The sequence below is a fragment of the Paenibacillus hemerocallicola genome (assembly GCF_006265175.1).
Taxonomy (GTDB): domain Bacteria; phylum Bacillota; class Bacilli; order Paenibacillales; family NBRC-103111; genus Paenibacillus_AB; species Paenibacillus_AB hemerocallicola.
Genome location: NZ_VDCQ01000041.1, coordinates 1 through 85848, shown reverse-complemented (window position 1 = coordinate 85848; position 85848 = coordinate 1). Strand labels below are relative to the sequence as shown.

The window sequence follows — 85848 nt, the reverse complement described above, 5'->3', positions numbered from 1 at the left end:
GGCCGATTCGAGGTTGTGCATAACGGAATAGGGGATTTCCGCTGGTTCGGCATATTCGGTTCCGCGCAAAATGCGGATGCGGCTCTGGATGCGCTGGCGGGCGATCCGTCGATTCACCGGATCGAGGCGCATACGGACTTGAACTTCGTCGTCCGTCACGCGTACCACCGGAGCAACATCGAGGTGGACTTCCACAATCATACGGTGACGACGGTCGGGATGGAACTCAATACGCTGGACAATCCGTTCGGTGCGGTGCTGTTTTTCCAGGGTACGCAAACCGGGATCGCACAGACGGTTACGCTGGCGGCGAATGTCGAGGAGTACTCGGACATATTCGAGGTGACGGATTCGTCCGTCTTCGAAGTAGGCAGCTGGTGGCACGCGCAAATCAAAAACAACGCGGGCGGCGGCGCGCAGCGCGAGCTCGATTATTTGGTCCAAGTCACCGAGGTGTTCGATGCGACCCGGGTGCGGTTCAACTACAAGTCGGGCTGGCAGCTGGCGGCAGGACGCCAAATTACGTACAAGAAGATCGAACCGGCCGTGCGCTGCCACGTCAGGAACATGAACTTCATCGGCATACCGGTGCCGGTCAACGGAACGAGCCAACGTCCGACGCCGGACTGGGACATGATCGGATCGAACCCGGTAGCGTACGAATACGCGGTCGAGTGCGACGCGACGGGGATCAACGCGACGAAGGTGTTCTGGCCGGTCGTCATGCGGCGGTACAATACGCATTACTTGACGGAGCGGTGCCGGCTGATGAACCCGGAGGAGCGCGACTGGGGCGGGACGGGTTATTTGACGCAGCAGATCAACGTGCTGTACGGGCATGTGAAGGACTGCAACACGAGCAACGCCCGCCACTTGAACGACTTTACGTGCGCGGCGTACTGCATGGTGGAGAACTGCCACGGCGACGGGGACGAATACGGTCCGTTCGTGACGCACGGCCAATACGAGCACGATTTGACGTACATCGGCAACTCGGGCCTGCTGTCGTTCGCGAACAGCGGCACGTTCTGGGGAGACAGCGCGAAGCGGATTACGGTGAAGAAGCATATCGCATCGCGGATCGTGGCGATGAAGCGGCTGACCGACCTGACGCTGGAAGATTGCCACGCGGTCGTGACGTACACGAAGCCGGGCGTGAAGATGGCGAACTCGGGCTCAATCTGGGTCAATATGGACGGCTTGCAAATGCGGGGCTGTACGGCGCAGGAAATGATAACGATCAACAAAGGGTCGTCGCGAGGCAAGCGCAGAAACATCATCGACAGCTGCTCGTTCGGGATGCTGAGCGGCTACGAGATCGCCCGTCCGATCCGATCGGGAACGACGGCGGTAGGCTACACGCCGAGCAACGGGGAATTGACGATTTTGAACAGCGAGTTTACGAACGTGGAGGACGTCAATCTGGGCAGCATCAACAAGCTGACGCTGATCAACACGTGGTTCAAAGGAGCCTCGCCGACGACGGGCAAGATCAAGGTCGGCACGCGGGAGATCATCATGCAGGGCGGGGGCTTGATCAACTGCGGTTTTTTGTTCACGGGAGCGTGGGACCGGGTAGGCGACGTGAACAACGCGCCGAATACGCCGGACCAGTCGATCACGATCGACGGAGGAGCGGTATTCAGCGGGACGAACGGCGAGAAGGCGTTTCTGAAGAGCGTCGTCGCGACGAACGTCATTGCGTGGAGCTTCGGCGATGTGACGAGCACGGCCGCGGATGCGAATACGGCGCACTTCCATATCGAGGGCGGCTCTCACAAGCTGAAGGCGTACGGATCGAGATTCATCGGAGGAAAGTACGCGGCGACGAACGGCGGTTTCGGCGGAAGCAATTATTTGTTCATGAGCGCCATTATCGAAGAGGGCGTCAACCGGGCGGCGCTGCCTGCAGAGACGGGCGCGATCCGGCATAGCGCGGACAACTTGACGGTTATATAGAGGAGGGATACGATGCACGTGGTTCGCAGAATGAAGCGTCATGCGATCGCCCTGCTTATCGCAAGCATGATGACATCCGGCTTGGGATCCGCCTACGCGATGGACACGCCGGCCGACGGCAAAGGGCATTGGGCCGAGGCGCAGCTGTCCGCTTGGCTGAATCAAGGATACATTCAGGGCTATGAGGACGGAGCTTTGCGGCCGGACGATGCCATCAAGCGCGGCGAGCTGGTAGCGCTCATCAACCGCGTCTATCAATTGAAAGATACGGCGGCTATCCGATACGGCGACTTGTCCGACGGGCATTGGGCTTATGCCGATGCGGCCATAGCGGTAAAAGCCGGCTATATAGAAGGCTATGACGACAACAGCATTCGAGTCGAGGCTCCAGTGAGCCGTCAGGAGCTGGCGATCATGGTCGCACGGTTGTTGAAGCTGGGCGCCTCCGATTCCGACAAAGGCGTGTCCCGGTTCAAGGACGCCGCCTCGATACCGGAATGGAGCAGGAAGGCAATCGGAGCGCTTGCCGAGATAGGCATCGTTAACGGATACGAGGACGGCTCGTTTAAAGCGACGGGATTAGTAACCCGGGCCGAAGCGGTCGTTTTGCTGGAACGCGCGAACGGCGCCAACGTTTACAGTCGGGCAGGCGTATACGGTCCGCAGACCGGCAAAGCGTCGGTCGCCGGCGATGTTATCGTTACGACCTCCGGCGTCACGCTGCAAAACATGGTCATCGAGGGCGATTTGACGCTGGGTAAAGGTATCGGCGAAGGCGACGTTACTTTTAACAATGTCACTGTCAAAGGGAAAGCCCGGGTCAACGGGGGCGGAGCCCACAGCATCCATTTCAATAATACGATACTCGTCCAAGTGGAGATCGACAAGCAATCCGGTTTTGTCCGAATCGTGGCTAGCGGGGAGACTTCAATCCGAGAGGTGCTTGCACGGTCGGGAGCGGTCATCGAAGCCGGCGACGTTGCAGGCAAAGGCATCGGCACGGTAACCTTGTCCGACGCGCTGCCGAAGGACTCTCAGATTACATTGGCAGGTAGCTTCGAGCACGTCCATGTTTCGGCTCCAAACATACTCGTCGAAATTCCGAAAGGCTCGGTTTCCAAGCTGACGGTCGACGGGAAGGCCAACGGAACGAAGCTTGTTGTCGGCAAAGACGCTTCGATCGCGGAGCTTATTTTGAATGCGGCAGCAGCCGTCTTCGGGCAAGGAGAAATCAAGCTCGCCATCATTAACGCAAGCGGAATACAGTTCGAGAAGCAGCCCGGCAAGCTTCAATCGGGAGCCGATGTCGACAAAAATACGCAGATTAAAATCGGCGGAGTCGACAAGACGATCGGGGAGGCGGCCAAGCCGTCCGCTCCGTCCGTAGGCGGAGGCTTCGTGGATAGCGGACCCGGAGGCGGCGGCTCGGGCGGCGGAGGAGGAGGAACGGAAGAACCCGAGCCGGAAGTAGTATACCCGCAAGTTTCGCTTCCGCTCGGGGGCTCCGTGACCGAGAGCGTGTATGTAAGCAATCAGCGCATTGCAACGGTCGGCGATGTCGTTTATGGCGTTTCCGATCAAGAAGGTTCGTTGTACCTGGTGCCGGGAGCGACATCCCGGTACATCTCGATGCTGGATATCGTCGTATCGGAGAACAAAGGGATCCGCAAGTCGGTGAAGGCCAACGAACAAGTGTCGTTCTCGACTGGAGGGCTGCCCGCCGGCGACTACGTTCTGATCGGGTTGGGGCTGAACTATGCGATGAACGATTACAGAGGCGATCAGGAGCTGCGACTGAATGCGGGTACGAATACCCCGTTGAGTCAAAACTCGCTTTATGTTTACAGCAACGGCAAGTATTTGGATATCGGCTTCAATAAGCCGATACAGAATGCATACGCCAGTATGGCGGCATTTAAAGGCACGGTTTCCTATTCGACCTACGCCGGCAGCGTTACGAGCTCTACGTATGCGACGAATGACGCTATCGAAATTCGCGATAACGTACTCCGCCTTATATTTGCCGATCCGGCTGTTTCGAAGGGAACACTGAAAATCGCGGCGAACTCTTTGAAAGACGAAAATAACAGTGTTTTGGCCGATCTGACGGTCGTAGACTTTGATTTCGGTCCGTCTCTGCTGTTGAAGCAAACCAGGGTCAATGCCGGAGAGAGCGTCACTGTTGTTACGGACCGGGCTGCCGAGGTGTACTTGATCCGGAGAGGGATTAGCCTTACAAAGGCCGATTTGGATAAAGCCGTTCTGGAAGGTCGGGCTACCAAGGTACAAACTTCCGCTAGTGCGGAAACACTCCTGGCTACTAAAGGTTTCGTTCCAGGCTCCTATTTGATCGTTGCATGGGGCGGCGGTTCCGCCACTATTACGATTCGATGAATCGGCCATACGACAAGTCCCGAGGGTATCCGCTCTCGGGACTTTTTCTCGATTAGGCAATGTCTATGGACTCATGCAATACTGAACCAATTGACAACAGATAGGGGTACCCCTATAATCAAAACAAACCAGAAACAAGTCAGTATAAATCAGTCTGTTATTTTCACACCACAAATAAACTAGAACATCCGATTTTTCTACTCCGGAAAAAGCGCGGACCTCGACAATTCCGTTACTTGGAATTACGGAAACGTTACCAGTACGGCCGAGCAAAACGTCGACCGCGAATCGATGCCGACCGAGTCGGATACGATCCGGCATCGGGCCGGGAATAGGATCGTTCCTGACAGCGCCGCGCCTTCCAACGGTTGACAGGGCAACATGGAAGCTTGCTATAATAAATTTGTGCGTATCGATGACAAAAAGAGGGTATCCCATGGATCATAAGGCAGGACGGAAAAGCTCGCGCGAACGGTTAAACGATATGATCAATCGGCTTCGCGATGAAATCGTGGCCGGCAAACGGCACAACGGGGAATTTTTGCCGTCGGAGAAAGCGTTGGCCGAGCAGTTTGAATTAAGCAATCAATCGGTTCGCAAAGGGCTCGATATATTGGTCGGAGAACGATTCATCGAGAAAATCCCGCGGGTCGGCAATAAGGTGATCGGATCGAGGGAGGATTCCGTTACGACCGTCAGATTCGGCTTCCACTCGTCGGTTATCGAGGAAGCGAGCCTGCTGCGCCTGATCGCCATGTTCCAGGGGGCGAATCCCGATATTAGAGTGCAGACGGTTCCGATGACAAGCGCAAGCTTTCATTATATAGGCAACTATTTCGAGGGCGGCATTCTCGACGCCGTCATGATGAATTATACCGACTTTCACGATTGTCTGGAAAACGGCGGGAGAGATTTGCTGGAGCCGCAGCCGCTCAATCCGGACATTTATCCTTTCCTTACGGAGGCATTCTCCTCCGAAGGGCAGCTTCTTGTTCAGCCCTTTATTTTCTCGCCGCTGCTGCTCGCCTACAACCGGGCCCATTTTGCCGAGAGAGGGATATCGGAGCCGGACAGCAGCTGGACGTGGCGGGATTTGATCAGCGCGGCGGAGCGTCTGGCGGTACCTGACGAAAGGGTAGGGTTTCATTTCGATTTTTATTCCGCCAATCGTTGGCCGCTGCTCGTGCTTCAGACCGGAGCGGCGTTCGAACGCGGAGATGATGGCGCAATCCGGTTGTGCGGAACACGCATGATGGAAGCGCTGAGCGCTTGCCGGGAGATCAAGAGAGAGCTGGCGAATTTGTCCGATGTGGCGGCGACGGGCGAGTCCGAGCGGATGCTGGCGAAAGGCAAAGCGTCGATGATCGTGACAAGCTTTTTTTATCTCAATTATTTGCAAAACAAGCCGGTTCCGTTCGATGTCGCGCCCGTTCCTCATTTCGGCACGCCCAAATCGCTGCTTCTCTCGATGGGGCTGGCGGTTAACCGGCGTTCGAAGGACAAGGCGTCTGCGCAGCGGCTGCTCGAATTTTTAACGTCGAGCCTTGCGCAAACGTTCATTCGGAAGCAAACGTACAGCTTGCCTGCCCTGAAGCCGGCCGCCGAATGGGTAGGGGAAGAGAAGATGTACCGTCCTTCCCGATTCTCGTTGTTTCGGGAAACGATACCCGGATTTCGTTTCTTTACCGAGCTCGGCATCAATTCGGGAGAATTGGGCCGACTGAACCGCGACCTGAAGCTTTATTGGGCCGGATTGGATTCGGAGAACGCCATTTGCGCCCAGATCGAAGCTTGGAGCCGGGAAAGCAAAGGATGACGATTCCGCCTCCACGCGAATCCCTCCTCTTATTCCGAGTAAACGATCCGTCCGCAGGTCGAAGCGGTCGTTTCTTTTTTTCTGGAAAGCCGCTTTCAAATGCGCTACAATACTACTTATTACGCAAAAAGCAATCCACCATCCATTCCCAGAGGTGAAATTCGTGCAGCCGAAACAAAATATTATGCATCTGCCGGTATACCAGCCGGGCAAACCGATCGAAGAAGTAAAGCGCGAATTGGGGCTGAGCGAAGTGATCAAGCTGGCCTCCAACGAAAATCCGTTCGGGTGTTCTCCCAAAGCGAAAGAAGCGATCGCGGCTGAAGCGGAGACGATCAGCCTGTATCCGGACGGCGGAGCCGTCGAACTGACCGCGGCGCTGGCCGAGCATTTGGGCGTTCGGCCGAATCAAATCATTTTCGGCGCCGGCTCCGACGACGTCATCCTGATGATCGCCCGCGCCTACTTGGTCCAAGGCGACGAAACGGTGATGGCCACGCATACGTTTCCGCAATATAAGCATAACTGCGAGATCGAGGGAGCCGTATCCATCGAAGTTCCGCTCAAGAACGGCAAGCACGATTTGCCGGCGATGCTGGCAAAAATCAACGACAAGACGAAAATCGTCTGGGTGTGCAATCCGAACAACCCGACCGGAACGGTCGTCACTCGCGAGGAGTTAAACGATTTCCTCAAGCAAGTGCCGCAGCACGTGCTCGTCGTACTGGACGAGGCGTATATCGAATATACCGAATCCGCCGATCTTCCCGACGGCATCGAGGTGATTGCGGAGTACAAGAACGTCATTACGCTTCGCACCTTTTCCAAAATTTACGGCTTGGCCTCGCTGCGGATCGGATATGGCGTAGGCCATCCGGAAGTGATCCATTCGATCAACCAGGTTCGCGAGCCGTTCAATACGAATCGGTTCGCCCAAGCGGCTGCCAAGGCGGCGGTCAAGGACCAGCAGTTTATCGCTTATTGCCGCGAGCAGAACGCGGCCGGGATCGCGTATTTGACCGGGGAGTTCAAACGTCTCGGATTGACTTATTACCCGGCATACGGCAATTTCATCATGGTCGACGTGAAGCGCCCGGCGAAGGAAGTATTCGAATCGTTAATGCGCAAAGGACTGATCGTACGCGGCGGGCATGCGCTCGATTTCCCTACGAAAATTCGCGTCACGGTCGGCAGCACGGAGCAGAACGCCAAGTTTATCGCGGCCCTTACGCAGGTGCTGGACGAAATCGCGGTCCAAGCCTAATGGTTCGCAACCCTAATTCTACCTATAAAGAGTGAATCGAATGAGCAAAGTCGCCATTATCGGCGTCGGATTGATGGGCGGATCGCTGGCGCTGTGCTTCAAGGGCAAACCGGGCATACGGGTAGCGGGGTACGACATCAGTCCGGCGGAGCTTGAAAAAAGTTTGAAGCGCGGCGTAATCGATACGGCCTGCAGTACTTTGGAAGAGGCCGCGGCGGATGCCGATTTCATATTCCTGTGCGTGCCGGTGGGCATTCTGGAATATTATATGGACAAGCTGCTTCAGACGACGCTTAAAGAGGGCTGCATCATCTCGGATGTCGGCAGCACGAAGGCATCGATTTCGAAATACGCCCGAAACCGGATAACGCCGGCCGTTCACTTTATCGGGGGCCACCCGATGGCCGGATCGGAAAGATCCGGGGTGGAGGCGGCAGCTTCGCATTTGTACGAAAACGCCTTTTACGTGCTGACTCCGGACGAATCCACACCCCGGGAAGCGTATGATCGTCTCGTTCAGCTGCTGCAATATACGAAAGCCCAGATCGTACGGGTCGATGCGAAGCATCATGACGAAATCGTCGGGGCGGTCAGCCATTTGCCCCATGTCATCGCGGTTGCCCTGGTCAATCAGATTGCCCGTTACAATGAGCGGGACGGGCTATACCGGAGCCTGGCGGCAGGCGGATTCCGCGACATCACGAGGATCGCTTCCGGCCATCCGGACATGTGGCGGGACATTTTGCTCAACAACCGGCACGTCCTGCTGCGTTTGCTGCGCGATTGGAACGGCGAAGTCGCCAAGTTTGCCGATCTGCTGGAATCGGGCGACGGCGACGGGATCTTCAAGGAGTTCGAAAGGGCGGGCGCATTCCGCAGTCAATTGCCCGAGAGGCGCAAAGGTGTAATTACGGCGTTGTTCGATGTGTATATCGACGTACCGGATCATCCAGGCATTATCGGGCAAATCGCCACGCTGCTAGGCAACCATCGAATCAATTTGAGCAATATTCATATCATCGAGAGCAGAGCCGACGTTCCGGGAGTGCTGAGACTGTCGTTCCGCAACGAAACCGACATGGATGCGGCGATCGAGCTGCTGAAGCTGCACGACTACTCGGTACAACTGTAAGAAGAACCAAAAAATATTTTTATAAAGCGGCGAAACGGTGCAACCGTATCGCCGCTTTATTCGTCTATAAGAGAAGTATTGTATTCCGTGAAAACCGAATATCGACGAGAAACCGTTTTCAAAAAAACCGTTGACAAAATGTAAACGGATACATATAATAAAAGTACAGTATGGTTTCTCTCCACTCCTATCCGAAAATATCGCACTTTGTGCAACCACCGGTTTCGGTGGTCTTTTTTTTGTGTTCATACGGATGCGGACGGCATATTGTTAACAAAAGTTAACACAATCGTGTCGAAAAAAGAAGGATTTTTCCTAGTATTTGCAGAACTGTTATAGCTTAAGGCTTATTGATCGCATAGTCTGCAACATTTTCATTTGCCAACGCAACTTTTTGCTCCCGTCATAGTACAAATTAGTAGAACTATCGACTGGGAGCGTCACTCGGAAAGGCAAGGAGGGGCGCTTGTAATGACCGATTCCCAGTTGATACGGGAAATCAAGGACGGAAATGTACAATTTTACGAGGAATTGATGCGGCGTTACGAGCGCAAAATTTTATCGTACATCTATCACATGCTGAAGAGCGCCCGCATGGAGACGATGGCCGAGGATTTGTGCTCCGAAACTTTTTACAAAGCTTACCGCAGCCTGCACTCATTCCGCGAGATCGAGGCGTCTTTCTCGACCTGGTTATATACGATTGCCCGCAATACGGTATTGAGCGAGCTTCGCAAAAACAAAAGCGTGCATGTATCGCTGGAGCAAAACGATGCCTGGTCGCTGGCTATGACTTTAGCTTCCTCCGAATATACGCCGGAACAAAAAATGCTGCGCAACGAGAAAGTGTCGATGGTGCGCGACGCCATCAACAATTTGCCCGAGAAGCAGCGTTCCGCCCTCATATTGCGGGAGTACGATCAGATGGATTACCAGGAAATCGCCAATATATTGGGTCAAACGGTCAGCTCGGTCAAATCGCTGCTGTTCCGGGCGAGAGCGAGTATTAAAATGCAGTTGGAGCCTTACATGGAGCCGGTCTTCAAAGAGTAACGAAGGGATGAGTCCACGATGAAATGCCAGGATGTTCAAGAATGGTTGGGGGCCTATTGGGATTTGCCTGAGAATGACGATCGGCGCCGAGCCGTCGACGAACATATCAGGCATTGCGATTCGTGTCGGGAAGAGTTCGAGATTTGGGAGGAAAGCACCCAACTGATCCGCAGCACCGTCGGCAGCGTCGATCGCCGGATCGAATACGTGCCCGTTTCCGGCCAAGTCATGAGAAGGATTTACGCCGACGAATCGTGGCGCATTCCGGTTCCGCAGCGGCTGTACGCTTTTTCGTATAAGATGAGGAGAAACTTGACCGCCGTTGTCGCGTTGTGCATGACGCTATTCGTATTCGGATTCGTCCTCTCCATTATGGGAGTCGGCGTCGAAGACAAATCGCCGAGGTACGGCATGAAGCCGGTAGCAAGCGTTTCGACGGACGTTCACAATGTCTCCGTCAAGTCCAAGACGCTTCCGGTTGCGACCGCCAGTCTTAAAGATCCGTATATGGTGACGATGGGCCCGTTTCGCAGCGTTCCCGATTATATGGTAGTCGTATCGCTGCTCGGGTTGACCGGAACGATTCTGATCATGAATTGGCTGTCGCGCACAAAAACATAAGAGACGGGCAATGACCTCTTCACGGAGGTCTTTTTTGTGAGAGAAATGGGGGAGCGTTATGACTACTTTGGGATTTATAAGACACGGCACGACGGACTGGAACGTATCGGGAAGGCTGCAGGGGCAAAATGATATCCCGCTGAACGAAGCGGGACGCTGGCAGGCGCGGGAGCTCGGCAAGCGGCTGAAGCGGGAACAATGGGACGCGATCGTGAGCAGCGACCTGATGCGGGCCAAGGAAACGGCGGACATTATCGCGGAAATTGCGGGGATAGGTCCGGTTCGCGCGGAGCGGCGGCTGCGGGAGCGAACCCATGGGCGATTGGACGGGACGACGGTGGAAGAGAGAATCGCAACTTGGGGCGCAGAGTGGAAGACGCTGGAGCATGGCGTCGAAAGCGACGAGCTGCTGTACGAACGGGGGATCGCCTGTTTGGAGGAGCTGTCCGCCGAATACGAGGGCAAGCGGGTGCTTGTCGTGACCCATGGCGCCTTTATTGGCGTGCTGCTGAATGGGATGCTCACCCGGATGCCGGACGGCTCCATACAAAATACTTCTCTCTCCGTCTTGAAAAAGAATGCCGACGGCTGGGAGTGTGCATTATTCAATTGCACGGCACATCTATAGGCCGGCCTGCTCAACTTCATAGCAACTTCCAAAAAAGCCTTCGACCTGCCGAAAAAGCCGGGTTGGAGGTTTAATTTTTGGAAAAACAGCGATAATGGGTAGTAAAGCAGAGGGGGATCGTTATGAACTTGGCCGACATGCTTTGCTACGCCGATATTCAACAATTGAGCAGCATCGCCAACACATATGACTGCGAGTGCAACGGACATTCCAAAAACGAGCTGATCCAGTCGATCTTGTCGAAGGTCAACCGTCGTGACGTGTTCGAACGGGAGGTTGGCGCCTTATCGACGGAGAATATCCGGTTTCTCAATTCGATCGTGTTCGATCCGCGCGACCTCTTCAGCCTGGAAGAGCTCGTCGCCCGGGCGCAGCAGTCGAACTTCGGGCAAACCGGCGAACCCCGCAACCCTCGGGAAATGATATCCGGCTTCAAGCACAGGGGATGGCTGTTTAACGGCTATTCGCAGACGACGAAATATTTGTTCCAATTTCCGCAGGACCTGAAGAAAAGGTTCAAGGAAACGATGGCCCGCTCTTTCGGCCAGCAAATAACTTATGCCGATGTTCCTTCCGTATACAGGGACGAGCAGAAGCTGATCGTCGACGACCTGTTCAACATGCTTCATTATATATATCACAACGAGGTAGTGCTGACGTCGGACGGATCGGTGTACAAACGTCATCTGCTGCAGCTGCTCGATCGTCTAGCCGTCAAGGAAGAGCCGGTACCGAAAGGGGGATGGCGCTTCGGCTACGGGCGGAAGTATCGGGACTTGCCCGGCCGTCTGTCGCTGATGTACGACTACTGTTACTACCATGATCTTATCGCGGAGCAGCCCGGGTTATTGGTGCTGACGGACAAAGGCACGCAGGCGGTACTCGAGGGACGGCGCGAGGACTTGTCGCAGGTGTACCGGTTTTGGCTGAAGCTGTACAAAGGTCCGATTCCGAATTTGCAATCGATCGTATTCTGGATCGGGAAGCTCGCCACCGACTGGGTAGGGGCGCAATCGCTCGCTTCCGCGTTATGTCCGCTCATTCGCCCGTATTACTACGATTCGGCGGAATCGATATTCGATCAACGTATTTTGCAAATGACGATGCATCTGGGTCTGATTCGTATCGGCGAAGACGAAGAGATCGGCAAAACGATCGCCTTTACGAAATTGGGGGAAAGAATCGTATCCGGCACGTATTTGGCAGACGAGGACGCGATTCCGCTGCCGGTACCGGATCGATTTGACAACCCCGCTTTCCCTTGATACAATTTTCTCCATTTCAAAGTTACGAGAAACGGAGAGAGCGAAATGCTGCATGCATACAAGGAAACATTCCCGACGGTACATCCTACCGTATTTTTGGCGGCCGGGGCACAGATTGTCGGCGACGTATCCATCGGGGAAGAAGGATCGATCTGGTACAATGTAGTCCTGCGGGGTGATTTGGCTCCGGTCCGGATAGGGCGTCGAACCAATATCCAAGACGGCTGCATCGGACATGTCAATGCGAACCAACCGCTCATCGTAGGAGATGAAGTGTCTGTCGGACACGGTGCCATCATCCACGGCTGCACGATAGGCACCGGCACATTAATCGGCATGGGGGCTATCGTCCTAAACGGGGCGGACATCGGTGAATATGCTTTAATAGGGGCGGGTTCACTCGTCACGGAAAACAAGAAAATACCCGGCTATACGCTCTCGCTAGGATCTCCCGCCAAAGTGGTGAGGGAACTGACGGAGCATGATCTGCAACGAATGAAACGAACGATGGAAGGCTATTTGCTTAAAGGGAAGGAATTCAGAGGCGAGGCGTAACCGAGTCAGCCGCTGCTTCGTTTCCCGGCAATCCGGCTTTCCTTATTGGGAGGGGTGCGCTTTGGAAAAAATGGACGTTTCCGGCTATGCGGCAATGTTGGGACTATTCGCGGAAATGGTGCTGGACGATGCGATTCGCAAACAGAAGGAACAGACGCTCTACCGGGAAATCGACAGCGCATTGGCGAGAGGGGACGAGAAATCGTTTATCGTGCTGACCGAGCAATGGAAAGAGCTGCATTCCTGAGACAGCGGAATGGCGGCCTAGAGAAGAAGACGGCGAACCCGGTTCAGCCGTCTTCTTTTTTTCTGGACATTCCCGGGCTTTTTTGACAGTATAGAATTTATAAGTTTCGGGGTCCCCGCAAAGTGCCTGAATAAGCTTCGGAGCAGGAGCGCCACTTTGTGGGGTTATTTTGAGCTAAATTATAGAAGGCGCCTACCGGCGCCTCTAGCATTTGCGACGAGGGAGTGGACTGGCTTGAAATTCAGCGATATCGAACGTTCGGATTGGGAGGGACTTAAACCTTATTTGGACACATGCCTGCTTCCGGTAACCGGATTATCCGGATTCGAGCAGCCGTGGGAGGCTACTCAGGAGCTGGAATATTTGCGCGACGTAATGGATTGCGTGGAAGGACCGTACAAAGGCAGGATTGTCACATACCCGGCGTTTCATTATGCCGAGGGGCCTTCGGCGGCGGCGGCGATCAATTCCGTTTGCCAGAAAATCAAGGGGGCGGGCTTCCGCTATGTGATTGTAATATCCGGTCATCCGTCGGTCGGCGCCCTTCATTTCCCCGATGCCGATTTGCTGCTGTGTCCGGAATCGGCGGACGGGCAAGTGATGGACGGGGAGCAGTTCAAGCTGCGGACTTCGCGCGTTATTCGCGCGATGTGGCAGCCCGAGACGGCCGAGCAAGCATGAGCGGCGACGGGCATCATTTCAGGCGTATGATAGACGGAAAAATTGTGAAGGATAAGTTCGAGATGAACTTGTGACAATTTCGTTAAATGTTGGCTCGCACAAATCGAAACGTCTCGGAAATACGAAGTCAACATTCTTGACGCCCTACATGTCCTAAGCTATTATTATTATGTCCTAGTGTGCGGTGCAATGAATTGTCGTAATACGACGTGCGATAAATGGCATAAAAGGGGGTAGAAGACGAATGCATGACGCTAAACACAAGCACTCTTCCGAAAAACCAACGCGGCGCGAAATGTCCCGCCGTCAATTTTTATCGTATACCCTCGGCGGAGCTACAGCTTTCATGGCCGCCGGCGTAACGATCCCTATGATCCGTTTTGCCGTCGACCCAATCTTACAACCGTCCGGTGAAGGCACTTTCGTAAAGGTTGTGGAAGAGAGCAAAATCACGAACGAGCCCAAATCGTTCAAATTCCAGGTCCACCAAGTGGACGGCTGGTACGAGAGCGATACCGAGCTGGAAGCGTGGATCATGAAGGATGACAAAGGCGAAATTTACGCCCTGTCTCCGGTGTGCAAACATCTGGGATGTACGGTAAACTGGAATGCGGATGCGAGGTTCCAGAATCAATTTTTCTGTCCTTGCCACGAAGCGCATTACACGAAGGAAGGCAAAAACCTGGCGGTCGCCCCGGCGCCGCTTGACGAGTACAACATCAAGCTCGAGAACGGTTTTGTATATCTCGGTAAAGTGCAGCCGAATCAGCATGTCACGAAATAAGGAGGCGTTACGATCAAATGTTCAAAAGCATGTATAACTGGATTGACGAGCGTCTTGATATAACCCCTTTATGGAGAGACGTTGCGGATCACGAAGTTCCGGAGCACGTCAACCCGGCGCATCACTTTTCCGCGTTCGTGTACTGCTTCGGCGGACTGACCTTTTTCCTGGTAGTCATCCAAATTTTGTCGGGTATGTTTTTGACGATGTACTATGTTCCCGACATTATCAATGCTTATACGAGTGTCGATTACTTGCAGAATAAAGTCGCCTTCGGCGTAATCGTTCGCGGTATGCACCACTGGGGCGCGAGCTTGGTAATCGTTATGATGTTCCTACATACCCTTCGGGTGTTCTTCACAGGTTCTTATAAAGCGCCGCGCGAAATGAACTGGGTAGTAGGGATGCTGATTTTCTTCGTTATGCTTGGTCTCGGGTTTACCGGCTACTTGCTGCCATGGGATAACAAAGCATATTTCGCGACGAAGGTCGGTATCGGTATCGCAACATCCGTTCCGGTGATCGGAGAATACATTGGATTGTTCCTGCAAGGCGGCGAGATCGTCGGCGCCCAAACGTTGACCCGTTTCTTCGCGCTGCACGTATTCTTCTTGCCGGGAGTTCTCCTTGCGCTGCTCGCCGGTCACTTCTTCATGATCCGCAAGCAGGGCATTTCCGGACCGCTATAAACGAAGGGAGGACAAATGCGTGGCACACGGTCATAAATCAAACGAAAAAGTGGTCTACGTCGGAGATTCCCGCGTACGTAAAAGCGGTCCGATGGTTCCCCCCGATTATTCGGCTTACCCCGGCAAATCGGAAGTGTTCATACCGAACTTCCTGCTGAAGGAATGGATGGTAGGTTGCGTAGCGCTTGTAGGCGTGCTGGTGCTCGTTATGCAGGAGGCTGCTCCGCTCGGTTATCCGGCAGATCCGACCAACACCACTTTCATTCCGATGCCGGACTGGTACTTCTTGTTCTTGTATCAATTTCTGAAATATCCGTACGTTTCGGGCGACACGTTGAAAATCTTTATCGGATCGATCATCATTCCCGGCATTATGTTCGGCGGATTGTTGCTCGCCCCTTTTCTCGACACGGGAAAAGAAAGACGGTTCTATAAGCGTCCGCTCGCGTCCGCCTTTATGTTCGTTACGCTGATCGCTTGCATTCACTTGACAGTCGTATCTTGGATGCACTATCAAAAGGAACTTACGGACAAAAACATCATTCCGGAGCATATCAAGCGCGAGCACGAGATGGAAGAAGCGAAAAAGGCCGGCGGTGGCGGCGGATCTTCGTCCAAACCGGCGGCAGCCGCTCAAATCGTGGCACAGGACGACAAGGGCTATGAAATTTACCAAAAGGCCACTTGCATCAACTGCCATGCGAAAGATTTGAAAGGCGTCAGCGGAATGCCGGCTCTTCGCGGAATCGGCGACAAGCATTCCAAGGATGAGATTATGACGATCATCAAAGAAGGAAAAGCTCCAGGCATGAGCAAGCAATACGACGACAATATCAAAAAAGGCTTGACAGCCGCCGATATCGACGTACTCGCCGACTGGCTCGCCAAACAAAAGAAACAATAGTGCAATGACGATAAGGCCTGACCGTATACGACGGTCAGGCCTTTCATTTAAAGGAGGAACGGGATTGCCGCTCTTGTACTGGTTGAATCGCGTTTTTTTGCAAAACCGGGCATTTCTGCTCGCCTTGTTTGCCGTAAATGTGCTTGGTACCGTATACGGTTACGTCTGGTATTGGCAGCAAATCGTCTATACGGTAGACCGTATGCCCGCTTGGCTTGTGCTGTTCGTGCCGGATAGTCCGACAGCGAGCCTATGGTTCACCGTATCGCTCGGGCTCATCTTATTCGCACCGAAGACGTTGCATTCGTTCGGAGCCGGTTTCATCGCCGCGCTGGGTGCGGTATCTTCGGTCAAATACGGGGTGTGGGCCGTTGCGATGAATGCGGCTGTCGCCTACCAAGGCGAACCGCTCGTATGGGAAGAATGGATGCTAATCGGCTCCCATCTCGGAATGGCGGTCGAGGCCCTCCTGTTTATCGGGTATTTCCGGGTGAGGGCCGCACATTTGCTATTTGCGCTGCTCCTGCTTTTCCTGAACGATTGGCTGGATTACCATGCGTACATATACCCGTGGCTGAGAGACATTTTACTCGACGATCTTGGCGCCATCGAGCTGTTTACGTGGACAATGACAGTAGTAAGCACGGCGATCGTTGCGCTTGTGATCCGCTGGTCTAAAATCGGACATCCCCCCATAAGATGAAGTCGAGGGGGGATGTCCGATGTTTGTTTTTGGGAAAAAACGGTGGAGGTCGGCATGCTGCGTGTTGCTCCTCGTCATGGCTATACTTGCGGGGTGCGGGCAAGGAGAACCGGCTGGAGCGAACGACAATACGGCTTCATCGGAGCAGTTGAAGCAGGTGGAGCAGCTGAATGCTGCGGCAGACGAGATGTACCGTTATGTGATGGATGGAAATATGGATAAAGCGCGGGACAAGCTTAATGAAGTCGGCGCCAAATTGACGGGAATCCGGTTCGAGGGCATTACCTCGGTAGAAGGGGTGAGCGCTTTGTCGGAATCGATCGTTCAGGCGAAGCGGGTATTCCAATCGGTTCAATATTCGCAGGAGGCCGGACAAGCCGCCGCGGCCAAAATCCGCTTGGCCACCGATGCGCTAACGCACGCCAATCAGCCGATGTGGCTGCAATATTATAAAGGGATGAAGGAATCGGCTTATCAGCTGGAGCAAGCGGTCCAGAGGAGGAACCAGCGGGATGCGGTTGCCGGGCTCGAGCAGCTGCAATTGCGCTATAGCACGATCCGGCCATCGATTTTGATCAGCCGTCCTTCCGCTCAAGCGGAGAAGCTCGATTCGTTATTCGCGTTTTTACGCAATCAGTTGTCGCAGCCTGAAGCCGATCTCAAGCAAATCGGCGGCGGACTGGCGCATTTGCAGCAATCGTTGGACGAGCTGTTCGACCGGCGGGACAAAGCGGCTTATGTGCCGATGGTCGAACGACCGGTTCCGATTAGGTGGATTTTTACGTTCGGCTCGATCATTGTAGCGGTGCTGGCGTTTGCGGCTTGGCGTATATTTGATTTCGAGCGCAATTCGTTCGGGGGCGGCAATCGGCGCGGCGGGTGGTGATCCTTCTTGCACGCCGGTGAAAATAGGAATAAGTCCATTAAGGGAGGAAGCCGGATGGGGCAAGGAGCAGGAAGCATGCGCTGCGCTTCCGTTAAAGTTGCGTTGCTTGATTGTGATATAGTGGTTACAACGCAACTTTAAAGTCAGACGCTCCGCTCTTCGCCGCATGCCTCCAGCTCCTTTTGGCGATTCAAGCCTCCCTTCTGACTTATTCATATTTCTTTTTGACAGGCATGAAGGGTTAATCACCCTCCGTGCCTGTTTTTTTGGGTAATAGGTATGTAATCGTTCAACGGCCTTTGAAGCCCTCGCCCAGAACGTCATGCACGTCGGAAATGATGATGAAAGCGTGGGGATCGATTTCCTTCACGATCGATTTCAGCTTCCGCGTTTCTTGGCGGGCGACGACGCTGTATACGACAATTTTGTCGGTATTGGAATAAGCGCCCTTGGCGGCAAAGAGAGTAACGCCACGGTCCATTTCGCGAGTAATCGTCTGGGCCAGCTGTTCGCCCTTGTCGGACATGATCGTAAACGCTTTGGCGGAATAGGCGCCTTCCGTTATGAAATCGATCATCCGGGAAGCGACGAAGACGGCAACGAGCGTATACAGTACTTTTTCTTTCGGAATGTAGAGCAGGGATGTTCCGATCACGAGCACGTCGACGGCCAATATGACTTGACCGATGCTCCAGCCGTTCGTCTTGGACAACAAGCTCGCGATGATGTCGGTACCGCCGGTCGTGCCTCCGAAACGGAATACGATGCCGAGTCCGATGCCGATCGTAACGCCCGCATACAGAGTAGCAAGAAAAAAATCCGTTTGCGAATGAAACGGAACGATCCAAGAGCGTGCGATCGCGATTTCCATCAGCCGCAAAAAAAGAGAGAGCGCTACTGCACCGAGAACCGTATTGATCATTGCGGATTTGCCGATTTTCTTCCAGCCCAGAATGAACAGCGGGATGTTGAGCACCAGCGTCGTCAACGACACCGGGAACCCCAACGCATATTTCAGAAGCAATGAAATACCGGTTACTCCACCCTCCATAAGTTCATTCGGGATGACGAAATAATGGAGGCCGAAAGCGTATATGGCTGTTCCGAAAGCGATAGGCAGCCAAGATCGGAGCGTCCCGAGCATCCGTTTTTCCATGATGGTTCCTCCCGGCTATACCGATTGTAAGATCGCATCCGATAGTATGCCCCGAATAGGACCCCGGGATTGCCGGCGCGGAACGAAAAAAGATTTGTTTTCATCCTCCCTTTTGCGTTAACATGTAGAATAGAACCGACAACCGAAAGTGATGGGAGGGGAGCGAGAATGCCGGATAAAACGCTAACGGACATACAACGCGAAGTCGATGCATACATTTCACAATTCAAAGAAGGCTATTTCAGCCCGCTTGCCATGCTGGCCCGGATGTCCGAGGAAGTCGGGGAACTGGCCCGCGAAGTGAATCACCAGTACGGACCGAAGCCGAAAAAACCGGATGAAGCCGACAATTCGATCGAGCTGGAGCTCGGCGATATTTTATTTATAACCGTCTGCTTTGCCAATTCGCTGGGCATCGATTTGACGAAGGCGCATGACGCCGTCATGCATAAATTTCAAACCCGCGACGCCGAACGCTGGACGAAAAAGGACACCATCGAACAATAGCCGTCATATGCTGTACCAATCGGAACGCGAGGCGAATGCCCCCGCGTTGCTCGTATGCAAGGGAGCGAAGTCCGGATGGACTTGATTTCCCGGCAGAGGAGGTACGAGATGGACGGCGAATTCGAAATTAAAAAAGCTTACGCTTCTATATTGGAATCCGACTTCGAACGCGCGATCGACTGGTTCGAACGGGCGGTTCGGCTGGACCCGGACAACGCGGCCTACCACTACAAGCTGTCTGTAACGTATGCCCGAAGCAATAAACTCGCCAGAGCGATCGAGCATGCCCGATCGGCCATGAAGCTGGAACCGGGAAACGACGCCTACAAATTTCATGCCGACGCGTTGGAAGCGAAGCAGCTGCTGCAGGACGCCGAGAAGCAAATTAACGGAAAAACGGAACCGCATCTCGCGGTGGAAATGCTGAAGAAGGCGATCTTGCTCGATCCGCTGCTTATCGAGGCGTTTTTGCTGCTAGCGGTAGCATATGGGGAGCTAGACGAATTCGGATTTGCCCTGCAGTCGGCCAAAAATGCCGTCAAGCTGGACCCTCAGCATGCCGAGGCGAACCGGCTGGTCGAGGAATTCAAGTATAAATTGAAGCGTTATTTACGCTCCTAGCAGCCTCATTTCCATTCTTTTACTATCGATTAAAGGAGATCTGACATGGACGCAAAAATTCATGTAGCCGTAGCCGGAGCAAGCGGAAGAATGGGGCAGGAAGTAGTTAAAATGGTATTGGCGGATTCGGAGCTGCGCCTTGTGGCTGCCACCAGCCGTTCGCAAGACGGAATAGACGCGGGAACGCTCGTGGGGAAAGAACCTTGCGGCGTGCTGGTACGCAACGACTTGGATGCGGCTCTAGCATCGGCCGACGCTCACGTACTGGTCGATTTTACGACGCCGCACACCGTGATGGCCAACAGCCGGATCGCGATTCGCCACCGGGTACGTCCCGTAATCGGGACAACCGGTTTTACCCCCGACGATATCGGGGAATTGGACAAGCTATGCAAAGAGAACGGCATAGGGGGCATTATCGCTCCGAACTTTTCTATCGGCGCCATTCTTATGATGAAATTCGCCGCTCAAGCGGCCAAATATATGCCTCACGTCGAGATCGTGGAATATCACGGCGACCAGAAGCTGGACGCACCATCCGGAACCTCGATCAAGACCGCCGAGCTGATCGCGCAAAACCGCCAGGAGCTCCGACAAGGCAATCCGAACGAGCAGGAAACGATCGAAGGAGCCAGAGGCGGCTATTACAACGGGTTTCGCATACATAGCGTTCGTCTGCCGGGTATTTTCGCCCAGCAGGAAGTGCTCTTCGGAGGCTTCGGACAAACGCTTAAAATACGTCACGATTCGTACGAACGGGCCGGGTACATGCCGGGGGTGAAAATTGCCGTCCAGAAAGTGCTTGAAATAAGCGGCATCGTATACGGCTTCGAGCATTTTATCGACTGAGCATACAAAGACAAAGACATCAGCGCATAGTGGAGGGGTACCGGATGAATATCGCTTTGATCGCGCACGACCGGAAAAAAGAAGAGATGGTCAATTTCGTAATCGCTTATGAGGAAGTATTCAGCCATTATAAGCTTTATGCAACGGGAACGACCGGCACGAAAATCATGGAAGCGACCAAGCTGCAGGTACACCGGTTCATGTCGGGACCGCTCGGCGGAGACCAGCAGATCGGCGCGATGGTCGCGCAAAATGAAATGGATCTGGTCATTTTCCTGCGGGATCCATTGATGGCGCAGCCCCATGAACCCGACATTATCGCGCTATTGCGCTTATGCGACGTTCAAGGGATACCGGTCGCCACCAATATAGCGTCGGCCGAGCTGCTGGTCCGTTCATTGGACCGGGGGGAATTCGGCTGGCGCGAGCTGAAAGACAAATATAAGCCGGGTGTGATGTGAGCATGTCCGAACAATTGGACTTATTAATATTCGGGGCGCATCCCGACGATGCGGAGATCGGAATGGGCGGAACGATCGCCAAGCATACTCGCGCTGGATATCGGGTCGGCATATGCGATTTGACCCGTGCGGAAATGTCGTCAAACGGAAATGTCGATACAAGACGCGAAGAGGCGGAGGAGGCGGCCCGCGTGCTGGGACTCACCGCAAGGTCCAACCTGGGGCTGCCGGACCGGGGGCTGTATATGTCCAAGGAGCATGTGGATGCGATTACGCTAGAGATCCGCAGGTTCAAGCCGAGAATCGTATTCGCTCCTTATTGGCAGGACAGGCATCCGGATCATGTGGCATGCAGCCAGCTCGTGCAGGAAGCGGTATTCAACGCCAAGCTTCGCCGCTACATGCCGGAATCGGAGCCGGTACAGGTCGAGCAATTGTATTTTTATTTTATTAACGATTTATATGAATCCGACGTCCTAGTGAACGTGACGGACTCGTATGCGTCCAAAACCGCCGCGTTGCGGGCTTACGCTACCCAATTCGATCCTGCCGCCAGCGGAACCGGCTATGTCGCCACTCCGCTCAATCAAGGTTATTTGGAGCGCGTGGAAGCGCGCGACCGTCTGCTCGGACAAAAGCGGATGGTGCCCTATGCGGAGGGCTTCGTTTCCAAGCTGCCGATGATTGTCGACCTATTTTGACACCGGCGCGAATATACTATACGGATAAAGCCAACGTACGGGGGAGGAGAACGTCGAATGAACAGCGACCGTCTGAAAATCGGAATCACGTGTTACCCTTCGCTGGGCGGCTCCGGCGTTGTGGCCACGGAACTGGGGAAATTGCTGGCCGAAAAAGGGCATGAAGTACATTTCATTACGCATAGCGTTCCGTTCCGTTTAGGGAAATTCCACAAAAACATTTTTTATCACGAAGTCGAAGTGAACGACTACTACGTGTTCAAATATCCGCCTTACGACTTGTCGCTTGCAAGCAAAATGGCTCAGGTCGCGAAGATGGAGAAGCTTGACTTGCTGCACGTCCATTACGCGGTGCCCCATGCGGTATGCGCTTTTTTGGCGAAGGAGATGACCGGCTGCGATCTGAAGGTCATTACGACGCTGCACGGCACCGATATTACGGTGCTCGGACACGATGAGTCGCTCAGCGATCTCATTCGTCTCGCTATTGAACGAAGCGATGCGGTTACGGCGGTTTCGCAAGATTTGATCCGAGAAACGCGCGAGCTGCTCGATATTAATAAACAAATCGACTTGACCTACAACTTCGTGGATAAACGGGTGTATTATCCGCGGGACGTAGGGATGCTGCGCAGAGACTATGCAAGACCCGACGAAAAGCTGATTCTGCATATTTCCAACTTCCGCCCGGTCAAGCGGATCGGCGATGTCGTGGACATTTTCGCCAAAGTAAACGAGGAAGTACCGTCCAAACTGCTGTTTGTCGGCGAAGGACCCGAGCTGTCCAAGACGATTTGCAAGGTCAAGGAAATGGGATTGACGGACCGGGTCATCTTTGCCGGCAAGCAGGACGACGTCGCTCAGGTCATCTCGCTTGCCGACGTGATGCTGCTGCCTTCGGAGAAGGAGAGCTTCGGGCTGGTCGCGCTGGAGGCGATGGCTTGCGGGGTACCTACCGTCGGTTCGACCGCGGGAGGAATTCCCGAGCTGATTACCCATGGGACGACAGGCTACTTGGCGCAGATTGGCGATACGCGGCAGATGGCGGACTATGTAATTCGTCTGCTGTGCAATCCGGAATTGTATGAAGCGATGTCCGCGGCCTGTCTGGAGCGGGCGAGAAAGACGTTTTGCAACGATTTGATTACCGCGCAATACGAGCAAATTTATTATCGAGTACTGGGCCGGTCGGTTCCGGAAATCGATGTGAGCGAAATGTGCAAGGCTTGATGCCAATATGACGATACGGGGTAGTGCGGATATGTCGGAAGCGATGGAACGGGAAGGAAAGGAAGTGCTGCGACGTCTCGGTCTCGCCGGCTACGAGGCGTACTTCGTCGGCGGCTGCGTACGCGATTCGCTTCTGGGCCGACTGTTGAAAGATATCGATATCGCGACTTCGGCGCTGCCGGACGAGGTCATGCGTCTGTTCGAGCGGACGGCTCCGACCGGGCTTGCTCACGGGACGGTCACCGTCATTATGGAACGGTATACGTTCGAAGTGACGACGTTTCGGAAAGAGTCCGAATACGAGCAGTTTCGCAGACCGAAGGAAGTCGAGTTCATATCCGATTTGAACGAAGATTTAAGGCGCCGCGATTTTACGATTAACGCCATGGCGCTCGATGCCGACGGAGGTTATATCGATCCGTTCGGCGGCGCGTCCGACTTGGCTGCTGGACGGATACGCTGCGTAGGCGATCCGCTGGAACGGTTTCACGAGGATGCGCTGCGCATGCTGCGCGGCATCCGATTTGCTTGCGAATACGGGTTCGGGCTGGAAGCGGACACCTGGAGCGCGCTCGTGCGGCACGCTCCGCTTCTCGTTCATGTGGCCATGGAGCGCGTCAGCGCCGAATTGGACAAAATGATCGAAGGGCGCGCGCCGGACCGTGCCATCCGCTTGTTGATAGACAGCCGGCTGCCGCGGCACTTCAAGCAGCCGATCGAATGGCCGCTTTCGCGTTGGGAGGATTGTCCGGAATCGTTCCGGCAGGACAAGCTGAAGGCCATCGGCGGATCGGAGCTCCGCTGGGCGGCCTTGTTCGTCCTGATGGAATCGGACCCGGCCAGTGCCAAGGTTGCGATGAAGGGGCTTAAATTTTCGGGCAAAAAAACGGATACGATCGGCCGGCTGCTGCAAACGAACGACTGGATCAAGGAGCGGACACTGCGAGTCGCAAGCCGTGAAAAGTCGGCAGCCGTCAACGCGGATGAGGCGTTCGCAATGATCGCCGATTGCTGCGTGATGGTCGGCAAACCGGTCGTGCGCGATTGGTTTGCGTTAGCCGCCTGGCAGTCAGGGGCTCTCGGCGACAATCGTTTCCGTCCGTTTGTCGAGCGGGGGAGCGAGTGGCTGGAACGCGTACCGGTCGACCGGGTGAACGATCTCGCCATAAGCGGCTCCGAGGTTGCGGCGGAACTCGACGAAAAGCCCGGACCTTGGTTAGGCCGGCTGCTGAACGAGCTTCTCGCTCTGGCAGCGCGGCGCAAGGTGCCGAATGAGCGCGAAGCGCTGCTTCGGCAGGCGAAAATACTAGTAAAGCAGGAATGCAATTGATGGAACAACAAATACTGGCCTTTTTTGAAAGCAATCCGGACAAGTACGTCTCGGGCGAGCAGTTGAGCGATAGGCTCGGCTGCAGCCGTACCGCCGTATGGAAACATATTAGCAGCCTGAGGGATCAAGGCTATTCGTTCGATGCGATTCCGCGCAAAGGATACCGACTTACAGGAATACCGGACCGGTTGAGCGCCGCCGATTTGCTTGCCGGCTTGTCGACGAAATCGATGGGAAAGACGTTAAAGCTGTTCGATTCCCTGGATTCGACCCAATCGGTAGCGCACAAGCTGGCGGAGCAAGGAGTCGGGGAAGGTACGCTCGTGCTTGCCGAGCAGCAGACGGCCGGTCGGGGACGGATGGGCAGAAGCTGGCATTCGCCCAAAGGAAAGGGCGTCTGGATGAGCTTGGTGCTGAGGCCGCAAATTCCGGTTCATTTCACTCCCCAGCTTACGCTGCTCGTCGCCGTGGCTTTATGCCGGACGATCCGCAAAATCGAGCCGCTCCCGGTAGCGATCAAATGGCCGAACGATTTGCTGATCGAAGGCAAGAAAATAAGCGGCATCTTGCTGGAATCGAGCGCAGAGGACGAGAGGCTGAAATATGTCATAGCGGGCGTCGGGATCAGCGTCAATTTGCGCGAAGAGGATTACCCGGACGAGCTCCGGGAAATCGGGACATCTCTGCGTATCGCATCGGGCAAAGAATGGAGCCGGACGGAGCTGATCCAGTCGTTTCTCGAGCAATTCGAGACGCTGTACGAGCTGTATCACGCCGAAGGGTTCGAACCGATCCGGGTCGCTTGGGAAGCTCTCGCCGTCTCGCTTGGCAAACCGATCCGCGCGCGCACCCCGAAAGGGAACGTGGAAGGGGTGGCGGAGTCGATCGACGAGATGGGCGCCCTTCTTGTCCGTCTGTCCGACGGGAACGTGACCAAGCTTTATTCTGCGGAAATTTGACAAAAATAGATGTAGATTTTGTGAACAGTCTGGTATAATGAACGTTAAGAGGCGGTATCCTAGCTGGAACTGCACTCGGATCTATCCGGTTTCGCAATGACGCGTTTCATGCAAGTCCAGTAATTCTGCTCTGAGCCTAAAGGGACCGAGACGGAAAACTGATCTGACGATTCGTTTCCTGTTGCAACCTACGCCTTTTAGCGACTCGGCTAAAAGGCTTTTGTGCGTTTCCAGACCGGTTCGGAGCCATTCTCCAGAAAGCGGGTGTTACCAAGATGGAACCGAAAAGCATGAGCACGATCCGAATGAAAAAAATGAAAGCCGATGGCGTTCCGATTTCGGTAATTACGGCTTACGATTACCCTTCCGCCAAGCTGGCTGAAGAAGCGGGCGTCGACGTGATATTGGTCGGAGATTCGCTCGGCAATGTCGTGCAAGGACAGCAGTCGACTTTGCCGGTTACGCTCGACGAAATGATTTATCATACGAAGATGGTAACGCGTGCCGTCACGGCACCGTTTGTGGTCGGAGACATGCCGTTCATGACGTATCACGGCTCCTTGGACCAGACGCTTCGCAACATAGGACGCCTCATGCGCGAAGGATTGTGCAAGGCGGTCAAGATGGAGGGCGGAGCGGAAATCGCCCATACCGTTGAAGCAAGCGTTCAGGCGGGGGTTCCGGTTATGGGACATATCGGACTGACTCCCCAATCGGTATATCAGATCGGCGGGTATCGGGTGCAGGGGAAAACGAACGAGCAGGCGCGAAAATTGCTGGATGATGCGAAAGCGCTGGAGCAAGCCGGGGCGTTCGCAATCGTGCTGGAACTTACGACCGACGAGCTGTCCGAGCAAATTACGAAACAGCTGTCGATTCCGACGATCGGAATCGGCGCCGGGCCGCATTGCGACGGCCAAGTGCTCGTATTCCACGATTTGCTGCAATACGCTTCGCCCGTTTTTCCCAAAAAGTTCGTTAAAGCTTATGCCAACATTGGGGACGCTATCCGTACCGGTATCGCCGCTTACGTGAAAGATGTGAAAACACGGAGCTTTCCGACGCAGGAGCATGCCTTCCATGCCGACTTGGACATGTCGGGACCTTTATACGGAGGCAAATCCGAAGGCCAATAATCGGCGTAGACGAAGAGGAGAAACAGACAAATGGAGTCCATAGCGACCATTAACGAATTGCGCGCGAAGCTGAGGGCCGCTCGCCGCGAGATCGAAAAAACGAAGCTGGAGTCTACAGTCGGCTTCATGCCCACCCTCGGTTATATGCATGAAGGTCATATGAGCTTGATCCGGCAGGCGCGGCGGGAGTGCGACATCGTCGTCGTCAGCATTTTCGTCAATCCGCTCCAATTCGGACAAAACGAAGATTTCGACAAATATCCGCGGAACACGGAGCGCGATTTGCAATTGGCCGCCGAGGCGGGTGCGGATTTCGTGTTCGTCCCGAGCGTAAAGGAAATGTATCCGACCCCCATCAAGACGTCGGTCGTGGTCAAGCAGATTACGGACGTATTGTGCGGAGCTTCCCGTCCCGGTCATTTCGAGGGCGTCGCCACCGTCGTATCGAAGCTGTTCCAAATCGTACAGCCCGATAGAGCATACTTCGGCATGAAGGACGCCCAGCAAGTCGCCGTCATCGAGCAATTTACGACCGATTTGAATATGCCGGTCCATATCGTACGCTGTGAGACGCTCCGCGAGCCGGACGGGCTCGCCATGAGCTCGCGCAACGTATATTTGAATGAGGAAGAGCGGAAGCAGGCGCTCGTGCTATCCGAGTCGCTCGGAAAAGTCGCAGGCTGGGTCGCGGAGCAGGGAATGACGATGGAGCGGCTCGAGCGGAATATTCGCGTCACGATCGAAGCCGCGTCGCTTGCCCGGATCGATTACGTCGAGATTCGCACATACCCGGGTCTTGATGCCGTAACCTCGATGGACCAATGGAACGGATCGGAACCGATCTTGGTCGCGCTGGCCGTCAAGTTCGGCTCCACCCGTCTGATCGACAACCGCATCTTTTTTTCTTGAAGGAGGGAACCGACATGTTTTTGACGATGATGAAATCGAAAATACATCGCGCCACCGTGACGGAGGCGAACCTGAATTATGTAGGCAGCATTACGATCGACGAAGATTTAATGGATTTGGTTGAACTTTTACCTAATGAAAAAGTCCAGGTTGTAGATAATAACAATGGAGCCCGCCTCGAAACGTACGTCATACCCGGTCCACGAGGCTCGGGAGTCATCTGTTTGAACGGTGCGGCGGCCCGCCTCGTTCATCCCGGAGATACCGTCATTATTATTTCGTACGCGATGATGACGCGCGAGGAAGCACAATCGCACAGGCCGCGAATCGCCATTATGGGGGCCGACAATAAAGTGATCGATACGCTGAACGTCGAGACCCACTCCACGGTCATGTAAGGCACCGCGATTTCTCAGCTAAGGTGGGATCAGGTCATGTTGAAACAGTTGTTCGCCACGATGAACGACACGTTGGATGAAGTGATACAGCAATATCCGACAGCCGACGACAAGGGCAAGCAGGATCTGCACAACAAGCTGGAAGTTTTAAAATCGATGAGCGACACGTTTATCGAGCAGTGGCTTCATTTTGAAGAAAAATTGTCGGGCGTTCTGCAAACCGTCTCGGGCAACGGCTCGAACGATATCCCGGCCCCTATGCCCGAGCAGCCGCCGGAGATGAATGCCGCATCGGAATCGTTCAGAAAAGGTCAAGGCTATTTTCAACTGCTCATGTTCGACAATGCAAATCGCGAATTCGAGAAAGTGGTCGAGCTGCAGCCCGATTATTTGCTCGCCCGGCTATATTTGGCAATGGGGCATATGCGCTTGGGCAACGATGTCGAAGCGTACCGCCACTTCCGATTTATCATTTCCTTGTCGGAGCATGCGCAGATGAAAGCCATCTCGTACAACGCCATGGGCTGCATCCAGGCGAAAAACGCGAACATGGAACAGGCCCAGAAGCTGTTCAAGCTAGCCTATTCGGCCGATCCTTCCTGTGTCGAACCGATGATCAATATGGGCATCTGCATATCCCAAAATGTGGGGACGAAGCTATCCGGACCCGGATTTATTCATTGATCCTTGCATGATTCAATCGCACGGGGCTGTCCCGCGAGCATGTCCGATGCTTGCAGGACAGCCTTTCTTTGCTTGTACGGAATCAGGTATAATTAGGATGCAAACAAACATTCGGAAATCTTTCCTTCCCTTTTGGCTTCCGAATTTGTTATGCTAAAGAGTGAATCTCGAAGAAGGGATTGAACAAAAGCCGGATGAGATATGCGGTAATCGATTTGGAAACGACGGGAGACCAACCTTCGGATGATATCATACAGGTTGGTCTTGTTATTATAGAGGATGGTGCGATAAGCCGGCGATACGCTTCGATGGTGAAGCCGAACAAGCCGATCCCGGAATTTATCGTACAATTGACGGGGATAACGGACGAGATGGTGGCGGATGCGCCGGAAATCGAGGACGTGCTGTCCGAGATGCTGCCTCTGTTGGCCGATAGCGCATTGGTCGCGCACAATGCCGGGTTCGACCATATGTTTTTGCGATATGCTTGCGAGAAAAGCGGATACTTGCCGTTCGACGGTCGCGTACTCGACACGATACCGGTGCTCCGGATGTTATTTCCCGCCTTGACGAGCTTGCAGCTGTCCATGGTCAGCGCCGCTTTCGATCTGGATCACGATCGCCCGCATCAAGCGGACAGCGATGCCGAGGTGACTGCGCTCATATGGCTGAAATGCTTGGAAAAATTCGATACGCTCCCGCTGCTGACCGTCCAAAAAATAGCCCAGCTGTTCGAAAATGATCCGGGCGACATGGGCTGGTTTTTGCAGGAAATGCGGCTGCGCAAAGAAATGAGCGTCAGCATCGACCCGGACGGGCACCGGTACTTCCGTCAATATGTATTGAATGTTGGCGATTGGGAGCACGAGAAGCCGGCGCGGGAAGAAGAAGAGGCGGCGGAAATCGGCAAAGCCGAGACGTTCGAACCGTTCTACGAGCGCATCAAGGACAACTTGAGAACCAAATTCGAACGGTTCGAGGAACGCGAAGCGCAGGAACAAATGATTATCGAGGTGGAGAAGTCGTTCGACGCGAACCGGCACCTGATGGTGGAAGCCGGTACCGGAACGGGCAAATCGCTCGGTTACTTGATTCCTTCGCTGTATTACGGCATCAAGGAAAACAAGAAGGTCGTCGTCAGCACGCACACGATCAACTTGCAGGAGCAGCTGCGCGGACGGGACATTCCGCTTCTGCACGATATTTTTCCGGTACCGTTCCGGGCGGCGGTGCTGAAGGGCAGAAGCCACTATTTGTGCTTGCGCAAATTCGAGCAGAAGCTGTATAATCGCGACTTTGCAAGCGAGAAGGACGACCGGGTAAGCGCGGCCCAAATGGTCGTATGGCTTAGCGAGACGAAGCACGGCGACGATGAGGAGCTGTTCTTCGCCAACCGTGGCGCCGAGTTTTGGCAGACGGTCGCCAGCGACACGGATTCCTGCCTCAACCGGATGTGTCCTTGGTTCAAAAAATGCTTCTATCACAGAGCCCGCCACGAAGCGAGCATCGCGGATGTCGTCATCACGAACCATTCCTTGCTATTTACCGACATTCAGGCGGAAAACCGGCTGCTGCCCGCGTACAAGCAGCTTGTTATCGATGAGGCCCATCATTTCGAGGAGGTCGCGGGCAAGCATCTGGGAATGGATCTGCACTACGGTTCGTTGCTCAATACGCTGCTCTGGCTGTACAAGGACGCGAGAAACGGACAGCTGCCGTCGCTCCAGTTCAGGCTGGAGCGCGGTTCGGAGGAACGGGCGACGGAATGGAATGCGGTAATCGAGTCCGTATACCCGCGGCTTGTCCGGATCAAGGAGGAATGGGATAAGCTGACCGAGTTGCTGTTCCTGCTCGTATCCGAACGCAACGACGCGGCCGGTAGCGAAACGGGCCAGTACGTAATGCGGCTGAAGCCCGAGCTGCTGCCGAAATCGTGGAGCTCGCTGCAGGTAATCGAGGAAAATATATATCTCGAGGCGACCGAAATCGCCAAGAAGCTCGAGAAGCTGGTCTCCGAGCTGAAGGAAGAAACCGATGAGTTCACGACAAGCAGCGTGCTGACGGATTTGTCCGGCTCCATCAAGCAATTGGTGCGCAACCGGGACGTGCTTCGTTTTTTTATGCGCATGCCGGATAACGATTACGTGTATTGGTTGGAAGCTTCGCCTTATTATAAGAGTAAATCGGTACAGGTGTTCGCCGTTCCGCTCGATGTGAGCCAATTGCTGAAGCAGCACTTCTTCGATACGAAGGACAGCGTCGTGCTCACCTCCGCCACGTTGACGGTCAACAAATCGTTCCAGTACAGCGCATCCTTGCTGGGCCTGCAGCCGCTTTCCGACGAGGAGAAGGTGAAGACGGTACAGCTGCCTTCGCCGTTCCAATACCGTCAGCAGGCGCTCGTATTGATTCCGCGGGATTTCCCGAGCGTAAAAGGGGCAACGGCGGACGCCGCTTTTCTGGAGGCGCTTGTCGGTTCATTGGCCGATGTAGCTATCGAGACGAAGGGGAGAATGCTCGTCCTGTTCACGTCTCACCGGATGCTAAAGCAAATCCATCCGGAGCTGAAGGATCGGCTGAAGCCGCATGCCATCCAAGTGCTCGGACAAGGCGTAGACAGCGGCAACCGGAGCAAGCTGATCCGCATGTTCCGCTCGCAAGCGGCAAGCGTGCTGCTCGGCACGAGCAGCTTCTGGGAAGGGGTTGACATCCCGGGCGAGGCATTGACCTGTCTAGCGATCGTCAGGCTGCCTTTCCAGCCGCCGAATCATCCGCTTGTGGAAGCGAAGAGCGAGCAGGTCAAGAAAAACAATCAAAACCCGTTCACTGCCTTGTCGGTCCCGCAAGCGGTGATCCGATTCAAGCAAGGCTTCGGGCGTCTTGTCCGGACCGCCCAGGACCGCGGCGTCGTGATCATTTACGATACGCGCGTGCTGGAGACGTCTTACGGACGCAATTTCTTATACTCTTTGCCCGGACCGAAAATCGAGCATATGAGTACGCAGCATCTGGTATCGAGAATATCCGGTTGGATGGGAGGGGAGAACGAATGAAGACGCCCAAAATATCGGAGGCGGTCGTTCGTCGGCTGCCGGTGTACCTCCGATTTTTGAACGAGCTCAGCAGGCGAAGCGTGCAAATGGTCTCCTCACAGGATTTGGGGCAAAAGCTGGACTTGAATCCGGCGCAAATCCGCAAAGATTTGGCTTATTTCGGCGAGTTCGGCAAAAAAGGGATCGGCTATGACGTAGCCTATTTGATCGAGAAAATAAGGCAAATTTTAAAGCTGGACCAGACGATACCCGTCGCTCTGGTAGGGGCGGGCAATCTGGGCCGGGCGCTGTGCAATTACAACGCCTACTTGAAGGACAACATGAAGATCGTAGCCGTGTTCGACAGCTCTCCGGACAAAATCGGGATTCAGATGAACAATTTGACCGTGCTGCCTATGACCGCGCTCGGCGAATCGATCAAGGAGCATAAAGTACGCATCGGCATCATTACCGTGCCGGCCTTCGAAGCGCAGCTCGTCGCGAATCAATTCGTCGAAGCGGGCGTCGAGGCGATCCTCAACTTCGCCCCGGTTATTATCAAAGTTCCGACCGAAATTCGCGTGCATCACGCCGACTTTACTACGGAACTGATGAGCTTGGCTTATTATTTGGATCATTGATGAAAAAAATAAAGGCGGTCTGCTCTGCGGCAGACCGCTTTGTTTTCGTTTAGTCCAATAGAGAGGGTTAGGATGCAAAAGGGGGTGGGAAGAGGTGCGGAAGAGCGAAGCGGCTGAGTGTAAAATCGAGCTGTAACCTCCATATTCCAATAAAAGACAACTTGATTATTACGGAAGTGGAGTGCATTCCCCCACCCCTTGCCTTCACCGCTTCCTCGCTGGCGAGGGGCATCCCCGCAGCCTGTGTACGATCAGAACAAATCGAAAAACAGCTTGTACAGCACGAAAGCGAGCACCATACTGATCGGAATCGTAATGAGCCAGGTCATTATCATCCGTCCGACGGTGGCCCACTTCACGTCCTTAAAGCGGATTACGCTGCCCGTGCCGATAATGGCGGAGGTGATGACGTGAGTTGTCGATAACGGTTGACCCATCGCCGTCGAGGTCTGAATGACAATGGAGGAGGTCAGGTCGGATGCGAATCCGTTTACCGGCTCGATTTTCATAATTTTTTTGCTGACCGTTTTAATGATTTTCCATCCGCCGATCGAAGTGCCGAGACCCATCGCCGTGGCGGCGGATATTTTAACCCAAAGCGGCACGTCCAAGTTGGTGTGATAGCCGCCGGCTACCAATCCGAATACGATAATTCCCATCGCCTTTTGCGCATCGTTGCCCCCATGGCTGAACGACAGCAAACCCGCGGATATAATTTGGAACGTTCGGAACATACGGTTCAGCTTCGATCGGGATTTGTTCCCGCTGAACAAAATGATATATTTCAGCAAATACATAATGAGAAATCCCATAGCGAAAGCGATAATCGGCGACAAGATCAAAATATAGACGATTTTCAAAAAGCCCGACATATGAAGGGATTCGAATCCGGCTCCGGCGATAACCGCCCCCGCGAGCGCTCCGATCAGCGTATGGGAGGACGACGAAGGGATACCGTAATACCAGGTAAGAAGATTCCAGATGATCGCAGCGACGAGTGCGGCAATTACGACTTGGACGCCATTATCGATTTCCGCCGGGTTGGCGATGCTTCCGCCGACGGTTTTGGCGACCTCGGACGACAGCAAGGCGCCCACGAAGTTCAATGTCGCCGCGTACAATACCGCGAATCGGGGAGACATGGCCCTTGTGGAGATGGAGGTGGCGATGGCGTTTGCGGTGTCGTGGAAGCCGTTGATGAAGTCGAACAGCAACGCCAATACGACGATGAATATGATCAAAGTTAACATGATTTTCTCCTAACGCTTGGATTCAAATACGTTACGCGTCCATGGCTCGTATGTATACAACCGTTCTTATGCGTAACGCAGCACGACGCTTTCCAAAATATCCGCAACGTCCTCGCAGCAATCCGTCGTCTGCTCCAGCCGCTCGTACAGCTCTTTCAGCTTGAAGTCATGGTAAGGGTCCGTCGGATGGGTGAATATTTCCCGGATTCCTTCGCGCATGAGCCGGTCGCCTTCGTTTTCCAGACTGTTGATCTGAACGGTATGCTCCTGGATTTGCATATATTTCTTTTTGGAGAGCAGCTTGAATGCGGCAAGCAAATGCTCGCAGGAGGACACGAGCACCTCGGAGAATTCCTTCATATATTGGTTCGTAAACGTGATGTTCAAGTAGTCGAATCGGGCGATGGATGCCTCGATGCCGTCCAGAACGTCGTCCAGCCGCACGGCGAGCTCCATAATGTCCTCGCGGTCGAGCGGCGTAATGAACACTTTGTTCAGTCCTTTGAAAATTTCGTGCGTAAACGAATCGCCGATATTCTCGATTTCCTTCAGCGCCTCGAAATAGGTGGCGGGCGGCTTGTCGCCCATCATCGCCTCGCGAAACATATGCGCGCCTTTCAAAGTGTTCTCCGCGCCTTGAATGAGGAGATTGAGAAAATCGATCTCGCCCTTTTTATTGAAAATCATCAAGCGTAAAACCCCCAGTGTTCGATGGATGAAATCAGTTATTTACACAAAATTAAAATTATCATATCGGGGCATGGAAAAGCAAACGACTTTTGTCGAATGTTCGCGGGTTTTGCGCGGCATGTCTTTGTTTTGCTTGATTTTGCCCAAGCGAAAAGGTACATTGGAAGACGGGCGCATTGATTCGATATTATCCGAAAGGTTTGATGCAGATGGCGAGAACGCTAATCAAAAACGGCACATTCGTGACCGTTGCGGATGAATTCCCGATCGTACGGGGGAGTATGACGATAGAGAACGATAAAATCACATATATCGGAGAACATGCCCCGGACGATGCCGAGAAGTTCGATGCGATTATCGACGGCAGCGGGAAGCTATATATGCCGGGATTGGTCAATACGCATTGCCACGCCGCCATGTCGCTGCTGCGCGGGTACGGGGACGATATGGCGCTGCAAGTTTGGCTGGAGACAAAGATGTGGCCGAACGAGGCGAAATTTACCGGGGAAGACGTGAAGTGGGGAACGCTTCTGTCGATATTGGAAATGATCAAAGGCGGAACGACAAGCTTCGTCGATATGTACGATCATATGGATGAGGTGGCGAAGGCGGTCGAGCAATCCGGCATGCGGGGATGTTTGACCCGCGGCGTCATTGGACTATGTCCGCCTGACGTACAGGATCACAAGCTGCGCGAAGCGGTCCAGTTCGCCAAGGACTGGCACGGGAAAGCGGACGGCCGCATTACGGCGATGATGTCGCCTCACGCTCCGTACACTTGTCCGCCGGATTATATTGAGAAAATCGTGCAGGCGGCCCACGATTTGAATTTGCCGCTGCATACGCATATGTCCGAGACGCTGCGCGAGGTGCTGGAGAACGAGAAGCAATACGGCTTGCGGCCCGTCGATCATTTGGCCAAGCTGGGCCTGTTCTCCCGCCCGAGCCTGGTCGCTCACGCCGTTCATCTGAACGATGCGGAAATCGAAACGCTTCGCGAGCACGATGTGCGCGTCTCGCATAATCCGGGAAGCAACCTGAAGCTGGCGAGCGGCGTAGCGCGCGTCCCGGATCTGCTCAAGGCGGGCGTTCTGGTGTCCCTCGGAACGGACAGCTCCGCCAGCAACAACAATCTCGACATGTTCGAGGAAATGCGGCTCGCCGCCCTCATCCATAAGGGCGTATCGGGCGATCCGGTCGCCGTTCCGGCCAAGGAAGCGCTCAAGCTGGGCACGATAAACGGAGCGAAATCGATCTGGCTCGACGAGGTCGGTACGCTTGCCGCAGGGATGAAAGCGGACTTCATCGCTCTCGATATCGATCAAGCGCATTTTTTGCCCAAGAGCGACTACATTTCGCACGTCATCTATTCGGCATCGGCCAAAGACGTTACAGACGTATTCGTGGACGGGAAACAAATCGTACGCGGCGGCGAATGCTTGACGCTTGACGAAGAGAAAATCAAGTTCGAGGCGCAGCGGCGGTTCGAGCTTCTGACCAACTGAAACGAAACAAAAGCATGGGGAGGGAGAAAACGACCGTGGCAAGAAAAATTACATACAGCGCAATTATCGTACTCGTGCTGATGACGGTCGCGCTCGTTTTTTTCTACCGGACGATACATGACGAAGAATGGGCCATGCGCGTCGCTGCCGAGAAGACGGTAACCGAATCGACTTATATGGAAACGATCGACCGGGTGGAGACGTTCATCGGCGAGAAGGAGTACAGGATCGTATTCGGCAAAGACTCTGACGGCCGAGAAGCGATTGTATGGGTAGACGGCGATGCGGCGCACATGGAATACGCCAGCTCGGGCGTTTCGAATGAGGACGTCAGGCAAAAAGTTTTGGAACAAAATCCGGCCAACGAAATCGTCCGGGTAATGCCCGGCGTCCTGAACGGCACTTATTTGTGGGAAGTGCTGTACAACCGCAAGGAGGACGAAGGCAGCCGGTACTATTACGGATATTACCGGTTCGATAACGGCGCGGAAATCGATACGTGGCGAATGAGCAAGCGCTGATAAAATGCAAACGGAAGAGGCTGTGCCCGGATATTAGTCCGGAGACAGCCTCTTTGCTTTTTAACGCTGCCGCACCTTGCCGAACACGTTAACGACGAACACGACAACGGAGGCGATTACGAGCAAGCCCCCTACTGCGGCAATAGGAATGCCTGCGCCATTGATCCCGTTTGCGAAAAGCAGCATGCTGACGACAAGCAGCGGAAGACCGATATTGTGCAGCCAGAACTGTACGCCCGCCAGCTTCGTTTTACCCGCATCCGGATATACGGTGTAGATGACTCCGATAATCGCCAGCGACGCCCATCCGAGCAGGTTGATGTGGGCATGCGCGGACGTATATTTGAATGCTTCCGCGATTCCCATGACGAGACCGACAATGACTCCGATCAAGAAGTAAATGACCGATACTTTAATAAACCGGGCTCCCATAGACTTTCTCCTCCCATATTCTCATTTCGACAAAGATTACAACTTTATTCCTATTCGATGAAACCGATTCGATTCCTTTTCCTCCCAAAAATATTTATAAACCGACAAAAGGCGCGTCATTGGTGCGGTTTCCACACATTGCATCGGAAAAAGTATATACGATGTGATATACTCTTTGTATAGCAGTTCGATAGTGAAACTAAATATGCGAAAGAAAGGGGGACGTCGCGTGAAGTTGCGTCTCTTGCCTGTTATTACGAGCGTTATTGTTTCTTCGGCCGTATTGTTCGGAGGTTGGTTTCTATATGACAGCTTGGCCATGGAGAATCCGCTCTCGCGGATCGTTCAGGAGCAGCCGGGCATCGAGCAGTCCAAAATCAATATCGGCAGCGGTACGGTGTCGATCGAAGTAACCCCGACGTCCGACGCGAATCTTCGTGAAATATATAATTCGATTGTGGAAAAAGGCGGTTCGATTATCGGCGATCGCCAAGTGGAGCTCGTGGTGAAGGATACGAGCACGCCCGAGCTCGACCGGTGGTGGTCGGACGCGTTGTTCGACGTAGCGGAAGCGATGGAAGGCAAGCGATATGCCGCGATTCCCGCCGCATTGGAGGCGAAGAAAGCGACGTTTCCGGGACTTCGGGTCGATACGGAGATGGACGACCAGTATGTGTACGTTCATATGACCGACGGAACCCACGACAAATACAAGCTGCTTCCCCGCAAAGCTCAGCGGATAGGAGTGTGGCCGAATGAGTAAAATAAGCAAAGAAGTGTTGATCGGATTCGTGCCGGTATTGCTGGCATTTCTTATTTTTATGGGCGTGAACGTCATCCCATTCGTGCTGGTCGGCGTTATTTTGTTCTCCTTATTGTACGTGACGCGCATGCGGGACAATTTGGGAGTCTCTTCTTCCGATCGGAAAGGAAAAAGCCGGACGCCTTCTTATTTGACTTTCGATGATATCGGGGGGCAGGATCGGGCCAAGAACGAGCTGAAGGAAGCTCTCGATTTCTTGATTCGCCATGAGGAAATACGCAAATTCGGCATACGGCCCTTGAAGGGGATTCTGCTTACGGGACCTCCGGGAACCGGGAAAACGCTGATGGCGAAAGCCGCGGCGCACTACACGAACTCGATTTTCGTATCGGCTTCGGGCAGCGAGTTTGTCGAAATGTATGTCGGCGTCGGGGCTAGCCGCGTCCGCGATCTATTCAAGGAAGCGCGCAGCCGGGCCGCCAAGGAAGGCAAGGATAGCGCGATTATTTTTATCGACGAGATCGATGTGATCGGCGGCAAGCGGGAAGGAGGTCAGCACCGCGAGTACGATCAGACCTTGAACCAGCTGCTGACCGAGATGGACGGTATCCACACGTCCGAGACGCCGCGCATTTTGATCGTGGCCGCCACGAACCGGAAAGAAATGCTGGACAGCGCGCTGCTGCGTCCGGGACGGTTCGACCGGCACATTCAAGTCGATTTGCCGGACAAGAAGGGCCGGATGCATATTTTGCAAATCCATGCCAAAAACAAACCGGTGTCGACCGAAGCGAGCATGGAACGGGTAGCCGGGGAAACGTTCGGATTCTCCGGCGCCCAGCTCGAGAGCGTCATGAACGAGGCGGCGATTTATGCGATGCGGGACGACAATCCGGAAATCGCGCAGAAGCACTTCTCCCTCGCGATCGATAAAGTGATGATGGGCGAGAAGACGGACCGGGAATCGACGATGGAAGAGCGCAAGCGCGTCGCGCTGCATGAGCTCGGGCATGCCATCGCCGCGGAAACGGTCAAGCCGGGCTCCGTATCCATGGTGTCGCTTAGCCCGCGCGGCCAGGCGCTGGGCTACGTAAGGCATAACCCTCAGCAGGATCAATATTTGTATACGCGCACCGAGCTGGAGCAGCAAATTATGATCGCCCTCGGCGGAGCCGTCGCCGAAGAAATGTTTTACGGCGGACGCAGCACCGGCTCGAGAAACGATTTCGAGCAGGCTCTTCACCTGGTTCGCACGATGATGGATTCCGGACTGACCGGTCTGGGCATTATCGATCGCCAGATGGTGACGCAGGAAGAGCTGATGAAGGAAAACGCGGCCATTCTGGATGCGCTGCATCGGGCGACCCGCGATATGCTGGAGACATTCCGTTACGTCTTCGAGCAATCGCTCGACATCCTGATTCGGGAAGAGGTACTGACCGGCGATACGTTCCGAGCGCTGCTCGTCGAAGCAAAGTCGGGCAAAACCCCGGCTTAGCCGGGGCATGCATCATTCGCAAACTTCAGCAGACGCTGAAGTTTGTTTTTTTTCTCCCATTTTGCGGACTTTTTGTGTCCGTGGATGAAAATTTTCTCCTTTAGGTGTATCATCGGAGTATGGGGTTCGTGGCATCGAGGATAAGTCCGGAAGGAGAAGCAAGCGTGCAAATTACCAAAATCGGCGTAGTCGGCGCCGGGACAATGGGTCAAGGAATCGCGGAAATGCTGGCTGCGAAAGGAATCGATGTGCTGCTGCTGGAGAAAAGCCCGGAGCGGCTCGAGCACGCCTGGAGGAGCATCGAGCTTAGTTTAGCGAAGCAATTGGAAAAATGGGCGATTACCGAAGCGGAAAAAAAGCTTGTATGGAGCAAAATTCATAAAACGATTGCGATCGAGCAGCTCGCTTCCTGCGAGATGATCATCGAGACGGTGACCGAAGATTTGGACACCAAGAAAGAAATATTCGAGAAGCTGAACGCCGTATGTCCGGATGCCATTATCGCGAGTAATACGTCCACGCTCAGCCTGACCGAGCTGGCAGGGGAAACCGCGCACCCGGAGCGCGTGATCGGTCTGCACTTTACTTATCCCGCCGGGAAAAGTCCGCTCGTCGAAATTGTTCGGGGCTTGAAGACGTCCGAGGAAACATATGCGACCGTTCGCAATTTCGTCGAGCAAACGATTCGCAGAAAAGGCATCATGGTGTATGAATCGCCCGGGTTCGTTACGACGCGTCTTATCTGTACGCTGATCAACGAGGCGATGCATACTCTTTCGGAAGGGGTCGCTTCCGCCGAGGATATCGATACCGCCATGAGAGTCGGCTACGATTTCCGTTACGGGCCTCTCGAGATGGCCGACAGATTCGGGCTCGATTCGGTATTGGCCGCGATGGAGCGGATGTTCCGGGAATACGGGGATTTGAAATACCGCCCATCGTTCATGCTGAAGCAAATGGTCCGGGCCGGACATCTCGGAGTCAAATCGGGAACGGGATTTTTCCATTACGACGAGGATGGTGACCGGTTATGAACGTATTAGTCATCAATGCGGGCAGCTCGTCGGTCAAATATCAGCTGTTCGACATGACGAACGAGACGGTTATGGCCAAAGGAAAGGTCGAGCGGATCGGCATGGAGACCGCGATGCTGACGCATGAGCCTGCCGGCAAGTTGGAGATTCGCGAGGTAAGCGAAATATTGGACCATACGACGGCGATCCGCAAAGTACTGCGAATTCTGACCGACCCGAAGGAAGGCGTCCTGCGATCGCTTCACGATGTTCATGCCGTCGGCCATCGCGTCGTGCACGGAGGGGAAACGTTCTCGGGGTCCGTCCGTATCGACGAAGGAGTAAAGCAGGAAATCAAGAGGCTGTTCGACTTGGCTCCACTGCATAACCCCGGGGCGCTGACGGGCATTCTAGCCGTTGAAGCCAATTTGCCGCACATTACGCAGGTTGCGGCGTTCGATACGGCGTTTCACCAGACGATGCCCCCCGTGTCGTTCCGGTACCCGATTCCAAGCGTCTTTTACAAAAAGCACCGGGTCCGGCGTTACGGCTTTCACGGCACTTCCCATCAATACGTGAGCGGTCGGGTATCGGAGTTGAGCGGCCGGCCCTTGGACCAAATGAAAATGATTACGTGCCATATCGGCAACGGAGCAAGCGTGACCGCCATCATGAACGGGAAATCGTTCGACACGAGCATGGGATTGACCCCGCTCGAAGGGCTCATGATGGGCACCCGGAGCGGCGATATCGATCCCGCTATCGTTCCGTTCGCGATGGACAAGGAAGATTTGTCGCTGAACGAAGTGAACTCGATGCTGAACAGGCATAGCGGCTTGTTCGCCGTATCGGGAGGCTTGGGCGACATGCGCGAAATTATAGAAGCCGCACAAGAAGGAGACCGCAATGCCCAGCTCGCCTTCGATATGTACGAATACAGGCTGCGCAAATATATCGGCGCTTACGCCGCCGCGATGAACGGCTTCGACGCTCTGGTGTTTACGGCCGGCGTAGGGGAGAACAGCGCCTTGCTACGCAAGACGGTATGCGATCGGCTCAGCTTCCTCGGCGTCAAGCTGGATGATGAGGCGAACGAAAGGAGAACGGGGGACGATCGGATCGTTTCTGCCGCGGATTCGCGAATCGAGGTATGGGTAATTCCGACAAACGAAGAGCTGATGATCGCAAGGGATACGTTCCGCGAAGCGGTCAACGAGACGATGCAGCCGTCGACGTAACGACAACAATCATTGGAGGGATGAATATGGAGCTTAATACGATTCGGGAAGTGAGCTCTCATGCCGGAGAAGCCGTACGGATCGGCTGCTGGGTGCATGGCAAGCGGTCTAGCGGAAAAATCCAGTTTCTGCAGCTGCGTGACGGAACCGGCTTCATCCAGGGCGTCGTTGTAAAAAGCGAGGTTTCCGAGCAAGTATGGGAAGCGGCTGCCAAGCTGACGCAAGAAAGCTCGCTCTACGTGTCCGGGACGGTCAGGGAGGATGCCCGCAGCCAAAGCGGTTTCGAGCTCAACGTTACGGATGTGGAAGTCATACAGCTGGCCGTCGATTATCCGATTACGCCGAAGGAGCACGGCGTGGACTTTCTGATGGACCATCGTCACCTGTGGCTGCGGTCGCCGCGTCAGCGGGCTATCATGGTCGTAAGGGCGCAGATTATCCGCGCCATCCAGCAATTTTTCGACGACAACGGGTTTTATCTCGTCGATCCTCCGATTTTGACGCCGTCGTCCTGCGAAGGAACGACGAATTTGTTCCATACGAAATATTTCGACGAAGACGCCTATTTGACGCAGAGCGGACAATTGTACATGGAAGCGGCCGCCATGGCTCTCGGCAAAGTGTACTCGTTCGGGCCGACGTTCCGGGCGGAGAAATCGAAGACGCGCCGGCATTTGATCGAATTTTGGATGATCGAGCCGGAGATGGCGTTTGTCGATCACGAGCAAAACCTGATCGTCCAGGAAAGGTTCGTATCGCATATCGTACAATCGGTATTGGCCCATTGCCCCAAGGAGCTGGAGACGCTCGGCCGGGACATTTCCAAGCTGGAGCCGATCCAAGCGCCTTTTCCGAGAATTACGTATGACGAAGCGATTCGCCGGCTGAAGGAGAACGGGCACGAGATCGAGTGGGGAGAAGATTTCGGTGCGCCGCACGAAACGGAGATCGCCAAGCAATTCGACAAGCCGGTGTTCATTACGCATTACCCGGCTTCGTTCAAAGCTTTCTATATGAAGCCGGACCCGACCCGTCCGGAAGTCGTACTTTGCGCCGATATGATCGCCCCGGAAGGCTACGGTGAAATTATCGGGGGAAGTCAACGAATCGACGATCCGGAGCTGATGCGGGAACGATTCAAGGAGCACGAGCTTGCAGAGGACGCGTACCGGTGGTATTTGGATTTGCGCAAATACGGCACCGTGCCTCATTCCGGATTCGGTCTCGGCTTGGAGCGGACGGTCGCCTGGATTTGCGGGCTGGAGCACGTAAGGGAAACGATACCGTTCCCCCGTCTGCTGTATCGGTTGTATCCGTAACCGCTTTGTATATTGAAATAGTGGGGAGGAGATCGTTTGGCCAAAGGGGAAGAGCATAAGCAAATCGAACGGGGCATGACGGCGGCGATGCAAGCGGGCGGCGTCTCCATCCCGGTTACGCTCCTCAGGCTGTACAAAAGAATGAAGCTGTCCGAAGTGGAAGTGATGCTGCTGATCCAGATCATGGCCTTCAAGGACAAGGACGGCAAAGAGTTTCCGACTCTCGAGGAGCTACAGGAGCGGATGTCCGCGCAGCCGGAGGCCGTCATCAAGGCACTGCAGCGTCTGATGAAAAATGAAGTGCTGCAGATCGACGAAGAGATCGACCAAGTGACCGGTGTTTTAAGCGAGAATTACAATCTGGCCCCGATGTACCGCAAGCTTGCGGCCGCATGGACGGAGGAGGCACGGGAAGCAAGGGCATCCGCGGCTCCGGGTACCAAAGCCGCACCGGCCAAGACGGACGTCGAGGACATTTTCACCGTGTTCGAGAAAGAATTTGCCCGCCCGCTCACTCCGATGGAATGCGAGACGGTATCCCAATGGCTGGATCGCGACCGTTACCCCGAGGAGCTGATTATGTTCGCGCTGAAGGAAGCGGTGTTCGCCGGTGTCATTCATTTCCGGTATATCGACCGGATTTTGCTGGAATGGAGCCGCAACCGCGTGCAGACTCCCGAGCAGGCAAGAGAATATACGCAAAAATTCAGAGGAGGCCGATAAGCGGTCTTCGAGGAAAGCTGTCCCTTTCGCTCTTCGCGTGCGCATTCGGGGACAGTTTTTTTAATTGAAAAATATTACATTATAACCTATATCGGATAAAAAAGGGTTCTTGTGAGAACTATATTACAACAATCCACTGATTAGAGTTCTCATTCGATGATGCGGACATCGGCCGCAGCGCTCCGGAGGCAGTCTTCATGGAACATCAATCCCGACAGGACCTTCCCCGAAGGTATCTTTCCCACATCAGCTCCTTCAATTTGAATTACTTGCATTTACGCAGTCCCGTGATTGTTGCCTGGTGGGCGGCGGCATTTCCGGGATTCGGACATTTGCTGCTCGGCCGCTATTTGAAAGGGTATATTTTGCTCATATGGGAAGTCGTCATCAACTGGTATTCCAGGCTCAACGAAGCTATGGTGTACTCCTATACGGGGCAGTTCGATTTGGCTCGCCACGTGTTGAATAAAAGGTGGCTGCTGCTGTACATAGCCGTATATATTTATTCCATCTGGGACAGCTATCGGTTGACGGTCGATACGAACAAAATCGTGAAGCTCGGACGTATGGCGAAATCGCCGGTCCAGTCCTTATTCATCGGACCGTATTCCGCCAATTTTCTAGACAAGCGAAGTCCCGGTTTAGCCGTGGCTTGGTCGTTGCTCATGCCCGGATTGGGCCACCTGTATCTCCATTTGGTCCCGACGGGCTTTCTTTTGCTATGCATGACGATCGTGCAGGTCGTCATGTCGCACTTTCTCGAAGCGTTCTATTTCACGATGATGGGGTCGTTCCGGGAAGCCGTCGCTGTGCTGGACGTCGAATGGACATTGTTTCTGCCGTCCATTTACGGGTTCGCGATGTATGAGTCGTATGTGATCGCGGTGGAATACAACAATTTGTTCCGGCGCGAGCAGTCCTTGTATATGAAGAAGGAATATCAATCCGAGTCGTTCGACATGCCTTTGTGAAGATCGTGAGGAGGGGGCGGCGCCAATGTATTTGATCTCGGCGTTTCAGCAATCATTGGATGTAGAGCTAGCGGTTACCGAGCTTGAGCAGCTGGGAATCGGAAAGGAGCGCATATTGGCGGTTCCGCTTGACCAGCTAATGGGGGGCAGGCCTTTGCTCGACACGATCCATCGTTCCGACGGGATCAGCTTGTTCGATTTGGGCTCCGTACTGGGAACCGTCTGCGCCGTTCTGGGTGCCAGCTTCGGCTTCGTATGGGTTTGGGGACCCGTTATATGGGGGCTGATCGGCTTTGGCGCCGGATTCGTCGCGGGATTTGCGCTGGATGTGCTCATTAACAGGCATTACTTGAAGAGGAAGCGGGTCAAACGGCCTGCCGCCGAATTAATCCTGATGGTCCGCTGTCTGAGCGGGGAGCAATCGAGCGTGCGGCAAGTGCTGGAGCGGCACTTTGCTCTGGGAGTCGGGAAGGTGGAGCGGCCTTGATGGCCGCTCGGTACATCGCGCTCCTACAAATTCAATGCTTTCCATCGATAAGCGTATTCGAACAAAAATTCGAATGCCTCCAAATGCCTCTTTGCTTCGAAGACGTTGGCCCCCCAGGCGTAAATGCCGTGGTTACGAAGCACGATACCGGGTATTTTGAGGTTCAGGCGGTCTTCCACAAGTCCGGCGATTTTGGCAATATCGGCATAGTTCGGGAGGATCGGCACTTCGATCCGTGCGTCTTCCTCCCAAATGTTGAACGCCTTGATCAGCTCGACCCCTTGGAAGGGGACGCTGCCCGCTTCAGCGTACAGCTCGGAGACGATATTATTGAACACGGTATGAACGTGAAAGACCGCCCCGCAGCCGGTCAAACGGTATATTTCGCAGTGGATGAGCGTTTCCGCCGACGGCTTCAGCTTCGTGGGCTCGATCGGCCGGCCGCCGCCGTCCACGATCAAGTAGTCTTCGGCCGTATGCTTCGACTTGTCCCTGCCGCTGGAAGTGACGGCGAAGGCGAACCGGTCGGGCGTGAACTCGCCGACGCGTACGGACAAATTCCCGCTTGTGGCAGGAAACCAACCTCGCTCGGCCAGCTCCGATTTGACGTCCTTCAGTTGACCGAACGCCTGTTGGCGTTGTTCCAATGTATAGATGGGATCGTTCAATGTTATTCTCCTTCCCGCATCGAGTTCAATTGACGGACTATATCGTGAAACGTTTCATATGGAACATACGGCAAGCCGAGCTGCTCGCATTTCGTAATCAGGTGGGAACGGGCGAAGACGAGATCGGCAAGCTTGGCCCCTTCGAAATCGGTCACGCTGTCTCCGATCAATATGCGCAAATACTGCTCCTTCGGATAACGGCGTATAACCGTCGTCTTGCACATTCCGCAATCGTTCGAGCAATGTTCGTCGCAAGGATGCGGCCAGACGATACGAATCCGTTCGCCGGAAAAATCGCTGGCGTTGCAAAAGATGCGTTCCTTCGATACCGGAAAAGGCTCGAGCAGGGGCAGCAGAAAAAAATCGATGCCGCCGCTCGTAACAAGAAACTCGACGTCGTTCCGTTCGCAGTAGCTCAGCAGCTCCGGAAAGCCGGCTCGAATATTCGCGGTATCGAAGACGAATTTCGCCACCTCGTCCCGGCTCGAGGAAGGGAGCAGCTCGAACATTCGTCCGACGCCGTCCCGGATGCTGATCTTGTTCGTTACGACCCCTTCCACCAGCGATTCCCAGCCCGGCGGATTGAAGTGCCGCATAATGGCGACGATATTGTCGCTCTCCGTAATCGTCCCGTCGAAATCGCAGAAAATGATCGGGCGCTTCATTCCTTGGCCCCCCATCGCTCGATGGCCGCGCCGAGCTCCGGATGGGACTCGGCATACTCGGCAAGCGATACGCCGTTCATAACCGCGTCTATAGCTTGACGGAAAGCTTGTCCTCCGGCTGCCGTACCGAGCGGATGGCCATGTATGCCTCCTCCGGCATTGACGACGACCTCCGTGCCGAAATCGCGAATAATCCATGGGACAAGCCCCGGATGTATGCCCGCCGACGGAACGGGGAAGCTTCCGCGCAGAATGGGATACGTATCCGTTCCGGATTGTTCGGGTGCACGGTATACGTAATCCTGTTGAAGGTTGTTTGTCACGAGCGCATGACGGATCGCCATATTCTCGGCCTTCGGCATGACGACGGAGCCGTAGGGCGACGGGAACAAGACGAGATCGGCGCCGCTAAGCCTCATCAGCTTGCCGAGCAGCACGGACGCGGAGATGCCGTAATGCGGCGAAGGATACAAGGCGCCGGACAAGGCCGGGTGCGCCGCGATCGGAACGTTGATATCGGGATCGGCGCTCAGCTCTCGCAATGTATCGAAGCCGTACGCCAGCACGTTGAACAACAGCGCATTGGCGCCTGCGTCAATCGCCCGTTTCGCCTGATCGGCGAGCTTCGAGGCGGGCCCGGTCACGTTGACGGCGTAGAGCAGCTTTTGCCCGGTTACGGCTTGGGCCCGTCCGGCCGCTTCCATGCAAGCCTCGACCCGTTTCTCGATAGGGGTGAGCGGGTTCTCGAACAAGATTTCGTCGTCCTTGATCAGATCGACTCCTCCTGCCGCTTGGCCGTAAAACTGATGACTCAGCTCCTCCAGATCGTGACCGACGACCGATTTGAAAATGCTCATGAGCAGCGGACGGTCGTGTACGCCGAGCAGCTCGCGCACGCCGGCGATACCGAATTTCGGCCCGCCGAAGCCGTCCAGGAAGGACGGCGAAAATTGCAGATCGATCAGCTTGACCTTCCCGTCCATCGACAGCTTCCCGAAGACGGTGACGAGCAGCGCGGGAATGTCGGCGCTGAAATTGATGTCGGGATAGGCGATCCGGATATCGGCATACCGTTCGGCAGTGCCGTTCGCCAGGTCGACGGCCGAGCCGGTCGGCTCCGTTACTTCGACCGAGAGAACTTGCCCCAGATGCTTCTCCATTTGTTTCTGCTTCGCCGAGGGCAGCTCGGTCCAACTGCCGACGGTCAACCCGACGGCAATCGATTGGGCCTTTTTGTGAAAATCGGCTTTATCGTCATGGCAGCGGTAAGTGGCAACACAGTAAGAGCTCAAAGGTACACCTGCTTTCCATACACTCAAGATTGTTCGGCGAGCGCCTTGCCCATTTCCCGGGCACGCTCGGCGGCGCGCAGCACGGCACGGGAGACGGAATTCGCTACGCGGTTCTCCTCCAGCAGCTCGATGGCGGCTTGGGTCGTGCCGTTGGGCGAAGTGACCTTTCGGCGCAGCTCGCCCGGGAGCTCGTTCGTAGTTTTGACCATTTGAGCGGCGCCCAATACGGTTTGGACCGTCAACTGACGCGCCGATTCCTCGGATAAGCCGCCCTCGACGCCGGCGGATATCATCGCTTCCATCACATAGTAAATATAAGCGGGGCCGCTGCCCGAGACGCCGGTAACGATGTCCAGCCGGTGCTCGTCTACGACGGCGACGACGCCGACAGCCTCGAACAAGGCGAGGGCGATCGATCGCTGCTCCGGAGTTACGGATCCGGAGAAGCTGATTCCGGTAGCGCCGAGTCCGATCGTGCTCGAAGTGTTGGGCATTGTACGGGCAATAGGGAACGTACCGCCGAGAAAACGCTGGATCGTCTCCATGGACAATCCGGCGATGACCGAAACGATCAATTGGTCCGGACGAAGCAAATGGGCGATTTCGGCAATGCCCGAAGCGGCGTCTTTCGGCTTCATGTTGAGAACGACGATATCGGCCTCGCGGATCGAACGGTCCCGTTCCTGCGGATGCCGCGTCGCGCGAATGCCGTATGTGTCGCGCACATACTCCAGACGCTCGTCGCTTTGACGGTTCACGGCAAATATGTTTTCCGGAATGGCGATTCCTTTTTCGATAATGCCGCGAAAAATGGATTCGGCAATCGAGCCGGCGCCAATAAATGCGATTTTTTGCTGCAAGGCGGTTGTATGGCTCATCGGATGTAGCACTCCTTCCGGCTGTAAAGCCGCGTATTATCCGCGAATTTGTCCGCTTCCGTGTACGACGTATTTCGTCGAGGTCAAGGCGGGCAGCCCCATGGGACCGCGCGCGTGCAGCTTCTGCGTGCTGATTCCGATCTCCGCGCCGTATCCGAACTCGAAGCCGTCGGTAAATCGGGTGGAGGCGTTATGATACACGGCGGCGGCATCGACTTCCCTCAGAAACCGTTCTGCGCGGTCTGCATGCTCGGTCACGATACATTCCGAATGAAGCGTACCGTAAGTGCGTATATGCTCGAGCGCTTCGTCCAAGCCGCTTACGACTTTGACGGACAGGATCAGGTCGTTGTATTCGGTACGCCAATCCGTATCCGCGGCTTCTCCCATCCAAGGAACGAGCGTACGGCTTTTGGCGCAGCCTCTCAGCTCGACTCCGTGCTCTTTAAGCTTCCCGGACAGTGCCGACAAATGCAATCCCGCGTAACGCTCGTGTACGAGAAGCGTCTCCAGGGAGTTGCACACCGAAGGGCGCTGCACCTTCGCATTGATCACGATCGGATCGGCTTTGACCGGGTCTGCCTCTTCGTCCAGATAAGTGTGGCAGACGCCTTCGCCCGTCTCGATTACCGGTACGGTAGCGTTTTGCACGACGTTCTGGATGAGGGAGCGGCCGCCTCTCGGAATAATGACGTCCAGCAGCCCGTTAAGCTTGAGCAGTTCGTCTACCGAAGAGCGGTCCGAGCTCTCGATAAGCTGCAGCGATTCAGGCGGAAGGGCGGAACGGGACAGCGCCCTATGCATGACACCCACGATCGCTTTGTTTGACTCCAGCGCGGCCGATCCGCCGCGAAGCACGACAGAGTTGCCGCTCTTCAGACAAAGCCCTGCGGCGTCCACGGTAACGTTAGGGCGCGCTTCATACACGATTCCGATTACGCCGAGCGGGACGGTATACTTGCGGATGACGAGGCCGTTCGGGCGTGTCGTTTCCTCCAATAAACGTCCCGTCGGATCGGGCAGGTCGATAATTTGCCGAAGTCCTTCGGCGATGCCCCCGATTCGCTTCTCGTTCAAGGCGAGACGGTCAAGCAAAGACTCGGATGTGCCTTCTTGCCGGCCGCGCGCCAAATCTTTCGCGTTCGCTTCCAGTATGACTGCGGATTCCGCAATCAGAGCATCCGCCATCAGAGCGAGCGCCTCGTTTTTTTGTTCCGTCGTCAGACGGTTCATCGTCCTGGCGGCTTCCTTTGCCAAGGCCGCTTTCTCGCGAACTTCACTCATGATTAGTTATCCTCCTTCGGAATTCGAATAGGGTCCGTTACAGGTTTCGCACGAAATCGGGCAACCGCTCCGCTTCCAGCTCGAAAGATTCCGATTCGTTTCTCCGTTTGCACTCGACGATGCCTTCCGAGGCGCGCTTCCCGACGGTTACCCGCAGTGGAAGACCCAGCAGATCGGCATCCGCGAATTTGGCTCCCGGCCTGTCGTCGCGATCGTCGTACAGCACTTCGCAGCCCGTCTTGCGCAAGCCGTCATACAAGCTCTCGGCCAATTCCTTCTGAACGGGATCCTTGTTCTGAACGACGATAAGATGAACGCGGTAGGGTGTAATTTCAGTCGGCCAAACGATACCGGCTTCGTCGTGATGCTGCTCCACGATTGCCGATAGCAGGCGGGAGACTCCGATGCCGTAACAACCCATGATATAGGGCCTGGACTTGCCGGTATCGTCCAAATACGTCGCGCGCATCGCCTCGCTATACTTCGTGCCGAGCTTGAATACGTGGCCGACTTCAATGCCTTTGTCGAAGCGAAGCTCCCCTCCGCAGCGGGCGCACCGGTCGCCGGGCGAAGCCGTACGCAGGTCACCGTAATGGCTTACTCGGAAATCGCGTTCCGGATCGACGCCGACCAGATGACGGTCGGAAGCGTTGGCTCCGACCGTCACTTGCCGCATTCCGCGAATCTCTTCATCCGCAATGACCGCTACATGATCCGGCAAGCCGACCGGTCCGATATAACCCGGAACGGACCCGAGCTTCTCCGCAATGTGCTGCTCCGTCATCAGTTCCGTCGTTGTCGCGCCCAGCAGTCTCCTTACTTTCGTCTCGTTTAATTCGCGGTCCCCCCGAACGAGCGCTACGACGGGAAGTCCGTCTGCCAGCAGCGCGATCGATTTGACGATCCGGTCCGCCCCGATGCCGAGAAAGCGGGTCAGTTGGGCGATCGTCTTCACATCCGGCGTCTCGACGATTTGTCGCGAACCGGAAGCGGAGGGAGTTCCTTGTCGAACGGACTCATCGTCAGTCATCGTTGCCTTATCCGTATGCGCGTTTCCGTTATCGGTACATTCCGCCAGCTCCAGATTGGCCGCGTAATGGCAATGGGCGCAGTGCACGATCGTATCTTCGCCGATATCGGCAAGAGCCATAAATTCGTGCGTATCGGTGCCTCCGATAGCTCCCGAGTCGGCTTCGATAGCCCGGAACGACAACCCGCATCTGCGGAAAATGGCGGAGTACGCGTCGTACATCCTCGTATAGCTTCGGTCGAGCCCCTCCTGAGAGGCGTCGAACGAGTAGGCGTCCTTCATTATAAATTCGCGGCCTCTCAGCAGCCCGTAGCGCGGACGTCTTTCGTCGCGAAATTTGGTCTGGATTTGATACAGCGTGAGCGGCAGCTTCTTGTAGGACTTCACTTCATCGCGAACGAGCGCCGTGATCGCCTCCTCATGCGTCGCTCCGAGCGCGAACGGCCTGTCGTTCCGGTCCTTCAGCCGCATCAGCTCGTCGCCGTAGACGTCCCAGCGGCCGCTTTCCTGCCATAGCTCCGCCGGATGAAGCGCCGGCAGCAGCAGCTCGACCGCTCCGGCCTTCTCCATTTCTTCCCTCACGATCCGCTCCACATTGCGCAGCACGCGGAAACCGAGAGGAAGGTAAGTATAAATCCCGGAGGCGAGCTGCCGGATGAGTCCCGCGCGCACCATGAAACGGTGGCTCGCGGTTTCCGCATCGGAAGGGTCGTCCCGCAATGTCGGGATTAACGTTTGTCGAAACCTCATAGCGTCTTCTACCTCCCGGCAAATACGATCCATTCGTCGCGATGAACGACTTCGATCCGCGATACGTCCACGCGCTTGCGCACTTCCTCGGTGGAAAGCCCCGCAACGGCCTTCAGCTGCCAAGAGGCGTAGTTGACGACTCCGCGGCCGAGCGTGCGCCCCAGCGTATCGGTTACTTCGATGACGTCTCCGGGATGGAAATCGCCGTCGACTTCGGTTACTCCGGCCGGAAGCAGGCTTTTCCCACCGTCGACTAGCGCGCGTTCCGCCCCTCCGTCGACCTGGACTTTGCCTTGCGGCTCGGAGTGAAAGCCGATCCATTGTTTTTTGGTGGACAAGGTGTGGGAGCTCGTATCGAAATAAGTGCCCTTTCCCGTACCTTGTACCGCTGCGAGAAGATCTCCCGGTTCGTCCGCCCGTCCTACGAAGACGGGCACTCCGCCGCTGGTGGCGATTCTGGCCGCCTCGATCTTGGAGCGCATGCCGCCCGTGCCCACGGAAGAGCCCGATCCCCCTGCAATCCGGAAGACGTCCTCGCTGATCTCATCGACGCGGTCTATGCGCTGCGCATTGCTGTTTTTCCGCGGATCTTCCGTATATAGGCCGTCGGTGTCGGTCAAGATGACCAGCTTTTGCGCTCTGATCAAATTGGCGACCAGCGCGGAAAGCGTATCGTTCTCGCCGAACTTCAACTCATCGACGGCAACGGTGTCGTTCTCGTTAATAATCGGGATGACTCTGCGGCTCATTAGCTCCTGCATCGTCATGAGCGCATTGTGGTTCCGTATCCGGCTGCGGAAGTCGGAGCGGGTGAGCAATATTTGCGCCACGGAATGGTCGTGCTTCGCGAAAGCTTCATTATAGCATTGCATGAGCAGCGCTTGGCCGACGGCCGCGGAAGCTTGTTTCTCGTGCAGCGCCTTCGGCCGTTTGGCATAGCCGATTTTGCGGAAGCCGGCGGCGACGGCTCCGGAGGTAACCAGCACGACGCCGTACCCCTCGTCCTGCAGCCGGGAGAGCTCGCCGGCGAAAAATTCGATTTTGGAACGGTTCAGCCCGCCTTCGTCCGAAGTGAGCGAGCTGCTGCCGATTTTGACTACGATTCGTTGGTGCATCCGATTTCCCACCTTGATCCTGCGTAATAACGGCGGATATTCCGCCAAAACAAAAAGACTCCCGTCCTGTTAAGGACGAAAGTCGGCTTCCGCGGTACCACCTTAATTGACGGTCCCGTGGCAACGGAATCGTCATCTTAGTTCCCTGATAACAGCAAGGAGCTGTTCAACTCGTCGTTGACCGTTCGGGGGTGGGTTTCGGCAAAGCCATCACGGTAAATTTTCGCAGCCTTCGAAATTTACTCTCTGGGCGTGTGGGCATGTTTCCTACTGGTCCCGTCATCACGTTATGATCGAAATGTTACTAACTAGAATATCACTCAAGCCGCTTTTTGTAAAGAATCACCGGAGCCTTTTCACGAGCGTACGTTGGAGCGTGCGACTAGCCGAATAAATTCAGCGCGCCGATTCGCCTCACCGCTTCTTCCAGCCGTTCCTCGGAAGAGAGGAGTCCGACGCGCACATAGCCTTCACCATGGGTACCGAAGCCGATTCCCGGAGCGACCATCACATGAGCTTCGTTCAGCAGCAAATCGGCGAACTCGGCGGAGGAATACCGCTTCGGCACAGGCAGCCAGGCAAAGAAGGAGCCGTCCGACGGCTTCGCTTCCCAGCCGATACGGGACAAGGCGCCGAACAGCGCATTGCGCCGGCTTTCATACACGTCGTTCAACTGCCGCACGCAGTCCTGGGGAGCGGTCAAAGCGTACGCGGCCGCGGCCTGGATGCCACCGAACAGGCTGACATAATAATGATCCTGGATCAAATTGATCAACCGTACGACATCGGCGTTGCCAAGAGCGAAGCCGACGCGCCAGCCTGCCATGTTGTACGTTTTCGACAGCGTGTAAAACTCGACGCCGACTTCTTTCGATCCCGGCCGTTCCAGAAAGCTCACCGGACGTTTGCCGTCGAAGCCGATCGCGCCGTAAGCGAAATCGCTGGCGACGACGATGCCGTGCTTGGCGGCGAATTCGATCGTGTCGTCGTAAAAAGAAGCGGGAGCGCATGCCGCGGTCGGATTGTTCGGATAATTGACGAACATCAGCTTTGCTTTGTTCACGTCGTCCGGGGACAAGGCGGAATAGTCGGGAAGAAAGCCGTTCTGCTCCTTTAGCGGCATGAACGCCATGCGTCCGCCTGCAAGCTCCACGCCGGACCAATAATCGGGATAACCGGGATCGGGGACGAGGCAGACGTCTCCCGGGTTCAACAGACACTGGCTTATTTCGACGAGCCCGGTCTTGCCTCCGAACAGGATCGCGACCTCTGTCTCCGGATCGAGCTCGACGCCGTAATCGTCGAGATACCGCTTGGCTATTGCTTCCTTCAAGAAGCCATACCCGCTGAAGGGAGAATATTTATGATATTTCGGATCCGGTGCGGATTGCTGCAGAGCGGTGACGATATGAGCGGGCGTCGGTTGATCGGGATTTCCCTGGCCGAGGTTGATCACATCGTGGCCCTGTGCGATTTGACGGTTTACTTTGCTCACGAGCGAGGCGAAAAATTGAGTCGGGAGCCGCTTGAGCCGGTCGGCGGCCTCGATCGGGAATGCGGAAGTCGGTTTGGCGGATAAATTCATCGTATTTCACTCCGAATGGTAGACTTATCGTTGACGATATCTCTGATTATACCTGCCGGAAGCGTCGTTTCCAACCCCCATTTCATCGCCAAGACCGAGGCGTCCGCCTGCTGCAACCTTGCTCATTGCTCATTCGCGGCTAATCCACTAATATTAAGGAGAAACACGGATCGAACCGATCAAACGAAACTATATAAGTTGAACTAAAGAAACAACCAAGAGCTGCCCGATGCAGGAAGAAGGGGATTGCCTTGTGAGCGAGTTTTGGCTCCCAAGTTTCTACCTTGCCGCAGGCTTATATATGCCCCCAAAAGTGAAGCCTGCCTTCGAAGCGTATTCCAAGTACTTTTGGGGGAGCCCCCTTAGATCAAGGAAACTCAAAACAACCTGTCTGAAGCTGCAAGGCAATCCCTTCTGGAATGAAATGAACGTCCACACCTTTAGTTCAACTTATATAGTTAATGAAAGAATAGGATGATCAATACGGAACGGAGTGAAGCCGGACATGTCCGAACATAAGTTAACTATCTCCCTGCTTCAAATGGATATTGCCTTAGGGGAGCCCGAAGCAAACTTTGCGAAGTTGTCGCAAATGATGGAGGAGGCCGTAGGGTCCGACCCGAAGCCGGATGTCATCGTATTCCCGGAAATGTGGAATACGGGCTATGCCTTGGATCGCATTCGCGACATCGCGGACCGCAACGGGGAGAGAACGGCCCAATTCATATCGGGCTTTTGCCGCAAGCACGGCGTCAACGTCGTGGCGGGTTCCGTCGCGGAGCTGGACGACGAGCGGGTGCGCAATACGATCTATGCTTTCGACCGCGAAGGCAACCGCACGGCGGAATATTCGAAAATCCATCTGTTCCGGCTCATGGACGAGGAAAAATATTTGCATGCCGGAGATCGACTGGGACTGCTGGATGTAGACGGCGTACCTTCCGGGATGATGATCTGTTACGATATCCGTTTTCCCGAGCTTACCCGCAAGCTGGCCCTCGGAGGAGCCAAGCTTCTGTTCGTGCCGGCCGAATGGCCGCATCCCCGCCTGCACCATTGGCGGACGCTGCTTACCGCCAGAGCGATCGAGAACCAGATGTACGTGGTGGCGTGCAACCGGGTAGGGACGAGCGGTACGACTTCGTTTTTCGGACATTCGATGGTAATCGACCCGTGGGGCGAGATTATAGCCGAGGGCGACGAGTCGGAGCGGATCTTGAAAGCCGAAATCGATTTGTCGGTCGTGGATAAAGTCCGCTCGACCATACCGGTGTTCGCGGATCGTCGACCCGAATTATACTGAACCGGCAATGAGGCGTCTGCGCGAGCGGACGCTTTTTGCTTTTTCCGGAGGATGGTCGCGTGGTGCGGGCGATTGTCGGGCGTTATATGACGTTGCCCGGAAATAGAGGAACTATACTCCGTTATGGTCGCCATTTCCGCCGTACTCTTGAAGATAACGGAACAGGCTTCCGCTATCTCGATCTTTCGGGGGCGCAAATGATCGTGAACAGCGGAATAGCGGAACGATTTTCCTTTATTTTGCAATGAACATGAGTAATCGGGTTAATAGCATACTCAAGTTCCGCTATTTGTCGGATTCGCTATCCCGCAAAGCGAAGCGGGGAAATTTCCGGCTGAGAACGAACGGTTCAGCTCGTACATGAATGTAACATTGCCGTGTAAAGTCTTCGACCGCCCGAGCTGTTAATCTCCCGCAGCACCCGATGGGTACAACCTGCGGTCCGACGGCAAAGTTTAGTCTTGCCTTGCTTCACCGGATATGGTTCAATAATATACAGGTCGGAAACATGTATATTCGAATAAGGAACAATGGGGGAATGTGCGCATGACCACATCCATGCAATGGCATGAGCGTCTCGAGAAGGCGATTCCTTGGGGTTCGAGCACCTGCTCGAAGGCGCCGACGCTGCTGCCCGAGGAACCGGCCGTTATCGTAAAGGGAAAAGGCTGCCGAGTCTGGGATGCCGACGGCAACGAGTTCATCGATTTTCGCAACGGTCTCGGTCCCATAACGCTAGGCTATCAATATCCGGAAGTCGACGATGCCATTCGCCGGCAGCTCGGGAACGGCATTATATTCGGCCATGCCCATCCGTTGGAGGCTGAAGTGGCGGAACAGCTGTGCGAGCTGATTCCTTGCGCCGAACGCGCGCGTTTTCTGAAAACCGGCGGGGAAGCGCTAGCCGCTTCACTGCGGATCGCCCGGGCATATACGGGGCGCGAGCGGATCGTGCAGGTCGGCTACAACGGATGGCTGAACGCGCTCGCTGGAGGCGGCCAGTCGCTGCCGGGCCAGAGCGCGACCGGGAAAGGCGTCCCCGGAGTGCCGGGAGCACTCGGCGAGCTTCACCATGCCGTGGGCTGGAACGACATTGCCGCGTTGGAGCGTTGGTTCGAGCATTGCGGCAAAGAAATAGCGGCAGTCGTCATCGCGGCCGATTATGCGGGAATGGCGCTGGGCGAAACCTTTTATCCGGCAGTGAGGGAATTGACACGCAAGCACGGAGCGCTGTTGATCTTTGACGAAATCGTTACCGGCTTCCGGATCGCGATCGGGGGAGTACAGCAATATTTCGGCGTCAATCCGGACTTGGCCGTGTTCAGTAAAGGCATTGCCAACGGCATGCCGCTGTCCGCTTATGTGGGCAGCAAGGACGTCATGGCTGCATGCGATCGGGGCGGCACCGTCATTTCCAGCACGTTCGGGGGGGAAACGCTTTCGCTGGCCGCCTCGAAGGCTACGCTCGCCGTGTACAAGGAGCAAAATGTAGTCGGTCATCTGTGGAAGCAAGGGGAGAAGCTGTGGAGCGGCTTGAACGCCATTTTTGCCGACAACGGCATCCCGCTCGAGCTGAAAGGCTTTTGGCCGTGCCCGACGTTTATGCTGCGGGACGGCGGAAGCGCCTCGTGGAGGGAGAAGTTTTTCCGCGCGGCTTATCGCAACGGGGTCTCGCTCTATAACGTTTCCTACGTCAACTTCAGCCATATGGACGAAGACATAGCCGAAGCTTTGGAGCGTTTGGAGCGTGCCTGCAAAGAGATCGCCGTATAAACGGTTTCCTGCCACATCACGGAATAACGGAAAGCGGGGTAAGACATGATCATCGACGTGCACACCCATATATGGGGCGGCGATTATGAAGGAAGCACCCGCGAGCTGCTGCGGGCTTGCGACCTGTTTGGCATTTCGAAGCTGCACGTATCCGGACTGAAGTCGCATTATCCGGACGAGGCGGAGGTCGACAGCCTGAATGCGGACGTGTACCGGTTCATGAAAGAGCAGCCCGGCATGGTAAGCGGCTATTGCTATGTAAGTCCTGCCCACTCCAACGCCCTGGACGTATTGAAGCGCGGCATAGAAGTGTACGGCATGAACGGGATGAAGCTGTGGGTCGCGACCTATTGCGACGATCCGCGCGTATTTCCGCTGGTGGAGACTTGCATCGAGTCCAACATTCCGATCCTGATCCATTCGTTCCACAAAGCGGTCGGTCAGCTGCAATACGAGACGACCGGCATCCATGTGGCCAATTTGGCGAAACGGTATCCGAACGCGAAGCTGCTGATGGCTCATTTTGGCGGCAACTGCTATCACGGCATCAAAGCGGTGCGCGACTGCCGCAACGTATGGCACGATTTCTCCGGAAGTCCGTTTCGCCGCGACGACGTCGATTATGCGGTCGAGCGGGTCGGAGTCGAACGGATCGTGTTCGGCTCCGATATGCCGATCACCTATTTGGTCAATTTCGGCCAGGTCGAGGAAGCGGATTTGACGCAGGAGGAAAAGGAACGGATTTATTACAAAAACGCGCTCCAGCTGTTCGATCCGGGCTTTAAAGTCGGGTAAGACGGACATGCGCGGCGCGAGGAGGGAATACGGATGTATACGGATGTGAACGCTCTGCTCGGCCATTGGCCGTTTCGGAAAATACGCAAAAACTCGCTCGAGGATCTCCGGCGCGTTCACCGCGAGAACGGGATAACAGGCGGATATGTCGCTTCGCTCAACAGCATTTTCTATAACGATCCGTTCGAGGGTGACGAGGAGCTTCACGCATTGATCGGCGGAACGGAATACAAGCACGTATTGACGGTCAATCCGACTTTGCCTGGATGGCTGCGTGACATCGAGGACGGCTTGAGCAGGTTCGATATACGCGGGGTACGCATTTATCCGACTTATCACGATTACGATTTGAACAGCGAGCCTGTAGCCGAGCTGTGCGAAGCGTTGGAGCGGCATGGCCTTCCCTTGTTCGTGACCAAGCGGATGGAGGATGAGCGTCTCGACTATTTGGTGAAGCCGAAACCGCTGGAAGTGGCTTCGCTCGGCAAATTTTTGTCCGGCCAGCCCGATTTGGATATCATCGTACTCAATATCCGTTTCAACGAAATCGTTTCGCTGCAGGAGGTGGCCAAGCGGCTTCCGCGACTTTATTTCGATACGTGCGGTCTGAAGGACAAAGTGTTCGTACTGGAGGAGCTGCTGAATATCGTTCCCGCCGGGAAAATCCTATACGGCTCCCAGCATCCTCTGTATTGCTTGAAAAGCTCTTTCTGTATTGTCGACATGGTCGAGATTCCGGAGGAGACGAAACGGGGCATCTTATCGGAAAACGTCAAACTTTTGTCAAGGAATGGGCAATTGCAGGGTTGAAGCGTGATGTATAATGAAGAAAACAGACTGCCTCGACGTTGAGGTAGTCTGTTTGTGTTATGTTTTATGACATGAATGCGTAACATTGAAAAAATATTTCGATTTTATGTAAGAAAACCTAACATATCCTATTGATTTCGATTTGCTTCTGTTGTAGAATTCAGTCATAAGATCAATATACGTTATGAATTCTCACATTAATCAAGAGGACGAAGGGAGAGGTTAGTATGAATATCGCATTAATCGCTCACGATGTAAAGAAAGAGGAACTGGTGAATCTCGTCATTGCCTACGAGAAGGTATTCGAGCAACACACTTTGTTCGCAACGGGTACTACCGGACAGAAGATCGCCGATGAAGCCAAGCTGAACGTCGTGAAATTGAAATCCGGACCGCTCGGAGGCGACCAGCAAATCGGCGCTCTGGTGGCGCAAAACGAAATCGATGCCGTCATTTTCCTGCGGGATCCGCTCGTCGCTCTTGCACACGAACCGGATGTAACGGCGCTGCTCCGCTTGTGCGACGTACAGTGCGTTCCGGTGGCGACGAACATCGCAACGGCCGAGCTGCTTATCAAGTCGCTGGAGCGGCACGATCTCGCTTGGAGAAACGTAGTTCACCGCTATCGTACGGAGCGTAGAAGCGGAACCGAAGGTTAACTCGCCGGCCTTCAACACTCCCCGGGATGACGAAGATTCCCGAGGAGATCGGATGAACGAATCGTGCTTGGCAACGGATCGCCCTCTGCTCCGACTGTCAGAGCCCGAGCGTCACGGCCAGACCGTGCCGGGCGAGCAGCGCATTGGCGGGAAGAACGTATCCGGCTCCAATGTCGACCCCGTGCGACATATGCGTAAAATATACGAGTCCAGGCTTCGTTTCCAGAAGCAGGTCGAACGCTTCCGTCATGTCATATACGGAACGCGATTCGATCGCCGCGTCCTCCTTGTAGAAATTCGTGCCGAGCACCAGCATGTTCAAGCCGTGAAGCGGCTTTTTTTGTTGTTCCGTCAATTGGAACGCATCGGAGCAATAAGCCCAGCGATAGCCGTTTTTCTCGAAACGGTAGGCGAAGGAGGTGCCGTTTTTGCCATGGCACACTTCCCATGGTCGTATGCGCCAGCCTCCGAAGTCCATACCGTCGTCGTTCGGTACGTAGGTTAGCCGCTTCTCCAGCCATGGATACTGCCGGCGGATCGTGGCGAAGACGCTGTCGGGAGCGAAGACGGTTCCTCTGCTCTTCGTCCAACGGCAGGCGTCGAACCATTCGGGCATCCCCGCGATATGATCGTGATGCGGATGGGTAATCAATGCCCGTCCGAGCGAACGCTTGCCGAGCATCTCCATTTGCGTGACCCAGTCCGGCCCGCAATCGATCAGCAGTTCCCCTTCCGGGGTATTCAGCATGACCGAAGAGCGGTATCTCCGGTTATGGCCCGACGTGCGCGCATCGGCGCATACGGCGCATTCGCAATACATCCGGGGCACCCCCATGGAATCCCCCGTCCCCAAAAAAGTAAGCTGATCCATCCTTTTCGTTCCTTTCTTCGATCCGGCTGACATGATGCGCAAACGGCGCGGGCGATAAATCGCGGCACTGTTTATTTTTTTCCTACCAGCTCTTGCATCGTGGAGATAAACGCTTCCGCGGCCTTCGATACGTACCGGCCCCTTCTCCGGGCAATTACGAGGGTACGGGTAGGCCGACTGCTAATCGATAAATAGGCGGGTGCGGTATCGTTCCATTTCCCCCGTTCGACCATGGCGGGTACGAAGGCGACGCCCATCCCGGCCGCCACGAGCGACTGAACCGTTTCGATGTTGCTGCTCTCGAACACGATGCGCGGGGAAAATCCGGCGTCCAGACAAAAATCGATCGCGGTTTGCCGCAAGCCTTGCCCTTTCTTCAGCACGATAAAAGGCTCGTCGCGGAACCGGGCCAGGTCGACCGTGCCGCCCTCGGTCATCATGTGCGCGGACCGGTGACGGGGCGGCACGGCCAGAAGGATTTCTTCCTCAGCCAGCAATTCGTATTCCAGCGCATGCTCCTGCAGAGGCAGCGACAGGACGCTTAGATCGGTCCGTCCTTCCGCGGTCAGCTGCGTTAAATTGGCGGACGTTTCCTCGACGAGCACGATTTCGATTTCGGGATACCGTTCCCGGAAAACGGGAAGGACGAGCGGCAGCATGTGGGCGCCCGTTATCGGCATGCTTCCGATTATGAGCCTCCCCTTGCGCAATTGGGATATATCGTCCATCTCTTGGCGGATTTCGCCGACCATGTCGACGATTTTTTGGGCTTTTTCGACGAATAGAGCGCCTGCGTGCGTCAGCTCGACCGAGTTCGTATTGCGGTGGAACAGCAGCACGCCAAGCTCCTTCTCCAGCTTGGACAGCTGCTGGCTGAGCGAAGGCTGGGCGATGTGTAGCTTCTCCGCGGCCCGCGAGAAGTTTTTTTCTGCCGCGATTTGGATCGCGTATTGAAGCTGCCTAAATTCCATTCGGTCTTTCCTCCCAGTAGTGTCGGACATTGCCGAAAATGCCCTGCGGCGAATTGGAGACAATCGAATAGGCTTCCGATGAAAACATTTCGTATGGCACGTCTCCATCATATACGATTATGGTTCCTCCCATAAAGGGTTTGCATCATCATAATTGATTCGAAATTGTTCGTCTGCTCGCCGCGTTAGTGAAAATACGGTCATGAGCCTATGCATGGATGCGGCAAAATTAGTACTTTCGTGTCGTTGTTGCCAGTTGTGGCCCCGCATGTTATCCGGTGGTAATGAGAGTACTGTTCGAGAGCATCAGATTGCATTGTCCGTCCCGAATCGGCTCCGTATAATGGGCATCATCATAACAAAACGTTTTTGGGAGGAACGAGGATGAGCACCATTCGTATCGGTTTTATCGGCTGCGGCAATATCGCCCACAGCCATGTATTGAGATTGTCTCGGGTAGAGGGAGTGGAGATCGTTGCGCTTGCGGATCCGGGTGAAAGGGGCAGACGGCTGCTTAAGCAGAAATTCGGGCTGGACCGGGCCGCGGAGTACGACGATCATGCGGAAATGCTGAACGGCGGCGATGTGGATGCCGTAATCATATGTTCCCCGCATACGCTGCATGCCCGGCATGCCGAGGAAGCGCTTGCGGCAGGCAAGCACGTATTGATCGAGAAGCCGATGACTTGCTCCTCCGAAGAGGCGAAGCATCTGATCGCCACCGCAGAGAGGGCAGGCAAAGTGCTGCAGGTTTCGTTTCAAAGGCATTTTTTACCGCCGTTCCTCTATATTCGCTCGGCCATTGCCGACGGTGTTATCGGCAAGCTTGCATCGGTCACCGCTACGTTGTATCAAAATTGGAAGCAGTCGCAGGAAGGAACATGGCGGCAAATGCCGGAGCTGTCGGGCGGCGGCATGCTGATGGATTCCGGCAGCCACATTATCGACGTGCTGCTGTGGACGACCGGACTGACGCCGCAGCAGCTGTCCGTTCAATTGGAATGCCACGGCGCTCCGGTGGAGGTCGACACGTTGACCGCTTTCCGCTTTGCGGAAGGGGGGATCGGCAGCATGAACATCATCGGTTTGGCGCCGCTGGGCAAGCTGAAGGAAACGTACGCTTTTATCGGCGAAGCCGGCGGCATTTTTTATGACAATGGCCGCGTAACCTTGACTCTGAACGGTCAAGAGCCGATCGAGCCGGAATTGCCCGAATCGGTCACCGATCCGGACCGCAGCTTCGTTGACGCGATACTCGGCAAGCACGAGGTTTTGGTCCCCGGGGAATACGCCTTGAAGGTAGTCGCCTTTACCGAGGCGATCTATGCGGCCGCCGGATACGTGGTCGAGCCGGCCGGTCGGCCGGACGCGGCGGGGAGGGGAGTGCGATGAAGCTTCGGATAGCGATACTCAGCTTTTGGCACGTGCATGCGAGAGGGTATGCGAAGCAATTGGGCGAAAGGCCGGACTGCGCCATCGTGGCCGTGTGGGACGAGCTGCCCGATCGCGGCCGGCGGATGGCGGAGCAGTTGAACGTTCCGTTTATCGAAGATTTGCAAGCCGTGCTCGCAAACCAGGACGTGGATGCCGTTGTCGTGAACGCGCCTTCCAGCATGCACCCGGAAGTGCTTATTGCGGCGGCGGAAGCGGGCAAGCATATATTTACGGAAAAAGTGTTGGCTCTCCATACCGCAGATGCGGAGAAGATCGCGGCCGCCGCAGCACAAAGCGGCGTCAAGCTCACCGTGTCGCTGCCCCGGCTGGGCGATCAGAAGACGATGTACGCCAAAGCCGTCATCGACCAGGGGCTTCTCGGACGGATTACGTTCGTCCGCGCCAGGCTGGCCCACGACGGCGCGCTTCCGAGGGAAGGGGCGCCCGACGGTTGGCTGCCCGCGCATTTTTTCGACAAATCGGAGTGCGGGGGCGGGGCGTTGATCGATCTGGGCTGCCACCCGATGGTCATGGTTCACCATTTTCTCGGTATGCCGGAATCGGTATCGGCGCGGTTCGGTTATGTGACCGGACGCGAGGTGGAGGATAATGCCGTCGTCACGCTGAACTATCAGGACGGAGCGATGGCGGTCGTCGAAGCGGGCTTCGCCAGCAGACACTGTCCGGCGCTCGTGGAAATTTACGGGACGGAAGGCTGTCTTCTAATCGGCAACCAGCTGGAAATCCGCAGTTCGCTGCTGCCCTCGGAGCCTCATTCCGGGTGGATACGGCCGGATAAGCTGCCGCCGAGCTTGCCCGCGCCGATCGATCAGTGGGCGGACTATGTAATCTACGATAAAGCTCCGGCCATCACGGTCGAGCAAGGGATCGCATTGACCAGGCTTATGGAAGCCGCCTATAGTTCGGCTGCCGAGGACCGGATCGTCGATCTTTCGTCCATCGGCTCCGCAATGAATCGTTAGAGGAGGAGGCGGCTGTGTGAATCCGCTGAAACACGATATCGGCAAACGCGATAATGCCGTCCGGATCTATACGGACAAATGGACGGTAATGGAGAAAACCGCTGCATCGGCTAACGACGGGGAGCGCGTATGGACAGAGGCCGCATCCATTGGAGGCTTCGCTACGGCTTATTATAACCGGTCCGCCGACCGGGACACCCGGGCGAGACTGGCCGTCGACCGGGACTGTCTCTACATCGAATTGGCAAGCGATCCGACGACGGGACCGGTTCCCGACGCGGAGACGGTGTTCGTTCTGCTGGCGACGCCTGCCGACGACGACGCGTATTATTCGATTCCTGTCCCGGTGACGGCCGGGCCGCACCCGTTCGTTATCGACTATAACAATTGGACGGGAGCGGAGCCGCGGGACAGACGGCAAACGTTCGCGACTCTCGGAGAAGAGGCGGGTGTCCGTACAGCTGTCGTGAAAGGGGAGCAAGGAAGCTGGAGGGCGGAAGCGGCGATTCCGCTGGCTGCTTTAAACGGGCCCGATACACGGACCGGCGCGGAGTGGCGGCTTGCCATCATCCGTTATTGCGGGCCGGACAGCGAGATTCCGCTTACTTCCTGGGTTCCGATCCGCACCGGGACGGTCCGGATGGACGATGTTCGCCGACCGTTGGATGAAAGGGTATACCGTCTTACTGTGTACACGGCAAACGAGGGACGGCTCGGCGCCGTTTTCGTCGGACAGCCTCCGGGCGCGCGTCTGTCTTCATCGGCGGCGCTGCTGTATACGGGCTTTATTGAAAAAACGCTCGTTTTGCAAGGCGACGACATGCCGGAATCCGCCGATCCGGAACGGCTCGTCGTTACCTGGATCGATCCTTGGGGCTGCTCGACCGCAATCTCACCGACCGATTCGGTCAGGCGAGGCTCGGAATGGTCGCTTCATTTCGTCCATCCCGAGCCGTTACTGGACGGGATGTATCAAATCCGGCTTTTCGTGGAGGGGGAAAGGGCGGACGACAACCGGTTCGCCATCATCCGATTCGACAGGTTCGACTTGATCGCTGCCGGAGAACGTTCGGCGCTCCCGGCATCATTCGCGCCGGACGAACCGAAAAGGCGGGTTTCCCCGGCTCCGCCATCGGAGCAAGTGCAGCTTCTGGAGCGTCTCGTTCCGGACAAAGTCGGCTTTTTCGCCGCGGGTGTGCCGCATCGTCCGCTGCTCGGCTTCCGCTCGGCCAACTATACGTGGTCGCCGGAAGCGCCCTGGAGCATCGTATCCGTCGACGAGGACGGAATGGCCTATCCGAACGACCGGTATCCGGAGTCGAATAAGCTGACCGTCCTCGACCGGACGGGAAAGCCGGTCGATTACCCGTACTATGAAGACGAACTGGGCAGGCGTTATTTTTTGTCCGCCCACCTATGGCATCATCAGCGCAGGCATACGGTCGCCGAAACCGCCAAGCTCGCGGCCGGCGATCCGCTCGGAGCGGCGCGACTGCTGCTGCGCTTTGCGACAGCCTATGAAGGCTGGGTTCGCTTTAACGACTCGGTTTGGGTACAGCATCCGATACCGGGTCACGCCGAGCCGCCGTATCCGTATTTCGGCGGGATGTGGGACCGGTGGAGCTTGATGGATTTGCACGGGCTGCTGCCTCTGATCGACGCTTTTCTCGAGGTCGACCGGACGAATGCGTTCGAGCTGTTGAGCGGGGAAGCCGGGGAGGACGTTCGTGCTCGCATCGTCGACCGGATGCTGCGTCCGTCGCTCGAATCGGTCCTTACGTACCCGGTGCTGCATCACAATGTCGACTTTCCTAATTGGATCGGCTTGTGCCGGCTCGGCATGGCGCTTCGCGAGCCGCAGTACGTTCACGAGGCCATGGAACGGATGACGCGGTTCGTGCAATGCTCCTACTTGGCGGACGGCTTCTGGAAAGAAATTACGCTCTCCTACCACAAGCAGACGTACGGCGGCTTGGTCGGGACGATTCGCAGCCTGGACGGATGGACCGACCCGGCCGGCTATACGAGCGCGCGGGACGGCCGACGCTACGATCGGCTCGATCCCGGGGCGGCCGTTCCACAGCTCGCCCGCATGCTCGAGCTGCGCGATCTGCTCGCTTATCCGAACGGAAAATGTTTTCCGGTCAACGATACGTGGGCTTTCGATAAGGCGTCGGCTCCCCGGTCGACGCGATCGTTGATTATGCCGCGTGCGGGCATCGCCAAGCTGACGCGGGGCGAAGGGCCGGAGCAGGCGCAGCTGTATTTTACCTTTTCGCCCAATAACGGTCACGACCATAAAGATCCGCTGAACATCGCGCTTTACTCGGACGGGGCGGAGCTGCTGCCCGATCTCGGCTACACGCACACGTTTTACCGGCAATGGTCCGTTTCCACGCTCGGACACAATACCGTAACGGTGAACGCACGGGACGCCCGGATCACGGACAGCGCGAAAAATGGCGGGAACATCGGGATGTTTGTCATGGATGGGGATGTTCAAGTCATACGCGCCAGCCAGGAAGCCGCGTACGAAGAAGTGAACGAATATTCGCGGGAGCTGTGGTTTGTCGGCTTCGAAGGGGCGTCGGCCGCCGAAGGCTACACGATCGACCTGTTCCGCGTAAGCGGCGGCGCGCGTCACGAATATGCGTTGAACGGAGAGGCCGACGGAGAATCCGCAATCGTCCCGAATATCGGGATGTCGGATTACGGACCGTATTTGTTGGAAGGGCAGCCGGAAATTATCCACCCGAAGCAGGAAACCGATTACGGCGGCACGAGCGACAATCAGTATTACGCCTATACTTTCGTGAAACAGGTGAAAACGGCGCCTTTGCAGGACGGCGTTTACGACATGTCTTTGATTTCGAGTGACGGACAGACGGCTCGCGCCGGGCTTAAGGTGTTCGGCTATGCCGGAACGGGGAACAATCGGCTGTTTCTGGGGCGCGCGCCTTCCTTGAGATCGACCCGCCTGAACGGCCTGGATGGGGATCGCAACAGCGAAGCGGTCAAATACGATATGCCGAAATGGATCGTAAGGCGGGAAAGCCGGGAAGGAACCGAGTTGGACAGCCAGTTTGTCCATGTGATGGAGTCTTACACGGCCGAAGGCAGCCCGATTATCGGAAGGGTGGAGGTGCTGTTGTCGGACGAAACGACCAAGCAAGCGGTGGTGGCCGTATCGTACGGCAATGTGACCGATATAGCGATGAGCTCCCCGCGTTATGACGGAGGACAACCGCTGCGTGCAGGCGAGTGGGAGCTCGAGGGGAAGAGCGGGTTCATCCGGATCGAGAACGGACGGGTCCGGCGCATGATGCTGACAGGCGGAGTCCGATTGGCGGCAAACGGACATACGTTGCACGGGGGCGGCCCGATAACCGGCCCGATTCTGGACGTGATCGGGCCGGACCGGACTGGCGAAGGACATGCGCTGCTCGTCGACGGCGACATTCCGCAAGCCGTCGTCGGCCGTTATGTCGTCATTACGCATCCCGATCTTTCGACCGCCGCATACCCGATCGTCTCCGCAACCCGGCTGCCGTCAACGGGACAAACCGCTCTCGGCCTGGACGGAGATCCGGGATTTGCCTACACGGATTTTGCCGCAAGCGGTCCGGCATCGAATCGTCCGTCCCGAATGACGTATTATCCGGGGAGCGAATGGAGCGGGAGCCACCTATTCCGGATCGACAACGTCGTCACGGCTTCATTTCCCCGGGAGTGACTCCCCAATATTTACGGAATACGCGAATAAAGTAACTGGCCTCTTTGAAGCCGGTCCGGTCCGCCGTCGCGTTGACGGTCGTGCCGATCAGCAGGAGCTCCTTGGCGAGCTCCATCTTTTTTTCCAGCACATAGTCGGAGAACGACATCCCGATTTCTTTCTTGAACCTTCGGCTCAAGTAGGAGGAATTCAGATGAAGCCGGTCCGCCACGGCTTGGAGAGACAGCTCTTGATCCAATTCCCGCACGATGATGTCGGTCGCCCGGCGAACGATTTCATTCGTCCTCCCGCGCTGCTTGTTGTCATACTCCACGATACTCTTCGCCATCTGCTCGAGCGCTTCGTAAGCTTGGCCGGCTCCGGCGTCCGGACCCGGCTGAAACCGGTGCGACGGGTCCTCTCCGAGCACATCGCCCAGCGTTCTTCCTTTGCGCTCTACGGATCGTACGAACAGTCCGTTCAGATACAGCCAATGCTCGCGAATGTCTTCCGGCGAACGGTCTCCGGCTGCCCGCACTTCCCACCATTGCTCGAGCGCGGACAACGCCTTCGCCTCGTCACCCGTTTCCAGCCCGATCTCAAGCTCCTTCTCCAGCTCGCCCGACGTTTTCCCCGGCTTGCCGCCGTACCGGGCGGGCTGCGGCTCGGAGCGGCGGGTTTCCTTCTCGGCGGAATACATCATCTCCATCCGGGCGGGCCGGGGCGACCCGGCCGCCGCTTCGTGGATCGACAGCCGGATCAGACCGGCTCTGCGGTTGAACGACCAGTGCGACGGCGCCGGGTCTTTGCGGGCTCCCGCCGCTTCGCGCCACGACTCCCCGTTTACTTTCACGGACGCCGGCTTGTCGCGCGTATGGATGAACACGTTCCAATCGCGATGTTCCGGCATATCGCGAAAATGTCCGATGCGAGGCCCAATTTCCACGCGGTAGCCGCCGCGTTCCTGCGTGCAGACGATGCTCGTTTCCGCCGATTCACCGCTCAAATAGCCCAGGCTGCCCCCATCGTCCTCATAAAACGAATATTGCCTGTCGCTGCCGGGATACAGGTGCAGCTCCATACGGTCCGCCGGCCGTTGCCCGGCATGCTCCACGTCCGGCCACATCGGGATAATCGCTCCGGCGCGCACGAACAACGGTCCGCCGGCTTGAGGAGGCGTCCGATAAGTAATGTGGGCCGGTCCGGCATATTTGTCGCCGGTCCAGTAATCGATCCATTCGCCGTCCGGCAAGTATACTTGATCGGTGAACACCGCGACGAGAAGTTCATCTCCGAACATATATTGGTTTTGCAGCGGAACGGCCGCGGCGTCGTCGGGATAGGCGAGCGGCATCGCTCTCGCGATCGGCAGTCCCGTTCGGGCCGAGACGCTGGCTGCCGAGTAAATATAGGGCAGGAGGCGGTAACGCAGCTTCGCATATGTTTTGAATAAGGCGAGCAAGTCCGCATCGAGCAGCAGCGGGTGCCGCCAGTATGCCCAACTGTTTACTTTCGACCACGGCTGGAAGAAGCCGAAATGGATCCCTGCCGGGTTATGCAGATTCATATCGACGCTCATATTCGGAATGCCCGACAAGCCCAACCCAAGAACGGACAAATGCGGCTGTCTCCGGCCTCCCGACCACATCGCGGCGTACTTGTGCACCCCGATGTAGCCTACCGGCGTGTAGACGATCGGCCGCTTTCCGGTTTGCTTCGCGTACCCCTCCTGAATGATTTTGCCGATCGCTCCGGCAATTGTCAAAGCGGATTCTGCTTCTTCATCCTCTTCGGCGGCCGGCAAGTGTACCTGCTCCTGGACAGGCACGCTCGTGCTCAGCTTAAAGCCCTGCACCCCTTGTGCGACAAACGGCTCCAAATAGTCGTACCAGCTCGGGCCGATGTCGTCCGAGCCGGTTCCGGTTCCGGGGCGGGGGCTCTCCGGCAAATAAAGTCCCAGACTCAGCTTGAATCCCATCGTCCGCAGCGCGCCCATGAACGTATGAGCGCCTTCCGGCATCCATTGCGGAATGTAAAATTTCTCGGGGTGCCACCGCACGGGAGCCTCATAGTCGAAAGGCCGGTCCATCCAGGTCGGCTCCAGCCCGATCATGTCGCACGGGATGCCTTCGCGTCTGAATTTCAGCGCATCCTCGATCATATCGCGGGCAGTCGTTTGCTGGTTGCAGATGAAGCTCAAGCCGTACGCCCATAGGGGAAGCATCGCGGAGGGACCGATCAGCCGGGCGTGCTTGCCGAGCAGCTCCGCAAGGGTGCCGCCCGCGATCAAATAGTAGGCCAGTTCCCCGCGTCTTCCGTGAAACCACAGCTCGTCCGGAGACGAACGGCCGACATCGAACTCGTGCTCGATATCGGTATCGACCAGCAGCGCCCAGCCGTTGCTCGACAGGAGCAGCGGGACGGGGGCATGTACCCGATTGCTCCGCAAGCTTATGGAAAGGGTATGACCTCTTTTCATAAGCGGGACGTCGTATTGGTCGCCCAAACCGTATAGCCGCTCATAGTCAGACAGCGCGAACTGCGCTCCGAAGCCGTCGGCCCCGCCGCCGTACGGCGGTTTCGTTTGCCGGGTCAGCAAGTTTTCCGATTTATCGTACAAGGATGCGCTTCCGGTTTGGCGATCCAGCCGCAGAACGGCTTCATCGGTGATCACATGCAAAGCGTCTCCGACATATTCCGTATGCCAATTGACCGGAGAAGTGGGAGGGGCCGCGATACCGAGCCGGGTAAGCGGAGACGGGGCTTCGAATAGGCCCGTCCGGTTGACGCGGATATGAAACGTATGGGAAGCGACCGGTACGACGCATATGGAAAAGCCGGATGCGGTTTGAAACGTGATGGAAGCAGGATTGCTGCACATGCGCATACCCCCTCTGCCGCTTATTCTCGATGAACGAAGAGCCAGTCGACGGGCTCGCGATATGTACTAGTGTAGCACATTTCGCGATCGTCGCGGATAGGGGAAAGGCCGACCTGTGAGCAGATCGGCCTGGACAGACGGTATTTTCGGCGAAAACGTTCCGCATTCGTCCGCTAGAAGCAGGAGGACGGGCCGCTTTGGCGTCGCGGATATTAGCCGACGACGGAGTCGGGCCAGGCGAGCTCGACGCCCTGCTTCGCAAGCAAGCTTTGGAAGTCGGCAAGCAGCGCCGGATCGTTTCGGACGGCGCGCGGCGATTCGCCGCGTTCCAGGCAAAAGGCCGCCAACGCGCCGGACGCTTCTCCGATGTTCCACTCCACGGGATGGAGCCGATAGCAGCCGTTCGTAATATGCGTCGTTCCGATATTTTTGCAGGCCGGCAGCAGATTGTCGATCCGGACGGGGATCAGGCTGCCGAGCGGAATTTGGAAAGGGAGCGAGGCCAAATGGATATAATGGCGGTTTCCGGTGCTCGGATGAAGATCGATGCCGTAAGATCCGATCCCGACGGAGTCGGCGAATACGGCGGCCCGTCCATCCGGTCGATCCAGCGGATTGACGTGTTGCTCCAAAATGGTAAATTCCGCTTTGATTCTTCTCGACTCGCGAATATACGGGTACAATGCCAAGCCGTCGTCCGTGCCGAATACGTCATTGCGCAGGCGAAAGCCGGGATAGCCGTATTTTCCGTCGGGACGCGGAGCTTCCGTTTGCAGCCAGTACAGCAGCGAAAGGCTCAGCTCCTTGGCCCGCCGGAGATGGCGGGCTTTCTCCGCTTCGTCCACGTCGATGATCGAGCCGAGGAAATAATCGTTCTGCGGCCAATTAACGACGGTCACATCTCCCGGGAAAGTGCCCGGGGCAAAGTTGCTTTTATCGGCCAGACGCCGGTACGACATGAGAGAGAAGCCTTCCCAGAACGTCAGTCCTTGCCCTCCGGGGAACAGATCGTAGCGTACGTGCTCCAATGTCGAAGGCCGGACACCCGAGAAGCTTAAAAATTGGTCGGGCCAAAAATCGGGACGGTACGAACGCCAAAATTCGTAATCGTTCGGCTTGTCGATCGTATGCTGACCGCCTTCTATATAGTCTGCGACAAAGCAATACGTAATCGCCTGCATGTCTTGCGGATCGGCCGGTCCATCGAGGGCGTGGCGTTCGCCGGTTTCCGATTTGGATTCCGCTCCCGTGACATATTCGGTCCCCGTCAGCGGCAGCAGCTCGCCGCAATCGGTGGCGTCCAGAAAATACGGGGCGGTCGCGACCGCCACGGTTCCCGTAACGGCATTTCTCACCGTGATCGAACGGATTCGGTCCCCGTCCATTTCCGCCGCCTCCGCCTTGCAGCGGGACAAGACGACGAGCTTGCCGCTAAGCGTATAGGGAGCCAGCATCTCGAGCAGCACCGCCAGGGCGACGCGCGGATCGTGGCTGATTCGGCTTACCTTGGCATTTCCCGGATTCAGGTTGGGAAGCGAGGCCGCCTCCGGAGTCAGCGGGAAATTGCGGCGGTAATAGTCCCTGACCCCGTCGCGGAACTGCCGATAGCTTTTCGTGCAGCCGAACTGCTCGATCCACCGGTTTTCGTCCGGCGGGACCGCTTGACTCGTCAGCTGCCCGCCGATCCATTCCGTCTCTTCCGTCATCAGCACCGACTTGCCCAGACGTGCGGCGGCAAGCGCGGCGGCGCAGCCTCCCAGGCTTCCTCCGACTATGACAATGTCGGCGTTCATTTCTCGTACCATGTTCATTCCTCCGTGTTGGTGTTAGTAGCGACCGGCGAGGACTATCGAAGGACTGCGGAACTCAGCCCCTTGGTACTACCTGTAAATGATGCAGTTATTTTCTGTAATAAAGCGATATCCGCTGAAATAAATGGATATTCTCCAGCAAAACCGACCACAAGCCGCCAAAAGTCGAAAATAAGCGAAAATAACTGGACTTTTTCCAGTAGCAACGGACACCGGACGCTCTTCCTCAAAAATAACTGCATGTTTTTACAGCTGGTTCGACTTATTCACCGGTCTTCCAAAAGCGTTATGACGATATGCGACTTTCCGTCCGTAGAAGGCAACCTATCGAGCGCGAACGCACACGAACGTGCCGTATCGTTCGGAAGTCTTCTTCCATGGTAGCTTGGAATGTTCGCCGGCATAAGCAAGCTTGATGACCTATAGTAGTACTTTGATGACCTCGTACTCGACCATTTCGGCAATCCGTCAAAAACGGGGACAACGGGTAACGAAAATACTATGCGAGGTCATGAGGATTCCTTGTTGATCGAAAATGCGGTCCGCTATAATCGAAGCAGCGAACGGGAGAAAACGCTGTCATAACAAGCGAGATGAACCGGTTCCGACTTATTATCGCCGAGAGGGGCAAGTCAAAATGAGAAACAAAAAGAGTTGGCTGGGTACGGCTGCGATGGCATCGCTGGTGCTGCTGGCGGCTTGCGGCAAAGAGGAAGGCGCGGACGGGACGGGCCCGTCGGCCGACGGGCAGAAGGCGCCTGCCGGAGCCAAAGCGGCCGAGCCGGTCGATCCGAACAAACAAGTCGAGCTTACGGTGTACTCGATGCTGAGCGGCAATTACGAAGGGTTTATGGCCTCGGAAGGGCAGTATATTCAGCGGAAATATCCGAATTTCAAATTCAAATTTATTGCGCCCGGGACGGGAACGTCCTTGAAGGATGTCGTAACGGCGAAAACGCCAATCGATATCATCATATCGACCCCGGATGTGCAGCCGATTATCGACGTGGGGCTCGATTCGGACATTTCGGATCTGGTGCAGAAGTACAACTACGACTTGAACCGGTTCCTTCCGGTGACGATCGATTCGATGAAGCATATTACCGGCGGCAAGCTGTTCGGATTGCCCGGAAGAGTGAGCTCGTACACGCTGTATTACAACAAAGACTTGTTCGATAAGTTCGGCGTCCCTTACTTGAACGATAAGATGACCTGGGATGACATCCAAGAGACGGCGCGCAGACTGACGAGGGTGGACGGAGGCGTACAGTATTACGGCTTCGCCGGCGATATTATCGCCATGCTGGACATGAACGAGAAAGCGCCCCAATACGTCGATCCGAAGACGCAGCAAGCGACGCTGTCGAACGATTATTGGAAACGGGTGTTCGACCGTCTCGTTCCGCTGTATTCGATGGTCCCGAACTTTGCCGAGCCGACCAAGCTGACGAACCTGACGACCTCGCGCAATATGTTTTCCAAAGAAAAGTCCGTGGCGATCGTGATCGGAGTCAATGATGCCGGTACTAGAGCGGTCAGCGAGAAATGGGACATGAACTGGGATATTTCGCCTTTTCCTTCATTCAAAAGCAATCCGAAGGAAGGGCCGCAGCCGAGCGTCCGCTATTATTTGGTCTCGGCGACGAGCAAGTTCAGGGACGAGGCTTTCGCGGCGATTACGCAGTTCGTGTCCGACGACGTGCAGCGCGAGCTTGTGAAGGAAGGCGCCACGCCGCCTCTCCAAAACGTGGGCTATGCCGATCTGCTGGCCAGCGGCGTCCCGGAATTGAAAGGGAAAAACGTGAAGGCGCTCATTCCCCCGGTTTACGGCGAGATGAATATGAAGGATCAATATTACATCGCGGCCAGGGCGGAATTGATCAACGGCTTCAACAAGGTGATAGCCGGTCAGAAGGATGTCAACACGGCGCTGCGGGAAGCGGAGGAAGCTGCGAACAAAAAAATTGCGGAATTGAAAAGCAAGTAATGCCCACGCAGGCCGGGATTATGCGATAGATCCAATTAGCAAGTCCATTCCATAGTCGAGGGAGCGATACACATGTCCGATATGACGGAAGTGAGAACGGAGTCGGGAGAAGGGGGAGCCGAGGGGCGGATGAACGCGATCCTTACCCGAAGAAAGCTGCTGGCTTCGTTCGGCATAACGGGGGCGGCGTTCGCGGCGGCCGGTTTGCTGCCAGGAGGGATACGGGAGGCGGCCGGTCAAAGCGGCAGCGTCGGGCAGTCCGTCTACGGAAACGGGGACCCGCACTGCGACGATTGCGTTCGGGACATTACGCTGGCGGAATTGAGAGGGACTCCGGATACGACCGAAGGGTACGTGTACTATGTGACCGATGCCGGACAGGACGGACATTTTTACTACGATCCGGGCGACACGACCTCGTCCGACGATACGGGCTCCGTCGTCGTCTCGAGCACGGGCCGGCGGTTCAAGCGGATCATGTCGGACGGGACGGTCAATGTGAAGTGGTTCGGCGCGAAGGGCGACGGCACGACGAACGATGCCGCTTCGATAGGGCTTGCGGTCGCTTATGCGCAGTCGGTTGCCCCGGTTGTTCGCAAGCCGACGCTTTATTTCCCGGCCGCAACGGGCTATGCGGTGGACTCGACGGTGACCGTTCCCGCCAATATTCATGTGTCGATGGAAGCTCCGCTTATCTACACGGGGTCTGCGAATATTGTTTGCCTGGAGGTAGGCGAAACGGCGGTAATCAATTCGATTACATCGTTGAAGCTGAGTGTGCAGCGCGCCGTCCAGGGGAACTGGCTCAGCGAGGATAGTGTCGGCATCCGGCTGATCAACAGCTACAGCTCCGACATCGAGATCGTCGAGGCGAGAGGCTTCACGATCGGCGTCCAATGCATCGGCGCATCGGCCGGCTTTGTCTACAACGAGGTCCATCTGGGATCGCTGACCAGCAACAAAATCGCGATCGATCTAACGAACCGCGATGCGGGAGGGGGCATCGGCTGGTGCAACGAGAACGTGTTTCTGAACGGAAGGATCTGGTGCGCGACTTCGGCGAACCCCGGCAAGGGCCGCATCGGCGTGCGGATTACGTCGCAGGACGGGACTTACATCAACAATAATAACAACGTGTTCTACAAACCGAGCTTCGAGCTGCGCGCGGACCGGGCGAATCCGCAGGAGGCGCTGCCGGTCCTGATCGAGCACGGCACGGTCAATTTCTTTACGGACATTCGCAACGAAGGCAACAGCCCGGTTACGATCCGCACGTTGAACCAATCGAATTCCAACGAACTGCAAACCGGATACGGCAGCGTGAGAGCGGACGATTTATCCCAGTACCCGACGACCGAAGTGAAGTCCCGGCTTGGCCGGTTGATCGAATTCAACGCCATGATCTATAACTCCGGGCCGCTCCATCGGAAAGCGTGCTATTACGACGGGAATACGGCCGTTCACATTCCGGGCATCGGCTTCGGCTCGTTTCAGACGGCGGACGTCTACCCTGCTTACCAACTCGGTTTGCATGCGGATTATGTGGCTGTCCAAGGTTCGACGTACGGGGCTCCCGGCGTGTTCGTGGACTCGTCGAAATGTAAAAGGGTCGTCGTCAAGCAAGACAGCGAGCCGGGATACGGGGGCCGAATCCATATCGTATGCTACGATGCCGCCGGGCAAATTTTGATGCACCCGGGAGGCACAAACCCCGAGCCGTATGTCAAAACGTATGCAAACCGGACCGTTTTCTGGCGAGGCTATTTCGGCGGAAGCTACTCGACCGGCAGCGACAACCCGGGTGATCTGTATTTCTCCGTAACCGAAGCGGTGAAAAAGGTGAGGGTGCTGTTCTGGAGAGGAAGCGCCGACCTGCGGATTCGCTCGTTCTCCTTGTATGCCCTCGACAAATATTCGCCGGCGGTCTGGTCCGGCTATGACGAGCCCGCGGGCGAGCTGAATATCGGAATCGTCGCGCCGACCGCCGGAGAATGGGTCAAAGGCAAAGTGGTGGTCAACGTCAACCCCGTGACGGTTAGCGGGACGGGAGGGCCGTACATCGTAGCGGAATGGCGGAAGATGACGACAGGGAGCGCGAACGTACTGGGGACGGACTGGCTCGAGCTTCGTACGCCGGTCGGGCCGTGATCGCCGACCCGTCCGTACAAAACAATACACTTTTCCGTTGATCCGAATCGATCCATTAGCGGTGGCTTGAACGGACCGGTCCGATCTGCCGGAGTGCTCCAATCAGGCTCTCCGGCAGTTTTTTTTGAACGATGGCCTCTGTAATGGGATTTTGATCGATCAATTGCTTGCTGGTGAACAAAGCGGTTCGTATGATCTAAGCAGCGGCCGTAAGAAAGCGCTTTCAAAGAATGGCGTTTCGTACCGGCAAACACTCGCAATTACCGAGAGGGGCAGTCGAATATGAGAAGGACGAATAGTCGGGCGGGAACGGTCGTTTTGGCGTCGCTGGTGCTGCTCGCAGCATGCGGTCATGGGGAGGGCGGAGACAAGAGCGCCTCGCCCGCCGAAGGTAAGCCGGCCCCGGGCGGGGGCAGAACGGCGGAGCCCGTCGATCCGAACAAGGAAGCGGAGCTGACGGTATACTCGATGCTTAGCGGCAATTACGAAGCGTTTATGGACGCGGAAGGTCAATACATTCAGCGGAAATATCCGAACTTCAAATTCAAATTTATCGCTCCGGGAACGGGAACGGCGCTCAAAGACGTCGTCGCGGCCAAAACGCCTATCGACATTATTATTTCAACGCCGGACGTACAGCCGATCATGGACCTGGGACTGGATATGGATATTTCCGACATGGTCCGTGCGCAACATTACGATCTCAACCGGTTTTTGCCGGTCACGATCGATTCGATGAAGCAGGTCACCGGCGGCAGACTGCTCGGCTTGCCGGGGAGAGTCAGTTCCTACACGCTGTTCTACAACAAAGATTTGTTCGATAAGTTCGGCGTTCCGTATCTGAACGACAGCATGACGTGGGAAGACATTCTCGAGACGGCGCGCAAGCTGACACGGGTCGAAGGAGGCGTGCAGTATTACGGCTTTGCCGGAGACATCATCGCGATGCTCGACATGAACGAGAAGGCGCCGCAATATGTCGATCCGAAGACGCAGCAGGCGACGCTTTCGACCGATTACTGGAAGCAGAAGTTCGACCGGATTGTTCCTTTGTATCAATTGGCCGCCAATGTGGAGAAGCCTGTGCAGCTGACCAACATTACTTCCGCGGGAAATATGTTCAACAAGGATAAGACGGTCGCAATCTCGATCGGCGTAAATTCGGTCGCGGGGAAAGCCGAAACGGATATGAAGTGGGATATCGTGCCCTTCCCGGCATTCAAAAACTTTCCGAAGGAAGGACCGCAGCCGAGCGTCCGATATTATTTGATCTCCGCGACCAGCAAATATAAGGAGGAAGCGTTCGCCGCAATTACGCAATTCACCTCGGACGACATTCAGCGCGAGCTGGTCACGAGAGGCGCCACGCCTCCGCTGCAAAACGCAAACTACATCCATTTGCTCGGAAGCGGTCTCCCCGAGCTTGCAGGCATCCATTTTCAGGCGCTGGTCCCCAAGGCGTTCGGCGAGATGAGTGTAAAGGATCAATTTTACATTCAGGCCAGAGCCGCCTTGATCAATGCATTCAATCAGGTCGTCGGCGGGCAGAAGGATGTCAACACGGCGCTGCGGGAAGCGGAAGAAGCGGCCAACAAGAAAATCGCCGAGCTGAAAAGCAAGTAAGCGGCAGCCGTTCCATGCAATAGAAAACGAAGGAGTGAAGAAAAGTGAAACCCAATCGTGCGCGCAGCATGGCATGGTTGCTTCTCCTTATGCTTTCGATTCTAGCCGTCACCTTCCCTGGACTGTATGCCGCCGAGACGGAACCTGACCCGGATGATTACCCGCGCGTCGGGATGCTGGATGATCGATGGGGAGTCTTCACGCACAACACCTATGGTCCGATAGTGGCGGACGGCATCCTGAACGAGCCGGCTTGGGGTCAAGCGTCGCCTTTGCAAGGATTCAAAACGTTTTTCGAAAACCGCGAGACCGAGCATGATACGGTTGTCAAAGTCGTGTACGACCCGAGCCGCTTGTACATTTCGCTGGAAAGTCCGACGGGTTACGACGCGTTGCCGTCAGCGGAGCGATTATTTATTGTCCTTGGCGACGGTACGGACGAACGAATGTTCTATACGATCCCGGTCAACGTTACTACAGACACGCATCCGGTAGGAATCAGCTTCAACAACTGGACGGGACAGGACCCTCAGGACAGCGAGCAGCAGTTCATCAATCTGGTGCTGGGCAAGCAGGTTTCGCCTGTCGTGAACAAGCGGGCGGACGGGAACTGGTCGGCGGAGGTTGCCATACCTTGGAGCGCAATCGGGGGACCCCGTCTGCAGCCGTCTGCGGAGCTTAAGCTTAATGTCGTGCGTTATTACGGTCCGGACTCCCCCTACCCGGCGAGCTCCTGGGTTCCGGTCCGGACCTCGACCTTGATCGACGACGACCGGAACCGGCCGTTCGACCAGAGGGCGCTTACGCTCCACGCCGGCGTTACGAATGAAGGTCGTTTGGGCGCCTTGTATATGGCGAACCCGCCGTCTATTTCCGCAGACGGCCCGGCTGAGGCTTGGAGGCCGGAAAACGTCCGTTTGCTGTTCAAAAGCTTCGGCGAGAAAGTGCTGGCGTTCAAGAAATCGAGCTATCCCCAGTTGAAGCATGCGGACATTCGACTCGTGTGGACTTCCCCGTCCGGCGAACAAACGATTCTCGGCGATGCCGCACTGGTCAAACAAGGAAACGACTATTTGCTCGAGTTCTCGCATCCGGCGCCCTTGGAAGACGGACTATACCGGCTGCAGCTATTCGCAGGTAGCCATGGAGGTCAGCCCGGGAAGCTGGCCGTGTTCACTTTCGACCGCTACAGTCTTATAGAAGCGGGGGAACAGTTGTATCATGTTCCGGTTTCCGAATCGACGGTTACCCGCATAACGTACCAGCCGCCGAGCGCGGAGGTGCAACTGCTTATGCAGCTCATTCCCGATCGGGTCGGTTTCTTCGCCACGGGCGTTCCGCACAATACGCAGCTCGGGTTCCGTTCCGCGAATTATACTTGGAGCGTCGCCAAGCCATGGAGCATAACGTCGGCGGACACGATTAAGATGGAATACCCGAACGATTCGTACAAGGAAACGAACAAGTTGACCGTCACGAATAAAAAAGGCCAGCAGGTCGATTATCCTTATTATGAGGACAGTTCGGGCAAACGTTATTTTTTGTCGGCTCATCTGTGGCACCAGCAGCGGCTGCATGCCGTGAAAAGAACCAAGGAAATGGCGGCGACCGATCCGCTTGGGGCAGCCAGATTGCTGTACCGGTTCAGTCAAGCCTATGAAGGCTGGGTGAGAATCAACGATACGATATGGAATCAATATCCGATGGACGGAGAGGCCGCTCCGCCTTACAACTACTATGGCGGAATGTGGGAGCGATGGACCTCGCAGGATCTCGTGGCGCTTCGTCCACTGGCCGACGCTTTCGCGGACGTGGATAAAACCGACGCATTCGAGCTGCTGAGCGCCGAAGCCGGGGAAGACGTCCGGAGCAAAATCGTCGACGGCATGCTGCTTCCGTCTATCGAAGCGATTTACACGTATCCGGTGCTGAGCCATAATGTCGAATATTCGAATTGGATCGGGCTCATCCAGCTCGGCAAAGCGTTGAAGGAACCGCGTTACATTCATGAAGCGGTGAACAGGATGGATGAATTCGCCAAGAGCGGCTTTTTGTTCGACGGCTTCTGGAAAGAAATCACGCTTTCGTACCATAATCAGACGAGCAACGGCATCCGGGGGACGGCGGGTTATGCGGCCGGATGGACCGATCCCGCAGGCTACGTGTCGTCCATAACGGGACAACGGTTCGACGATTTCGATCCGTCCGTCATGCTGCCGCAAATCGGTTCCCTACTCAACCTTCCGAATCTGCTCGCTTATCCGAACGGCAATTATTATCCGATCAACGACACCTGGGCATTCCAGAAGGCGACGGCGCCGCAGAACGATCATTCGCTCGTCATGCCGGCGGCGGGAATCGCCAAGCTGATTCGCGGGCAGGGAGCCGGTCAATCGCAGCTGTATATGACGTTCTCCCCGAAATTCGGGCATGACCATAAAGATCCGTTACATTTGTCGCTGTTCGGAGAAGGCCAGGAGCTTCTGCCGGACCTTGGGTATACGCATACGTTTTACCGGCAGTGGACTCTTTCTACTTTAGGCCATAACACGGTCGTAGTGGACGGCAAAGACGCTTCGATCAAAGATGCCGGCAAACAGGGAGGCAAGCTGACCGCTTACAATTTGTTCTCGGCATCGGGGGACGTTCAGGCGATGCAGGCGCATCAGGAAAATGCTTATCCCGGTGTTTCGGAGTACAGCAGGGAGCCGTGGTTTATCGGATTTGACGGGACGGCCGGGGGCTCGGGCTATGTCGTCGATCTATTCCGCGTGGCGGGGGGCGGCAAGCACGAATATGCGCTTAACGGCGACGCGAATCGAGATGCCGTCATAACGGCCAACGTACCGCTCGAGAACTACGGACCGTACTTGGTGAACGGCAGTCCGACGATTATTCAGCCGGCGCAGGAGACGGATACGGGCGGAACGAGCGACAATCAATATTACGGCTATATTTATGTGAAGGACGTTCGGGAGGCGGATGTGCCCGACGGGTCGTACGAACTGACGATGACGACGAAGAGCGGTACCGTCGACAAGGCGAATATGAACGTATTCGGGTTTGCAGGCAGCGGGAACAATCGGCTGTTTATCGGCAAATCGCCGTCGTTGAGAGCGACCCGCGTGAACGGCTTGAGTTCCGATACCAATGCGGAGGCAGTCAAATACGACATGCCCAAGTTCATCCTTCGCAAAGAAGGAACCGATCTGAGCAGCCAGTTCATTCATGTCATGGAGCCGTACGCAGCCGGAGCGGAAGCGGTAATCGAAAGCGTGGAAGTGTTGAAATCGGACGAGACGACGGGGGATGCGATCGTCGCCGTTTCGTACGGAAATACGACGGACATCGTCCTTAGTTCCCCGAATAACGGCGGACAACCGCTTACCGTCGGCGATATGACCATGATCGGGAAAATGGGCTTTATTCGGCTCGAGGACGGTGCGGTGACCAACATGTATCTTTCGGGCGGTGCGTTGCTGCAGAAGGGAGCCGATCGGCTGATCGGGGAAGGCTCCATTACAGGCGATATCACGAAGGTACAGCGCGGACAAATACCGGGCGAAGCAAATGGGTTTGTCACCCCGGCGGTCGTTTCTTCTTCCGCGGTAGGACGATACATGTTCGTTACCCACCCGGATCAGACCGCTCATGCTTATCGAATTACGGGCGTAACCCGCGATGAAACGAAAGGCGTCACGACGATTGCGGTCGACACGGACCCAGGCTTCTCGTATACGAGAGACGAGATCTCGTCCGATCGGCCTTCACAGCTGCTCTACTACCCGGCTACGAAATGGAAAGGAACCCATACGTTCCGAATCGACCCTATTGCGGTAAAGTAGCCCGGCCCGATCTGCCGGAGGCTCTGAACGGCTTCCGGCAGCTGCCATTATTTTAGACTCGTCAGATGCAACCGCGAACGCCTATAATTGGTTTTAGCAATGTTCCATTTTATTTGAAGCCATACTGAACCCTATAACACCAACAGCGAATTACATGCGCTAAATTGCCGATTTTTGGCGGGATTCCGGCATTGACGTTTCCCGATTTGGCGCGTCGGGTCATCCCTGATCATCAGTAAATATGTAGGTTTTCATTATCGTTTAGCGGTGCCGATACGTATATTTATTTTCGCCGCCGACCTCTTTAATATGCGCTCTGCATTCGAAAATGTGAAGGTTCGATGTCTCACGCTTATAGTCATTTCCTATTGGCGCTATAGAAATTATATCTTGGAGCAATCAAGCCGGAAGTGGTATGATCGAATCAAAGATCGGAGAGGTGATTCCTATGGCAAAGAGAACGTTGTTCGAGAAAATTTGGGACAATCATGTAATTTATCAGGAGCAAGGAAAACCGAGCATCATTTATATCGACCTTCACCTGGTGCACGAGGTTACGTCGCCTCAGGCATTTGAAGGACTCCGGCTGACGAACCGCAAAGTGCGCCGTCCGGACTTGACGTTCGCCACGATGGATCATAACGTGCCGACGAAGGACCGCTTCAATATCGCGGACCCGATCTCGAAGCAGCAAATCGACACGCTGTCGAAAAACTGCGCCGACTTCGGAGTTATGCTGTTCGACTTGAACCACGTCGACCAAGGCGTCGTACACGTTATGGGACCCGAAGTCGGCTTGACCCATCCGGGCAAGACGATCGTGTGCGGCGACAGCCACACATCCACGCATGGCGCTTTCGGAGCTTTGGCCTTCGGCATCGGTACGAGCGAAGTCGAGCATGTTCTCGCTACCCAATGCTTGCAGCAATCGAAGCCCCAGACGATGGAAGTGCGCGTCGTCGGCAAGCTGAGAACGGGCGTTACGGCAAAGGACTTGATCCTCGGCATCATCGCCAAGTACGGCACCGATTTCGCAACGGGATACGTTATCGAATATACGGGCGAAGCGATTCGCGGGCTGTCGATGGAAGAGCGGATGACAGTGTGCAACATGTCTATCGAGGGCGGCGCCAGAGCGGGTATGATCGCTCCGGACGAGACGACGTTCGACTATCTGCGCGGCCGCGATTATGTGCCGCAGGGCGAAGCGTACGACCGCGCCGTCGAAGAGTGGAAGCAGCTTGTTACGGACGAAGGCGCCGCATTCGATACGGTCGTCGAATTTGACGCCGAGTCGCTTATTCCGCAAGTAACTTGGGGAACGAGCCCGGGAATGGGTACGGATGTTACGGCGAACGTACCGATCCCTGCGAGCCTCCCGACCGAGAACGAACGCAAAGCCGCCGAGAAGGCGATCGAATATATGGGTCTGATTCCGGGCACGCCGATGACCGAGCTGAAAGTGGACCGCGTCTTCATCGGCTCCTGTACGAACGGCCGGATCGAAGACCTGCGCGCCGCCGCCGAAGTGGCGAAGGGCTACAAGGTAGCATCGCACGTGAACGCGATTGTCGTACCCGGCTCCGGCCGCGTCAAGCTGCAAGCGGAGAAGGAAGGGCTAGACAAAATTTTCAGCGAAGCCGGCTTTGAGTGGCGCGATGCGGGCTGCAGCATGTGTCTCGCGATGAATCCCGACGTTTTGAGTCCGGGCGAACGCTGCGCTTCCACGTCGAACCGGAACTTCGAAGGCCGTCAAGGCCGCGGCGGACGTACGCATCTGGTGTCTCCGGCGATGGCGGCAGCAGCCGCGATCGCGGGACATTTCGTCGACGTTCGCGACTGGACGTTCAAAGTCGAAGCAGGCGTATAATACGGACGATAGAAGCGATAAGGAGAGATAACCGATGGAAGCATTCAAACAGCATACGGGCCTCGTAGGTCCGGTGGACCGGGTTAACGTCGATACGGACGCCATCATTCCCAAGCAGTTTTTGAAACGGATCGAACGTACCGGCTTCGGCCAATTTTTGTTCTTCGAATGGCGTTTCGACGAGCAAGGCAACGTGAACCCGAATTTCGATCTGAACAAACCGCGCTACCAAGGCGCTTCGGTGCTCATTTCCCGCGCCAATTTCGGCTGCGGTTCGTCCCGGGAGCATGCTCCGTGGGCGATCATGGACTATGGGTTCCAAGTCGTCATCGCCCCTTCGTATGCCGACATTTTCTACAATAACTGTTTCAAGAACGGCATTTTGCCGATCAAGCTCAGCGAAGAGCAAGTGGAAGAGCTGTTCCAACGCACGGCCGCCAACGAAGGCTACAAGCTGAACGTCGATTTGGAGAACAAGACGATCACCGACGATCTGGGCTTGAGCATTTCGTTCGAGCTGGACGAACATCGTCGCCAGTTCCTGCTGCAAGGTTTGGACGATATCGGCCTGACGCTGCAGCACGAAAGCTTGATCTCCGAGTATGAGGCCAAGCAAGCGGCGCGTCTCGCTTAAGTCGAAATTCTCGCAAATAGAAGTCCGGAGTCCCGGGAAGCAGGCATACGAGCCGTAGAGCTTATATGCCGCCTCCGGGACTGTTTGCATTTAGGCCGGAGTGTCTATGTTCAACATGCGAAATGCTCGATCAAATCATAGAGACGAAGTCGCCGCATATCCGGATCGATCCCGTACGTTTCATAGAAAAGAGGGATAAATCGTTCTCCGAAATTCCGGATAATGCTGCGATGCGCGGCGGCAAAGTCCCGATACGGATCGGATACTCCGGCATCGGCTATGTCGATGAAGCCGCTTATTTCATTGTTGTCGATGACGATATTGGGAACGCTGTAATCCCCGTGGCAAAAGACCGGCGTTTCTTGCAAACCGGTCATATCCGACTGAAGCCGCTCGTGCAGCCGCTCCAGCGTGTCCCCGAAACGCTCCTCGACAGCGCCCCGATCGACCAGTCCCTCCGACAAGCGGCTCTCGATCAAGCGCAGCCTGTTATTCACGCTGTAATCGAAGGGACAATGTGCGATGTCCACGCTATGAATGGCTCTCAGACCTTTGGCGAGCAAGGAAACAGTATGTTCGGCGTTGCGGCGGAATAATTCGTCAGTAGCGTCGCGACCGGTAATTTCCGACATGAGCAAGTACTCGTACTCAGAGTCCGCCTCATACTCGAGCGCTTCCGGAACCGGGAGCCGGCCCTTCAGCCACACGAGCTTGTCCCGATATTGCACCAGCGGCTCCCGGTGACCGGTCGGCAATATTTTCAAGTAGCATGAACGATCCTTGCTTCGAAAATGAAATGTGTACGCCCCGGAATAAGGCGCATGAACGAACCTGGATTCTTTGTTCCGTAAGATTGTCTGAAATCGGTCCGGCAGCCGGAATTGTTCAAGTTTCATTGCGAGGTCTCCTTTCCGCAATCTGTTTCAGCGGGTTAAGAGTAGCATAATGCAGCCTTGTTGTACCCGGAACGATTCGATATAACGAATTTCCCCGCAGTCCGTCGGGAGGAGCCGTTGTCGATACGATTTGTCTCCATTATCCGCGGACTGTAACGAAAACGGGCGAAAGAACGGTTTAATCGCGAGCAGCAGCGCTCTAGCTATCCTTTTTTCAGAGGTTTTGTCAAAAGGATAGACTTTTTTGTGCTTTTCACGCAACTTTTGCTTCTTTTTGGGCGTCTAACGTTATGTCTGATGCTGGCAAATCTATGCAAACTTCTGTCCCTTTCTCTCGAAACTTGATAGAATGGAAGGAGTGATGGAAGATTTTGCCCGAACGGCTACCAAATCGAAATGAAGCTTAGAGGTGGACGATGAAGTACTTAAAACTGTTGCTGCCGACCCTGTTGATCGCCTTGATGCTGCTCGTGCCAATCCAAGCGTTTGCCGCCGACAAACCGATTCAGCTATTTCTGAACGAGAAGAAGCTGAATCCAGAGGTGGCTCCGCAAATCGTTAACGGTGGAACGACGATCGTTCCGGTACGGATCATTTCCGAGGAATTGGAAGCAAAGGTAACATGGCTGGAGAAAGAGCGCACCGTCAAAATCGAGCAGGGCCAAACGCTGATCGAGCTGAAAATCGACAGCGTCATTGCCAAGGCGGGAGGCGTCAGCTGGACGCTGGAAGCCGCTCCGATCATTCAAGACGGCAATACGCTCGTACCGGTACGCTTCATCGCCGAGCAACTGGGGATGAATGTGGTCTGGAACGAAACTACCCCGGCGGTTCGACTGTTCAAGGTGTCGCAGGAAGCGGCATCGTCGGACAATAGCGGCGGACAAGCCTCAGACGGCAAAACCGGCTCCACGGGAACGAACGGCTCTACGGGAACGAACGGTTCCACGGGAACGAACGGCTCCACGGG

Annotated in this window: 73 protein-coding genes; 56 read left to right on the top strand and 17 right to left on the bottom strand. The window is 55.6% G+C overall.

The genetic code is table 11. The annotated features are described in order from the left end of the window. The 17 genes from FE784_RS41110 to FE784_RS25005 form a co-directional block, all read left to right on the top strand. Positions 1-1959 (top strand): peptidase C14 (locus FE784_RS41110; RefSeq protein ID WP_176706499.1); only part of this gene is annotated, 1959 nt, incomplete at its 5' end. A gap of 12 nt (positions 1960-1971) precedes the next feature. Further along, complete coding sequence (locus FE784_RS25080) at positions 1972-4353, top strand: S-layer homology domain-containing protein (protein WP_139605004.1); 2382 nt, start codon at positions 1972-1974, stop codon at positions 4351-4353. Between the two features lie 436 nt (positions 4354-4789). Further along, entirely contained in the window at positions 4790-6169 is a 1380-nt protein-coding gene (locus FE784_RS25075) for an extracellular solute-binding protein (protein ID WP_139605003.1), read from the top strand. A gap of 163 nt (positions 6170-6332) precedes the next feature. After that, the gene (gene hisC, locus FE784_RS25070) at positions 6333-7433 is read left to right on the top strand and encodes a histidinol-phosphate transaminase (protein WP_139605002.1); all 1101 of its coding nucleotides are present in this window, start codon (positions 6333-6335) and stop codon (positions 7431-7433) included. 40 nt (positions 7434-7473) lie between these two features. Next, complete coding sequence (locus tag FE784_RS25065) at positions 7474-8565, top strand: prephenate dehydrogenase (RefSeq protein WP_139605001.1); 1092 nt, start codon at positions 7474-7476, stop codon at positions 8563-8565. A gap of 471 nt (positions 8566-9036) precedes the next feature. Continuing rightward, positions 9037-9618: a sigma-70 family RNA polymerase sigma factor gene (locus tag FE784_RS25060; RefSeq protein WP_139605000.1), complete on the top strand. Its 582-nt coding sequence runs from the start codon at positions 9037-9039 to the stop codon at positions 9616-9618. A gap of 18 nt (positions 9619-9636) precedes the next feature. Next, positions 9637-10239, top strand: a complete 603-nt coding sequence (locus tag FE784_RS25055; RefSeq protein ID WP_139604999.1) for an anti-sigma factor family protein — start codon at positions 9637-9639, stop codon at positions 10237-10239. A 58-nt stretch (positions 10240-10297) separates the two neighbouring features. Continuing rightward, positions 10298-10867: a histidine phosphatase family protein gene (locus tag FE784_RS25050; protein ID WP_139604998.1), complete on the top strand. Its 570-nt coding sequence runs from the start codon at positions 10298-10300 to the stop codon at positions 10865-10867. A gap of 122 nt (positions 10868-10989) precedes the next feature. Then, complete coding sequence (locus tag FE784_RS25045; protein ID WP_139604997.1) at positions 10990-12132, top strand: hypothetical protein; 1143 nt, start codon at positions 10990-10992, stop codon at positions 12130-12132. Between the two features lie 45 nt (positions 12133-12177). Next, the gene (locus FE784_RS25040) at positions 12178-12687 is read left to right on the top strand and encodes a gamma carbonic anhydrase family protein (RefSeq protein ID WP_139604996.1); all 510 of its coding nucleotides are present in this window, start codon (positions 12178-12180) and stop codon (positions 12685-12687) included. A gap of 70 nt (positions 12688-12757) precedes the next feature. Beyond that, a complete protein-coding gene (locus FE784_RS25035) occupies positions 12758-12934 on the top strand; it encodes an IDEAL domain-containing protein (protein ID WP_425465566.1) in 177 nt (58 codons plus the stop codon). A gap of 234 nt (positions 12935-13168) precedes the next feature. Further along, complete coding sequence (locus FE784_RS25030; protein WP_139604994.1) at positions 13169-13615, top strand: DUF2487 family protein; 447 nt, start codon at positions 13169-13171, stop codon at positions 13613-13615. A gap of 244 nt (positions 13616-13859) precedes the next feature. After that, complete coding sequence (locus FE784_RS25025; RefSeq protein ID WP_139604993.1) at positions 13860-14399, top strand: Rieske (2Fe-2S) protein; 540 nt, start codon at positions 13860-13862, stop codon at positions 14397-14399. A gap of 17 nt (positions 14400-14416) precedes the next feature. Then, entirely contained in the window at positions 14417-15088 is a 672-nt protein-coding gene (gene qcrB, locus FE784_RS25020) for a menaquinol-cytochrome c reductase cytochrome b subunit (protein WP_139604992.1), read from the top strand. A 19-nt stretch (positions 15089-15107) separates the two neighbouring features. Continuing rightward, complete coding sequence (locus tag FE784_RS25015) at positions 15108-15992, top strand: menaquinol-cytochrome c reductase cytochrome b/c subunit (protein WP_139604991.1); 885 nt, start codon at positions 15108-15110, stop codon at positions 15990-15992. Between the two features lie 64 nt (positions 15993-16056). Next, on the top strand, positions 16057-16695 hold the full coding sequence (locus tag FE784_RS25010) for a DUF1405 domain-containing protein (protein ID WP_246132164.1): 639 nt from the start codon (positions 16057-16059) through the stop codon (positions 16693-16695). A 19-nt stretch (positions 16696-16714) separates the two neighbouring features. After that, positions 16715-17581 carry a sporulation protein YpjB gene (locus FE784_RS25005; protein WP_139604989.1) on the top strand — a complete coding sequence of 289 codons (867 nt, stop codon included), beginning with the start codon at positions 16715-16717 and terminating at the stop codon, positions 17579-17581. A 289-nt stretch (positions 17582-17870) separates the two neighbouring features. Here FE784_RS25005 and FE784_RS25000 read toward each other — a convergent pair whose 3' ends face one another. After that, positions 17871-18737, bottom strand: a complete 867-nt coding sequence (locus FE784_RS25000) for a YitT family protein (RefSeq protein WP_139604988.1) — start codon at positions 18735-18737, stop codon at positions 17871-17873. Positions 18738-18905: 168 nt separating this feature from the next. Here FE784_RS25000 and FE784_RS24995 point away from each other — a divergent pair, with 168 nt between their 5' ends. The 14 genes from FE784_RS24995 to FE784_RS24930 all read left to right on the top strand — a co-directional run bounded on the left by FE784_RS24995 (position 18906) and on the right by FE784_RS24930 (position 32195). Continuing rightward, on the top strand, positions 18906-19244 hold the full coding sequence (locus FE784_RS24995) for a nucleotide pyrophosphohydrolase (protein WP_139604987.1): 339 nt from the start codon (positions 18906-18908) through the stop codon (positions 19242-19244). Between the two features lie 75 nt (positions 19245-19319). Then, entirely contained in the window at positions 19320-19865 is a 546-nt protein-coding gene (locus tag FE784_RS24990) for a tetratricopeptide repeat protein (protein WP_246132163.1), read from the top strand. 45 nt (positions 19866-19910) lie between these two features. Further along, the gene (gene dapB, locus FE784_RS24985) at positions 19911-20714 is read left to right on the top strand and encodes a 4-hydroxy-tetrahydrodipicolinate reductase (protein ID WP_139604986.1); all 804 of its coding nucleotides are present in this window, start codon (positions 19911-19913) and stop codon (positions 20712-20714) included. Between the two features lie 44 nt (positions 20715-20758). Then, the gene (gene mgsA / locus FE784_RS24980) at positions 20759-21175 is read left to right on the top strand and encodes a methylglyoxal synthase (protein WP_139604985.1); all 417 of its coding nucleotides are present in this window, start codon (positions 20759-20761) and stop codon (positions 21173-21175) included. Positions 21176-21177: 2 nt separating this feature from the next. Further along, positions 21178-21876 (top strand): bacillithiol biosynthesis deacetylase BshB1, encoded by a 699-nt coding sequence (bshB1, locus tag FE784_RS24975; RefSeq protein ID WP_139604984.1) that lies wholly within the window; start codon positions 21178-21180, stop codon positions 21874-21876. 57 nt (positions 21877-21933) lie between these two features. Further along, a complete protein-coding gene (gene bshA, locus FE784_RS24970; RefSeq protein ID WP_139604983.1) occupies positions 21934-23106 on the top strand; it encodes an N-acetyl-alpha-D-glucosaminyl L-malate synthase BshA in 1173 nt (390 codons plus the stop codon). A gap of 31 nt (positions 23107-23137) precedes the next feature. After that, complete coding sequence (locus FE784_RS24965; RefSeq protein WP_176706498.1) at positions 23138-24436, top strand: CCA tRNA nucleotidyltransferase; 1299 nt, start codon at positions 23138-23140, stop codon at positions 24434-24436. Further along, positions 24436-25395 carry a biotin--[acetyl-CoA-carboxylase] ligase gene (locus FE784_RS24960; protein ID WP_139604981.1) on the top strand — a complete coding sequence of 320 codons (960 nt, stop codon included), beginning with the start codon at positions 24436-24438 and terminating at the stop codon, positions 25393-25395. The genes FE784_RS24965 and FE784_RS24960 overlap by 1 nt, the downstream gene beginning before the upstream one ends. Before the next feature lie 275 nt (positions 25396-25670). Next, complete coding sequence (gene panB, locus FE784_RS24955) at positions 25671-26531, top strand: 3-methyl-2-oxobutanoate hydroxymethyltransferase (protein WP_139604980.1); 861 nt, start codon at positions 25671-25673, stop codon at positions 26529-26531. A 30-nt stretch (positions 26532-26561) separates the two neighbouring features. Then, a complete protein-coding gene (gene panC, locus FE784_RS24950; protein WP_139604979.1) occupies positions 26562-27440 on the top strand; it encodes a pantoate--beta-alanine ligase in 879 nt (292 codons plus the stop codon). Between the two features lie 14 nt (positions 27441-27454). Continuing rightward, a complete protein-coding gene (gene panD, locus FE784_RS24945) occupies positions 27455-27838 on the top strand; it encodes an aspartate 1-decarboxylase (protein ID WP_139604978.1) in 384 nt (127 codons plus the stop codon). Positions 27839-27874: 36 nt separating this feature from the next. After that, positions 27875-28522 (top strand): tetratricopeptide repeat protein, encoded by a 648-nt coding sequence (locus tag FE784_RS24940; protein WP_139604977.1) that lies wholly within the window; start codon positions 27875-27877, stop codon positions 28520-28522. 194 nt (positions 28523-28716) lie between these two features. Then, positions 28717-31575 carry an ATP-dependent DNA helicase DinG gene (gene dinG, locus FE784_RS24935; protein ID WP_139605007.1) on the top strand — a complete coding sequence of 953 codons (2859 nt, stop codon included), beginning with the start codon at positions 28717-28719 and terminating at the stop codon, positions 31573-31575. Further along, positions 31572-32195, top strand: coding sequence for a redox-sensing transcriptional repressor Rex (locus FE784_RS24930; protein WP_139604976.1), 624 nt, complete (start codon positions 31572-31574; stop codon positions 32193-32195). Before dinG ends, FE784_RS24930 begins: the two co-directional genes overlap by 4 nt. 251 nt (positions 32196-32446) lie before the next feature. Here the strand turns inward: FE784_RS24930 and FE784_RS24925 are convergent, their stop codons facing one another. Further along, a complete protein-coding gene (locus FE784_RS24925; RefSeq protein ID WP_139604975.1) occupies positions 32447-33445 on the bottom strand; it encodes an inorganic phosphate transporter in 999 nt (332 codons plus the stop codon). A gap of 66 nt (positions 33446-33511) precedes the next feature. Continuing rightward, positions 33512-34132 (bottom strand): DUF47 domain-containing protein, encoded by a 621-nt coding sequence (locus tag FE784_RS24920; protein ID WP_139604974.1) that lies wholly within the window; start codon positions 34130-34132, stop codon positions 33512-33514. Positions 34133-34344: 212 nt separating this feature from the next. Between FE784_RS24920 and FE784_RS24915 the strand changes: the two genes are divergently transcribed. Both FE784_RS24915 and FE784_RS24910 read left to right on the top strand, forming a co-directional pair. Next, positions 34345-35640, top strand: coding sequence for an amidohydrolase (locus tag FE784_RS24915; RefSeq protein ID WP_139605006.1), 1296 nt, complete (start codon positions 34345-34347; stop codon positions 35638-35640). Between the two features lie 35 nt (positions 35641-35675). Beyond that, positions 35676-36161, top strand: coding sequence for a cell wall elongation regulator TseB-like domain-containing protein (locus tag FE784_RS24910; protein ID WP_139604973.1), 486 nt, complete (start codon positions 35676-35678; stop codon positions 36159-36161). Positions 36162-36221: 60 nt separating this feature from the next. Here FE784_RS24910 and FE784_RS24905 read toward each other — a convergent pair whose 3' ends face one another. After that, a complete protein-coding gene (locus FE784_RS24905; protein WP_139604972.1) occupies positions 36222-36593 on the bottom strand; it encodes a cytochrome-c oxidase in 372 nt (123 codons plus the stop codon). A gap of 229 nt (positions 36594-36822) precedes the next feature. On the opposite strand from FE784_RS24905, the gene FE784_RS24900 reads away from it, so the two are divergent. The 8 genes from FE784_RS24900 (at position 36823) to FE784_RS24865 (ending at position 44605) form a co-directional block, all read left to right on the top strand. Continuing rightward, positions 36823-37356 carry a hypothetical protein gene (locus FE784_RS24900; RefSeq protein ID WP_139604971.1) on the top strand — a complete coding sequence of 178 codons (534 nt, stop codon included), beginning with the start codon at positions 36823-36825 and terminating at the stop codon, positions 37354-37356. Further along, on the top strand, positions 37349-38854 hold the full coding sequence (locus FE784_RS24895) for an AAA family ATPase (protein ID WP_139604970.1): 1506 nt from the start codon (positions 37349-37351) through the stop codon (positions 38852-38854). Before FE784_RS24900 ends, FE784_RS24895 begins: the two co-directional genes overlap by 8 nt. Positions 38855-39018: 164 nt before the next feature. Next, positions 39019-39888, top strand: coding sequence for a 3-hydroxyacyl-CoA dehydrogenase family protein (locus tag FE784_RS24890; RefSeq protein ID WP_139604969.1), 870 nt, complete (start codon positions 39019-39021; stop codon positions 39886-39888). Then, a complete protein-coding gene (locus FE784_RS24885) occupies positions 39885-41105 on the top strand; it encodes an acetate/propionate family kinase (RefSeq protein ID WP_139604968.1) in 1221 nt (406 codons plus the stop codon). Before FE784_RS24890 ends, FE784_RS24885 begins: the two co-directional genes overlap by 4 nt. 20 nt (positions 41106-41125) lie before the next feature. Further along, the gene (gene asnS, locus FE784_RS24880; RefSeq protein WP_139604967.1) at positions 41126-42424 is read left to right on the top strand and encodes an asparagine--tRNA ligase; all 1299 of its coding nucleotides are present in this window, start codon (positions 41126-41128) and stop codon (positions 42422-42424) included. A 36-nt stretch (positions 42425-42460) separates the two neighbouring features. Further along, on the top strand, positions 42461-43147 hold the full coding sequence (locus tag FE784_RS24875) for a DnaD domain-containing protein (protein ID WP_342779132.1): 687 nt from the start codon (positions 42461-42463) through the stop codon (positions 43145-43147). A gap of 197 nt (positions 43148-43344) precedes the next feature. Continuing rightward, positions 43345-44118, top strand: a complete 774-nt coding sequence (locus FE784_RS24870) for a hypothetical protein (RefSeq protein ID WP_139604966.1) — start codon at positions 43345-43347, stop codon at positions 44116-44118. A 25-nt stretch (positions 44119-44143) separates the two neighbouring features. Continuing rightward, entirely contained in the window at positions 44144-44605 is a 462-nt protein-coding gene (locus tag FE784_RS24865) for a hypothetical protein (protein ID WP_139604965.1), read from the top strand. A gap of 23 nt (positions 44606-44628) precedes the next feature. Here the strand turns inward: FE784_RS24865 and mtnB are convergent, their stop codons facing one another. From mtnB to FE784_RS24825, 8 genes are all read right to left on the bottom strand, one after another. After that, positions 44629-45273 (bottom strand): methylthioribulose 1-phosphate dehydratase, encoded by a 645-nt coding sequence (gene mtnB, locus FE784_RS24860; protein ID WP_139604964.1) that lies wholly within the window; start codon positions 45271-45273, stop codon positions 44629-44631. A 2-nt stretch (positions 45274-45275) separates the two neighbouring features. After that, on the bottom strand, positions 45276-45938 hold the full coding sequence (locus FE784_RS24855; RefSeq protein ID WP_246132162.1) for a 2-hydroxy-3-keto-5-methylthiopentenyl-1-phosphate phosphatase: 663 nt from the start codon (positions 45936-45938) through the stop codon (positions 45276-45278). Beyond that, positions 45935-47230: a 2,3-diketo-5-methylthiopentyl-1-phosphate enolase gene (locus FE784_RS24850; protein ID WP_139604962.1), complete on the bottom strand. Its 1296-nt coding sequence runs from the start codon at positions 47228-47230 to the stop codon at positions 45935-45937. Before FE784_RS24850 ends, FE784_RS24855 begins: the two co-directional genes overlap by 4 nt. 23 nt (positions 47231-47253) lie before the next feature. After that, positions 47254-48108: a pyrroline-5-carboxylate reductase gene (gene proC / locus FE784_RS24845; RefSeq protein ID WP_139604961.1), complete on the bottom strand. Its 855-nt coding sequence runs from the start codon at positions 48106-48108 to the stop codon at positions 47254-47256. 36 nt (positions 48109-48144) lie between these two features. Beyond that, positions 48145-49392 (bottom strand): glutamate-5-semialdehyde dehydrogenase, encoded by a 1248-nt coding sequence (locus FE784_RS24840; RefSeq protein ID WP_139604960.1) that lies wholly within the window; start codon positions 49390-49392, stop codon positions 48145-48147. Between the two features lie 37 nt (positions 49393-49429). Then, on the bottom strand, positions 49430-51172 hold the full coding sequence (locus tag FE784_RS24835; RefSeq protein WP_139604959.1) for a proline--tRNA ligase: 1743 nt from the start codon (positions 51170-51172) through the stop codon (positions 49430-49432). Positions 51173-51180: 8 nt separating this feature from the next. After that, positions 51181-52287, bottom strand: a complete 1107-nt coding sequence (proB, locus tag FE784_RS24830; RefSeq protein ID WP_139604958.1) for a glutamate 5-kinase — start codon at positions 52285-52287, stop codon at positions 51181-51183. A 382-nt stretch (positions 52288-52669) separates the two neighbouring features. Then, a complete protein-coding gene (locus FE784_RS24825) occupies positions 52670-53872 on the bottom strand; it encodes a pyridoxal phosphate-dependent aminotransferase (protein WP_139604957.1) in 1203 nt (400 codons plus the stop codon). Positions 53873-54377: 505 nt separating this feature from the next. On the opposite strand from FE784_RS24825, the gene FE784_RS24820 reads away from it, so the two are divergent. The 5 genes from FE784_RS24820 to FE784_RS24800 all read left to right on the top strand — a co-directional run bounded on the left by FE784_RS24820 (position 54378) and on the right by FE784_RS24800 (position 59212). Then, complete coding sequence (locus FE784_RS24820; RefSeq protein ID WP_139604956.1) at positions 54378-55175, top strand: carbon-nitrogen family hydrolase; 798 nt, start codon at positions 54378-54380, stop codon at positions 55173-55175. 546 nt (positions 55176-55721) lie between these two features. Then, positions 55722-56948 (top strand): aspartate aminotransferase family protein, encoded by a 1227-nt coding sequence (locus FE784_RS24815; RefSeq protein WP_139604955.1) that lies wholly within the window; start codon positions 55722-55724, stop codon positions 56946-56948. A 45-nt stretch (positions 56949-56993) separates the two neighbouring features. Beyond that, positions 56994-57743: an amidohydrolase family protein gene (locus tag FE784_RS24810; protein ID WP_139604954.1), complete on the top strand. Its 750-nt coding sequence runs from the start codon at positions 56994-56996 to the stop codon at positions 57741-57743. A gap of 33 nt (positions 57744-57776) precedes the next feature. Further along, positions 57777-58553, top strand: a complete 777-nt coding sequence (locus tag FE784_RS24805) for an amidohydrolase family protein (RefSeq protein ID WP_139604953.1) — start codon at positions 57777-57779, stop codon at positions 58551-58553. A gap of 227 nt (positions 58554-58780) precedes the next feature. Next, a complete protein-coding gene (locus FE784_RS24800; RefSeq protein WP_139604952.1) occupies positions 58781-59212 on the top strand; it encodes a methylglyoxal synthase in 432 nt (143 codons plus the stop codon). 97 nt (positions 59213-59309) lie between these two features. Here the strand turns inward: FE784_RS24800 and FE784_RS24795 are convergent, their stop codons facing one another. Then, positions 59310-60083 (bottom strand): MBL fold metallo-hydrolase, encoded by a 774-nt coding sequence (locus tag FE784_RS24795; RefSeq protein ID WP_139604951.1) that lies wholly within the window; start codon positions 60081-60083, stop codon positions 59310-59312. 71 nt (positions 60084-60154) lie between these two features. Next, positions 60155-61054, bottom strand: coding sequence for a LysR family transcriptional regulator (locus tag FE784_RS24790; RefSeq protein ID WP_139604950.1), 900 nt, complete (start codon positions 61052-61054; stop codon positions 60155-60157). A 384-nt stretch (positions 61055-61438) separates the two neighbouring features. Between FE784_RS24790 and FE784_RS24785 the strand changes: the two genes are divergently transcribed. The 3 genes from FE784_RS24785 to FE784_RS24775 are packed head-to-tail and all read left to right on the top strand — an operon-like array spanning position 61439 to position 67204. Beyond that, positions 61439-62446 carry a Gfo/Idh/MocA family protein gene (locus tag FE784_RS24785; protein ID WP_139604949.1) on the top strand — a complete coding sequence of 336 codons (1008 nt, stop codon included), beginning with the start codon at positions 61439-61441 and terminating at the stop codon, positions 62444-62446. Continuing rightward, positions 62443-63471, top strand: a complete 1029-nt coding sequence (locus tag FE784_RS24780) for a Gfo/Idh/MocA family protein (protein WP_139604948.1) — start codon at positions 62443-62445, stop codon at positions 63469-63471. Before FE784_RS24785 ends, FE784_RS24780 begins: the two co-directional genes overlap by 4 nt. A 16-nt stretch (positions 63472-63487) precedes the next feature. Further along, positions 63488-67204, top strand: coding sequence for a heparinase II/III domain-containing protein (locus tag FE784_RS24775; RefSeq protein WP_139604947.1), 3717 nt, complete (start codon positions 63488-63490; stop codon positions 67202-67204). Here the strand turns inward: FE784_RS24775 and FE784_RS24770 are convergent. Both FE784_RS24770 and FE784_RS24765 read right to left on the bottom strand, forming a co-directional pair. Next, the gene (locus FE784_RS24770; protein ID WP_176706497.1) at positions 67179-70064 is read right to left on the bottom strand and encodes a TIM-barrel domain-containing protein; all 2886 of its coding nucleotides are present in this window, start codon (positions 70062-70064) and stop codon (positions 67179-67181) included. The genes FE784_RS24775 and FE784_RS24770 overlap by 26 nt on opposite strands. 212 nt (positions 70065-70276) lie before the next feature. Continuing rightward, positions 70277-71869 carry an FAD-dependent oxidoreductase gene (locus FE784_RS24765; protein WP_139604945.1) on the bottom strand — a complete coding sequence of 531 codons (1593 nt, stop codon included), beginning with the start codon at positions 71867-71869 and terminating at the stop codon, positions 70277-70279. A gap of 643 nt (positions 71870-72512) precedes the next feature. Between FE784_RS24765 and FE784_RS24760 the strand changes: the two genes are divergently transcribed. The 6 genes from FE784_RS24760 to leuD all read left to right on the top strand — a co-directional run bounded on the left by FE784_RS24760 (position 72513) and on the right by leuD (position 83982). Further along, on the top strand, positions 72513-73862 hold the full coding sequence (locus FE784_RS24760) for an ABC transporter substrate-binding protein (RefSeq protein ID WP_176706496.1): 1350 nt from the start codon (positions 72513-72515) through the stop codon (positions 73860-73862). Positions 73863-73934: 72 nt separating this feature from the next. Next, the gene (locus FE784_RS24755; RefSeq protein ID WP_139604943.1) at positions 73935-76010 is read left to right on the top strand and encodes a hypothetical protein; all 2076 of its coding nucleotides are present in this window, start codon (positions 73935-73937) and stop codon (positions 76008-76010) included. 282 nt (positions 76011-76292) lie between these two features. Beyond that, entirely contained in the window at positions 76293-77633 is a 1341-nt protein-coding gene (locus FE784_RS24750) for an ABC transporter substrate-binding protein (RefSeq protein ID WP_139604942.1), read from the top strand. A gap of 44 nt (positions 77634-77677) precedes the next feature. Further along, positions 77678-81478: a heparinase II/III domain-containing protein gene (locus FE784_RS24745; RefSeq protein ID WP_139604941.1), complete on the top strand. Its 3801-nt coding sequence runs from the start codon at positions 77678-77680 to the stop codon at positions 81476-81478. A 448-nt stretch (positions 81479-81926) separates the two neighbouring features. Continuing rightward, a complete protein-coding gene (leuC, locus tag FE784_RS24740) occupies positions 81927-83348 on the top strand; it encodes a 3-isopropylmalate dehydratase large subunit (protein WP_139604940.1) in 1422 nt (473 codons plus the stop codon). 34 nt (positions 83349-83382) lie between these two features. Beyond that, the gene (gene leuD / locus FE784_RS24735) at positions 83383-83982 is read left to right on the top strand and encodes a 3-isopropylmalate dehydratase small subunit (protein ID WP_139604939.1); all 600 of its coding nucleotides are present in this window, start codon (positions 83383-83385) and stop codon (positions 83980-83982) included. A gap of 110 nt (positions 83983-84092) precedes the next feature. Here the strand turns inward: leuD and FE784_RS24730 are convergent, their stop codons facing one another. Continuing rightward, positions 84093-84878, bottom strand: a complete 786-nt coding sequence (locus FE784_RS24730; protein ID WP_139604938.1) for an APH(3') family aminoglycoside O-phosphotransferase — start codon at positions 84876-84878, stop codon at positions 84093-84095. A 416-nt stretch (positions 84879-85294) separates the two neighbouring features. Between FE784_RS24730 and FE784_RS24725 the strand changes: the two genes are divergently transcribed. Continuing rightward, positions 85295-85848: copper amine oxidase N-terminal domain-containing protein (locus tag FE784_RS24725; protein ID WP_139604937.1), on the top strand; the 554-nt coding region annotated here is incomplete at its 3' end.

What these genes read in the sequence shown, in the direction of transcription:
- FE784_RS24995 (WP_139604987.1), top strand. Translation starts at nt 18,906, where the DNA reads ATGCCGGATAAAACGCTAACGGACATACAACGCGAAGTCGATGCATAC.
- FE784_RS24805 (WP_139604953.1), top strand. Translation starts at nt 57,777, where the DNA reads ATGTATACGGATGTGAACGCTCTGCTCGGCCATTGGCCGTTTCGGAAA.
- FE784_RS24855 (WP_246132162.1), bottom strand. Translation starts at nt 45,938, where the DNA reads ATGAAGCGCCCGATCATTTTCTGCGATTTCGACGGGACGATTACGGAG.
- dinG (WP_139605007.1), top strand. Translation starts at nt 28,717, where the DNA reads ATGAGATATGCGGTAATCGATTTGGAAACGACGGGAGACCAACCTTCG.
- FE784_RS24905 (WP_139604972.1), bottom strand. Translation starts at nt 36,593, where the DNA reads ATGGGAGCCCGGTTTATTAAAGTATCGGTCATTTACTTCTTGATCGGA.
- FE784_RS24755 (WP_139604943.1), top strand. Translation starts at nt 73,935, where the DNA reads ATGTCCGATATGACGGAAGTGAGAACGGAGTCGGGAGAAGGGGGAGCC.
- FE784_RS25075 (WP_139605003.1), top strand. Translation starts at nt 4,790, where the DNA reads ATGGATCATAAGGCAGGACGGAAAAGCTCGCGCGAACGGTTAAACGAT.
- FE784_RS25055 (WP_139604999.1), top strand. Translation starts at nt 9,637, where the DNA reads ATGAAATGCCAGGATGTTCAAGAATGGTTGGGGGCCTATTGGGATTTG.
- FE784_RS25060 (WP_139605000.1), top strand. Translation starts at nt 9,037, where the DNA reads ATGACCGATTCCCAGTTGATACGGGAAATCAAGGACGGAAATGTACAA.
- FE784_RS25040 (WP_139604996.1), top strand. Translation starts at nt 12,178, where the DNA reads ATGCTGCATGCATACAAGGAAACATTCCCGACGGTACATCCTACCGTA.
- FE784_RS24940 (WP_139604977.1), top strand. Translation starts at nt 27,875, where the DNA reads ATGTTGAAACAGTTGTTCGCCACGATGAACGACACGTTGGATGAAGTG.
- FE784_RS24815 (WP_139604955.1), top strand. Translation starts at nt 55,722, where the DNA reads ATGACCACATCCATGCAATGGCATGAGCGTCTCGAGAAGGCGATTCCT.
- FE784_RS25080 (WP_139605004.1), top strand. Translation starts at nt 1,972, where the DNA reads ATGCACGTGGTTCGCAGAATGAAGCGTCATGCGATCGCCCTGCTTATC.
- FE784_RS24765 (WP_139604945.1), bottom strand. Translation starts at nt 71,869, where the DNA reads ATGGTACGAGAAATGAACGCCGACATTGTCATAGTCGGAGGAAGCCTG.
- FE784_RS24835 (WP_139604959.1), bottom strand. Translation starts at nt 51,172, where the DNA reads ATGAGGTTTCGACAAACGTTAATCCCGACATTGCGGGACGACCCTTCC.
- proB (WP_139604958.1), bottom strand. Translation starts at nt 52,287, where the DNA reads ATGCACCAACGAATCGTAGTCAAAATCGGCAGCAGCTCGCTCACTTCG.
- FE784_RS24885 (WP_139604968.1), top strand. Translation starts at nt 39,885, where the DNA reads ATGAACGTATTAGTCATCAATGCGGGCAGCTCGTCGGTCAAATATCAG.
- leuC (WP_139604940.1), top strand. Translation starts at nt 81,927, where the DNA reads ATGGCAAAGAGAACGTTGTTCGAGAAAATTTGGGACAATCATGTAATT.
- FE784_RS24770 (WP_176706497.1), bottom strand. Translation starts at nt 70,064, where the DNA reads ATGTGCAGCAATCCTGCTTCCATCACGTTTCAAACCGCATCCGGCTTT.
- panB (WP_139604980.1), top strand. Translation starts at nt 25,671, where the DNA reads ATGGAACCGAAAAGCATGAGCACGATCCGAATGAAAAAAATGAAAGCC.
- FE784_RS24780 (WP_139604948.1), top strand. Translation starts at nt 62,443, where the DNA reads ATGAAGCTTCGGATAGCGATACTCAGCTTTTGGCACGTGCATGCGAGA.
- FE784_RS24930 (WP_139604976.1), top strand. Translation starts at nt 31,572, where the DNA reads ATGAAGACGCCCAAAATATCGGAGGCGGTCGTTCGTCGGCTGCCGGTG.
- FE784_RS24785 (WP_139604949.1), top strand. Translation starts at nt 61,439, where the DNA reads ATGAGCACCATTCGTATCGGTTTTATCGGCTGCGGCAATATCGCCCAC.
- FE784_RS24990 (WP_246132163.1), top strand. Translation starts at nt 19,320, where the DNA reads ATGGACTTGATTTCCCGGCAGAGGAGGTACGAGATGGACGGCGAATTC.
- FE784_RS25000 (WP_139604988.1), bottom strand. Translation starts at nt 18,737, where the DNA reads ATGGAAAAACGGATGCTCGGGACGCTCCGATCTTGGCTGCCTATCGCT.
- mgsA (WP_139604985.1), top strand. Translation starts at nt 20,759, where the DNA reads ATGAATATCGCTTTGATCGCGCACGACCGGAAAAAAGAAGAGATGGTC.
- FE784_RS24730 (WP_139604938.1), bottom strand. Translation starts at nt 84,878, where the DNA reads ATGAAACTTGAACAATTCCGGCTGCCGGACCGATTTCAGACAATCTTA.
- FE784_RS24840 (WP_139604960.1), bottom strand. Translation starts at nt 49,392, where the DNA reads ATGAGTGAAGTTCGCGAGAAAGCGGCCTTGGCAAAGGAAGCCGCCAGG.
- bshA (WP_139604983.1), top strand. Translation starts at nt 21,934, where the DNA reads ATGAACAGCGACCGTCTGAAAATCGGAATCACGTGTTACCCTTCGCTG.
- FE784_RS24810 (WP_139604954.1), top strand. Translation starts at nt 56,994, where the DNA reads ATGATCATCGACGTGCACACCCATATATGGGGCGGCGATTATGAAGGA.
- bshB1 (WP_139604984.1), top strand. Translation starts at nt 21,178, where the DNA reads ATGTCCGAACAATTGGACTTATTAATATTCGGGGCGCATCCCGACGAT.
- qcrB (WP_139604992.1), top strand. Translation starts at nt 14,417, where the DNA reads ATGTTCAAAAGCATGTATAACTGGATTGACGAGCGTCTTGATATAACC.
- FE784_RS25035 (WP_425465566.1), top strand. Translation starts at nt 12,758, where the DNA reads ATGGACGTTTCCGGCTATGCGGCAATGTTGGGACTATTCGCGGAAATG.
- FE784_RS24965 (WP_176706498.1), top strand. Translation starts at nt 23,138, where the DNA reads ATGTCGGAAGCGATGGAACGGGAAGGAAAGGAAGTGCTGCGACGTCTC.
- dapB (WP_139604986.1), top strand. Translation starts at nt 19,911, where the DNA reads ATGGACGCAAAAATTCATGTAGCCGTAGCCGGAGCAAGCGGAAGAATG.
- panC (WP_139604979.1), top strand. Translation starts at nt 26,562, where the DNA reads ATGGAGTCCATAGCGACCATTAACGAATTGCGCGCGAAGCTGAGGGCC.
- FE784_RS25045 (WP_139604997.1), top strand. Translation starts at nt 10,990, where the DNA reads ATGAACTTGGCCGACATGCTTTGCTACGCCGATATTCAACAATTGAGC.
- FE784_RS24800 (WP_139604952.1), top strand. Translation starts at nt 58,781, where the DNA reads ATGAATATCGCATTAATCGCTCACGATGTAAAGAAAGAGGAACTGGTG.
- FE784_RS25005 (WP_139604989.1), top strand. Translation starts at nt 16,715, where the DNA reads ATGTTTGTTTTTGGGAAAAAACGGTGGAGGTCGGCATGCTGCGTGTTG.
- FE784_RS24925 (WP_139604975.1), bottom strand. Translation starts at nt 33,445, where the DNA reads ATGTTAACTTTGATCATATTCATCGTCGTATTGGCGTTGCTGTTCGAC.
- FE784_RS24790 (WP_139604950.1), bottom strand. Translation starts at nt 61,054, where the DNA reads ATGGAATTTAGGCAGCTTCAATACGCGATCCAAATCGCGGCAGAAAAA.
- FE784_RS24760 (WP_176706496.1), top strand. Translation starts at nt 72,513, where the DNA reads ATGAGAAACAAAAAGAGTTGGCTGGGTACGGCTGCGATGGCATCGCTG.
- FE784_RS24870 (WP_139604966.1), top strand. Translation starts at nt 43,345, where the DNA reads ATGGAACATCAATCCCGACAGGACCTTCCCCGAAGGTATCTTTCCCAC.
- FE784_RS24825 (WP_139604957.1), bottom strand. Translation starts at nt 53,872, where the DNA reads ATGAATTTATCCGCCAAACCGACTTCCGCATTCCCGATCGAGGCCGCC.
- FE784_RS25050 (WP_139604998.1), top strand. Translation starts at nt 10,298, where the DNA reads ATGACTACTTTGGGATTTATAAGACACGGCACGACGGACTGGAACGTA.
- panD (WP_139604978.1), top strand. Translation starts at nt 27,455, where the DNA reads ATGTTTTTGACGATGATGAAATCGAAAATACATCGCGCCACCGTGACG.
- asnS (WP_139604967.1), top strand. Translation starts at nt 41,126, where the DNA reads ATGAATATGGAGCTTAATACGATTCGGGAAGTGAGCTCTCATGCCGGA.
- FE784_RS24920 (WP_139604974.1), bottom strand. Translation starts at nt 34,132, where the DNA reads ATGATTTTCAATAAAAAGGGCGAGATCGATTTTCTCAATCTCCTCATT.
- FE784_RS24915 (WP_139605006.1), top strand. Translation starts at nt 34,345, where the DNA reads ATGGCGAGAACGCTAATCAAAAACGGCACATTCGTGACCGTTGCGGAT.
- FE784_RS24865 (WP_139604965.1), top strand. Translation starts at nt 44,144, where the DNA reads ATGTATTTGATCTCGGCGTTTCAGCAATCATTGGATGTAGAGCTAGCG.
- proC (WP_139604961.1), bottom strand. Translation starts at nt 48,108, where the DNA reads ATGAGCCATACAACCGCCTTGCAGCAAAAAATCGCATTTATTGGCGCC.
- FE784_RS24895 (WP_139604970.1), top strand. Translation starts at nt 37,349, where the DNA reads ATGAGTAAAATAAGCAAAGAAGTGTTGATCGGATTCGTGCCGGTATTG.
- FE784_RS24960 (WP_139604981.1), top strand. Translation starts at nt 24,436, where the DNA reads ATGGAACAACAAATACTGGCCTTTTTTGAAAGCAATCCGGACAAGTAC.
- FE784_RS25065 (WP_139605001.1), top strand. Translation starts at nt 7,474, where the DNA reads ATGAGCAAAGTCGCCATTATCGGCGTCGGATTGATGGGCGGATCGCTG.
- leuD (WP_139604939.1), top strand. Translation starts at nt 83,383, where the DNA reads ATGGAAGCATTCAAACAGCATACGGGCCTCGTAGGTCCGGTGGACCGG.
- FE784_RS24795 (WP_139604951.1), bottom strand. Translation starts at nt 60,083, where the DNA reads ATGGATCAGCTTACTTTTTTGGGGACGGGGGATTCCATGGGGGTGCCC.
- FE784_RS24820 (WP_139604956.1), top strand. Translation starts at nt 54,378, where the DNA reads ATGTCCGAACATAAGTTAACTATCTCCCTGCTTCAAATGGATATTGCC.
- FE784_RS24750 (WP_139604942.1), top strand. Translation starts at nt 76,293, where the DNA reads ATGAGAAGGACGAATAGTCGGGCGGGAACGGTCGTTTTGGCGTCGCTG.
- FE784_RS25025 (WP_139604993.1), top strand. Translation starts at nt 13,860, where the DNA reads ATGCATGACGCTAAACACAAGCACTCTTCCGAAAAACCAACGCGGCGC.